The organism is Nocardia sp. NPDC006630 (assembly GCF_040611495.1).
Classification (GTDB): Bacteria; Actinomycetota; Actinomycetes; order Mycobacteriales; family Mycobacteriaceae; genus Nocardia.
Map to the genome: position 1 here is coordinate 1 of NZ_JBEXOK010000004.1, position 114,602 is coordinate 114,602.

Here is a 114,602-nt window from a genome sequence, read left to right on the forward strand (position 1 = left end):
GCCGCGAGCAGCGCGCGGTGCTGCGCGACCGCGACATCATCACCGTCGGCATTGTCGACTTCGAGGTTCAGCAGGGCACTCTCGTGCGCCGGCGCAGGCGCCCGCGCCGGCCCCGCAGCAGCAGGCGCCGCAGGCTCCCGTCGCGCCGCCGGTCCAGATCGCCCCCGAGCCCGATCCGCCCGCGCCTGCCGCGCCGCCCCCACCGCCGCCCCCGCCGATCATTCCGGACATTCTGGCGCCGATCCTGCCCTTCCTGCTGCCACCGCCCCCGCCACCCCCGCCGCCGGCCCCGTAGCGGAGGCCACGGCCGGAATCCGAAGGAGGACAGCCATGCTCGGTAGCGCATACGAACCACAGGAGGCGCACGAAGGCGATATCAACCCGCGCGCACTCGCGGTGGTCGCGGTCGTATCGGGACTCATGACACTGGCCATCGGGGCCGGCATGCTGCTCACCGGCTCCGGCGACAGCACGACGGCGGAGGTGCAGCCGGTGCATCGCGCGCCCGTGCAGCACCATCCCCCCAAACCCCACCTGCCCACCGCACCGGCCGCGGCCGCGCCACCTGCCGCCGCGATCCCGCCCGCCGCCGCAGCGCCGCCCGCCGCCCCCGCAGAGGCCGTGCTCCCACCGGGAGCCCCGCATCCGGTCCAAGCCCCCGTCCTCGTGGCCCCAGAACTGTTCTCGCCGTACATGACTCGCGTCCCACCCCCACCCCCACCCGCACCACCCGTGGCAGCCGCCACCCCCGCAGCGGTCCCGCCACCCGCACCGGCCCCTCCGCCCCCGCCCGCACCCTGAGCGCCCCCTGCACCTGACCGCCACCTGTGCGCAGACCGCCACCTGCGCGTAGTTCGGAGTCCGCGCCCCGACCGGAGCTCGCGCCCCGACCGGAGCCTGCGCCGTGACCGGAGCCTGCGCCGTGCCCGGAGTCCGCTCTCCGACGGGAGCCTGTGCCCCGACCGGAGCCCGCGTCGTGATTGGAGCCTGCGCCCCGACCGGAGCCCGCGTCGTGATTGGAGCCTGCGCCCCGACCGGAGCCTGCGTCGTGATTGGAGCCTGCGCCCCGACCGGAGCCCGCGTCGTGACTGGAGCCCGCGCCTTGACCGGAGCCCGCGCCGTGACCGTGCGGGCTACAGCCCCGAAACGCCTGCGATCTGGCCGATTCCATACGTGACGGCCATGGCCAGCGCGCCACCGATCACCACTCGCAGCACAGCGCGCGCTGCATTGCCGCCGCCGAGTCGCGCGCTCACCGAGCCGGTGAGGGCCAGCGCGACCAGCACGGCGGCGAAGGTGACCGGGATGCGCCAGGAGGTCGGCGGTAGCAGAATCGCGAGCAGGGGCAGTAGCGCACCGACCGTGAAGGACACGGCGGAGGACAGCGCCGCATGCCAGGGGTTGGTGAGTTCGCCCGGGTCCAAACCCAATTCGACCTCGGCGTGCGCCTGGAACGCATCATGCGCGGTGAGCTCCTCCGCCACCTTGCGCGCGGTTTCCGCGGACAGGCCCTTGCCCTCATAGATCTGGGTGAGTTCGGCGAGCTCGTACTCCGGCTCCTCGGCCAGCTCCCGCCGCTCCTTGGCCAGTAGCGCCCTCTCGGAATCGCGCTGCGTACTCACCGACACGTATTCACCGACGGCCATGGAGATCGCCCCCGCGGTCAGCCCGGCAATACCGGCCGTGAGAATCGCGGACGATTCGGTCGTCGCCGCCGCGACACCCACCACCAGTCCGGCAGTCGACACGATCCCGTCATTGGCCCCCAGCACCCCGGCCCGCAACCAGTTCAGCCGCGACGCGAGCCCCTCGGCGTGCGGTTCGTGCGGATGCGGTTGCCCGTTCTCGGGGGCGGCGACGCTCGTATCGTCCACGGAAACCAGCCTAGGCCACGCTTTTCTGCCATAGGCCCGCCTCGCCCGGCGAGGTATGGCTCTCGTTTTGCGGCGTATGCGAACAATTTGCTGCAACGATGAGGGCCATGGTCCGTCTTGTCGCTCGCTACTGGTCTGTCGTCATACCGCTCGTCGCTGCCCTGGTGCTGGCTGTTTCCTGGGGTCGCGATCTGGGTCCGATAGTGGTGACGCTGGTATCGGTGGCGCTGGTCGGAGCGGTGCTGTCGGCGGTGCAGCATGCGGAGGTGGTGGCGCATCGGGTCGGCGAGCCTTTCGGATCGCTCATCCTCGCGGTCGCGGTGACCATTATCGAGGTCGGCCTGATCGTCACGCTCATGATCTCGAGCGGTGACAAGGCGGCCTCGCTCGCGCGGGACACCGTCTTCGCGGCGGTCATGATCACCTGCAATGGCATTCTCGGTCTTTCGCTGCTGGTAGCCGCGGCGCGCCGGCGGCTCGCGGTCTTCAATGCCGAGGGCACCGGCGGCGCGCTGGCCACGGTCGCGACGCTGGCCACGCTGAGTCTGGTGCTGCCGACCTTCACCACCAGTGAACCGGGCCCGGTCTTCTCGGGCGCGCAATTGATCTTCGCGGCGACCGCCTCGCTGGTGCTCTACGGCGTCTTCGTCATGGTGCAGACGGTCCGGCACCCGGGTGACTTCCTCCCCGTGGAGGGCGGCGGCGAATCGGCCGAGGACGAGCACGATGAGCTGCCCACCAAACGTCAGGCCCTGATCAGCCTCGGTCTGCTACTGGTGGCGCTCATCGGTGTGGTCGGCCTGGCCAAGCTGGTCTCGCCGTCCATCGAATCCGGTATCGCCGCAGCCGGATTGCCCGCCTCGGCGGTGGGTGTGGTGATCGCCCTGCTGGTGCTGCTGCCGGAAACCATTGCGGCCGTGCGGGCGGCGCGGCGTGAGCGGGTGCAGATCAGCCTGAATCTGGCGCTCGGTTCGGCCATGGCGAGCATCGGCCTGACGATTCCGGCGATCGCACTGGCTTCGATCTGGATCGAGGGCCCGCTCATGCTCGGGCTCGGGGCGACGCAGATGGTGCTGCTGGCGCTGACGGTGGTGGTCGGCGCGCTCACGGTGGTGCCCGGGCGCGCGACTCTGCTCCAGGGCTGTGTGCACCTGGTGTTGTTCTCGGCCTTCGTCTTTCTGGCGGTCAGTCCCTAGCTGGTCACGCGGTCCAGCGGTAGATCTGCCCGTCGCGGAGTTCGTAGCTGCCGGCGGGTTTGACGCCGTTGTGCCCGGAGAGCAGGGCCATGACCCGGGTGCGTCCACGCGTGGTGACGCCGTCCTCGGTCCAATGCACGTAGGGATGTACCAGTTTGGCAAACGCAGTCCAGTCGTCGGCCTCGACGGCGCGCAGGACTGCCGACACTGTGTTGTCCACGGGCACAGTGAACACTCCAGCCGACCGCAACACATCAGTACGGCGTAAAACCGCGCATCCCGGACCTTCAAAAACCGGACATTTCGTGTAGCTGCTAGTTCACTCGATTCGCGTTTCGGTATGGCCGGACCTCGCGCAGGCCGTGCGCCAGGGGTCCACCCGTGGCGTGTCGCACATCATATTGATAGCCGATCCGCTCTGATAACACGTTCTAGAACCGCAGGTCACATGCTAAATCATCCCGCTGAGCAGGTTGGGAACCGCATGTACCGATGGGTAACTTAGCGGCCTGGATCACACCTCGAACCGATTTGGTGTTACCCGGGGTAACCATTAGCTTTGAGGGCAGGCAGTGTTGCCGATCACGGAGAAGAAGATTTGAACCTCGTCACCCGGCGTCGGCTTCGGCGTCTCGTAGAAGTTGTCCCGCAATGACCCGGACCATCCCGCGTACCTCTGCTGTCCGCACCAATGTCCGCATCGTTCGCGACAATTTCTCCGGCACCGCGGTGGCCTCGCTGCGCACCTTCGGCCGCGCGGCCGGCATCGCCCAGGAATCGGTGGCCGGCATCTTCACCGGCATCGCCCGCGGCACCTTCCAGTGGAAGGAAGCCATCCTGCAGGCGTGGCGGCTGATCACGGTCACCGCGATTCCCGCGATCCTGATGGCCATCCCGTTCGGTGTCATCGTCTCGGTGCAGGTCGGCAATCTCATTCACACGCTCGGCGCGGATTCGCTGCTCGGCGCGACCGGTGGACTCGGCGTGATCAAACAGGGTGCGCCCCTGGCCACCGGCTTCCTGCTGGGCGGCGCGGGCGCGGCGGCGCTGGCCGCCGATCTCGGCGCACGCACCATCCGCGAGGAGATCGACGCGCTGAACACCATGGGCATCAGCCCGATTCACCGCCTGGTGATCCCGCGCATGGTGGCCATGCTGGTGGTGGCCCCGCTGCTGAATGTGCTCATCATCTTCGTGGGCGTGCTCGCGGGCTATATGGTCGCCATCGGCGGTCAGGGCGTCACGCCGGGCAGTTACTGGGCCACCTTCGGTTCCTTCACCACTACCGCCGATGTGTGGGTCTCGCTGCTCAAGGCCGTGATCTTCGGTTTCATCGTGGTGGTCATCGCCTGCCAGCGCGGTCTGGAGGCCAAGGGCGGTCCGCGCGGTGTGGCCGATGCCGTGAATGCCGCGGTGGTGCTGTCGGTGGTCTCGATCGTGATCGTGAACCTGATCGCCACCCAGATCACCGCCATGTTCCTGCCGACGAGGCTCGCCTGATGTCCGCGACGTACGTCCCGAAGGGGCTGGGCTGGGCCGCGCGCTTCTATCACCGCCGCGGCCTGCTGCTGCGCCGCGTCGAGGGCCTGGGTTTCGTGCTCGCCTTCGTCTGGCAGGTGCTCTCGTCGATTCCCTTGACGCTCAAGCGCTATCGCGACGAGACCATGCGCGCCATCACCGATATGACCTGGGGTCGCGGCTCCATCATCGTGGGCGGCGGGACCGTGCCGATGATGATCGTGCTCGGTCTGGTCATGGGCGCGTCCGTGGCCGTGGAGTCCTTCGAGACCCTGGACATGCTGGGCATGGGCCCGGTCACCGGTCTGGTCTCGGCGTACGCCACCACCCGTGAACTCGCGCCGATCGCCGCGGCCATCGGTTTCGCGGCGCAGGCGGGCTGCCGCATGACCGCCGAAATCGGTTCCATGCGCATCTCCGAGGAGATCGACGCGATCGAATCCCTCGGCCTGCGTTCGGTTCCCTTCGTGGTGACCACCCGTGTGCTGGCCGGCGTGGTCGCGATCGTGCCGACCTTCCTGATCGCGCTGATCATGTCGTACATGTCCTGCCGCGGACTGATCACGCTGGTGCACGGTTCGTCAGCGGGCGTGTACGACCACTACTTCTTCCAATTCGTCTCCGGTTTCGATGTGATCGCGGCGGTGATCAAGGTGGCCATCTTCGCGGTGGTCGTCATCCTGATCCACTGCTACTACGGCTTTTTCGCGACCGGCGGTCCCGAGGGTGTGGGTATCGCCTCGGGCAAGGCCGTGCGGGCCAGTTCGGTGGCGATCATCGCCCTGGACATGGTGCTGTCGCTCGGGCTGTGGGGCTTCAATTCGGCGATTACGTTCACGGGGTAGGGGATGCCGAACTACGGAATGCCGGGTGTCGCCGTGGACCGGAAGCGGTCCATGGCGGTGGGTGCGATCGCGCTGGCGCTGATCATTGCGGTGGCGGTCGGCTGGACGCTGTACTCGTCCGCGAAAACCGAAGACGGACTGCCGATTTCGCTGCGCACCGAGCAGATCGGCGACGGTGTGCTGGTCGGCACCGATGTGCGGGTGAACGGTGTTGTGGTCGGCAAGGTCACCGACATCACGCCCGATCAGCACGGTACGCAGCGCATCGGCCTGCGGCTGGATGATTCCCGGCTGTTCGGGATCGACGACAGCGTGCTGGTGGATTACGCGCCCGCGAACCTGTTCGGTATCAGCGAGATCGACCTGCGGCGCGGGCCCGGCGGTACGCCACTGCGCGCGGGCGCGGTCATCGATCTGACCGGACCCAAGGCCTCGGCGGTCTACGACGCCACCATGGGCTCGATTCTGCGCAGTGCCTCGCAGGTCGGCGGTTCGGTGCTGACACCGCAGATGGCCTCGGTCATCGCGCAGGCCGCGGCCGACACCGAGGCGTTCACACCGCTGGCGCAGGCGCTCATCACGGCCACGCGCACGGTCGCGGACAACCAGAAGATGCCGCTCTCGGAGCTGATGGGTCAGCTCGGCCCGGCCTTCGACGGCGGCGGTAAGTTCGCCGGCGCGACGGTGCAGGTCATCGACATGATCCGCAGTATTCAACGGCTGCAAGGAAATCGGGCCGACTACGACTCGAATCTGGCCTTGATCACCGGGAAACTGCTTCCGCAACTGGCGAATACGCTGGGCACGGCCGGAACTCAGCTCTCCGGCCTCACCGACATGCTGGCTCCACTGCTGAAGATGCTGGCGCAGATGGTGCCGCAGCCGCAGCAGTCCGCGGCCGAATTGCGCACGCTCATCGAGCGTTTGCGCAGTGCCATGCCGGATAACGGGCAGGGCCCGGTCCTCAATGCCGAGATCGATCTGCGCGGTGTGCCCGCCATTGCGGTGCCGCTGCTGGGAGGTGCGCGATGACCGTCAAGGGCGCAGCCTGGCGGCTGGCACTGTTCACCTCGGTGATCGCGGTGGTGCTGGTGCTGGTGATCTCCGCGATCGAGCGGCCGGTCTCCGGCAGTACCGAAACCCACGACGCCATGTTCACCGATGCCAACGGCCTCAAGGTCGGTGACGATCTGCGCATGTACGGCGTGCAGGTCGGCAAGATCAAGAAGATCTCCCTGGACGGCGCGCAGGCGCGAGTTCAGTTGTCGGTCAAGACCGATGCGCCGATCTACGACAACAGCAAGCTGGCTATTCGCTACCAGAATCTCACGGGGCAGCGGTATATCGATCTGCAGCAGCAGCCGCAGCCTGGTCAGCGGATCGCCTCGGGTGCGCGCATCGGCACCGATCACACGGTGCCCTCGTTCGATGTGACCAGCCTGTTCAATGGCCTGAAGCCGGTGCTGGCCACCGTTTCTCCGGAGGCCATCAATCAATTCAGCGCCAGCATGGTCGCTTTGATCGAGGGGGACGGCAGCGGTGTCGGCCCGGCCATGGACGCGATCGGGAAACTCGCGTCCTATGTGGACAATCGGCAGCAGGTGATCGGCACGCTCATCCGCAATATGTCGGATCTGGATGATCGGCTGAGCGGCCGGGTGCACTATCTGGTGCCGCTGCTGGCCCGGCTCAGCGATATTTTCGAGGCGCTGCAGTCGAATATCGGTGGCCTGGCGCAATTCGCCATGACCGCGCCGTCGGTGCTCGGGCCCATCGACAGCCTGATGCGCACGCTGGGCATCAATAGCGGCAGCGATGTGGATGCGCTGATCCGCAAGATCTTCCCGGATGCCAAGGAGGCGGTGGACGTCTTCGGCCGCCTGCCCGCCGTCCTTGCCGCCGCCGATGCCGCGCTGCCCGCCGATGCGAGTGGCTGGAAGCCGGTGTGCAGCAAGGGCACTGCGGATGTCCCGCCCGTGGTGCAGATGCTGATCTCGGGACAGCAGGTGTCGATATGCAAGGGATGAAGCTGCCCCGCTTCTTGAATAGACTCCGTTTGGTTCGCGACGATCGGGTCGTCGACGACGGCACGCGGAAGAAGCGCGAACTGCGCCTCGGCCTCATCGGCGCACTGCTGGTCGCCCTGGGCCTGCTGGCCGCCGGCGTGCTGTTCGTGGTGCCGTTCGGCAAGCACACGTACACCGCGGAACTGTCCGAGGCGCAATCGGTGAAAACCGGTGACGACGTGCGCATTGCGGGCATCTCCGTGGGCGAGGTGAAATCCCTGGAACTGAAGCCGGACCGCGTGGTCATGCGCTTCACGGTGAATTCCGATGTGTTCCTGGGTGATCAGACCTCCCTCGACATTCGCATGCTGACCATTGTCGGCGGCCACTATGTCGCGGTATTCCCGGCGGGCGATAAAGCGCTGGGCGACAAGGCGATTCCGGCCGATCGAGTGCGCCTGCCCTACAGCCTGGTCGAGACGTTCCAGGATGCGGCCGCGCCGCTGTCGAAGATCGACGGCAGCACGCTGAACCGCAATCTGGCCGCACTGGGCAATTCCCTCGACGGCGCACCGGACAGCCTGCGCACCACCCTGCAGACGGTGAACACCTATGTGGACGCCCTGGACCGGCAGCGCACCCAGGTCTCCAATGCCGTTGCGGTGGCGGACGAGTACGTGACCATGTACGACGGCGCGAAGACCGATCTGGGCCGGCTGATGGACAATGCCAATTTGCTGGTCACGGTGCTCGAGGACAAGCACACCGAAATGGCGCAGGCCATTCGGCTGCTCAGCGATGTGGTCGGACGGCTGGGCGGTGCGCAGCCGCAGTGGGATGCCTCGCTCGAGCCCAAGCTGCTCGACGCCATCACCCAGTTGGAGCAGCTCGGAACGAAATTCACGCCGACCCTGGACGCCGCGCACGGTCTGCAGCAGAAGCTGTCGTCCCTGGTGATACCGGACGGCGGCGTGAGCATCGACCAGTCCCAGCAGACGGTGCCGGTCTGCGTGCCGCTGCCCGGAAAGGACTGCTGATGTTCAGGCGCATGCTCGGCTCGCAGGCGTTCATGTCGGTCGCCGGCGCGGTGGTGGTCGTGGCGCTGGCGGTGGTCGGCTACTTCCTCTACTTCGATCCGATGAAGAAGACCGAATCCTATTGCGCGGTCATGCCGGATTCGGTCGGCCTGTACGTCGGCAACAAGGTGACCATGCGGGGTATCCCGGTGGGCACGGTGACCTCCGTCGATTCCGACGGCGCCAAGGTGAAGGTCGGCTTCTCCGTCGATGCGAAGTATCCGGTGTACGCCGATGCCGCCGCCACCACGGTCGCCGATTCGATTGTGGCGGACCGGAATCTGGCGGTGCTGTCGGACGGTAAGCATCCGGCGCACTGGGATTCGTCGCAATGCATCACCAAAACCCTGACGCCCAAGAGCATTACCGAGACCCTGACCGCGCTCGCGGACCTGTCCTCGCAGCTGCAGCAGGCGCAGGCTCCGGATGCCCTGGCGCACGGTCTGTCCGCGCTGGATTCCGCGACCACCGGTGCGGGCCCGCAGATCAATGAGATCGTGAAGAAGCTCGGCACGGCGCTGGCCGCGCCCGATGCCGATATCGGCCATCTCGCGGGCATTTTCGATGCCTTCGCCTCGGTGGGCGAGAAGGTGGAACAGCATTGGGGCGATCTGCGCTCCATGCTGCTGCGCCTGGGTCCCGCCCTGGAGAACGGCAGCAATGAATTGCTGGGCCCCGGTGCGGAATTGATCGATCGCCTCGGCCAGGCGCTGCCCATGCTCAATGATCTGGTCACCATTGCCGGCGATCCGATCATGAAGGCCCTGGACGACACCCTGCCGCTGGTGCGCCTGCTGCGCGCGAATGTCGGCTCGCTGTCGGAGATCATGCTCAAGCTCCCGGTCCTGACCAATGCCGCCCAATCCGTCCTGGGCTCCGGCATCACCTACGGCTCCCCGCGCGCCGCGGTTCCCATGCCCCAGGCCGATCAGGTGTGTGCCGCGCTGAATGCCACCGCACCGGGCAAATGCACCACCTCCGCCGACGGCATGATCAACGTCCCCCTCGTTCCCCTGGTGCTCGGAATGGCAGGTGCGCGATGAGAATCGGACACTGGGAAATCACGCTGGACACGGCCGGTCGCCGCGCCGCGCCGCGCACCGTAACGGTTTGCCGTCAGGTAGCGACACACCTCCCGCAAGCAGGGGATGCGCTCGCCGTAGACGCTGCCGGGCATGCGGAGCCTGCGATGAGGGCAGGTTCCGCACGGCGGGCGGCAACCCCCGGGCGTGCAGGTTCCGTGCCGCGGGCAGGCGGCCGGAGCCGCACCACCGCCTCGGCCGCCCGCCATTCGGACACGAGCACCCTCCGTAGTCCCGCCGCAGGCACTCCCCGTCCCGGCGCGAACACTCTTCCCCGTCCCGGCGTGAACACTCTTCGTCGTCCCGGCGTGTTTGTGGCCGGGATCTCCACCAGCCGAGTCGATTCCGGCCACAAGCGCGCCGGAATGACGGGCCGAGGCTTCCGGCAGGCGCTCGGCTCCGTGTTGCTCGCCGCGGGTCTCGTGGCCGGGGTCGGCGGCTGTGCGATCGATCCGTCCTCCGTGCCGATTCCCGGCACCACGGTGTCCGGCGCGACCTATCGCATTCACATCGAATTCGGCAATGTGCTGAACCTGCCCGCGCGCGCCAAGGTCATTGCCAATGGTGCGCAGGTGGGCTCGGTCGCCGGTGTGCGCGTGGTGGATTCGCTGCATGCCCCCGCCGGTCACGGCGGCTACGTGGTGGTCGACGCCGATATCTCGACCAAGGTGCAGCTGCCCGCCACCACCATTGCCGAACTGCGCCAGAACACCGTGCTCGGCGATATCCACCTGGCGCTGACCACTCCGACGGACGGCTTCGGGACGCTGCTGCGCGACGGCGGCACCATTCCGCAGGAGCGCACGCATCCGCCGGTGCAGCTGGAGGACACCATGGCCGCGCTGGCCGCCTTCACCCAGGGTGGGGCGGTGAATCAGTTGCAGGACATCATCAATCGCTTCAATGCGGTGCTGCCTGCCGATCCGAACGAGACCAAGCGGATCGCGCGGAATGCCGAGGGCAATGCCGTCGATCTGGCCGCCAATCTGGACCAGGTGGATTCGCTGCTCAACGGTCTGGGCACCAATGCGCAGGTGCTGCACGATCGCGCGGATTTCCTGGATCACCAGCTGAGTCAGGAGTCGGTGGATGCCATGACCGGGATTACCAACTCCATTCGCGGTGTGACCCAGATCTTCGCGGCGCTCGGCCAGCTGGGCCCGTCGCTCACCTGGCTGACCCCGGTGGTCACCTCGGCCGATGCGGCGGCGAAAGCCTTTGTCCCGCTGGCCCTCTCGAGCGCACCGCTGGATCTGTCGGTGCCCTCGAACCTGTCGATGCTGGTCGATCTGCTGCGGGACAAGCTGATTCCGTTCGTGGAGCACGGTCCGAAGGTGAATATCACCGGCGTCACGACGGATTCGGTCTCCCGTGACGATCAGGTGAGCGGGATTCTGTCGACCCTGCGCATGATCGGAGCGGTGCGATGAAGACCGGATCGCTGGTCTCGCTCGGCGGTATCGCCGCCGTCACGCTGGTGAGCGCGAGCTATCTGACCTTCGGTGTGGTGCGGGCGGATCCGTTCGCCGAGTACACCCACGCCTCCATGGTGCTGGCCAATTCCGGTGGGCTGAGCGTCGGTTCGCCGATCCTGCTGACCGGTATGAAGATCGGCAAGATCACCTCGGTGGACAGCACCGTCGGCGGTGTCGAGGTGGGCTTCCGCATCGACGCCGACCGCAAGGTCTCCACCGACAGTGTGATCAGCATCGAGCAGCTCTCGGCGCTCGGCGAACCGTATGTGGAGATCCGGCCCAAGACCGGCGCCGCCCCCTACCTGAAGGAGGGGCAGCGGCTCGATACGTCCACGGTCAAATCGCCGCTTTCCATTCCGGCGGTGTCGCGCCTGGTCAATCAGGTCATGAACCAGCTCGATCCGACTGTCGCGGCCTCGCTGGCGAGCACCCTGGGAACCGCGTTCCACGACACCGACTCGGCCATGCCGTCGTTGACCCGTGCCGGTGATCTGCTGGCGGCGGCAATCTCCAGCCGCGAGCCCAAGATTGCCCAGCTACTGAACAGTTTCCAAGCCGCGGCCTCGAATATGGACGGCATCGGTGCGGCCACCGCCGCTGCTGCCCCGGCGTTCTTGCAGTTCGAGCAGTCGCTGAGCGACCTGGTCGAGGCGGTCGGTAGACTCGTCGACAGAGCCCCCGGACCGCAGGCATATGTCAGCGGCAATGGTCTGGCACCCTTCCTGGCGAAGCTGACCGACTGGTTACAGCAGGCCGGACCCGAACTGAAAACCCTCGCGCCCCAGCTGCAGCCGCTCGCGGATGCCGCACGCACCACCGGGCCCCAAATAGATATCAGCAGCCTGATCTCGCAGGCCCTCGCCAGCACCGGCGACGGCGCCGTGCGCGTGCAGGTCAACGTCAAGTAATACGAAGAAGGAGAAGCGGATGTCCGAGGACACCCAGCCGAAGCGGGCAGTCGACGCGGAGGACTCCGCCGTCTCCGCGCCCGAGACGACCACCGCACCTGCCGTCGCGGCCACCGAAGCCGCGGCTACCGGGACGACGACCCCCGAGGCCGAGCCCACCGGAACGTCCCCCACCGGGACCGCAGTTCCCGTGGCAGCGACTCCCGCGGCCGAGACCACGAAGGCCGCCGCCCCCGCCGCCCCGGCGAAGACGGTGTCGCTCAAGCTCTCCACCCTCGGCCTGGCCGCAGCGGCCGTCGTACTCATCGGCGCACTCATCACGGTGAGCACCCTGTGGCTCTCGGCCCGCGGCGATCTGAGCGACCGCGATGCCAAGGCCGCCGCCGAGCAGCACGCCGAGCAGGTCGCCACCGACTACTCCGTCGGCGCCTCCAATATCAACTTCAGCGACCTGAATTCCTGGACCGGCCGCCTCAAGGCCAATACCACTCCGGCCCTGGGCAATAAGTTCGACGCCACCGCCCCGAAGCTGCAGGAGATCCTGGTCCCCCTGAAGTGGACCTCGAGCGCGACCCCGGTCGCCGCGAAGGTCGTCGGCCGCGACAACGGCCTCTACCAGGTGGACGTCTTCCTGAACGTCACCTCCACCAACGCCCAGAACCCCGACGGCGCCCAGACCACGGTCACCTACAACGTGACGGTCGACCCCAACAACGGCTGGAAGGTCTCCGACGTCGGCGGCACCGCCCTCGCCCTCCCCAAGCAGTAGCGCCCCGTAGCGCCACCACCCGGCCCAAAGCCGCAGCACCCTGTCCTCGGCGGCAGCCCTGCCCTCGGGTGGTGGCATCGGAGCCCTGTCCTCGGTGGCAGCCCCTGGCCTCGGGTGGTGGCATCGGAGCCCTGTCCTCGGTGGCAGCCCCTGGCCTCGCGTGGTGGCATCGGAACCCTGTCCTCGGCGGTAGCTCCTGGCCTCGGGTGGTGGCATCGGAGCCCTGTCGTCGGTGGCAGCTCCTGGCCTCGGGTGGTGGCATCGGAACCCTGTCCTCGGCGGCAGTACCCTGGTCATCCCGGCGTGCTTTTGGCCGGGATCTCGCACAGCGCAGTGGATTCCGGCCAAAAGCGCGCCGGAATGACGGGGGGTGTCTCCCCGCATGGGCGCTCAGCGGCGGAGCAGGTCTGCGAGGCGCACGGCCAGCGCCACGATCGTCAGTGTCGGGTTGGCGTGACCGTTGGTGGGGAAGACCGAGCTGCCCGCGATGTAGAGGTTGCCGATCCCGTGTACGCGGCAGTCGGCATCTACCACGCCGGTGCGGGGATCGGCGGACATGCGTGTGGCTCCGCTCGGATGCGCCCAGTCGGTGAGTTGTGCTGGGAGACAGCTGTTCTCCCGGGCCCACTCGTCGAGGATCGGTGGTGCGAAGCCGAGGCGGGTGAACTCCGCGGCGACCAGTGCGGCCGCCCGGCGGACGGTGCTGTCCTCCTGGTCGTGCACCTTCCAGTCGATTCGCGGCAGCGGCGTTCCGAGCCGATCCACCTTGTCGCCGAGCGTGATTCGGCTGTCGGGGTGTGGCGCCTGCTCCACCATGCAGCGCAGCTCCACGTGTTCGAGCTTGTGCGGTAGTCCGGTATGGTCGATGAGGCGGCGTTTCGCGCCGGCGAGCATGAGCCCGGGATTGCTCGCGACCGTGCGGGCATCGTGCAGATTCACCTGCCCGCGCAGCAGTTTCTTCACCGATTCCCAGGGATCGTCCTCGGCGGGCACCTCCTGAATCCACAGGCCGCAGTTGAGAAGTCCCTCCGCGGACTGGATATCGGGGGACAGTGCCATGCCGTGCAGGAAGGTGTGTTTCCCGGTCCGCGTTCGGACGACGTATTTGCCGAAGCGGTCGCGCGCCGCCGCGGAGGTATGCGGATCGAGCGCGCCGATCACGCCGCAGCGGTGATCGAGCAGATACCGGCCGACCACATCGTGCCGATTGCCGAGGCCGCCCGGCACTGTTCGATCGGAGGCGAGCAGTAGTCGTGCATTCTCGATTCCACCGGTCGCCAGCACAATTCGTGCGGCGCGCAGGGTGCGCATTTTCCCGTCCGCGTCGGCGAGCCGTAAAGCCAGCACCTGGGTGCCGCCGGGATCGGTATCGATATGGGCGACGGTCGCGCGCAACACGATTCGCACATTCTCGGCCGCGATATTCGGCAGCTGCGCGCCGAATCGCATGCTGTCGAAGGGATCTCCCGGGTCCCGGCTGATCTGCCAGAAGTAGGGCCGCAGTCGCCTGCGGTCCAGATCCTGTGGCGGGGGAGTGCGATCGGCGAGTTGTTCCCAGAATCGATCGCCGGTGAAACCGGTCCCGTATCCGAGCCCGAGGTGCGCGGCCGCGCGGTCGAGATATGGTGCCAGTTCGGTGAATTCGAACGGCCAGCCGGAGTGCGCCACCCACGGCCGCGCCGCGAAATCCAGTGCGTCCAGCGGCGCGCACCGTCCGCTCCAGGTGTGCGAACTGCCGCCGAGAACTCGGTTGCGCGCGTTGCGATATGGCTCGGCCCGGACCGCACCGATATTCTCCAGATCATTGAGTTCATCGGTTTCCGGCGCGGTTTCCGGTCCGCCGCTCTCCACCAGCAGCACCCGTAGCGCGCTGCCCGCCAGCTCGGCCGCTATTGTCGCCCCCGCCGGCCCCGATCCGATGACGGCGATATCCGCCGCGAGATCGGTGTCCCGCACGGCCCGTGGATCGTCGATACGCACCGGAATTCCTCCCGCACCCGCATCCACCCCCGGCGACAGACGCGTTCTCCCAAGCCGCGCTCATCGTAACCGTTCAATTGTCGGTACGCGGAGCAACTTTCACTCAGCAACCGCGCTGCAGAAATGCCCGCACATATCCTGCGGACTGCCGCACATACATCCACGCCCAGAAGGTCACGCCCGAATCGCTGGGGCTCGCCACCATGGTTATCTCCCCGGAAAAGCAGCGCTCCACGATGTACCGCGCCCGCGATACATGCGGCGTGTAGGTCACCACAATGATGTGCTTCCAGCCTTGCGCCTGCGCCCGCCGCCGAATCTCTCTGGCCTCACCCTGCGTGGTCCAGGGATCGGGCACAAAACACGACACCGTGAAGGTGTAATGACCATTGCAGTAGCGATCCATCTGGCGGTCGTTCACCCCGGTTGACCGCGATATCAGCAATTCCGGCGCGAGTCCCTGTTTCGCCAATGCCACGCCCATATCGAAGCGGGCATAGGCCGTACCGCCCAGCACCACGATCGCGTCGGCTGGGCGCAATGGATCTACCTGCGGATGTATGTAGACCGGCACTCCGGCGAACCCGATTCCGACCAGCAGTGCCAGCGCCGTGAGCACTGCGGCGGCGAGTCGTCGGTAGCTGGGCACGCATTCGACGATACGCGTTGCGCCAGAGTGTATTTCGAGGTCGCGTGTCCAGCTCGCCGGGGTGTCGAACGACATAACGCCGGGTGGATTGCGATCCAGGTCACTTTCGTGCGATAGTTCACGAATCTTGTGAGACGAAGCGGTCTCACATTGACCGGAGGGCAGTCGTGTGAACCAGGGGAAGACGGCGCGGCGCATTGTCGTGGCAAAGGCGGGAATTGCGGTGGCAAAGGCGGGAATTGCCGTGGCACTGGCGGGAATTCTCACCTCGGCGATGGTGGTGGCGACCGGCTCGGCCGGCGCGGATCCGGTGGCGGTATCACCCGCCGCGCCGATTCCGCTTCCGCCCGAACTGGATCCGGGCTTCTACCATCCGGCCCCGGACCTGGTGGCGGGCAAGGCCCCGGGCGAGATCATCGCGGCCCGGCAGATCAATGCCTCGAATTTCGGTGTGATTCCCCTCAATGTGGACGCCTGGCAGCTCTCCTACCGCTCGAACGACAGCCGCGACCAGCCCATCGCGGCGGTCGCGACCGTGCTGAAGCCGCGCGGCGCGGCCCCGGACAAACTGGTGTCGATGCAGATCGCCGAGGATTCGCTCGCCGGATACTGCGCACCGTCCTACTCCCTGCAGCAGTGGTCGCTCGGCGCGGTCGGCGGTCAGATCGTGGTGCCCGCCGAATTCGTCATCTCACAGGGCGCGCTGCAGCAGGGCTGGGGTGTGGTGATCCCGGATCACCAGGGCCCCGACGAGGCCTACGCGGCCGGACCGCTGGCCGGTCGTATCACCCTGGACGGCATTCGCGCGGCCCGCGATTTCGAGCCCATGCAGCTGGCCCCGGATGTCCGCGTCGGTATGTACGGCTACTCGGGCGGCGCCATCGCGACCGGTCACGCGGCCGAGTTGAAGCGGACCTACGCCCCCGAACTGAATATCGTCGGCGCGGCCGAGGGCGGTGTGCCCGCCGATCTGGGCATGACGCTGAATGTGGCCAACGGCCAGGCCACCTCGGGCCTGATCTTCGCCGCCGTCCTCGGATTGACCCGCGAGTACCCCGATTTCGCCGATTTCGTGAACGGCCATCTCGATCCGCTGGGCCAGACCCTGTCCGCGGTGAAGAACAACCTCTGCGTGCAGTACACCTCGGCGCTGCTGCCGTTCCTGAATCTGAAGGGCATGCTGCACACCGCCGGTGACCCCATGCGGGAACCCGCGGTGGCCGATGTGCTGGACAAGACCCGCATGGGCAAGTCGGTGCCCGCCATGCCCATGTACATCTGGCAGGCCAATCCGGACGAGATCATTCCGGTCGCTCAGGTCAATACTCTGGTGGACACCTACTGCCAGGATCCGTCGGCCTCGGTGAAGTACACCCGCGAGCATTTCGGCGAGCATGTCGCGACCGAGATCTCCGGCGGCGGTCTGGCCATGCTGTGGCTGAAGGACCGGCTGGACGGCATCGCGGCGCCCGCGGGTTGCTCCATCTCCGACGCCGGCTGGCTGGCACTGGACCCGGACGGCCGGGCCATGCTGGCCTCCACCTTCGGCGAGACCTTCGCATCATTCTTCGGAAAACCGGTGGGCGCCAAGTAGTTCGGTTGGCCCCTTCACCGGGGCCGATCCGGCAGAATACAGCCATGGAACTCGGCCTGCACTACTGGAACTTCACCACGCCCGCCGCGCCGGAGCTGATCGCGCCGACGCTCACGCGGACCGCGCAGCTCGCCGAACAGGCGGGCTTCGCGGAGTTCACGGTCATGGATCACTACTTCCAGATGGAGGCCCGCGCCGGCGCGGACGAGCCGATGCTCGAGGGCTATACGGCGCTGGGCTATCTGGCTGCGGTGACCGAGCGAATGCGCCTGGGGCTCTTGGTCACCGGTGTCATGTACCGGCATCCGGGACTGCTGGCCAAGATCGTCACCACCCTGGATGCGCTCTCCGGTGGCCGGGCCCAGCTGGGCATCGGCGCCTCCTGGTACGAGCGTGAGCAGCGGGGCCTGGGCGTTCCGGTGGTGCCGGTGGCCGAGCGCTTCGAACGGCTCGAGGAGACCCTGCAGATCTGCCTGCAGATGTGGGGTCCGGATAACGGCCCCTACAAGGGTGAGCACTACCAGCTGGCCGAAACGCTGTGTGTGCCCGCACCGTTGAGCAGGCCCCGGCCGCCGATCCTCATCGGTGGCGGCGGCGAGCGCAAGACGCTGCTGCTGGTGGCCCGCTATGCCGACGCCTGCAATCTGTTCGCCGTGAGTGTCGAGGATGTGGCCCGCAAGCTCGATATTCTGCGCGCACACTGTGAGGCCGAAGGCCGTGACTACGACGCCATCCGGAAGACCGCCTGCTATGTCGCCCCCGTAGTGGAGGCGCCGGATCAGTTCGTCCGCGATCTCGAGCAGTATGCAGCGCTGGGCATCACGCTGATCAATCTCATGCCCAACGGCGACCCGGTCGCCTACACCGAAAAGGTCGCCGAACAGCTGGTCTCCCGGGTGCGGGACCTGTAGTCGGATCCGTTCCCGAGACGGCAAACCGGGGCGGCCGGTATCATCGCGCGCGCTGCTCATCATTTGGAGGACACGTGCCCGCAACTCCCACTGCCGCCGAACTACTGGCGACCGTCGAAGCCTCTCCGCAGGCGGTAGGGGCGCACGATCGCGCTGCCTGGGTCGGCCTGTTCGCCGATGACGGCAGTGTGGAGGATCCGGTCGGATCGCGGCCGCATATCGGCAAGGCCGCGATCGAACGGTTCTACGACACCTTCATCGGCCCCAACGGCATTGCCTTCGATATCGCCAATGACGTGGTGTGCGGTATGACGGTCTTCCGGGATCTGACCATTGCCACCACCATGTCGACGGGCGTCACCCTGCACGTGCCCATGCATCTGCGCTACGACCTGGCCGATATCGACGGCGTGCTGAAAATCCGTGCGCTGCGGGCGCATTGGGAACTGCCCGGCATGATCGGCCAGCTCCTGGGTTCGGGCGTGCAGGGTCTGCTGGCCGGCGCGAAGCTGGGGCCGCAGTTGATCGCCAATCAGGGCATCGGCGGTGCGCTCGCCTTCATGAAGGGCATGCGCAGTGTCGGCGCGCCGGGTAAGCAGGCGGCGGGTCTGCTGCTCGATGCGGTGGGCCGCGGTGAGACCGCCGGCGCCCAGCGGGTGCTGGCCCCGGTGCCCCGCCTGGCCTGGGCGGGCGATGATCGAATGTCGCTGGCGGACTTCACGGTTCGCGCGAAGGGGTTGCGCTGGAGCAAGGCCATCGCGGCGGGGCGCACGGTGACCGTCTCGGTGGAGACCCGCGACGGCCGCGGCATCGCAGAACTCGATTTCACCGATCGCGGCGCACGCATCGAAGCCGTGCGGGTCTGCGTGCCCGCACGCTGAATCGCACTGAACCACACTGCGGCAGCGCGTGATTCGGCTGGCACGGCGCCACGTTCGGCCGGCGCCGTGCCGAATCAGGTTGCCGCGGTGCTAGTCCAGCAGTCCGGCGATCTCGGCCACCGGGCTGTTGCGGCTGAAATTACTGCCACCGGCGGCGCCGACGACTTTGCCGTGCACAGCGATCATCCACTGTCCGCACACGCATCGTAGGTACTGCACCGACCGGTGGGAGGACACGGGGGCGGGGGAGGGCCAAGCGCAGGAAGGGCATTCGGCTATCACCACCTCATCCTGCGCGGATGTGCTGCGGCGTGCTCGGACCGACACGCGTAAACCCGCAAACTAATTGCGACAATTGCCTGGTTCACTTTGCGTGATTCGCCAATGGATACAGGCGAACTCGCCTCGGCCGGTGCCGGGAGATCGCTTCAGTTCGGCGTGGACCGCGCGCGGCGGACGGCCGTCGGCGTTGTGCCCCACCAGCGCTGACAGCATCGCGTGAAAGTGGACTGTTCGGACAATCCGACCAGTGACGCCACCTGGCTCATCGGCATATCCGTGGTGGTGAGATAGCGCCTCGCCTCACCTCGCCTCACCTCGTCCAGCAGCGTCGCGAATGTGGTCCCCTCGGCCGTCAGCCGCCGCTGCAGGGTGCGCGGATGAACGGTGAGCAGCCGTGCGACAGCGCCGATTTCGGGCGCCGCGGTGCCCAGAAGTTTCTGCAGCGTGATGCGCACCTGCGGGGTGATCGCCATGGACGCGTCCCCGGACTGCTGTGCGAGGAAGGCCATGGCGAGCCGATGCAGGTTCTCGTCACCCCCGGAGAGCGGGCGGCCCGCCAGGCTGCTCGGCACCCGCAGCAGTGCGGCCGGTCGCTCGATTCGCACTGGGGCGCCGAAGAATTCCTCGTAGACGTGAATGGGCGCCGCCGGCCGATAGGGCAGCTCCACCGACCGCAATCCGTACCGGTCCTCGACCAGTCGCTGAATAGTGCGGTGTACGAACGCCAATCCCACATCGGTGCCCTGCACCGGCGTCGGCAGTCCGGCCATGGTCACGCCGTACCGCAGTGCGATGACGCTGCGATCCCCGTACGGGTCCGGCTCCATGGTCAGGCTCAGCGATCGCGCGTGCACGAACAGGTACCGCGAGGTGCACTCCAGGACATCGGCGAGCGTGGGCGAGTTCCGGATGGCCAGGGTGAGCGGTCCGAGCATGTCCAGGTCCTGTCGCCGCGACATGCGCAGTCCGAGATCGGGGCAGTTCAGCTGCTGCGCCGCGAGCTCCATGGCCGCGGCCACCGCATGGTCCGGAATGAGCAGATCGTCGGTGTCCAGCGCCTCGACGGGCAGTCCGCAGGCGGTGGCGAACTCCTCGGCATTGCCGCCGAGCTCACCCACCGTCAGGCGGAATCCGCGCAGTCCCGCGGATCTGATGACCGACATGTCGTACAGAATCAAATACTTGTCGCGCAAAGTCAAGAAAGGGCCGCCCCGCGCACACAGACTGGAGATCATGAGCGACGCGACTTCCGTCACAGCCGAGCACCTCGACGTAGTCATCGTCGGCGCCGGACTCTCCGGCATCGGCGCGGCCTACCGATTGCAGGCCGAACATCCCGGCCGCAGCTACGCCATTCTCGAATCGCGCGCGGCGCTCGGCGGTACCTGGGACCTGTTCCGCTATCCGGGCGTGCGCTCGGATTCGGACATGTTCACCCTCGGCTACCCGTTCAAGCCGTGGCGGGACGCCAAGTCCATTGCCGACGGGCCGTCCATCCTGCGCTATATCGAGGACACGGCGAAAGAGAACGGTATCGACCGCCACATTCGCTTCGACACCAAAGTCACTGCGGCACAATGGGACAGCGCCGCCTCGCACTGGACCCTGACGCTGGCGGTCCGCACCGCCGACGGGCTCGAGGAGCGCACGCTCACCTGTGGATTCCTGTACTCGTGTGCCGGTTACTACAACTACGAGCACGGCCACGAACCCGTCTTCCCCGGTATCGAGGACTTCGCCGGACAGGTCGTGCATCCCCAATTCTGGCCGGAGAACCTGGATTACGCCGGGAAGAAGGTGGTGGTCATCGGCAGCGGCGCGACCGCCGTCACGCTGGTGCCCGCCATGGCCGGGGAGGCCGCGCAGGTGACCATGCTGCAGCGCAGCCCCACCTGGATCTCCGCCGTGCCCGGCCGGGACAAGATCGCGGACCGGCTGCGCGAACTGCTGCCGCCGGAGCTGGCGCACCGCGTCATCCGCACCAAGAACATTCTGTTCAATCTCGGCTTCTACCAGTACTGCCGGCGCCGCCCCGAATCCGCGCGCAAGATGCTGACCGGGCTCACCACGCGAATCCTGAAGGACGAGAGCCTGGTTGCCGAGCACTTCACGCCGACCTACAACCCGTGGGATCAGCGGCTGTGCGCGGTGCCGGACGCCGACTTCTTCAAGGCCATGCGCAAGGGCAAGGCCGAGGTGGTCACCGATCATATCGATACCTTTGTGCCGGAAGGTATTCGGCTGAAGTCGGGCCGGGTGCTGGAGGCCGATATCGTCATCACGGCCACCGGACTGCAGCTGCTGGCCTTCGGTGGCATCGGCCTCAGCGTGGACGGCGCGCCCGTCGATCTGTCCGAGCAGTTCGTCTGGCAGGGCACCATGATGACCGGCGTCCCCAACTTCGCGGTGTGCATCGGTTACACCAATGCCTCCTGGACGCTGCGCGCCGACCTCACCTCGCGGCTGGTCTGCAAAGTTCTGGCATACATGGATCGCGAAGGCTATTCGGCCGTGGTGCCGCAGCCCGAGCGCGTACTCGGCGAGCGCCCGCTGCTGGATCTGGCGTCCGGATACGTGCAGCGCTCGATCGCCGAATTCCCCCGTCAGGGCGACCGGCATCCGTGGCAGGTGCGGCAGAACTACCTGCTGGACTCGGCCACCACCATGCGCACCGATCTGCGCAAGACCCTGCGACCCGTGGTCGCGGACAAGACTCCCGCGCGGGTGTGAGCCGCGACCGAGGGCGGCAAATCCCTCGGCCCGGCGCGCGGGTGGGGTGAGGTCCGGGCGCCGGTGCGCGGGGTGGATAGCATCGGAGCCATGAGCTCCAAGCGTGCGGTGGCGGCAGCAGCGGCGGTGGCGGTACTCGGACCGGTGGCCTGGCTGGTCCCGGTGACCGCGTCCGCGGCGCCGCCCGCCGCGGTCGATCTCTGGACGGTCCCGACCGCGCCCGCCGACACCGCGACGCTGATCGTCGCCTACAGCTTCGGCAATCGCCTTCCGGCGGGCGCGGATTCGACACGCACCATCGGTGAACCCGGACCGGTCAACGAGGCGCTGGCCGCCGCCGTGGTGGCCGCGCGCGGCGATCGCGGCATTCCGGTCTACGCGCAGACCGAGATCGCCGAAGTCCTGAAGTCTCGCTACGGCATGACCGATGTGGTCGCCATCGATCCGGACCGGGCCGCCGACGGAACGCTCGTGTACCTCTCCACCGACGGGGTGGCCGCCAAGGTCGCGCAGCTGCGCGGTACGGCCGTAGCGACCGATATGGCGGCCGTGGTGGCCTTCCAGGATCATCTGTGGCGCGCCACCCGCACTACGGCCGAGCGGGGTTTCGACGCCTTCGCGCCGGCCGGGGTCGCCATGCCGGATCAGTACGATCCGCAGTCCGGTCAGCTCTGGACCACCAGCCCGATCCTGTATCTGCCCACCGATTTCGCGGGCCGGCTGGCGCTGCTGAAATAGCCGCGGACGCCCGACACTCCGGGACCGGGTGCGCGAGCTTCGATTTCGGGTTCACCGCAGCTCACACCCCTGCCAGGCTGGTACTGCTGCCGATCGGCAGCGTGCCGCGGCGAGGGGAGCGCAGATGGTTTTCGAGGGTGGATTCGTGCGGCCCGCACCGCAGTTGGAGCCGTCCCCGCTGCGCCCACCGCCGGGGCCGTCTCCGCTGCGCCAACAGCCCTGTCGCAATCGCGCCTTCCGGAATGCGACGTCGCGGCGGTCCGGAACCGTTGCCCTACAACGGGTATTGCGAGCTTCGCACGCTGCGAAATCCGACGTCTGTGACGAATCCGACGTGGTAGCCCGGCAATTCGCGGCTGCGGCGCTGCGGGTGGCGCTGGAGGTGCTCGACGGCCGTCGTTCTCCGCTTCAACTGCGCCCGCTCGCCGAGTCCGGAGTTATCGCCGCATTGCGCACGGTGGCCGATCGTGGTCAGGTTCCGGGGCGCGGTCTCGGGGCCGCGACCCTCACCAGGGTCGATGTGATCATGGCCGGGTCGCGGGCGGCGGAAGTCTGTGCGGGATACGACCGTGGAACTCGGCATTTCGCGCTCGCCGCCCGCATTGTCCGCGGTCGTTCCGGGTGGCGCTTGACCGCATTCCGGGTGTTCTGAACACCTTCCGGTCACCGCGGTAATAGCAGAATAGTCTGAGCTCACGGAATTCGATTCGCGCCTGGTTTGAAACCTCCCTCCCGCGGCATTAGCATTTCGGCGAATAGCGGCACCTCTACGTGGAAGGGCAGTCCATGGCGAAGAAAGTCACCGTAACTCTGGTTGACGACTACGACGGCGAATCGAAGGCCGACGAGACAGTCTTTTTCTCGATCGACGGTTCGGATTACGAGATCGATCTGTCGATCAAGAACGCCGGCAAGCTGCGGGAGTCTCTCGAGCCGTGGGCCGAGAAGGCCCGCAAGGTGGGTCGGTCCAAGCAGCGCAAGGTGGGGGCTGTCACCGGCCGCACCCGCCCCGCGGTGGATCGTGAAGAGAGCACCGCGATCCGGGAATGGGCACGGGCCCAAGGGCACCAGGTCTCCTCGCGCGGCCGTATCCCGGCCGAGATCGTCGAGGCGTACCAGCGGGCGAAGTAAATACGGGCGATGAGTCCCGCCCGTAGGGAAATTCGGGAGGAGCCGGTGACCATGGTCACCGGCTCCTCCCTTTTTGTCCGTTCTTATGCCACTCGAAGTAGCGAATCTCCAGTTACTGGCAGTTCGGTGCGGATTCGTTCCAGCAGTAACCGCGCGAGTTCGCGATGTCCGGCCGCCGTATCCGTCTCGCCGAGAGCCTCGGCCAGCTCGGCCAGCACGGCATCCATCGGCCCGAAAGCGGTCGTGCCCGATTCCATGCCGATGATCGTGCCGGTGTGCGGCGACAGATATTCATACAGTGCGCGAACGTCCGCGGTCTCGCCGAGCGCTATGGCGCTGCGCGCCCGCTGCGCCGACATGAGCACCGGATACATCTCCTCCCGCACCCGGTCCGTCGCCTCGTAGACGGTACGGGCGATCGCCGGTTTCCCGGCGTGCACGAGCGCGAGCGCGTATGCCTGCCCGAACAGGCTCGGCAGCTCCGTGTATGCCTCCGCGAGACGATCGGCCAGTCCCGACAGATCACCGCGGGCCCAGCCGATCGCCATGGCGCAGAACAGTTCCACCTCGGCCACGTTCGTCGTCCCGGACCGCGCTATCCGCCGCCCGAATTCCGCGTACAGCAGCTCCGACCGATCGATGTCGCCGCGTAGCAGCTCCATGGTCGCCGCGAAGCAGCTCACCATGTCCAGCAGCGGCTGCAACTGGCCTTCGTCCGCGTACTCGACCGCGCTCGCCGCCTGCCAGGCCGCTTCGCGCAGCTCCGCATGTGCCACCGCCGCGCGATATCGCAGATGGTGTGCGAGCGCCTGGTATTCCGCGAGCCCCGCTTCCGTGGCCACCAGCTCCAGCTCGGCGGCCAGCTCGTTGAACCGGGGACCGTAGTCGAACTCCAGATGGGTCGTCGCATTGATTGCCGCACAAAGCAATTCGGGATCGCCCAGGGTCCGCGCCAGCCGCACCGCCTGGCCTGCCAGCCGTTGCCCGCCCTGGTACTCGTCCAGCCCCGCCTCGAAAGTCGCCGCGATCAGGAGCCGGATCAGAGCCTGCGGCGAGCGCTGTTCGCCCGGCCGGTCGATCGCGGGCGCGGTGGTGTCCGAAAGCTCCAGTGGCCCTGCTGATTCCGCTGCCACCCCCGAGCGGTCGATGATCCCGTAGGTATGGCTGGGCGGCCAGGACGCCTCGCCGATGGTCAGGGTGTGCCGTTCCGGGGTTTCCGGCAGCGCGATGGACGTGCGCGCCCGGGCGCCGTCGGCCCCGCTGCCGAGCGCCGTGCCGGGGGCGGGCTCGGTGGCGACGCGGAGGCGATACGGCGCCAGCGCGCGGGAAAGCGCCTGGCGAATACGGTGATCGGGGGTACCCAGTTCCCGTACCGCCCAGATCGCCGGTGCGCGCCAGCAGGTGAGGGCACGCACGCGCAGGTGATCGCCGCCCAGTTCCTCGGCCAGAGTCAGAGCCCGGCCCCGCTCGGTGCGCGCCGCGCGGTGCTGATTGTCGTAGGCGAGCGCGGTGACCAGGGCGCACCGCGTATCCAGCAGGGCGGTCCGATTCACGCGGTCCGCGTGATCGGCGGCATCACCGGCCAGTTCGTGCAATTCGACGGCGGCGCGCAGCAGGCGGACGGTTTCGCTGCGCATGCGGCGGGCCATCCGGCGCTGGGCGGCCGCGTGCACCAGTGCGATTGCGGTCCTGGCGGTTTCGGCGCTCGCACCCAGAATGGCGTGCCGGGCCAGCACCTCTGGATCACGGGCCAGGGCCGGGTACGCGGCGGCGTGTGCCTCCAGCAGTTCCAGTGCGGCCCAGTGCATTCGACCGCGCCGCAGCGCCGGAATGCCTAGGTACACCGCATCCCGGATGAGCGCGTGTTCGAAGGTGATACTGCCGGTGCGCCCGGTGCCGACCAGTCCGGCCGCCTCGGCGGCGGCGATCAGGTCGATGAGCCGGTCCTCGGGCAACCCCGCCGCCAGGCTCAGAATGCCGAGCTCGCTGCCCGTGCCCCAGATCGAAATATGCTGCAGCACTTCGGTGACACCGGCGGGCAGCTGTGCGACGCGATTGTCGATCAGGTCCCGGATGGACTCCGGCACCTGCTCCAGGCTGCCGTGTGCGGCCAGCAGTTTGGCCAGTTCCCGGACGAAGAGCGGATTTCCGCCGGTGCGGGCGTGCAGTTGGGAGAGCAGGTCGTCACTGAGCGGGGCGAGTCCGGCGGCCTGCGCCGTCCGGCGTGTCCCGGCCAGATCCAGGCCGTTCAATTCCAAGGCCGCGGCGGTGTACTGGGCGAGCGCGGCCGCCGTATTGTGCACCACCGCACCGGCTTCCGACCGTCGCATGGTGACCAGCACCAGGACGGGTTCCTCGCGTAACCAGTTCACCACCTGCCGCAGCACCTGCAGCGTGGCGGTATCGGCGCGGTGCACATCCTCCAGCAGCAGCGCCACCGGTCCGGAAGTGGCCGCGTTCCTACACGATTGGGCGAGTTTGCGGGAGAGCGTGAAGGCGTCGTCGGCGCCGGTATCGGGCCCCGGCGCGGCCGCGAGCGGCGCCGCGGTGGCGGCCTCGAGTCCGCTGTGGATCTCCGACCATGCCCAGGCCGGGGGCGCGCCGTCGATCTCCGGGCAGCTGCCGGTCGCTACCGTCCAGCCGGTGTTCGTCAGTGCGGCGAGCGCGGTTTCGGCCAGCGTGGTCTTGCCGATGCCTGCCTCACCGGACACCCAGGCGAGCCGCAGGCCACCGCCGCGCGCCGCCGCCGCCAGGGTGAGCAGTTCCGAGAGTTCGGCGGCGTAGCCGGTGGCGGCCGGGGTTTCGGCCGCGGTGGTGCTGCCGCCACTGTGCCGCAGCACCGGCCGATCATCGGCTTCGGCAGCCTGGACCAGCGGCGCCAGATCCGCGGCGTGGGTGAGGATCGCGGTCTCGAGGTGGCGCAGGGCCGGTCCCGGATCGACGCCGAATTCCTCGCCCAGGAATTCGCGTGAGCGCCGAATCGTATTGAGCGCCTCCAATTGCTGGCCGAGCTGATATTGCGCGATGGCGAGCAGCCGGACGAGCTCCTCCCGTCCGGGGTGCGCGCCGAACAGTCCGCGCAGCCCGATCACGACCTCACCCCAGCGGCCCAGTTCGAGCTTGGTCTGGGCATCGAGTTCGATGGCGGTCAGGTGGAGATCGCTGAGTCGCCGCGCTTCCGGTGCGGCCCATTCGATGTCGGCGAACGCCTCCAGCGCCGGCCCGCGCCATTGTGCGAGCGCCGACTCCAGCATGGTGTTGCGCTGGATGGCAGTCGGCCGGGTTTCGGGATTGCTGATCAGTTCCTGGTAGCTGCGCAGTTGTTCTTCGAAGTGCCATGCATCGACGGCATTTTCGGCGATTCGCAGCGCATAACCGGACGATTCGGACACGATATGCCGGGCGGGCGCGCGCCGCGGCCGATCCGGTTCGAACAACCGCCGCAGATTGTGGATATGCACCTGTAGCACCGAGGCGGCTTTGGCGGGTGGTTGTCCGGCCCACAGGTCTTCGATCAGGCGTTCCGTGCTCACGGCCTGGCCGTGCGCGACGATCAGGCGGCCCAGGACCGCGCGCTGCATAGGAGTTCCCAGTGCGACTTCCCGGCCGTCGACGGACAGGAACAGGGGGCCGAGCACTCTGATCTCCGGCCCTGCCATCCCGACCCCTTCTCGTCGCAAAGCAAACTGGACGTTTGCCATGAGAAGAGCACTATCCCGCAAAAAGTCGAAGATGCCAAAAGTTTGCACGATAGTTGTCGAATGGTTACGGATGTGGTGGTAAGTCAGCCTGTTCGCGTGCTAAGGCCAATTGTTCGAATTGCTAACAATATCCCGGTGTGACCCAGCCCGTCGGAAGTGAATCGGAAGAGCTCTGGCGGATGCTTTCGGGTGGAAACAAGCATGAGGAAGGGTGGTTTACATGCTGCACCGATGCGATGTCCCGAATGGGTTAGGCAACAGCGGAATCGAACCCGAGAACGCTGGACTGTATATCGATCGCGATGGCGATATCTGGGAGAAGCAGGACAACGGCTGGCGACTGCTGCTGCAGCGCGGCGTGGCGGTCGATCCCATGTCCCTCTGGGATTGGACCGAAGGGCACGTCCGCGACTACGCGCCGTTCGCGCCCGTTGCCGGAGTGAACTGACCCCGGAGGTCCCGAGTGAACTGACCCTAAAGGTAGAGCTGCGCAACCAATCCGGCCAGCGCGCCGCCGACCAGTGGTCCCAGCACCGGAACCCAGGCGTAGGCCCAGTCGGCGTTCTTGTGCTGCTTTGATCCGTGGCGTGCGGGCAGCTGCTCGGGGATGCGCTCCGCCGATCCGCCACCGAGATCGACCGGAATGCGTTCGGGCAGCACGTTCGCGGCCCGGCCGGTGGGCAGCAGCGCATAGGCGATGCGGGGTCCCAGGTCGCGTGCCGGGTTGATGGCGTACCCGGTCGGCCCGCCCAGTGAGGCGCCGATGCCGACGACCAGCAGCGCCGCGGCCAGCGGTCCCAATCCGCTCGGGGTGTGCCCGAAGGCCAGAATCACGAAGACCAGCGCGAAGGTGGCGATCACCTCGGTGAGGAAATTCCACCGGTAGGAGCGGATCGCGGGCCCGGTGGCGAAGACCGCCAGCTTCTTGGCCTCATCGGTCTCCTCGTCGAAGTGCCGCTTGTAGGCCGCGAAGGCGGCGCACGCACCGAGGAAGGCGCCGAGCAGCTGTCCGGTGAGATAGGCGACGGTATTGGTGAAGTTCACCGGCACCCCGGGCGCGTACTCGTCGGCGCCGGAGAACAGATTGCCGATGGTGACAGCCGGATTGAGATGCCCGCCGGTCTTGTAGGCGACATAGACGCCGGCGAAAACGCCGAGCCCCCAGCCGAAGCTGATGAGCAGCCAGCCGCCGTCGAACCCCTTCGACTTTGCCAGCAATACATTGGCAACGACACCGGCGCCGAGCAGGATGAGCACACCCGTGCCCAGTGCCTCGCTGATGAAAATCGTGCTGAAGCCCATTGATGCGCCTCCCGATCGGCGTCGCGACAGTGCGGACGAAGGTGGGTCGAAGCTGAAACGGACCTTACGGTCTTTCGTTCAGCAAATCTTTAGACACACGCTACGACGACCGGGATGCCCCGCACAAGCCGCTCATTCGCGGCCGAATCCGGCGGCGGGCACGCGGCAGCGCCACGCCGGAAATGCTTCCGGCGCGGCGCTATTCGGGACTGGAATCGGGTCCGGGACGAGTCAGCTGACCGCGAGCAGGCGGGCCGCATTGGCCGCCTCGTCGTCATCGGCCGCATTGGCCGCCAGTTCGGCGTGCACGCGGTCGAAGTACTGGTTGATCTCGGCATTGGTCCGCTCGGCATCCCAGCTCAGATGCGGGGCGATGAGCCGCGCGATCTCGGGAGCCGCCCGCAAGCCGCGGTCCGGCACCTCGATGGAGATGCGGGTGCGGCGGGTGAGGACGTCGTCGAGGTGCAGCGCGCCCTCGTGGGTGACGGCGTACACGGCCTCGGCGGCAATGTAGTCCTCGGCGCCCGAAATCGGCTGGCGCAGTGCGGGAACCGCGGCAATCAGATCGAAAAGGCTCTCGGTGAGCGAACCGTACCGGCCGAGCAGGTGCTCGACGGTTTCGATCGGCAGCTCGGCGCGCAGTGCGACCCCTCGCACATCGTCGAGCATGTCCTGGTAGCCGACCGCGCCCAGCAGCGGCAGGCTCTCGGTCACCGACGGCGGTGCGTCACTGCCCAGTCGCGCGGCGGCGGCATCGACCACATCGGCGGCCATCACCCGGTAGGTGGTGTACTTGCCGCCCGCGATGACGAACAAGCCGGGCGCAGGCTCGGCGACCGCGTGCTCGCGCGAGAGCTTCGAGGTCTCCTTCGAGGCGCCGGTCATGAGCGGCCGCAGTCCGGCATAGGTGCCGACGATATCGGCGCGCGTAATCGGTTCGCGCAGCAGCGAATTGATGTGGTCGAGAATGTACTGCACATCCGCGGCGCTCGCGGTCGGGTGGTTCTTGTCCAGCGACCACTCGGTATCGGTGGTGCCGATGATCCAGTGCTCGGCCCACGGAATCACGAACAGCACGGACTTCTCGGTGCGCATGATCAGTCCGGTGTTCATATTGAGCCGCTCGCGCGGCACCATGATGTGCACGCCCTTGGACATGCGCACGTGGAACGGGAATTCCACACCGGTCATCTTGATCATGTCATCGGTCCACACGCCGGTGGCGCTGATCACGGTGCGGGCCCGAATGGTGTGCTCCAGACCGGTTTCCAGGTCCAGAACCCGCGCGCCGGCCACCTGCTCGCCGTCGCGCAGCAGCCCGGTCACCTTGGTCCGGGTGAGCACCGTCGCGCCGTGCTGGGCGGCGGTGCGGGCCAGCATCATGGTGTGGCGGGCGTCGTCGACCTGTGCGTCGTAGTAGCGGATGGCGCCGGTCATGGCGTCTTCCCTCAGCGCCGGAGCCAATTCCAGTGCGCTGGTGCGGGTCAGGTGCCGGTGCATGGGCACCGCGCGGGCGCCGCCGAGCGTGTCGTAGAGCGCCACGCCCGCGCCGATGTACGCGCGCTCCCAGACGCGATGCTGCAGCGGGAACAGGAAGGACACCGGATGCACCAGGTGCGGGGCGATCTTGTTCAGCAGCAGCCCGCGTTCCTTCAAAGCCTCACGGACCAGGGCGAAGTCGAGCTGCTCCAGGTAGCGCAGGCCACCGTGGATGAGTTTGGAGGAACGGCTGGAGGTACCGGCCGCGAAGTCGCGGGCCTCGACCAGGGTGACGGACAGGCCGCGCGCGGCAGCGTCCAGGGCGGCGCCGGCGCCGGTCACGCCGCCGCCGATGACCAGGACGTCGATCTCGGTGTCGCCGAGTGCATCGATCGCCCGGGTGCGGTAGGCAGGATCCAATTGTGCGGACACGAAATGCTCCTTGTTATCGGTGCTCACTTCAAATGGCTCTGTTGAGTCATGCGGCGCGTCAGTCCTCGTCGTCATCGTCGATATCGACCCAGTCGAGGGTGCGCGAGACAGCCTTCAGCCAGCGGGCGTAGCCGCGTTGCCGCTGCTTCTCGCTCCAGGTGGGCTGCCAGTTCTTGTCCTCGTGCCAGTTGGCGACGAGTTCGTCTGTGTTGTTCCAGAATCCGGTGGCCAGACCGGCGGCATAGGCCGCGCCGAGTGCGGTGGTCTCCGGGACCATCGGCCGTGACACCGGGACGCCGAGGAAATCGGCCTGGATCTGCATGGCCAGTTCATTGGCGGTGACGCCGCCGTCCACCCGCAGGGTCTCCAGCTTCACCCCGGAGTCCTGCTGCATGGCCTCGACCACATCGCGGGTCTGGTAGCAGATGGATTCCAGTGTGGCCCTGGCCAAGTGGGCATTATTGCTGTAGCGGGACAGGCCGAGCACGGCGCCGCGCGCATCGGGTCGCCAGTACGGCGCGAAGAGTCCCGAGAAGGCGGGCACGAAGTACACGCCCCCGGTATCGCTGACCTGACTGGCCAGCCGCTCGATTTGCGAAGCGCCGGAAATGATTCCGAGCTGATCGCGCAGCCACTGCACGGCCGATCCGGTGACGGCGATCGAACCCTCGAGCGCGTACACCGGCTTCTCGTCGCCGAACTGGTAGGCGACGGTGGTCAAGAGCCCGTGCTTGGAGTGCACAATCTCTGTACCGGTATTGAGCATCAGGAAATTCCCTGTGCCATAGGTGTTTTTGGCCTCACCCGGCCGGAAGCACACCTGCCCGACGGTGGCGGCCTGCTGATCGCCGAGCACGCCGGTGATGCGCACGGAGCCCTTGAACGGGCCGTCCGGATTGGTGGTGCCGAACCCGTCCGGATTGGACGACGGCGCGATGGCGGGCAGCATGGCCCGCGGAATTCCGAAGACCGACAGCAATTCCTCGTCCCAGTCCAGGGTTTCGAGGTCCATGAGCATGGTCCGCGAGGCATTGGTCGGATCGGTGATGTGCACGCCGTCGCGCGCGCCGCCGGTGAGATTCCAGATCAACCAGGAGTCCGGGGTGCCGAAGAGCGCATCGCCGTTCTCGGCGTCTTCCCTTACGCCGGGGACGTTTTCGAGAATCCACTGCAGCTTGCCGCCGGAGAAGTACGGTGCGGGCGGCAGTCCGGCCCTGTGCCGGATCAGCTCGCCGTGCCCGGCCTTGTTCAGGTCCGAGATGATGCGATCGGTACGGGTGTCCTGCCAGACGATGGCGTTGTAATAGGGGCGTCCGGTGCGCCGGTTCCACACGATGGTGGTCTCGCGCTGATTGGTGACGCCGACGGCGGTGAGATCACTCGCCGTGAGTTTGGCGCCCGCCAGCGCGCTCTTGATCACGGTCCGGGTGCGTTCCCAGATCTCGTCCGGATTGTGTTCCACCCAGCCGGCCTGCGGCATGATCTGCTCATGTTCGAGCTGATGGCGGGCAACCACATTGCCGTCGTGATCGAACACCATGAATCGCGTGGAGGTCGTGCCTTGGTCGATGGCTCCGACGTACTGCGTCATCGCGGTCCTTTCCGGATACTCGTCTTTGAGTCCGTTTGCGCTGGTGAGCACGGTCGCCGCCGGGCCCGACGTCAACGCTACGAACTGCAGGCGTTCCTTGACAGGTCAGCCGTTCGACAATGCCGAACGGTTTGCTGATAGGTTACGGACATGCCGGGTCCGATTCAGTCGATCGAGCGTGCGGCGGCCATGTTGCGCCTGCTCGCGCGCGGCTCCGGGCGGATGGGCGTGGGGGAGATCGCGGCGGCGCTGGGCCTGGCCAAACCGACCGCGCACGGCATTCTCAAGACCCTGCAGGGCGTGGGCTTCATCGATCAGGACCCGATCACCGGCAAGTACCAGTTGGGTTCGGCGCTGGGGTCATTGGGCGCGGGTTATATCGACACCAATGAGCTGCGCTCCCGGGCCATCAACCGGGCCGACGCCCTCGCCGCGCGCAGCGGGGAATCGGTGCGCATCGCCGCACCGGTGCACGGCGCGGTGACGGTGATCCATCACGTCTTCCGGCCGGACAACACCGCACAGGCGCTGGACGTGGGAGAAGTACTGCCGCCGTACGCGACCGCGCTCGGCAAGGTGCTGCTCGCCTACGACGCCGAACTCGCGGCGACCGTCAAAGATGGCGACCTGCCCGCCCTCACGCACCGCACCATTGTCGACAAGCCTGCGCTCGGCCGGGCGCTGACCGAGGTCCGCCGCACCGGCTGGGCCGGTGAGACAGGGGAGTACCGCTCGGGCGAGGCCGGTATCGCCGCACCGATTCGGGCCCGGGGCGGCCTGGTGGTGGGCGCGCTCGGCATTACCGGTCCGATCGAGCACCTCTGTGACGGCCAACTCCGCATGCGCCCGGCGCTGGTCGGCCAGGTGCGCGATGCTGCACAGGCAGTGTCACGGGATCTCGGTGTGGCGCAATGACATCTCGGTGCTGCGCAACGACTCAGGACGGGAGCGGACGCGGATGACGCAACGGTATGTGCTGGCGATCGATCAGGGCACCACCTCCACCCGCTGCATCCTGTTCGATCAGCGCGCCCGTCTGGTCGGCGTCGCGCAGCGCGAACACCGTCAGCACTATCCGCACCCCGGCTGGGTGGAGCAGGACGCGCTGGAGATCTGGCGCACCGTGGAGAAGATCGTCCCTGCGGCACTGCGTGATTCGGCCATCACCGTCGATCAGGTGGCGGCGGTCGGCATTGCCAATCAGCGCGAGACCACCGTGGTGTGGGACAGCCGCACCGGCACCCCCATCGGCCGCGCCATCGTCTGGCAGGACGTGCGCACCGAGGAACTGGTCGAGCGGATGCGGGAATCCCCGGGGGCGCAACGCATTCGGGAACTCTGCGGGCTCCCGCTGGCCACCTACTTCGCCGCGCCCCGGCTGCGCTGGCTGCTCGATTCCGTCCCCGGCCTGCGCGAGCGCGCCGAACGCGGCGACGTCCTGTTCGGCACCATGGAGACCTGGCTCATCTGGAATCTCACCGGCGGTGCGGATCACGGTGAGCACGTCACCGATGTGACCAATGCCGGTCGCACGCTGCTGATGAACCTCACCACCCTGGCCTGGGACGATGAACTGCTGCGCTTCTTCGGTATTCCGAAGGCCATGCTCCCGCGCATCGAACCCTCGACCGGTGAATTCGGCGTCGCCCGCCGGGTGGTCCCCGGCGTGCGCATTGCCGCCGCCCTCGGCGACCAGCACGCCGCATTGTTCGGCCAGACCTGCTTCGCGCCCGGTGAGACCGAATGTACCTATGGCACAGGCGGTTTCCTGCTGATGAACACCGGCCGGGAATTGGTCCGCTCCCAGCACGGCCTGCTGACCACCATCGGCTACCAGGTCGGCCCCGATCCGGTCTACGCCCTCGAGGGGCCGATTGCCGTGACCGGCTCACTGGTGCAGTGGCTGCGCGACAATATCGGCCTGATCGCCAGTGCTCCGGAGATCGAAACCCTCGCGGGCACAGTCGAAGACAATGGCGGCTGCTACCTCGTCCCTGCCTTCTCCGGCCTGTACGCGCCACACTGGCGCAGTGATGCCCGGGGCCTGCTCATCGGCCTCACGTCATATATCACCAAGGGCCACATAGCCCGAGCCGTGCTGGAGGCCACCGCCTGGCAGACCCGCGATGTGCTCGAGGCCATGAACGCCGATGCCGGACTGCGCGCGGCCGCCCTGCGCGTCGCCGGCGGTATGACCTCCGACAATCTGCTCATGCAGATCGTCGCCGATGTGCTCGATATTCCGGTCATGCGGCCGATCGTCGCCGAAACCGTCTCGCTCGGCGCGGCCTACGCCGCGGGCCTGGCGGTCGGTTATTGGCCGGATCTCGAAGGCCTGCGCCACAACTGGCGGGTGGCGGCCCAGTGGGTGCCGCGCATGGATCCCACTCTGCGGGACGAGGAGTACGACAACTGGAAGCGTGCGGTGGAGCTTACCTTCGGTTGGCTGCGGCCAAAGAAGCCCTTGACCTAACGTGTGAGATATGCGGTTGTACGTGGGATGCGCAATGTGGACTCACCCGGAGTGGCAGGAGCGCCCATTGCCCCCGGCAAAACGCCTGCGCACATACTCCTCGTGGTGCAATGCGGTGGAGGGCAATACGACGTTCTACGCCACACCGCAGCGCCGCACCGTGGAATCCTGGGCCCGCCAAACCGATCCGGACTTCCGCTTCGTAATGAAGTTGCCCCGCACCGTCACTCACGAGCGCCGGCTTGCCGGTATCGACAATGAGATGAACGCCTTCCTCGATGCCGTCGAACCGCTCGGCCGCCGCCTGCACGCCCTGTGGATCCAGCTCCCCGGCTCTTTCACCGACCTCACCGCACTCGCGAATCTTCTGGAGGCACTGCCGCCGCACTATCGGGCGGCAGTGGAGGTGCGGCACCCGGCATTCTTCGAAAATCCCCGAGCCATAGCCCAATTGGAGGCCGTCCTGGAGAACGCGGGCGCCGAATGGATCCCCTTCGACACCACCGTCCTGTTCTCCGCTCCGGCCGCCAGCGCCGCCGAACACGAAGCCCGATCCAAGAAGCCTCGCCTCCCGCGTCGTCTCCGCGCCCTCACCGAATACCCGATCGTCCGCTACCACGGCCCCGACGACGCCGGCCGCACCGTCGCGGGCTGGGCGCCCTGGGTGGAGCAGACCGTCGAATGGCTCCGAGAAGGCCGCTCTCCCACCGTCTTCATCCACACCCCCGACAATGCGGCAGCCCGCACCCTGGCTCGCCGCTTCCACGCCGAAGTCCGCACCCGGCTGCCCGAACTGGAGCCCCTCCCGGACCCCGTCCCCACCGACCCGATGACTTTGTTCTGACGAGTCGGCTGCGTCAGAGCGCGATCTGAACCAGAGTCGTGATCTCGGCCGCGCTCCGAAGGTCCTCGGCCTTCGGCCGCCCCTCGGCGTCCCGGCCCACGCCGTAGTACTTGGAGTCCGAGGGAGTCGCTTCCAGGAACGAGGTCAGGCTCGCCGTCACGATCGCGAGATCCTTTACCACCGTGGCTGTTCCGGACAATGTCTTACCGCCGATCAGCAGCTCCACCGGGGCCCCGCCCCGGAGATTGATCCACCACTTGCTGTCGGTGTAGCAGCTGACGAGATCTCCCTCGCGGACGTATCTGACCACCGCGGTGTACCGCTTGCCGGTCTTGCGCCCGGTGAAGTTCAGCAGCATGGTGTTACGGCTCATCACCCGATGCAGAGGCGATCGCAATATGCGCTCGACCACCCAGTTCACGTAGCCGGGAACGGTAGGCGGTGTCGATGTCGTGGTCATTGGATCCCCCTGGATCGTGTGGTGGCACAGCCTTCGCGGCTACTGCACGATTCGAAGCTACCGAAATACGGGCGCGGGCGAATCCGGGAGAACCCTGAGACAGGAGCGCACCGCACCGGATCCAATTCCGGTGCGGTGCAGTCCTTCATACGCTTCAGCCGATCAGGGCACCGGCGCGCTCGGCGCGTACCGCATCGCGGGCGAGCGATCGGTCGCGCTGTTCCTCGAACTTGCGCACGTCCTCGTGCAACGTGTCGAGAAATACTCCGAGCTCATTGCGCAGCTGATCGCCGCGCGGGCCGAAGTCATTGCGTTCGAAGATATTCCACTTCTTGAGCACGGGCAGCACCACTTCCTCCAAATGCTGCCGGAGATCGTAGATGCCGTGTTTGGCCATGAGCACGCCATTGCGCCGGAAGTTGGGCATCCCCGCCCCGGGCATCTGGAATTCCCGGATGATGTGCGTGATGGCTTCCATCGCCTGGTCCGGGGACAGGTCCAGCGCCGCCGCGCACATATTGCGATAGAAGATCATGTGCAGGTTCTCGTCCGCGGCGATGCGCTGCAACATCCTGTCCGCTATGGGGTCATTGCACACTTTGCCGGTATTGCGATGCGAAACGCGCGTCGCTAATTCCTGAAATGTGACGTATGCGACAGAGAACATAAATCCGGCAGCCGAGGGGATCGCATTGGTGCCGATGCGCTTACGCGCGAGTTGAGTCGCGTTGTAGCCATTGGTCATATGGATCATGCGGGCCTGTTCCAAAGCCTCCGGATCGACGCCGCGGGTCACCACGAGGTAGTCCCGCAGCACGATGCCGTGCCGGTTCTCCTCGGCCGTCCAGCGACCCACCCAGGTGCCCCACGGACCGTCCTGGGAGAAGTTGTCGGAGATCTCCCGATGGTAGCTGGGGAGATTGTCCTCGGTCAGCAAATTGGTGATCATTGCGGCCTTGGCGACCTCGCTGAGCTGGGACTGAGCGGGATCCCAGTCCGCACCGCCCATTGCTGCGAAGTTGCGACCCGCATCCCACGGCACGTAGTCGTGCGGATGCCAGGTTTTGGCCATGGATAGATGCCTATCAACATTCGCTTCGGCAATCGGCTCCAGCTCGATGAGCAACTCGAGCTGCGTCAGATTCCTGGCCACGATCGTGTGCCTCCCTCAAAATGGCTCGGCGCTGCGGAATGATGCAGTGGAAAGCGCTTGAGATCCGGCGATAGCCGCCGCGGGGAAGGAGCCGCCGGGAAGAGATCCGGGGCTGCCCGCGTGTCGCGCAACGAGACTGGTCGGCTTCGCCTCGGCTAATCTAGCCCAGTTCGCCGGATATTGGCTTCATCCCCGCCGAAGTGTTCGCCAGCGGGGTGCGTTCTCTAGTTGCATACCAGTCCTTGACAGCCCATGCGGATCGAATCTGGTTCGCCGGAGCATTGCTACGGAGAGTGAACGATCATGCAGACGAGCCACGCCTCCCCGGCCCAGCGCCGGAAGTTCCCGAATGTCGTTGTCACCGCACTGGCGGCGACCACCTCCATCGCAGGTGATGTCGATTCGACCTGGAAGGGACTACTCAACGGCGAGAGCGGAATCGACGTCCTAGAGGACAGTTTCCTCGACGATTTCGGTCTGCCGGTGCGTATCGGCGGGCATCTGAAGGTCTGCCCCACTTCCGTTCTCGAGCGTGAAGAGATTCGGCGGACATCGTACGTCGAGCAGATGGCGCTGGTGCTCGGGCGCGAGGTGTGGCGCAATGCCGGCAGTCCGGAGGTGGACGGCGATCGCCTCGGCGTCGCCATCGGCACCGGTCTGGGCGGCGCGGAAATGCTGATCATCGCGCGCGACAAACTCTCCAGTGGCGGCTACCGCAAGGTGTCTCCGCTGACCGTGCAGACCATCATGCCGAACGGGCCGGCGGCGGTCGTCGGAGTGGAGATGGGCGCGAGGGCCGGTGTGACAACGCCTGTTTCGGCTTGTTCGTCCGGTTCCGAGGCGATTGCCAATGCGTGGCAGCGGATCGTCATGGGCGATGCCGACATGATGATCACCGGCGGCGTGGAGGGTTCCATTCAGGCCCTGCCCATTGCCGGTTTCTCCATGATGCGCGCCATGAGCACGCGCAATCACGATCCCAAGGCGGCCTCCCGTCCGTTCGACAAGGACCGGGACGGTTTCGTTTTCGGTGAGGCGGGCGCGCTCATGGTCATCGAGACCGAGGAGCACGCGCGGGCGCGCGGCGCCACCATCCACGCCCGAATCATGGGCGCGGGCATCACATCCGACGGCTTCCACCTCGTCGCCCCCGATCCGGAGGGCACCGGCGCCGCCCGCGCGATGACGCGCGCGATGGAACATGCCGGAATCTCGAAATCCGATGTCTCCCATATCAATGCGCATGCCACCGCCACGCCGATCGGTGATGCGGCGGAGGCGAACGCGATCTATCAGGCCGTCGGAAACCATGCGGCGGTCTACGCTCCCAAGTCCGCACTGGGGCATTCCATCGGTGCGGTCGGCGCGCTCGAATCGGTACTCACCGTGATGAGCGTGCGTGACGGAATCATCCCGCCCACTCTGAATTTGGACAATCTGGACCCTACGATCGACCTCGATGTGGTGTGCGGGCAGGCGCGTAGCGGTAGCTACGAGTACGCGCTGAACAACTCGTTCGGGTTCGGTGGGCACAACGTTGCCTTGGCCTTTGGCCGGTACTGAGTGACGAGGATCATGTCACCTGCTAGTCTTCCCCAGCCCCAGCTACTTCTCGGGCTTCGGAGTCGATTCTTGTTCGGTGTCACTGCACAGTCATGGCTGTGAGTTGAAAAAGGATAGGGAATGATCGGCGAGACCTTTGATGACTATCTGGACGAGCACGGCAATATCAAGATCCCCAGCAACCAGACCATGATCGACCTGGTCGACAAACACTCTGCGGCGCAAGGGGATGAGCTCGCCTACCGTTATGTCGACTATTCGCGGGAACGCGATGGTGAGTACTTCGAGCTGACCTGGAACGAGTTCGGGGTCCGGCTGCGTGCGGTGGCCGCGAGGCTGCAGCAGGTCACGCAGCCTGGCGATCGCGTGGCTATCCTTGCGCCGCAAGGGCTCGACTACATCGTCGCCATGTACGCGGCGGTCTACGCAGGCGCCATCGCGGTCCCGCTCTTCGATCCGGACGAGCAGGGTCACTCCGACCGATTGCACGCGGTGCTCGACGATTGCAAACCCGCAGCCATCCTCACGGTCGGCCCGTCCGCGCCCGGAGTGCGGGAGATCTTCCGGGGTCTGCCCGCGCCGAAGCGGCCGCGAATCATTGCGGTGGAAGCGATTCCGGACTCCGTGGGCGACACCTGGGTGCGCCCGGACATCAATATCGACAGCGTGGCCTACCTGCAGTACACCTCGGGTTCGACGCGTACGCCCGCGGGCGTGGAGATCACCCACCGGGCGGTCGGCACCAACCTGCTGCAGGTGATCAATACGATCGGTATCACCGAAAAAGCGCGTGGCGTCACCTGGCTACCGCTGTTCCACGATATGGGTCTGCTGACGGTCATCCTGCCGACCATCGGCGGCAAGTTCATCACCATCATGTCGCCCAGCGCCTTCGTGCGCCGGCCCTACCGCTGGATCAAGGAGCTGGCCGCACAGGCGGACGGCGCCGAGATCTTCGCTGCCGCACCGAATTTCGCCTTCGAGCATGCGGCGGCTCGCGGCCTCCCCAAGCCGGGGGAGGAGCTCGACCTGTCCAATGTGATCGGCCTGATCAACGGCAGTGAGCCGGTATCGGTGACGTCGATGAAGAAGTTCAACGACGCCTTCGAGCCCTACGGTCTGCCGAAGACCGCGATCAAGCCCTGCTACGGCATGGCGGAGGCGACGCTGTTCGTCTCGGCCACCCGGCGCGAGGACGCGGCCCGTGTGGTCTATGTCGACCGCAACGAACTCAATGCCGGTCGCATGACCGAGGTGAACCCGGACGCGGATAATGCTGTGTCCCAGGTGTCCTGCGGTTATGTGGCGCTCTCGCAGTGGGCGGTGATCGTCGATCCGGAGACCAATGCCGAGAAGCCCGAAGGGCAGGTCGGCGAGATCTGGCTGCACGGCAAGAATATGGGCATCGGTTACTGGGGCCGCCCCGAGGAATCCGAGGCGACCTTCCGCAATCGGCTCGTCACCCGGCAGTCGCCGCGCAGCCATGCCGAGGGCGCGGCGGACGACGCGGATTGGATGCGCACCGGAGACTTCGGCGCGTACCTGGACGGCGAGCTCTACATCACCGGCCGCGTCAAGGATTTGGTGATCGTGGACGGGCGCAATCACTATCCGCAGGATCTGGAGTTCTCCGCACAGGAGTCCAGCACCGCGCTGCGCCCGGGTTTTGTTGCGGCCTTCTCGGTTTCGGCGAATCAGCTGCCCGTCGATGTGATCGGCCAGAACGGTTCGGCGCTAGCGCCGGATCCCGGCAATACCGCGGAGCAATTGGTGATAGTGGCCGAACGCGGCACGGGCGCAGCGAAACTCGATCCGGTGCCGATCGCCGAATCGGTGCGCGTCGCCATTGCCAAGCGGCACGGCGTGACGGTTCGCGATCTGCTGCTGGTTCCCGCGGGTTCGATTCCGCGGACCTCCAGCGGGAAGATCGCCCGCCGCGCCTGTAAGACGGCATATGTGGAGGGCACGCTGCGCGGTGGTTACCGGCAGCAGGCGTTCCCGGATGTAGCTGAATAAAGTACTGCTGATCTACGGCCCGCGTGCGTGCACGCGGGCCGATTTCTTTTCCGATTCCTCTACGAGTTCCTTTGCGAGGTGCATCAAGGGGGCCTGACAGCCGGGCGCGTAATCGGTGGAGAGTCAGACCGGTCCGTACACTTTCTCGCCGTGTGGACTTCTGCCCGATTCGGGTTATTTCTTGTGACAACCACGGCCGTGCTGACTCTGTCCGGAACGCCGGTATCCGGGGCGGCGGACGTGCCCTCGGCCTTCTGCGGAACCGACCTGTCCGCCGATGAGCTGGCGACCATCGCCGAGCTCTCCGATACCTCCGATCTGACCGGTGATGCCCTGCAGCGGTTGGATACCGCGGTGGCTCGCAATCACCGGATCACCGAAATCCTGGTGGCGCACCGGGATCGCCGGGCGCTGTTCGGCATCGGGCTGGACGGGGTCGAGCAGGCGGCGGTCATGCCGCTGCAGCACGATCCGTCAGCCTTCCAGAACACCGATTACGCCCATGCCATCAGCCTCGAGCTACTGAGCCGCTATCTGAACAATCTGCATGCCGAATTCACCGGCGGCACAGTCGAACCGCACTGGGCGCGGTACTTCGCCCAGGCGGCGCAGTGCGAGCTGTCGGGCGCGCGGGTGGCCATGACGGGCTACGACGCGCACCTCGTGGTCGATCTCGCGTATTCGATCGCCGCGGTCGGCACGAAGCCGGAGAACGCTGCCGACTACTTCAAGATCGTGGCGTCCATCGCGGGCGCCGGTGATGTCATCATCGACCGCACCAAGCAGGTGTACAACGCCGATCTCGGCCCGCTGTGGCGGTTCTACTTCTTCGGTGAGGGCCTGGACCTGCTCGTCGGCAAGGGTGTGGCGACCAAGCCGCTGCTGGTGGCCGTCGACCTCGGGGCGAATGTGGTCATCTTCGGAAACGGCCTGGCACTGGAGGATCCGGCGCTGCACGATGCGACGGCAGTGGAGGTCCGCGCGCTGTCGGATGCCGCCGACGAGGCCTTCCAGGTGCTCGCCGACGTGCACGCCCTCTGAACCGACCCCCGTCATCGCGGCATGCTTTTGGCCGGGATCCCTCGTCCGCAGTGGATCCCGGCCAAACGCGCGCCGGGATGACGGGAGCTAGCCGGCGGCCGTATCGGTCCGCCGCCGGCGCCCCGAGGCTTTCGCCCAGTACATGGAATAGTCCGCCGCCTGCAGCAGGTCGTCGGCGGTGGTGTGCGCCGCGTACTCCTCGGCAATGCCCACGCTGGCGGTCACCGTCAGCCGATGCCCCTGCACCTCGAAGGGCAGCGCGAAGGCGTGCCGCACACAGCGCGCCACCTCGTCCACCTCGGCGGTGGAATTCGGTACCAGAATGACGAATTCGTCGCCGCCCATGCGGGCCACCAGCTGCCCGAAGCCGGAGGCGCAGTCGTCGAGCCGGGCGGCCGCCTGCACCAGCAGCTCATCGCCGACCGCATGGCCGAAGGTGTCGTTCACGGCCTTGAAATGGTCGAGATCGACGTAGCAGAGCCCCACCCGGCTGTCCGGATCGGTGAAGGCGGCGGTGAGCGCGTCGAAGAAGCGGGAGCGATTGGCCAGCCCGGTCAGCTGATCGTGATGGGCCCGATAGTGCAGGCGCTCGCGCAGGGCGCGCCGCTCGGAGATGTCCTCCACCAGAATGAGCGTGTACCGGGGCACGCCGCGCTCGTCCCGAATGAGCGAGACATTGATATTCGTCCACACCGTGCGCCCGTCCCGATGCGGATAGGCCTTCTCCATCTGCGCATTGTCGACATCGCCGCGCAGCACCGAGGCGTACAGCGGCCACATGCCCGGATCATCCTCGGGATGGCCGAGTTCGGTCACCTCGAGGGCGCTCATCTCCTCCGGCGTATAGCCGAGCATGGTGGCGAAGGCATTGTTGACCTCGATGATCCGCCCGGTCATATCGGAGAGTCCGGTGCCGATCCCGGCCTGCGCGAAGACCGCCCGGAAGCGCGCCTCGCTGGCGCGCAACTGCTCCTGCACCCGAATCCGGGCGGTGATCTCCGCGACGCGCACACTCTCCTGTTCGGTGAGCAGCCAGCTCCGGAAGGCGCGCACATAGCCGGTGGTGAAGGCCCCCAGCAACTCTGCGGCACGCGCGCCGGAAATGTCCTGCTCCCGAGTGAAGTACGCGTTGAGTACCGAGACGCTGCGGCCGAGCACCTCATCGCCGACGAAGTGCGCCCGCGCCAGTTGCGCCCCGAGTTCGGCAACCTGTTCGGCGGATTCTCCGGAGCGGGCGGCGGCCTGCAGCCGCGCGGCCAGCCCGGCGATCAGATCGAAGGCCTCGTCCCGGCTCATGGGCACGACGTGATCGCGGGCTCCGCTGTCGAGCGCGGCTACCCACTGGTCGACCAAGTCGGCGTGCGGGCCACCCTGCTCCGGCCCACCCCCGGAATCCGACGCCATGAGGGTCGATGGTAGACCCGCCGGTCGGTGCCCGCGAACCCCGCCCCAGCTGGCCATAGTGGGATACCATTGCGGCGCTTGAGGATTGGCAGTGTGGGTTCGAGAGGGGTAGTGGGATCGAATGACCAGACCGAGTTGGGCTCCCGAGGGTATCGATCTGGATCGCCCGAGCGCCTCCCGCGTGTACGACTATTTCGTCGGCGGCATGCACAATTTCGAGATCGATCGTGAACTCGCGCAGATGATCGAGAAGTTCACCCCTAACGTCGCGGAGACCATGCGCGCGAACCGGGATCTGCTGCGCCGCGCGGTGCGCTTCCTGACCGATGCGGGCATCGACCAGTTCCTCGATCTGGGCTCGGGCATCCCCACCGTCGGCAACGTGCACGAGGTCGCGCAGGCCCGAAACCCCGAAGCGCGAGTCGTTTACGTCGATATCGACCCGGTGGCGGTGGCGCACAGCCAGGCGATCCTGGAGGGCAATCCGCTCGCGGCCGTCATCCACGGTGATGTGGCACAGCCGGATTCGATCCTGGCCGCGCCGGAAGTGACCAAGCTGCTGGACTTCGATCGTCCGATCGCCGTATTGCTGCTCGGCGTCCTGCATTTCGTCTCCGACGAGAGCGAGCCCGCCGCGGCCGTCGCGCGCCTGCTCGAGGTCTGCGCGCCCGGCAGCTATGTCGCCATCACGCATGCCACCTCCGACGGTCAGCCGGCGGAAGTGCTGGAGGCGCAGAAGCTTTCGGGCCGCACCTCCACCGAGATCGTGCTGCGCGGTAGGGACGAGATCGCGACCTACTTCTACGACTGGACGCTGCTGGAACCGGGCCTGGTGCACCTGCCGCTGTGGCGCCCGGAGGATCCCGCCGATGTGGGCGAGCATCCGGAGAGCTCCGGCGCCTACGGCGGGCTCGCCCGCAAGGACTGAACTCGTGGTTCCGAGGCGGCAACGGCGGCCACCCTGTCCTCGCAGGACACGGCAGAGGGGATCGCGGCATTCCTCGAACGCCGCGAACCCCGTCGGACGGTAGGTGATTCGGCCGCGAAACTACGCCCGGCTCGAATTCTTCTCGCGCGCGTGTGCCGCCAGCGCGGGGAGTACCGCGCCGAGGCGCTCGCGTACTTCCGCATCCTGGACCAGCCCGTCCGCCCCGATTTGCTCGCGCAGCACGGTGATTCGGCCGCTGGCGGATTCGACGATATCGGCGCTCACATATCCGAGGACTGTGCGGAGGGTTTCGACGGCGGCGTCGCCGCGGCCGGTGAAGGCGACATTGAGCCACGCGACCGGTTTGTCCACCAGATCGCCGGTGCCGACTGTCCATTCGAGCAGGTTCTTGAGGCTGCCCGGGATCATGCCCGCGTATTCGGGGGCGCTGATGAGGACGGCATCGGCCGCGCCGATTCGCTTGCGCAGTGCTTCGACGGCGGCGGGTGCCGCCTCGTCTCCCGGAATGAACGCGGGCAGGCCGACCAGTCCGTCGTACAGCGTCGCTTCGATATCGGCCGGGGCGAGCGCTGCCACGGTGCGGAGTGCGGCGGTATTGGTGGAACTGTCCCGGGTGCTGCCCGAGATCAGCAGAATGCGCAGCGGAGTGGTCACGTAGCGGCCAACAGGCGCGGGCGGCTCGGTATTTCGCACACCGTTATTCAGCTCACCGTTCGGTCTCGGCCGCAGTGAGCTGTCCCACCGAGTGGGAGCGGTTGCATCACGGCCTGTCACTTTCTCTCATTTTCGGTATCGTGGCGGGAATGGCGCGCTGTCCGGGACAGTTGTTAACAAGTGGATTCGATTGCGCGACAACTGCATAGAGAGTGTTTGGCGCGAGAAGGGCAGACAAAGATGACTGCATTCACCAACCGCTTCGACGAGGCGGCGGTCGGTAGCGGCAGGTCCACGGCGACAATAGCCGGACCTGTCCCGGGTCGGCTGCTGTCGGCGGAGCCCATGACCGCGCATCTGCTGCCCGGCCTGCGACTTCCCGCCCGCGCGTGGCGCATCAGCTATACCTCCACCGATGCTTCCGGTGCGCCGATACAGGTCACCGGCACCGTGCTGGTGCCGCGCGAGCCGTGGCGCGGCGAAGGTTCGCGGCCGCTGATCGGTTACGCCGTGGGTACCCAGGGGCTGGCCGACAAGGTCGCCGCCGCCTCCTGGCAGCTGCGCGTCGGCCTCGAATACGAATCGGTCTTCATCACCGCCGCCCTGCGCCGCGGCTGGGCTCTCGCCATCACCGACTATCCGGGATTGGGCAATCCCGGCACGCACCCGTACGTCATGGGCCGCGCACTGGGACCGTCGGTCCTCGACAGCATGCGCGCCGCGCGCCGCCTGACCGCCGCGGGACTGGACCCGAATGGCCTGCTCGGCATCTACGGCTACTCCGAAGGCGGTTGCGCCGCAGGCTGGGCACTGCAATTGCAGCCTGGCTACGCACCCGATCTGCCGCTGGCCGGCGGCGTGGTCGGCTCGGCCCCCGCCGATCTGGAAGACATGATCGCCTTCCTCGACGGAAGCCCCTACGCGTTCCTGCTGTTCTACGGCGTGCTCGGCCTGGATGCCGCCTACCCGGAACTCGATGTGCTGCAGTACCTCAAGCCGCAGGGCCGCGCGCTGGCGGCGATCTTCCGCCGGACGCACGCGATTCCCGCCGCGCTGGTCGGCATCGGCCTGGGCGCCTTCGTACCCAAGCGGGTCTCCACCTACTGCCACCGCATGCCGTTCGAGGTGCCGGAGGTCCGAGTGCGCCTGCGCGAGAACAAGCTCGGTTCACTCGCCCCCGCCGCCCCGGTGCTGGTCGCGGGCGGTACCGCCGAACAGATCATTCCGTATCCGCAGGCCGTGCGGCTCGCGCAGGACTGGAAGGCCCTCGGCGTGGACGTCACCATGCTGTCCATGCCGCGCCGCGAACACATCACCGGCGCACTGTCTTTCGCGGGCCCGGCCATGCGCTTTCTGGCCGAGCGTTTCGAGGACGTCCGGTCGATGCAGATGCAGCGCGGAGCCTGATCAGACTCCGACGTTCCAGTGCAGGACGCGAGAGGTGAACAGCACCAAACCCAGCGAGACCACCGCTACTGTCACCAGCCCGATCACGGCGACCACCAGCGGTCGCCAGCCGGTGCGGGCCAGCTCGCGGATATTGGTGTTCAGCCCCACGCCTGCGAAGGTGAGCAGGAACGCCCAGCGTGACAGGTTGCCCAGATTGGTGACCTGGGCCTTGTTCAGCCAGTGCGCGGTCGCGAGCGCCGAGACCGCCAGGAAACCGAGCACGAACTTCGGGAACTTGGCCCAGACGAAGGCGGCCTTGGCGCGCAGGCCCGGAGCAATGGCATCGGCCTCGCCGCGCGCCGCCCAGTAGGCCGCGAAGCCCAGCACCACGAATCCGATGAGCGCATTGCGGGTCGACTTGACCAGTACCGCCGTCTTACCGGCCGTATCGGAGAACAGGTAACCGGTGGCGGTGGTCTCCGCGGTGTTGTCGACCGCCAGACCCGCCCACAGCCCGAACTCGTGATCGGTCAGGCCGATGGCATGCCCGAGCGGCGGTAGCGCGAACAGCGCCACCGCGCCGAGCGCCAGAATCGCCGCAATGGCATAGCCGACATCCGAATTGCGGGCCCGGATAGCGCCTTTGGCCGCGATGATCGCCGAGACGCCACAGATCGCGGTGCCGATCGCCAGCAGCGATCCGAGCTTGCCCGAGAGTCCGAGCAGCCGGGCCACGGTCAGAATGATGGCCCCGGACACCGTCATATCGACCAGGATCTGAATGATGCTGGTACCACCCAGCTTTGCCACATCCCCGAGCACGAAGCGCGAGCCGAGCGCGATGATGCCGACCTTCAGCCAGAATTCGTAGGTGCCCACACCGGGGCGGAAGATACGGTGCAGCCCAACGGTATTGGTAATGAGCAGGCCGATGAGAATGGCCCACAGTACGTACTCGATATCGGGCACGGTCCAGTGCTCGTGCTTGGCGATCTTCAGCCACCAGATCTCGGTGTACTTGCCGAGCACGCCCACCGCCACCAGCAGTGCGATGCCGGGCAGATAGGCGAGCAGGCTCTTGACGGTGAGCGGCCCGCTCGGGGTCTCGTCGAACTCGTCGTCGGTCTTGTTCAGGTCGATCGCGGTATCACTCACGGTGTCACCACGGAATCTTGGGCAGGGCGTCGAATACGGCGAGCACTGTCGCCGTACCCGCCACGATCACGGACCACCAGTCGGCGCCGAGCCGGCCGAGGGCATCGGGCCACGATTTGGTATTTGTCACCACTGCCTCCAAACAGAAAAACACCGCGGTACCGCCTCATCAGTGCCGCAGATCTGCACTATGAGGGCGGTCACAGCGGTGAGCCAGGTTTGAAATCGCTGTGATTCCCGATGCGGGTATTCCGGTGCCGACCGGCTATGGCCGAAACTGTCGATTTGATGGCCGTCGTTCGTTGTCGGAGGTGTTACCGCAGGTCGTAGCGTTTGCCGCATGCGTTTCGACTACGACGTCATTGTCATCGGCTCGGGCTTCGGCGGGAGCGTGAGCGCCCTGCGGCTGACCGAAAAGGGATACCGGGTGGGCGTGCTGGAGGCAGGGCGCCGCTTCGCCGATGACGAGTTCGCCAAGACCTCCTGGCGGGCCCGGCAGTTCCTGTGGGCTCCGGCCCTGGGCTGCTTCGGAATTCAGCGCCTGACGCTGTTGAAGGACACCTTCGTCATGAGCGGCGCCGGGGTGGGCGGCGGATCGCTGGTGTACGCCAACACCCTGTACGAGCCGCCGGAGAAGTTCTACGGCGACCGCCAGTGGGGTCACATCACCGACTGGAAGGCCGAACTCGCTCCGCACTACGACCAGGCCAAACGCATGCTGGGCGTGACGGTCAACCCGGCCACCACACCCACCGACCGCGTACTGCTCGAGGTCGCCGAGGACCTGGGCATTGCCGGCACCTATCAGCGCACGCCCGTCGGCGTCTTCTTCGGTGGACCCGGCCGCCGGCCGGGGGAGGACGTCCCCGATCCGTTCTTCGGCGGCGCCGGGCCCGCCCGTCGCACCTGCACCCACTGCGGTGAATGCATGACCGGCTGCCGCCACAATGCCAAGAACACCTTGGTCAAGAACTATCTGTATCTCGCCGAAAAGGCCGGTGCCGCAGTACATCCGCTGACCACCGTCACCGATGTGCGCCCGCTGTCCGGCGGCGGCTACACCATCGAAACGGTCCGCACCGGCCGCTGGATGCGCAAGCAGCGCCGCGAATTCACCGCCGAGCAGGTGATTTTCGCGGCGGCGTCGCTCGGCACCCAGCGGCTGCTGCACCGCCTCCGCGACGGCGGTTCGCTGCCGAATGTCTCCGAGCGCCTCGGCTACCTCTCCCGCACCAATTCCGAAGAGCTGCTGTCGATTCGCAGTCGCGAGAAGGGCAGCGACTTCACCAGGGGTGTGGCGATCACATCCTCGATCCACCCCGATCCCGATACCCATATCGAGCCGGTCCGCTACGGCAAGGGCAGCAATGTCCTCGCGCTCATGACCACGGCCATGGTCAGCGGCGAACCGCCGCGCGGCCGGGCCTGGTTGCGCGAGCTGGTGCGCAATCGCCGGGATCTGCTGAAGATGCACAATCCGCGGCGCTGGTCCGAGGAGATGATCGGCCTGCTGGTCATGCAATCGGTCGACAACTCGATCACGACCGTCACCAAGAAGGGCCTGTTCGGTCGCCGCATGACCACCAAACAGGGTGAGGGCGAACCGAATCCGACCTGGATTCCGTCCGGCCACGAGGTCGGCCGCCGCGTCGCCGCCAAGATCAACGGCTTCCCCACCGGGTCGGCCAGCAGCAGTATCTTCAACATTCCCATGACCGGCCACTTCCTGGGCGGCTGTGCCATCGGCGATTCACCCGAGACCGGTGTGGTCGATGCCTACCACCGGCTCTACGGGTATCCGGGGCTGCACGTCATCGACGGCTCCACCGTATCCGCGAATCTCGGCGTGAACCCCTCGCTCACCATCACCGCCCAGGCCGAACGCGCAGTCTCGCTCTGGCCGAACAAGGGTGATGCCGATCAGCGCCCGGATCCGAGCGCCGCGTATCGGCGTCTCGCCCCGATCCCGCCCCGAAACCCGGTCGTGCCCGCCAGTGCCCCTGCGGCCCTGCGACTTTCGCTGACCGTTATCGAATCTCAGAAAAACTGTTGACGCGACACCCACCCCTACTGCTACTCTCTCCAAGTCCGTGACACACGCAAGGAGGTGAGACCCATGAACGCAGTAGTGATGGGGTGCTCCCTCTTCCGTTCACGGACGGTCGGCTGACATTGGTGTAGCCGGGAGCGCCAGTAGGCAATCCCGAAAGGCAATACCATGAACCTCAACAGCATTCACTTCACCGCGCAGACGTCCTCCGATGGCGTTCTGGAGCGATCCTTCACACTCGGTGACATCACCGGTGTGCTCTTTTCCCCCGAATCCGGTCCCGCCGAGGGTGCGCCGCTGCTGCTGAGCGGGCACAGCGGCGGCATGCACAAGCGGGCGCCGGGCCTGGTGGCCAGTGCCAAGCACAAGGTGACCAATTCCGGCTATACCGTCGTCGCCATCGACGCACCGGGGCACGGCGACCGTCCGCGAAATGCGCGAGACCAGGAGTGGGTCGATGCGCTCCACGACGCCAGGCGGACCGGTGAGTCGATGGATCAGATCATCACCGACTACAACATCTCCCTCGCCGAGCGGGCGGTGCCGGAGTGGCAGGCGACCATCGACGCCCTGCAGGCCCTGCCCGAAATCGGTCCCGACGTGGCGATCGGTTACGGCGGAACCACATTGGGCGTCGCGATCGGATTGCCGCTGACCCTGGCCGAGCCGCGGATCAAGGCGGCGGCGTTCGGTCCGGTCTTCGCCTATGCGGCGCTGATCGAGGCTGCCCGGCAACTCACCATCCCGGTCGAGTTCACGATCGCGTGGGACGACTCGGAAATCGGCCGGCAGCCCGGCCTGGCACTGTTCGACGCCTGTGCTTCCGAGGAGAAGGCGTTGCACGTCTATCCGGGCAGGCATCAGCGGATGGCCCCGTACATGGCCGCCAACCATGATCGGTTCTTCAGCACCTATCTGGACTGGGCCGGCGTACCGGCGATCTGAGCCCGGAGGTTTCGGCGTCCGGTCTCGAACCGGACGCCGAAATCTCTGAAACCGACTGTCGAGCAGTCGATTCGAATATCAGAGCTGCTGGAGCCGGACCTTGGCGTCGGCGTACTCGGTGACCAGGCGGTCCACCAGCTCGGCGGTCGTGGTCACCGCGGCGGTGGTGGCGATGCCCTGGCCGGAGCCCCAGATGTCGCGCCACGGCTTGGCTTCGGTGGTCTGCGAGTCGTCGGTGCCGAAGTTCATGGCGGACGGGTCGCGGTCGCCGAGGTTGTCCGGGTCGAGGCCGACCGCAGTGATGCTGGGGCGCAGGTAGTTTCCGTGCACGCCGGTGAAGCGGCTGGAGTAGACGATATCGGCGGCGGTGGAGTCCACGATCATCTGCTTGTAATCCGTTGCGGCATTGGCCTCTTCGGTGGCGATGAAGGCCGAGCCGATATAGGCCAGGTCCGCGCCGGCGGCCTGGGCGGCGAGCACCGACCGGCCGTGGCCGATGGCGCCCGAGAGCAGCAGCGGACCGTCGAACCAGGCGCGGATCTCCTGAATCAGGGCGAAGGGGGATTGGGCTCCGGCATGGCCGCCCGCCCCGGCGGCCACCGCGATGAGCCCGTCCGCGCCGCGCTCGACGGCCTTGTGCGCGAACACATTATTGATGACATCGTGCAGCACGATGCCGCCGTAGGAGTGCACCGCCTCATTGACATCGGCGCGTGCGCCGAGCGAGGTGATGACGATCGGCACCTGGAATTCGACGATCGTGGCCAGATCCTCCTCGAGCCGGTCATTGCTCTTGTGCACGATCAGGTTCACCGCATACGGCGCCGAGGGCTGCTCCGGATTCTCGGCATCGTGCTTGGCGAGCTCCTCGTTGATGCGCACCAGCCATTCGCGGAACTGCGACTGCGGCCGCGCGTTCAGCGAGGGGAACGAGCCGACGACTCCGGCCCGCGACTGCGCGATGACCAGCTCCGGGCCGGAGACGAGAAACATCGGTGAGGCGACCGCCGGCAGGCGTAGTCGTTCGGACAGAATGGGCGGCAGGCTCATGGTGCGCGGTTCCTTCGGTGAGTCGTGAACGTAGCGAAGCTTATGCCGCGCGGGGATTCGCAGAGTCAGGCCGCATGGCCGATGTAGTTCACGGAACCGCCGATCGCCCCATCATCTTCGGGTCCGATCAGGGTCGCTATGAAGGCATGCTGGGCGCGAAGACCCGCACGAGCCTGCCGGTCGCGCCAGCCCGGGACGAGGATGCCCGCGCCGGAACGGACCACATTGACCGGGAACTTGGCCACCGGATACCAGGGCGGCATATAGCTGGGCAGTCCGAGTTGGCGCATCCGGCCGCGGCCCAGGAAGGCCGTGCTGATCGAGAGGTGCTGGGCCCAGGCGATCCGGCGGCGCAGCGCTGTGAGATTCGAGTAATGCCAGGTCAAGGGGTCTTCAGCCATGGGCCGTGCCAGCTGCATACTGGTCTCGTCGGGAGCGGTGAGGACGGTCAGATAGTGGAAGAGCTGCTTGGTGGCGTCCACGAATCCTGTTGGCAGGTAGCGTTCCTCGATGCCCATGACCCAGCCGACATAGCGGGTGAGGTGCACGATGGCGTCCAGTTCCCTCGGGGTGAAGACATTGCCCATCATCATGCCGGTGAGCGCGGGCGCGTAGAGCGCACCCAGCATGGTGACCGCCATATCCGTCTGATTGACCGGCACTCCCCAGGCCTCGGCGCTCCACTCCGGCAGGTTCGCGACATGCCGGCGCACGAAGGTATGGATCAGCCGCACATGCAGGGTGGAGCGGAAACCCTTGCCGCCGGGCCGCATTCCGCCGTCCGAGATGACGTCGAGCGCCCACTTCATGGTTTCGGCGAAGCGCCGGCCGCCGCCCGTCGCGCCGCTCTTACCGGTATTGGTCAGCAGCAGGGTGCGATTGATGCCGGAGGCCACGAACCCGCCGAGGAACGGAACGTCGCGCGCCATGTAGATGCCATCGATCCCGGAGGCCTGAAAGATGCGTTCCCCGAGCTCGATTCGCTTCCAGTCCACCCACGCGGGCGGCTTCTCCACCGTGGTGAAGAAGGCCCGCAAGGGTTCCGGCGCATCCGGAACGCTGTCGATGCCGTGTTCCAGCGCCTGATCGAACAGTGGCCGCACCTTTCCCATCCCCGCGGCATACATCCACTCCACCAGTTCGTCCATGGGCCGATCCCCGATGGTCAGGGCCTCCCCGATGGCCGCCCATTCCGCATCGTTCGGCGGCTTCATTCGCATCACTCTGGCTATCGGTCCGAGCACCGGTACCTCGGCCGGGGCGTCAGGATGCCGAGTCGGAATGGTCGACGGTCGAGTGCGCGTCATCGGGCAGCTCCTTCGTGGTTCTGGTGAACGTCCTCACCAGATATCTGGCAACAGTCTTCACCAGATTTTTGCTTGTGACAAGATTTAGGAGAAAATCTCTCATGCACTCACTCCGTGCCGGCTGCGTATGGATGCCCGGTGGCAAACGCACTGGTGAAGGTCGTCGGCAGAAATGTGGTGATAGTCTTCACCAAAATGGGCCGGCAATGACGAGGTAGCGACGTGGAGACATCCCGAGGCCGGTACGCCGGACTCAGCGCCGAGGAGCGGCAGCGGCAGCGCCGTCGCAAGCTGGTCGAGGCCGCCGCGGAGGTCATCGGCGAGCAGGGTCTGGCCGGGCTCAAGGTGCGCGCGCTGAGCGCCCGCGCGGGGCTGAACGATCGCTACTTCTACGAGAGCTATGCCGATACCGACCAACTGCTCTTCGACATCCTCGACGAACAACTCGCGCAGGTGATGGCCGAACTCGTGGCGCTGCTGGCGACCACGCCGTCCGATACCCGGGTACGGCTGCGCGCGGTGGTCGAGGCCGGAGTCGCCTCGGTCGCCGACAATCCGCTGCGCCGCCGGCTGTTCATCGAGCTCCAGTCGCTCGACGAATTACGCCGCCGCAGAGGCGAATTCGTCAGTCTGGTCGCCGGCATCATGCTCGATCAGGCGCGCGAACTGCTCGGCGAATCGGCCGCCGAGGGCATTCACGCCGAACTCGCCGCCCGCACTGTCTCACACGGTGGCGTGGAACTGCTCACCGAATGGCTGCGCGGCGACCTCGATATCGAGCGCGGTGTGCTCATCGACTTCCTGGTCGCCATGATCCTGACCTCCTCCGAGATCACCACCACCGTGCGCCGCGAGATGGCCGGTTCCGGTGACGGCTCCCTGAACTGACCCTGGACGAATCGGGCCCGGCGTCTCAGGATGAGACCGGAGTGTCGCCGAGTCCGAGGAGTTGATGTGGCCGACCGGCAGGTGGATTGGCTGGCGGGCGGGGTGCGCCGGTCGATCGCGAGCGAGCGGATCGTGGGTACCGCGGCGGAGTTGTTCCTGGCGCGCGGGTTCGACCAGGTCGGGATGGATGATGTGGCGGCGGCGGCCGGTTGTTCGCGGGCCACGCTCTACCGGCATTTCCGGGGTAAGCCCGCGCTCATCGATGCCGTCCTGGCGCGCTCCGCGGTCGCCGTCGCGCAGCGGGTCACGGCGACCGTATCGCGCTACGACGGCTCGCGGAGGATTGTGGAGGCCACGCTCGCCTCGGTCACCGCCGTGCGATCGGACCCCGCCCTCGCGCGCTGGTTCGCCGACCGGTCCGGCGGCAGCAATGAAGTCTTCGCCTCCTCGGCGGAATTGGGCCGGATCGCGACCATGCTGACCGGCATCACGCCCGATGATGAAGCGGCGCAATGGATTGTGCGGGTGGTGCTGTCACTGCTGTGCTGGCCGCTGGCCGATGCCGCGAGCGAGCGGCGCATGGTGGAGCGGTTCGTGAGCTAGCCGTGCGGTTGATCCGACAGCTCCGCGAGTCCGGGCAGCGCGGTCAGCGGTTCGTCGGGATCGAGGACCAGCCCGCGTGATTCGGCGGTGGAAGACAGTGCGCCCCAGGCGAACGCGGTCAATTGTTCGGCCAGTTCCTTACCGCTGATCACCGGTTCGTTGAGCCAGCGCAGGACGCCGAGTCCGATCGCGCCCAGCAGCGCGTCCACCGCGAACTGGGTGTGCTCGCCGTCCGCGCCGCGCAGCCGCAGGATGCCGGAGAAGAAGTCGGCGACCGAATCCGACAGCGGGCGGCCGTCCTCGAGCAGCTGGGTCGCACCGTAGGCGGCGACCACGTGGGAGCTGACGATGAAGCGAAAGAGGTTGGGGCGCTCGGAAACCAGGTCGATATAGGCGGCCAGCGCGGTGCCGATGGCCTCACGCGCCGAGGCGGCCGGATCGAAGAGCGGCGTCACGCGTTCGACGATGAGCTGCTGCACGCGGCCGCTGACCGCGGCCAGCAGTTCGACCTTGTCGCCGAAGAAGCGGTACAGCTTGGGGCGCGGTATCCCCGCGGTTTTCACGACGTCGTCGATGGACAGATCGGGCCCGTGCGCATCGATGGCGCGAATGGTGGCCTCGATGAGCTCGGCGCGCACCAGAGCGCGATGCGAATGCCAGCGGTCGTGCCTGGCATCACCCTTCAGGTTCGCGGGCGGGTGGGAGGCCATGTCGCAGATTGTAATTCGATCCGTTACGGCGCACCCCTTGCGTAGCTGTCTGGGACAATTCTACACTGGCCTGACATCGAACACGTAGTACTAGGTACTCAGTGTTGCACCAAGGACGGTCAAAGATGACAAGTGCGCCTCCCGCAACCACCTACCCGAAGGCTCGGCGGATCAGTTTCCGTTTCGAGCAACACAATTCGAACGATAAGTACTTCGTCGACGGCGATATGGTCTTCAGCCATTTCGTCGCCGGACTCTCCGGCGGATTCCCGCCGGGCGAGGAATCCTTCATCCGCTCGGTCCGCCGCGTGGCCGAACTCGTCACCGATCCGGTATTGAAGAAGCGTGTCGCCGGCTTCATCGGCCAGGAGGCCATGCACGGCCAGGAGCATCGCGAACTCAACGGCAAGCTCGTGGATATGGGTTATCCCATCGAGTGGATCGACACCGATCAGGCCAAGGAGCGCATGCTCCGGCTCGAGGAGCGATTCGCGCCCCTGGTTCATCTGGCCGCGACCGCCGCCGCGGAGCACTACACCGCCGTACTCGCGCAGCGGGTGCTTTCCAGTGACGAGATCCAGAACATTCCGGCCTCACCCGAGTTCTGGCATCTGCTGAATTGGCATGCGCTGGAAGAACTCGAGCACAAGTCGGTGGCCTTCGACGTCTTCCGGGCGGTCGGCGGCTCCGAGCGCACCCGCATCGGCGTCATGGCCGGGCTGTTCGCCTTCACCATGCCTTTCACCTTCGGTTCCCTGGCGATTTCGCTGGCCCGGGATCCCGTGGCGCGGCGGCAGCCCGTGCGCGTCGCGCAGGAGGCGTACGCCCTGTTCCGCGGACCCATCTTCCGCGGGCTCATGGCGGAGCTGGCCCAGTATCTGCGCCCCGGTTTCCATCCCGACGACATCGACACCCGCGCACTGCTCGAGCAGTGGCAGCAAAGGCTTTTCGGCGAAGACGGCGTGTTGGTCGATCACCTGAAGTAATCACAACTCCATCGAGAAAGGACCGACCAATGACGATCGGTCAGGACACCAAGTCCCTCACCCCCTATCCCAAGGTCCGGCGCATGCGATTCCGGTTCGGCCAGCCCGAACCGATGACGCACCAGTTCGTCCGGGACGACATTCCGCTGACCCACCTCATCGCCGTGCTCTCGGGCGCGTTCCCGCCGGGCGAGGAATCCTTCATCCGCTCGGTGCGCAAGTTCTCCGGTGAGATCACCGATCCCGTGCTCAAGAAGCGGGTGGCCGGCTTCATCGGGCAGGAGGCGGTGCACGGTCAGCAGCATCGCGTATTGAACGATCAGCTGATCGAGATGGGTTTCCCCATCGTGCGGATCTTCACCTTCGAACCCGGCGCGCTGCGGGAGCGGGCGCTGGTCAGGATCGAGAATCTGGTGCCGCGCCAGGCGCACCTGGCCTTCACCGCGCTGGCCGAGCACTACACCGCGACGCTCGCGGCGCGGGTGCTCGGCGAGGAGGCCATCCAGACCATTCCGGGCGATCCCGAGGTCTGGAACCTGTTGAACTGGCACGCATTCGAGGAACTCGAGCACAAATCCGTGGCCTTCGACGTGTATCGCGCCACCGGTGGTTCGGAGGCCCTGCGCATCGGACTGATGGCGGGCAGTTACGCACTCACCATTCCGGTGGTCGGGCTGGGCGTCGCCGTATCGATCCTCAGTGATCCACGCAGCTGGCGGCCGATCAAGGTGGCACGGCAATCGGTTCGGCTGGTCCGGGGACCGATCGTCAAGGGGCTCTTGAAGGAAATGCGCCCGTACATGCGGCCGGGCTTCCACCCCGACGATATCGACACCACGGAACTGCTGGAGCGCTGGCGAGCCGAACTGTTCGGCGCCCAGGGCGAACTTGTCGATCGCATCGGCTGAGCCGGGCAGACGGACGCGAGGAAAAAGTATGAGCGGCATCGACTTCGGCACGGGTGCGCCGGACGCTGCTCGTCCCGACTACGAGGTCATCGTGGTCGGGGCGGGGTTCGGCGGCATCGGCACCGGTATCGCCCTGCAGCGCAAGGGCATTCACGATTTCATCATTGTGGACAAGTGGGACCGGGTGGGCGGCACCTGGCATGCCAATACCTATCCCGGTGTGGCGGTGGACATCCCCTCGTTCATCTACAGCTTCTCCTATGAGCAGCGCGGTGACTGGTCGCGGATATTCGCACCCGGCACCGAACTTCGCGACTATGCCGAGGACATGGTCGACAAGTACGGTCTGCGCGGCAAACTGCGGTTGAACACCACCATCGTGGCGGCCGATTTCGACGATGACAGCAGCCTGTGGCGCTTGACCACCGACGGCGGGCAGCAGCTCACCGCCCGGTACGCGGTACTCGCCATCGGCGGACTGGAACGGCCGAAGATGCCGGATATCGAGGGGGTCGACGATTTCGGCGGCACCCTCGTGCACACCGCCATGTGGGACCACGATGTGGACCTGCGCGGTAAGCGGGTCGCCGTGATCGGCACCGGGGCAACGGCATTGCAGTTGATCCCGGCGATCGTGGAGGAGACCGCACATCTCACCGTATTCCAGCGCACGCCTATCTGGGTGTTCCCGAAGAACGATTCGGAGGTCGGACTGCTCGGCCGGCGAATACTGGGGCGCAGGCGAATTCGCTCGGCATTGCGGGCCGTCGGCAATGTGGGCACCGAACTGGCCATGAGCGGCATGGTGGCCGGTCCGGCCTGGCTCACCGACACCAGCCGCCGGCTGGCGGAAGTGCCCGTCCGCCAGTGGATGCGGCGGCAGGTCGATGATCCGGTGCTCCGGGAGAAGCTCATGCCGAAGTACGGGCTCGGCTGCAAGCGGCCCTCCATGTCCAATGACTATCTGAAGACGTTCAATCGCACGGACGTCAGCCTGGTCACCGATTCCATCGCGCGCATCACCGAAAACGGTGTGGTCACCGTGGACGGGACCGAGCACGAGATCGATGTGCTCATCTGCGCGACCGGATTCAAACTCTGGGAAAAGGGTTCGGTACCACCGTTTCCCATGCGCGGGCGGCGGGGCATCGACCTGGAGACCTTCTGGGACGAGCACCGCTACCAGTCCTATCAGGGCGTATCGGTGCCGGGATTCCCCAATGCCTTCACCATTACCGGTCCGTACGGATTTGTGCTCGGCTCCTACATCTGGATGATCGAGGCCACCGCCGCACATCTGAGCCGGGCCATCGCCGAGTCGAAACGGCGCGGCGCCACCGAGATCGAGATCCGGCAGGAGGTGCACGACGAGTACTTCGCGAAATGCCTGCGCCGGCAGGAGAAGAACTTCCTGTTCACGCCGACCTGTGCGGGTTCCAACACCTACTACATCGATGATCACGGCGATTCCCCGTTCCGCCCGTCCACACATGGCGAGATGTACTGGCAGAACCGGCATTTCGATCTCGATGTCTATCGCTACACCGTGGGCGCACCCGTCCGTCAGGCGAGTGCCGTGCTGTCCGAGGAGGCGCTGTGAAGATCAACAATATCGAGCCCCGGCTGGTGGTGGTCACCGGTGCGGGCAGCGGCATCGGCCGCGCGGTCGCCCAGCGGTTCGCACGTGGGGGAGCGCAGGTCGTCGTCTCCGATATCGACAAGGATGCGGCGCTGGCCACGGTCGCGCTCATCCAGGCGCGCGGGCAGCGGGCCGTGGCCATGCAGCTGGATGTCACCGATCCGGCGGCATGGGCGGCTTTCGCCCGGGACGTGCACGCCGACCACGGTGTGCCGGACGTGCTGGTCAATAATGCCGGAATCCTGGTCAGCGGAGCGTTTTTGGATCTGGAGCCGAAGGATTGGGACAAGCAGCTCGGCGTCAATCTGCTGGGTGTCGTCTACGGCTGCCGGGCTTTCGGGCGGCTGATGATCGACGAGGGCAAGCGCGGGCACATCGTCAATATCGCGTCGGCGGCCGCCTTCACACCGACGCCGGTCATGTCGGCCTATTCGGTGTCCAAGGCCGGGGTGAAGATGCTCACCGAATGCCTGCGGCTCGAACTCGCACCGAAAGGCGTTGGGGTGAGCGCCATCTGCCCCGGCGTGATCAATACCAATATCGGCGACCACGCCACCACCGTCGGCGTCGATCCGGCGCTGGTCGAACGCGGTAAGGAAATCGCCCGCCAGGTGCAGGACATCGCGGCCCGGCTGCCGTTCTCACCGCTGAGCCCGGATCTGGTGGCCCGGGCCGTGGTGCGCGCGGTGAACTACGACCTGGCCGTGGTGCCGGTACGGGCCGAAGCGTGGCTCGGCTACTTCATGCTTCGCATCGCACCGGGTGTGAATCGCCGTATCACCCAGCCGATGTCGATGGAGCGCATCGAATCGGCCGGGGCCTGGCTGCTGCAACAGTTCGGCATCGACGCTCCCCGGGAGGTTGCCGCCGCCAGCAGAAAGGGCGCGACGGTATGAACGCACGCGCACACCAGATCAAGGTGCGCGAAGTCATCAGCGAGACCGCCGACGCGGTCTCGCTGGTCTTCGATATCCCCGAAGATCTCGGCCGCCGATTCGCCTACTCGCCAGGACAATTCCTGACGCTGCAGGTGCCGAGCGAGCACACCGGGTCGGTGGCCCGCTGCTATTCGCTCTCCAGCAGTCCGCACTGCGACGACCGCCCGGCCGTGACCGTCAAACGCACGGCCGGGGGATACGCCTCGAACTGGCTGTGCGACAACATCGCCGCCGGATCCGTACTCACCGTGCTGGAACCGGCGGGGAATTTCGTGCCGCGCGGCTGGAATCGGGATCTGCTGCTGTGTGCGGCGGGCAGCGGAATCACCCCGATCATGTCGATTCTCAAATCGGCGCTCACTCTCGGCCGGTCGAAAGTCGTGGTGCTGTACGCGAATCGTGATCGGCAGTCGGTCATCTTCGCGCGGCAGCTGCAACAGCTCGTGCAGCGGTATCCGCGACGGCTCATCGTGCAGCACTGGCTGGAATCGGAGCGCGGGCTGCCCGAGGCCCGCGCTATCGCCGGGTGGGCGCGGCCCTATCGCAATTACGAGGTGTACCTGTGCGGCCCAGCCGGATTCGCCCTGGCGATCAAGCAGGGCCTGGCACAATTGAGGATCCCCGAGCGCGCGATCCGCCAGGAGGAGTACCGCTCGCTGACGGAGAACCCGTTCGAGCAGCCGATACCCATGGTCGCGGCCGCGCCCGCGGCGACCGCCGTATCCGCCCGCCTGCCGGGCGATACCCCGACAGTTCAGGTCGATATCGATGGCGATACCCATACGCTGCCCTGGCCGCGCGGGAAGAAGCTGCTCGATGTGCTTCTCGACCACGGCATCGACGCGCCCTACGTCTGCCGCGAATCCGCCTGCGGCACCTGCGTATGCCGCGTGGCGCGGGGCCGCACGCGCATGCTGATGAACGAGGCCCTCATCGACGAGGAACTCGCCATGGGCCTGACGCTGGCCTGCCAGACCCTGCCCGAATCCGACGATCTGCACATCACCTTCGATCAGTGACCACCGCTCCGGCTCGACAATGAGGTTGCCCGCATGCTTACTCTGCCCGAAGGGATTCGCGGCTCCGCCGACTCCCGCTTCGCCGCCCCCGTGCGCACGTTCTCCCGTCTGTTCGCCCGTTATCTGCGCACCGGCGGGGCACTCGCGGTCTATCTGCACGGTGAACCCGTGGTCAATATCTGGACCGGGACCGCCGATGCGGCCGGCGAAATCCCCTGGGACGCAGACACCGCCGCCCTGAGCTTCTCCACCACCAAGGGCATCACCTCGATGGTGGTGCACCGGCTGGCCGACCGCGGGCTGCTCGACTACGACACCCCCGTCGCCGAGTACTGGCCCGAATTCGCCGACGGTGGGAAGAACTCCATCACCGTGCGCGACCTGCTCGCACACCGCGCCGGGCTCTCGGACCTGCGCCGGGTGCTGGACCAGCCCGGCGATGTGCTGGACCACGTGCTCATGGAGCACCGCATGGCCGCCGCGACTCCCGACTGGACGCGCGGATTACCCGTCTATCACGCAGTCACTTTCGGCTGGCTGCTCGGCGGACTGTGCCGCGCGGTCACCGGCCAGGGTATGGCTGACCTGTTCCGCACCGAACTGGCTGATCCGCTGGGCCTGACCGGTCTGCACCTCGGCCATCCCGCCGACGGCACCACGGTCGCCGAGCTGGTCGGCCCGAGCCTCGCGGCCACCGGCACCCGGCTGGGCAAGCCGCTCACCGCGGCCGCCGCTCGCATTCCCGTCCTCGGCAAAGCCATCAGCTCCATGCACTTCCCCGGTGGCGAAGAAGCCCTCCGCGGCCCGGTCCCACCGCTGCTGAGCACCGAAAACGGTGCAGCCACAGGCGTCTTCACCGCCGACGCGATAGCCCGCGTCTACGCGGTCATCGCAGGTGACGGCGCCTTCGAGGGCGTCCGACTCCTCACCCCCGAAACCGCCCGCGCCCTCGACCGCTCCACCCGCACCAGCCCCGATCCCCGCCGCGCCTTCTGGCACCTCGGCTACCACCCCCTGCCGACTCTCGGCGCCCCACGCGGTTTCGGCCACCTCGGCCTCGGCGGCTCCGGTGGCTGGGCCGACCCCGCCTCCGGCCTCGCCGTCGGCTTCACGCACAACCGCCTGGACCTGTCCCTGCTTCCCCTGGACATGTCCCTCCTGTCAGTCCTGCTCCCCACCATCACCCGCTCCGCCGCAACCCCCGCCCGCCCCGTCCGCACAGCCCGAGCCGCCTGACCCCTCCGCATCGTCCCCCCGTCATCCCGCGTCATCCCGGCATGCTTTTGGCCGGGATCCACCGAGATTGGCTGAGTACCAACAGGTGTGGATCCCGGCCAAAAGCGCGCCGGGATGACGGGTGCATGTTCCGCGCCGGGATGACGGGTGCATGTTCCGCATTAGTCGGGTGCACGTTCCGCGTCAGTCGGACTGAATGCTCACTCGGACCGGGAGAGCTCCGCGCGGGCCGCGGTCACCATGGCGGTGATGGCCGCCGGCAGTGTCTGTTCCGGGTCCGGGGCGAACCGGGGGGAGTGGTTGGAGGGGAAGCGGGGCGGGATGGTGTGCTCGGTGAGCATGATGTGCTGGTCCTCTTCGGTGAAGCGGACCCAGTCGATGCCGCCGATGTGCCAGAAGACCGAGGGGACCCCGGCGGCGGTGCCGAAGACGCCGAAATCCTCACTGCCGGTGAGGGGATTGTCGAGCGGCATATAGGGGACGCCCGCGGCGGCGAGGGTGGCCATCACCCGCTCGGTATCGCCGGGGGTGTTGACGGTCACCGGGAAGTGGTCGTAGGGCACGAACTCCGGCGGCTGCGGCGCGCCCGCCCCGGTCGCCTCGGACTCGGCCAGGCGCTGCAGATCGTCGAGTATGCGCTGCCGTGCCGTATCGCTGAAAGTGCGCAGCGTCAAAAGCAATTCGGCGGTTTCGGAGATGATGTTCGGCCGGGTGCCCGCGTGCAGCGCGCCCGCGGTGAGCACCGCGGAGGCGGGCACGGCGGACTGCCGGGCGGTCAGCGTCTGCATGCGCACCACCAGTGAGGCCGCCATGAGCAGCGGGTCCACCGCCAGATGCGGCTGTGAGCCGTGGCCGCCGCGACCGGTGAAGGTCACCCGAATCGAATCGGAGGCCGCCATCAGCGGTCCGCTGCGGCTGATGACCAGTCCGGCGGGCAGCGGCGCGACATGCTGGCCCAGCACGATGGCCGGCTTCGGAAAACGCTGCACCACACCGTCGTCGACCATGCGCTGGGCGCCGGCGCCGGTCTCCTCGGCGGGCTGGAAGATCGCGACCACCGTCCCGGTCGGCCGCGGCCCCGTCGCAAGCTCCGCACACGCGCCGAGCAGTGCGGCGACGTGCACATCGTGCCCGCAGGCATGCATGACACCGGACACGGTGGACGCGTACGCCAGCCCGGTGTCCTCCTGCACGGGCAGCGCGTCCATATCGGCGCGCAACCAGACCACCGGTCCGGGACCGCCCTGCAGCACGCCGACCACCCCGGTGCCGCCGACCCCCTCGGTCACTTCCCAGCCGGGCAGCGCGCGCAATTCCTCGGCCACCAGCCGGGCGGTGCCGTGCTCCTCGCCGGAAAGTTCCGGGTGCGCGTGCAACTGGCGATATACCTGCAGCCAGTGCTCGCCGGTCGCGGGCTCGTGCAGTTCAGGAGTGGTCGTCACGAGTGAATCTCCTTCGGGGGGATGGTCACCGGCGTGCGGGCCGCGATCTTGGCCCAGAACGCGTCGGCGGTTTGCGGGACCAGGGCCGCGGCAATGATCGCCAGCAGCGGCCCGATGGCCATGGTTTCGAAAGCTGTTGTGTAGGAGTAGCGATCGGTCATGAAGCCGAACAGCGAGGGGCTGATGATGCCCGCGACCTGACCGCCGAAGATGATCACCCCGGACGCCACGCCCATATACGCGCTGGGCAGCGCCCGCAGCGGCACCGAGAAGGCGGGCATATAGGCCAGCCCGGCCACCAGGCTCATCACCGTCGCCACCATCACGAACAGCGGGAACGACTCCAGCCGGGGCAGCACGAAAAGCATGATGGCGGTGGCCGCCATGGAGGGGATGACAATCCGCCGCGGGCGGCCGCCCATCCGATCCGACAGTCGCGCCCCGAGCACCACTCCGGCCGCCGCGGCCAGTGTCGACGGCACCGCCGCCACCGCGACCATCGTGATCGACAGCCCGCGCTCCTCCTGCAGGAAGGTCGGCGTCCAGGCGGTGACGCCCCACACCAGCACGTCGTAGCCGAAGAAGATGGCGGCGAAGCCCAGCAGCGCCGGCGAGAACAGCACCGCCCGCCGGCCCGCGGCGGCGCTCGCCTTGTCCGCGGGAATATCGTCCTGCGGCAAGGGCTGTGGCATCCAGCGCCGCCAGGCCAGGATGACCAGGACGCCGAGCACCGAGATCAGCCCGAACATCACCCGCCAGCCGACGGTCGGCAGCATGATGCCCGCGAGCACCGACGCCAGCAGAATGCCGACCGCATTGGAGGCATTGGTCCACCCGGTCGCGGTGGTGCGCTGCTCCGGTGTGGTGCGTTCGGCCAGCGCCTTGAGCGCGGCGGCCGGGAACACGCCCTGCACCAGCCCGAACAGGAATCGCATGCACAGCAGTGCCGCGAAAGACCATGCGATGGCGGTCAACCCGGTGAAGACGGACCACGCGACAAGTCCGATGGTGCCGACCTTCAGCGCACCGTAGCGGTCCGCGAGCAGTCCGCCCGGCACCTGCACCGCCGCGTACGCGACGAAGAACACCGATACCAGCAGACCCAGCCGAGTGTGATCGAGATCGAGGTCGCGGCCGATCGACGGCAACGCGAAATTGATCACGGTCCGGTCGATGTAGTCGACGACCCATGCCGCGAACAGCAGCATGACGGTCAGCCGGGTGGTACGTGGCATCGTTGCCCCTTCATGAGACGGAGCCCTGACGCGGCCTCTATGCGCGAATGCCACAATGACCTCCATGGCCGAGGATATGGCTGAAACGCCGGATATCGCCATGCGAGATGGGCTCACGCCGGAATCCGGCGCTGATGTGAGCTTCGGTGAGACCGATCTGGATCTGGTGAACGCGCTGCAGATCAATCCGCGCGCGTCCTGGACCCGTATCGGCGCCTCGCTCGAACTGGATGCCACCACCGTCGCCCGGCGCTGGCAGCGGCTCGCCGACGCCGGGCTGGCCTGGTTGACCGCGTACGGCATGGAGTTCGCCCTCGTCGGATATATCCGGCTGCGCTGCCGGCCCGAGGCGCTGGCCGCGCTTTCCGAGCAGGTGTGCGCCTGTCCATACATCTTCTCGGTGGAGCGCACCAGTGGCCGCTATCAGCTGCAGATCTCGGTGGCCGCCGAAGACCTTGCCGCCCTGGACGATTTCGCGGTCCGCTGGCTGGGTGAGCTGCGCGGCGTGGCCGAGGTGTGCACCTCGGTGGGCCTGCACATCTATGTGGAGGGCGGGCAGTGGCGGCCGCAGGCGCTCGATCCGGTGCAGCGCACCCTGCTCACCGACGGACCACAGCCGCGGCGCGGTTCGCCGTTCCTGCCCCCGCGCACTCGCGCGGGGGACCGGGATCTGGTGCTGGCACTGTCGGCCGACGGTCGCCGCAGCGCCGCCGATCTCGCACAGGACACCGGTCTCAGTGAGACGACGGTGCGCCGCCGCCTCGTGGAGATGACCAGGGCGGGCCGCCTGCTGATTCGCTGCGACTTCGCCCAGCAGTTCGCCGGATGGTCGGTGAACACCAATCTTTGGGCCCGGTTGCCCGCCGGCGAACTGCCTACGCTCGGCGCCGAGCTCGCCCAATGGCCCGAGATCCGGCTGTGTGCGGCCACCACCGATGCCAGCAATGTGCACATCATCGCCTGGCTGCGCACGCAGCACGAATGCATCCTCCTGGAAAACCGTCTGGCGCAAAGCTTTCCGAATCTGCACATTACCGAGCGGCAGATCACGCTGCGCGCCCTCAAACGTATGGGCAGGCTGCTGAGCCCGGCGGGCCGCGCCGTCGGACATGTGCCCTTCGCAGTCTGGCCGTCTCCGGTGGCGGGCCGGGCAACATAGGGGCACACGCGAACGAACTTCTGTGGGTCGCTCGCCGATGTGCAAGTGCCCAGCCGCCGCGCGGGCCTGCTGGATTTCTGCACACAGATTCGCCGTGCCGCGCGCTCTAGGCTTCTTCCGTCGGATAAATCGATCCGCGGATTGAACCCGGCCGCCGCCCACATCGTTGAACCTCATGAGTGATCGCGAACCGGTTGCGGCAGCGAGGCCGATTCGGGTGGGCAGCACCTCCGAATCAGGGCCCTGCCGGGCTTCGCTCAATGGGGCTTTCGCGCGCCTGAAGTGGTTGTGTACCAGCGCTTTTCAGGCAATCTGTGACCTGCAACACATTGCGAGGTATGACTGATCGTGGATACATTGTGGACGATGTATCGGGGGCAATGTAATTCGAAACGGGGAATTGTGTCCGAACGTGGAGCAGTCGAGACCGTTGCCGACGTCATCGTGGCGAGGCTGGGCGAATACACCGAGCACCTCTTCGGAGTGGGCGGAGCCAATATCGAGGACATCTACGATGCGGTGCAGCGCCGCCCGGAGCTCATGACGGGGATCGTCGCCAAACATGAGTTCGGGGCCGCCACCATGGCCGACGGTTATGCCCGCGCCACCAACCGGCTCGGCGTCGTGGCCGCCACCTCCGGCGGGGGCGCCATGAATTTGCTTGCGGCACTGGCCGAATCCTACGACTCGCGGGTGCCGGTGCTGGCCCTGGTCGGCCAGGCGCCGACCGGACTGGAGGGCAGGGGCGCCTTCCAGGACACCAGCGGCGGCGCCGGGCGGCTCGATGCCGAGCGGATCTTCGGCGCGGTCAGTCGCAGTTGCGTGAAAGTGACTCGGCCGCAGGATATTCACGCCGAGCTGGATCGGGCGATCGAGGCGGCATTCGCCGGTGGACCGGCGGTTCTGCTGCTACCCAAGGATATTCAGGCAGCGCCGGTACCGAGCCGGATGCACCGGGCGGGGGTATCGGAGCCCGCGCCGGTGGACGCACCGCTCGACGCCGACGCGGTGCTGCCGGCGGCCGGGCGGGGGCCCGCGGTCATCATCGCCGGGCCGGAGATCGCCCGCGCGAATGCCCGGGCCGAGCTCGTCGCGCTGGCGGAGGCCCTGGATGCCTCGGTGCTGGTCACTCCGGATGCCAAGGACGCCTTCCCGAATCGGCATCCGCGCTTCGCCGGTGTCACCGGCGTCATGGGGCATCCGCATGCGCCGGCGCTGGTCGCGGGTGCGGGACTGTGCGTGCTGGCCGGTGCGGCGCTGCCGATCACCGCGCGCGCCGGCTTGGATGCGGCGCTGGCCGCCTGCCCGCGGGTACTGCATCTGGGTGCCGACGAACCCTTTGTGCCCGCCCATGTCCGGGTCCGGGGATCGCTGCGGCATCGCCTGCTGGAGCTCGCGGTGCACACCTCACACCGGGGATCCGCTGCGGCGCAAGTGAATACGGGTGAGCTCCCGGAGTTGAAACCGCCACCGGCGACCGGGCCGGGCGTGCGCTACCGCGAGGCGGTGACCGCGCTCGCCGCGCACCTGGATTCCGGCACCGATGTGGTTGCCGACGCGGGCAATACCGGTGCGGCGGTGGTACACCATCTGCCCGTGCCCGAGGGCGGCCGATTCCTCATCGCGCTCGGCATGGGCGGTATGGGCTACGCCTTCGGCGCGGGTATCGGCAGCGCTCTCGGCCGTGGCCGCCGGACCTTCGTCATCGCCGGTGACGGTGCGTATTTCATGCACGGCAACGAGGTGCACACCGCCGTCGAATACCAGGCCCCGGTCACCTTCGTCATCTTCAACAACAATGCGCACGCCATGTGCGTCACGCGCGAACAGGTCTACTACTCGGGCGATTACAGCTTCAATCGCTTCCGGCCCGCGGATATCGGCGCGGGTGTGGCCGCCATGTACCCCCAGCTGCCCGCCTGGACCGCCACCACGCTCGCCGAATTCGAGACCGCCCTGGACAAGGCCCACGACGAAGTGGGACCCGTATTCATCGAAATCCTCTGCGACCCAGACGAACTACCACCGTTCGCCCCCTTCCTGAAGGAGCCCTCCGCATGACCGACACCGTCAAGGCCGAACCCGTCGAAGTGCCGCACCTCGAGATCCCGGGCGTCTACCGCATCGAGACCATGACCCTCAAGGAGGGCATGCCGATGGTGCTGGATATGACCCGCGCGGTGTATCCGCACGATGAGATCTTCGGCGACTACTGCACGGTCAACGAGTACATCGACGCCCCGCCGGACGAGGTCTTCGACTACCTCTCCGATACCCGCAGTCTGTGCGAATGGACCTACAGCATGCGGGGTTTCGAGCGCACCGAGCAGCCGGATCTGTGGGTTTCCGATGACCGCATCGGCTCGAACACCCGCATCTACACCCGCACCGAATCCAGCCGTGAGACCCGCACCGTCGACTACCACTGTGCCTGGGACCAGGGCGAACACCTGTGGATGATCTACCTGATGCGAGTGGTGGACGCGCAGAAGTTGTTCAACAAGCCGGGTTCGGTGGTGCTGTGGACGAATTGCCACCACCCCTTCTACGACGAGAACGCGTATCCGGAGACCGCGCCGGCCGATCGCCCGGTGTGGGTCGGCGATTTCTGGCACCTCTTCGCCGCCGGTCACCTGCTGGAACTGCGCAACCTCAAGGCCATCTGCGAGCACCGCCATGCCAACGGCCAGCCGATCAAGCCCGAATGGATGAACTGAGTATGAGCACCGAAACCGTCAGCCTCATCGATGTAGCCGGGTATCTACCCGAAACTGTCGTTCCCGCAGACTATTTCGCGCAGTACGCGGATGCGGAGGATGTCACCGCGAACATCATGTTCAAGGCGCCGAAGTTCCGGCACCATGTCGCGCCGGGTGAGTCGCCCGCCGATATGGCCGAGCGCGCGGTGGCGCCGCTGCTGGCCCGTCAGGGGCGAGACATCTTGCGCGACATCGACATTCTGATCGTGCACACCCAGCTGCCGGAGACGGCCATTGTCGGCAACGGCGGTGAGGTGGCCGCGCGCCTTGGCATCAATCCCGAATGGCTGATCGATCTGCACAATGGCGGCTGTGCGGCCTTCGTGCACGCCATGAAGCTGGCCCGGCAGATCATGGTGAGCACCGATGCCAAGGCGGCGCTCATCGTCAATGTGCAGAATGCGGCCGGTCAGATCTTCACCCAGGAGCAGGTACGCGGTAAGCCGCAGGCTGCCATTCCCGGTGACGGGGCGGGCGCGGGACTGCTGGTGAAGAACGGTGATTCGCCGATTCTCGATATCGAGACCCGGCATCTGCCGCAGTTCGCGGGGCAGATGACCGTGCTCGCCGATCCGCCCCGCAAGTACTGGGAGGCCGGGCCGGGGCAGATGCATGTGGGATTCACCGAATCCAAGATCGCGAAGGTGCTGGGCCGGGGTAACAAGATCGTGCCCGAGGTGGCGCAGGCCGTGTGCAAGCGAATCGGTGTCCCCTCCAGCGAGCTGGATCTGCTGATCACCAATCAGCCCAACCGCGCCTTCCTGCGCAACTGGCGTGATGCGCTGCAGCTGCCGCAGGAACGGCATCCCGATACCTTCGACGAGTGCGGAAACCTGTTCGGCGCGGGCATTCCCGTCACCTTCGACCGTGCGGTCGATGAGGGGCGCGTCGCCGCCGGATCGCTGGTGATGCTGGCCGGATTCGCGCATGCGGGCGATTTCGCGGCGGCTGCCGCGGTGCGCTGGGGCGGACGCTGAGAGACGACGATGGCTCCCCTCGCCTGGATCGGGCATCAGTTACAGCTCAATGAAAACCCCTATGGCCCACCACCTTCCGTCCGCGAGGCCCTATCGGCCGCACTCTCCTCCGCGAACCGGTATCCGGAATTCCTGCCGCAGCGCCTGCCCCGGCTCATTGCCGAACGGCTCGGCGTCGCACCCGACCGCATAGTGGTGGGCGCGGGGGCGACCGGCGTGATCATGCATATCGTGCAGGAGTTCGGTTCCGGCGGTTCGAGTGTTGTCATGGCCGTGCCGACCTTCGACGGATATCCGATCCTGACGTCCATGGCCGGTGGCCGGCCGGTGACGGTACCGCTCATGCTGGACGGGCGGCAGGATCTGGACGCCATTGCCGAGGCGGTGGACGAGCAGACCCGGCTGGTGGTGCTGTGCAGTCCGCACAATCCGACCGGAACACTCATCACGCCACCGGAATTCGAGAAGTTCCTGCTTCGAATTCCGGCCGCGGTCACCGTCGTGCTGGACGAGGCGTATGTGGATTTTGTCGCACCGGGTGAGCGCATCGACGTGCTGACACTGCTCGACGAGCATCCGAATCTGCTTGTCCTGCGCACCTTTTCGAAGGCGTACGGGCTCGCGGCACTGCGGGTCGGCTACGCCGTCGGCGCTCCGGCGCTGATCGAGCGGGTGGCCCGCTGGCAGCTGCCCTTCGGCATGAACGCACTCGCCGAAGTGGCGGTGCGGGCCTGCTATGCGGCGGAACCGGAGATCGCGGAACGGGTGACGGTCATCGGCGAGCACCGGCGCCGGCTCACCGCCGGGCTGCGTGATCTCGGCCTGTGCGTACCCGACAGCTATGCCAACTTCTCCTATCTGACCCTGCCCGGCCCGGATATCGATCGGGTCGGAACCGCCTTGGCGGGGGCGAACATCCACGTCAAGCACTATCCGACCGGTTTGCGCATTACCGTGGGCGACCGGGTGGCCACCGACGCGGTTCTCCATACCGTGCGCAGTACAGTGCAGTAATGTCAGAAAATCCGTCTTCTGAACCCGCAGGGCATCGGGTCGGAGCGGACGAGGAGATCGACTACGCACTGTTGTCGCTGAGTGCGCAGCTGTGCTTTGCGCTGTACTCCACGTCGCGGTCCATGACCGCTGCCTACCGTCCCTTCCTGGACGATATGAAACTCACCTATCCGCAGTACCTGGTGCTGCTGACGCTGTGGGAACGTCCGGGCATCACCATGAAGGAGCTGGGCGAGCAGATCCACCTCGACTACGGCACCCTCTCGCCGCTGGTACAGCGGTTGCAGGCCGGTGGACTGGTCGAGAGTGTGCGCAGTGTCGCGGACGGGCGGGCGGTGGTGCTGCACGCCACCCCCGCCAGTCAGCAATTGCAGGGTCCCGCACAGCGCATGATTCACGCGGTGCTGGACTCCGTCGGCATCCCCCTCGAAGATATCGAGGCGCTCCGGGACCAGGTCAACGCCCTGGGCTTGCGGCTCGACGCCATGGTCACCGCGGCCCGCGCCCGCTGAGCCTGCCCGGCCGGTCCTTTGGTCTGGGGCACACTCTGGTGAGGTCCGCGGTGTTCGCGCGCACATTGTGATCCACGGCGCACCGCACCAGCATTGTGAATTGGTCCTGGTTCGGGGGCCGTGCGAGAGTGTGCCCGCGTGCCGGACGATGCGGTCCGGGCAGGTCGGAGGAGAGAGGTCGTGGGACAGATGGGATCAACCTCGGTTGCACAGCGTGAATTCGAGGCGCCGGCGTCGTACGCCATCGCCGAGGGTGCGGCGCTGACCGATGTCGTCGACGGCCTCGCCGCGCATTCGCCGGATTTCGTGGCCTTCCAGCGGCCCGCCGCCGACGGGTGGAGCAAGGTGACGGCCGCGCAGTTCGCCGCCGAGGTGCGTGCGGTGGCCAAGGGGCTCATCGCCTCCGGCGTGCAGGCCGGGGATCGGGTCGCCATCATGGCCTCGACCCGGTACGAGTGGACGCTCATCGACTACGCCATCTGGACCGCCGGGGCGTGCACGGTCGCCATCTACGACTCCTCCTCGACCGATCAGGCGCGCTGGATCGTCGAGGACTCGGGTACGAAGCTGCTGATCGTGGAGAACGAGCGGCATGCGGTCACCGTCGCCGATATCGCGACGCCCGAGCTGCTCGAAACGCTGCGCATCGATGCGGGTGCGGTGGACGAGCTCGTCGAACGTGGTGCCGCCGTTGACGACAGCGTGCTCGCCGAGCGCCGGGCGCAGGTGGGTTCCGCCTCCGCGGCGACGCTCATCTACACCTCGGGCACCACCGGACGGCCCAAGGGCGTGGTGCTCACGCACGCGAACCTGCTGGCCGAGTCGATCTCCGGCAAGATCGCGCTGCAGCACCTGCTCGCCGAGGGCAAGACGACGCTCATGTTCCTGCCGCTCGCGCACGTCTTCGCGCGGGCCATCGCGGTGGGCTCCCTCGCTGCCAAGGTGACCGTCGCGCACACGTCCGACTGGTCCACCCTGACGACCCAATTCGCTTCGTACAAGCCGGATTTCATCCTGGCCGTGCCCCGCGTCTTCGAGAAGGTCTACAACGGCGCCAAGCAGCAGGCGCACGACGGCGGTAAGGGGCGCATCTTCGACCTGGCCGCGGATACCGCCATCGCCTGGAGCGAGGCGCAGGAGTCCGGCGGCGCGAGCCCGGTGCTGCGCCTGAAGCACGCCCTCTTCGACAAGCTCGTCTACTCGAAACTTCGTGCCGCCCTTGGTGGTCGCTGCACCGGCGCGGTCTCCGGCGGCGGTCCGCTCGGCGCGCGCCTCGGCCACTTCTTCCGTGGCATCGGCGTGCCCGTGTACGAGGGCTACGGCCTCACCGAGACCAGCGCGGCCATTACCGTGAACACGGTGTCGCACATGCGAGTCGGCAGCGTCGGCCGCCCGATCGAAGGCAATGCGGTGAGCATTGCCGAGGACGGCGAAGTGCTGCTGAAGGGTTCCGTGGTCTTCGACGGCTACTGGCACAATGACGCCGCCAGCGCCGAGGCCATTACCGAAGGCTGGTTCCACACCGGCGATCTCGGCGCCCTGGACGACGACGGCTACCTCTCCATCACCGGCCGCAAGAAGGAAATCATCGTCACCGCGGCAGGCAAGAACGTCTCGCCCGCCCCGATGGAAGACACCCTCCGCGCCCACCCCCTCATCGGCCAGTGCATGATCGTCGGCGATAACAAGCCCTTCATCGGCGTCCTGATCACCCTCGACCGTGACGCCCTCCCCGGCTGGCGCGACCGCAACAGTATTCCCGCCGACGTCACCATCGAGGCCCTCACCACCAACCCCGCCCTGGTAGCGGAAGTCGAAGCCGCAGTGGCTGATTCCAACACCAAGGTCTCGAAAGCCGAGTCCATCAAAAAGATCCGCATCCTCGCCGCCGACTGGACCCAGGAAACCGGCGAACTGACCCCCAAGCTCTCCCTCAAACGCGCTGTCGTCCTGGAGAAGTACGCCTCCGAGGTAGCGGCCATCTACTCCTGACCCGGCCCCGCACCGAACAGCCCGCCGAGCGGCTTACGGCGGGGGGTCACCCTGCGGTAGGTGATGCGCCAGCCTTCGGGCCGGCGGGTGACGGTGTCGTGGTAGACGACGCTGCCCGCGGTGCCGTCGGCCTGGATTCCGATTCCCTTGGACTGCACCAGGATTCGGTTGCCGGATTCGGTGATGATGATGTTGGTGACGTGGTGGGCTACCGGGTTGGCGTCGCCGGCGGTGAGGGCTGCGGTGCGGATGGCTTCGATGCCGTGCAGGGAGCCGTAGCCGAAATCGGAGACGTCGTAGGTGATGTCGGGGGTGAAGAGTTCGGTCATACGGTCCAGTTCGCCGGCGTCCATGAGGTGGCCGTGCAGCGAGATGAGGTCGGTGATTTCGCGGCGGTCTTGTTCTGAGAGGGGCATGGGGCCGGATAATAGGGGTGGCGGCTCGGGAATGCTCGCGAATAAAACAGTGGACGGTGGGATTGGCGGGCTAGCGCTGGCCGTGGTTCAGGGCCAGGAGGGCGGCGGCCAGCTGGGCGCCGGTGTCCAGGGTGGCGACGAAGATGTCCTGGGGGACGAGTTTGCCGTTGCACCAGAGGATATTGCAGTTGCCCGAGGCGTAGGGGCCTGTGCCCAACAGGATTTGGGCCACCTGGGCGGGGTCGGTCCAGAAGGCGAGATCGTCGAGACTGCCGATCACCGGGCCGAAATTGTCGTTGTAGTGGTACGGCTCGTCATAGGGCTCGGCGGGGACGTCGGAGACGGATGCGGTGACGCGGCGGAGGAATTCCTTGTTGTCGGGATTGGATTCGGCGGCGAGGGAGGTCTGCACATTGTTCGGGTCGATGCCCGCGGGGACGCCCAGGCGGACGATGACCATGTCGCGGCTGGGGATGATGGCGACGAACTGGCCCAGTGCGCCCACGAAGGAGTACAGGTCGCGCGGGGCGCCGGGGAACATGGCGTGATCGAAGACCTTGGCGGTGGGCACGGTGGCGGTCTTGTAGGAGTCACCGGCATTGAGCCAGAACAGGAATCCGTAGCCGCCATTGGCCGCGGTCGGTTGCTGCGCCTGGCGAATGTAGTCGGGGTCGATCAGTTGCCGGTCACCCCAGCGGCCGTTGTCGAGCATGAGCTGGCCGAGCCGCGCGATATCGTCCGCGCGCATGGCCATTCCGCCATTGACCGCCGTATTGCCGCTGCGATCGCGGAGCCAGATCCAATTGGCCCGATCGATGCCCAAGGGGGACATCAGTTCTCGTTGCACGAAGTCCTGGAAGTCCATGCCGGTGGTGATTTCCACGATCTTGGGCAGCAGCACCAGCACCGCCTGGCTGTACTGAAAGGTGGTGCCGGGTGCGAAAGCGAAAGGCGCTTCCAGGTTTTGGAGCACCTCATCGGTGGCGATGCCGGCGATATCGGCAGCCCAGCTGAAGCGCAATCCCGTTGTCTGATTGAGGACCTGGCGCACAGTCAGCGCCGCATGCGCGGGATCGGCCTGCGGAAAGAACTTTCCGAGCGGATCGTCGAGACTGAAATAGCCCATGGTGATGGCGCGGCCGACGGCCACCGAGGCGACCCCCTTGGACGCGCTCGCCAGCGGCAGCGGCAGATTGCCGGTGCCGGTGCGATCGCCCACCAGACAGCCGTGCCGATACACCTGAATGGCGTAGGCGCCCTTGCTGGAACCGAAGTCGATGGCATCGGACAGCGCGGCGGGATCGATGCCCGCCGCCGCGGGATCACTGCGCCCGAAGGCATCCGCACCCGCGGGATCGGCGCAGCCGTTCACGGCCGGATCGGCCGCGGCCATGGGGGAGACGAGCGTGCATGCGGCAATGGTGAGGGCTGCGCCGACACCGCCCATCCAGCGTCGGCGATTGCTCATGATGGTTCCTTGTCTCAGGGGAGCGCATTCGCGAGCGCATTGCGCTCGACACTGAAATACGTTGTGTCGCTGGGCAGTGACCAATCCGGGCCGACGAAGAAGTGCTTCGCGGTCTCGTCGCCGAAGGCGATATACCGTAGCCAGGCCACCGCGGTTCCGGCGGATCGATAGTTCTCGATCCCGTCGACCGGCGAGAAATGGCTGACGCCACGGGCATTGGCAATCCACGCCGGCGCATTGAATGTCACGTTGTACTGCCACCACCGCACCCAAGCGAAGTCCGGCACCACGAAATCGTTGTATCCGGTGAGGTACAGCGTCGGCGCATTGAACAGCGCACCGACCGCCACCGGCCCGGGCTCGATGGCCAGCACGCCCGCCACCCGCAGCGTGGGATCGATGGCCGAGGCCACCGGCGGCAGCAGCGTGGCAATCTGCTGCGCCGCTCCTCCTCCCGCGGAGTGACCGGCAAAGATAGTGCGCGACAAGTCGATTCGATGGAACAGCGGAGAATTCGGATCACGGTCGGCCCCGATGGCCACGGCCAATCCGGCGGCGGGCACATAGGCCAGCGAGTTGAACCACTCGTAGGGCACCGTCACCACGAAGCCGTTGCTCACCCACTGCCGCACCAGCCGGTCGTACATCCCCGGATTGGCGTCGATCCCGCCCGTGAACACGATGAGCGGCGCACTGCCCAGATCGGCGATATCGGCCGGATAGTAGGTGTTCACGCCGGCGGGCGATTCGAGTCCGTTCGGAAACGCCTGCGTACAGGTCATATCGTCGGCATTGCCGAACAGGTGCACGGCAATGTGCTGAAACATGCCGACCAGGGAGTCCTGGCACGGATTCGTCCGCACCGTTGTCGCCACCGGATGCGTCCCCATACCGCCGTACAGGCTCTGCGCTGTTGCCGCGGGCGGAGGCGCGGCGTCATCGGCCGCTGCCGTCGCTCCCCATGAGCCGGCGCATACGGTCGCCGCGGCCAGCACTGTCGCCACGGCGCGCCGCGGTGCCAAAACCCTCATCGTCGAGGTCCTTCCGTCCCTGCTCCAGCCGACTGTTGTGAAACCAGCTGGTCTCAGAGGAGATTAACGGAGAGTGGCGTCCGACACAATGACCACCGGCTGCGAACCGGCACACCGCTCGGAAAATGGCGGCGGTGGTCAATCGTGGGACGGCATGAGCCGGGCCGCGGCCGGCTTTGCGGGGTCGCGGCGGGATTGTGCTTCCGTTCATCGAATTCCGCACGCTGGAAACGGCCGAAGTGAATGACGGACCAATTTCGCGGTTCAGTGGCGTGGAGCACAGTGAAAGGCTCGAGAACAATTCGTTAACCAACTGTTAGCGCGTCTGTGTGTTGCGGTGATCGAATTTCGGTGATGTTCTTGGTTCGCGCCCGTTTCAGAGGCGCCATTCTCGGCAGTGTCGCCGCCGCACTTTCCACTCTGTTTGCCAGCCAAGTCGCCATTCTTCGGCGCACAGCTCCAACTGGTGAAGGTTCGAAAGGATTTCAGGCCAAATGAAAGCACCCTTCGTCATTCGTGCTGCTGCCGTATTCACCGGCGCCGCACTGACATTCATCGCGCCTGCCCTGGCTACCGCCGCGCCGGCGGGAGGCGATGTCTCGCCTCCCGCCGACGCGGGCAGCTCGAGCGCCGCACAATCGGTCCTGCCGCAGCTCGGCACGGGCAGTGCCGCCGCAGGTACCGGCAGTTCCACCGCATCCGGCGTGCTCGGAGCCCTGGGCACCGGCAGCGGTGCGGCCGGATCATTCGCGGGACTCTTTCCCGGGCCCGGTTCGGTCCTCGGTCTGCTCGGTACCGGCAGTGGCGCCGCGAGCGGATCCGCACAGGCGGGCGGAACGCTCGCGCAGGCACTCGGCTCCGGAAGTGCCGCGGCCGGCGCGGGCTCCTCCGGTCACTAATTGCTTCCCATTCGCCGCAGCGTGATTTAAAGGGCGATGTTTTACGAAATCTCTACGCCCCGACCGCTTGGCATGAAATTCGATGAGGGACGTCGATATGGAATACACACACCTGTCCGAATTTGCTTTGCGCCCCGGCGCATTGACCCTCTGGCACCCCGAGCTCGCCCCCGGCCATACCTGGACGCCGGATGAAAGGCCGCTCACCAGCGTGCATGTCCGGCACTGCCAGGAGACCGATGTCGGCGACACCCGGCCCGGCCGTGGCCGCTGGATCGGCACCATCTTCGAAATGGACGCACCATTCCACGCCGAACAGTGGCGGGAGACCGTGCGACTGTGGCACGCCCGCCACGAGGGCTTGCGCACCACGCTCGAGACCCGCGCCGATCCCGAACCGCAGCGGCTGGTCTGCGCCGCGGCGGCCGTCACCATCGCCGATCTGCCGGTGCCCGGCATCACCGCTCCCGAGGTGATCAGCGAATACCTCTGCGATGCACTGGAATCGCGACTCTCCCCGCTGGTGTGGCCGCACTGCCTGCTCGCCACCGTCGAGCACGCCGAAACCGCCGACTTCACCGTGCTGGTCGCCGCCGACCATTCGGTCATGGACGCGTATTCGCAGGCCATCGTCATTCTGGAGCTGCGCACGCTCTATCGGTCGGTGACGCGCGGCGAACCGGCGCGGGAATCGGTCACCTTCGGCAGTGCCGCGGATTTCGCGGCTCTGGAACGCACTACCGCCGCCGCGCTCACCACCCAGTGCGAGTCCGTCCGGCTGTGGCAGCGATTCCTGGACGGGTCGGGCGGCATGCTGCCCCGGTTCGAACCCGCCATCGCACCCGGATGCACCACGGACTCTGCGCTGCCGCAGACCAGCATCTCGCGAAAACTGCTGTCGCTCGATGAACTCGAACACATCGAGATGGCCGTCGCGGCGCGCGGACACCGGCTGTCGGTCGCCGTCTTCACCGCACTGGCCATCGCCTACCGCCGCACCTTCGGCTACATCTCCATGCGGGCGATCATGCCGATCGCCACCCGGCCGGATCTGCAATGGCTCGAATCCATGGGCTGGTTCGTGAATGTCGTCCCTCTCGACCTCACGCTCGCACCGGATCTGGATCTCGACAGTGCCCTGGAAACGACCCGCACCGAACTGCGCCGGACCAAGGTCGCCAACGACGCCACCTGGACTCGCGCTCTGGAACTGCTGAACTGCACCGATCATCCGCGGTTCGGCATCTCGTTCCTGGATATCCGCGTCCTGCCCGATTACGAACTCGTCGAATCCCTGCGCGGCCACACCCTACGGGCCGAGTCCTACTCAGGTGACGAGGTCTTCTTCTGGGTGGTTCGCGCCGCCGACGGACTGCGCCTGTCCACCCGCTTCCCCGCGGCCTTCCCCACCGCGGAGATGGATCGTTTCCTCGGTGAATTCACCCGCGCCATCAGAGAGTTTGCGATCCCTGCTGTACCGGATGTCAGCAGGGCGCCCTCCTCTCATGTCGTGAACGGCCGTACGCCGGTGGTGGGCAATGCTCCGGTGCCGCAACTCGTTTCGGCTCCGGCGCAGGGCTGAACCATGAGGGTGCTACTCGCATTCGCCGGCAGCCGGGGTGACGCACAACCGGGCGTACTGCTCGGCCGGGAGTTGGCGAACCGAGGGCACCGGGTGACGGTGGCGGTATCGCCGAATCTGGTCGAGTTCGCAGCGGCGCACGGGGTTTCGGCCGTGCCGTTCGGTCTCGACAGCGCGGAGCTGCTGCGCGCGCAGCACACGGATCACCGTTTCACCGCGTGGAACCCGCTCGAGCGGGTACGTGCCCTACTGGATCTGCAACGGCGCGGATTCGCCGAGGCCGCACGGGATCTGCTGGAAATCTCCGGTGAGACAGACCTGCTCGTCACCGGCATGGCCTGTGAGGAAGTCGCCGCCGAGGTCGCGAGGCAACGGAGCCTGCCCTCGGCGGCGATGCACTTCTTCCCGATCCTGCCCAATCGTGCCGTCCCGGTGGTGCCTGCCGCATGGGGCCGCCGGGTCCCCGGCGCGCTCAACCTCCTGGGCTGGCAGGCGCTGACCAGAACCCGCGCCTGGGCTCTCGCCCCGGAGATCGCAGCCCTGCGCCGAGCCACTGAGCTCGTGGCCGGCCAGAGCGCCGCTGCCGGTCTGAAACCATTGGTGAGCACCGCTATTCAGGCGTACGACATCGAGCTCTTTCCCGGACTCGCCCCTGCGCTCGGCGACGCCCCGGTCACCGGTTTCCCCGTGGTTCCGGGCATCGGCGGCGAGGAGTCCGATCCCAGCTTCGCTCCGGCCGGTGGATCGAGCGGAGCGGATGGTGCGGGCCGCGCAAGAGTGGGCCGCGACCTGGCGGAGTGGCTGCTGACGGGCGAACCGCCGGTGTACGCCGGATTCGGCTCGATGCCCATGACCGATCCGCTCGAGGTGGAGCGGATGGTACGGGAGGTATGCCGCCGCCAGGGCAGGCGACTGCTGCTGGCGGGCAGCATGTTCCGCGCGGACATCAGCCCCGAGGTGGCGGTCGTCGCCCAGCTCGACCACCGGGCGGTGCTGCCGCTGTGCGCGGTGGCGATTCATCACGGCGGCGCCGGAACCACGGCGGCGGCACTGCGCGCCGGTGTGCCCTCGGTGATCTGCTCGGTCCAGGCCGATCAGCCGTTCTGGGGCCGGCAACTCGAGTCGCTCGGCCTCGGCGCCACCCTGCCCTTCGCGCACTTGACCGCGGATCGGCTGGAGCAGCTGCTGATTCGAGCCACCGACCCGACCGTCGTGCTGCGGGCTTCGGCCTACGGCATGCGGTTTCGTGACGACGGCGTGGCCCGGGCCGCGACCGTTGTCGAATCCCTTGCGCCACCGGATCGTCCGGCACCGCTGCCGTCGATTCCGGTGACCACTCTCGAAATCGGAGGTGATCGATGAGCGTCGAGAATGCCATCGAAACCCAGGCGCTGGGCAAGACTTTCGGCTCGCTCACCGCCGTGGACGCGGTGGACCTGCGGGTCGCCGCCGGCTCGGTATTCGCACTGCTCGGCCCCAATGGCGCGGGCAAGACGACCGTGGTGCGCATGCTGGCCACGCTGCTGCGGCCGGACGGCGGCAGTGCGCAGGTGTTCGGGCACGATGTGGTGCGGCAGGCGACGGCCGTGCGCTCCATGATCGGGCTCACCGGCCAGTACGCCGCGGTGGACGAGAACCTCACGGCGCTGGAAAACCTGCGGCTGTTCGGGCAATTGCTCGGATTGACCCGCCGGGCCGCCGCCCGCCGCGCGGACGAACTGCTCGAGGAATTCGAACTGACCGCTGCCGCCCGGCGGCGCGTGGCCACCTTCTCCGGCGGTATGCGCCGCCGGCTGGATCTGGCCGCCACGCTGATCACGCTGCCGCCCCTGATCTTCCTGGACGAGCCGACCACCGGACTCGATCCGCACACCCGCGAACGCATGTGGACGGTGGTGCGCGGACTGGTGGATCGCGGCGCGACCATCCTGCTGACCACCCAGTACCTGGAGGAGGCCGACGCGCTCGCCGACCGCATCGCCGTCATCGATCACGGCACCGTGGTCGCGGAAGGCACTGCGAGCGAACTCAAGTCGTCGCTCGGGGAGGAGATGCTGCGCATCGACCTCGTCGAGGCGGCGCAGCGCCCGCTGGCCGATGCGGCCGTCGAACGCATTACCGGAGTCACTCCGCTGCACGGGGATACACCCGCCACGCTCACGGTTCCGCTGCGCGATATCGACAGTGCCGCCGATGTGCTCACCGCCTGCCGCACCAGCGGTATCCGCCTGCGCGGCTTCGCCGTGGACCGCCCGGATCTGAATTCGGTCTTCCTCGCCCTCACCCAGCATTCGACAGACAGGAGGGCACTCTCATGACCGTCCTCACCGAGGCTCCGGCGCCCGCCGTTCCCGCGCCGCGCATCGAGCGGGTCCCCACCGTGGTGCACATCGGAATCGGTGCGGCCCTGCGGCAATCGCTGACCATGGCCAAGCGCGGCATGCTGACCTTCCGGCACAGCCCGCAATTGCTCTATGACGCAGTGCTGTTGCCGATCATCGGCCCGCTGCTGTTCGGCAGTGTCTTCGGCACCGCCATCGCCGGCAGTATGCACGCGTACCTGCCCACGCTGATTCCGGGCGTGCTGGTGCAGATCGTATTGACGTCCTCGGTGGCCACCGGCGTGCAGCTGTCGGAGGACATTCGCTCCGGCGTCTTCGACCGCTTCGTCTCCATGCCGATCGCGCGATCAGCCCCGGTCACCGGCGCTCTGGTCGCGGGCGCGACAAGATACGTGATCGCCGCGCTCATGGTGCTGATCGTCGGATTCGGCATGGGCTACCGGCCGGACCACCCCGGCGGCCTGATCGCGGGCGCGCTGCTGGTGGTGCTCGCGACCACTGCCATGAGCTGGATTTTCGCCTTCATCGGCGTGACCGTGGCCCGCCCGGCCGCGGTCCAGGGCATGTCCATGCTGGTGCTGACCTTCCTCAGCTTCGCCTCCAATGCCCTGGTGCCGGTGCAGGCCATGCCCGCCTGGCTGCGGCACGTCTCCGATTACAACCCCGTCTCGCATCTGGTGGCGGCCGTGCGCACTCTCGCCGATACCGGCCATGCCGGATCCGACCTCGTCTGGTCGGCGCTGGCCGCACTGCTCGTCGCGATCGTCTTCGCCCCCTTGACCGTTCGTACCCTGCGTAATCGCTGAAACGGAGGAACCATCATGGTCGCTCCCACCGCCCCCGCCCGCCCGCGCACCGCCGCGCCCGATGCGGCCGCTCCGGTTCGCATGAACCGCCTCACCGCCGACGACGACCTGTTCCTGAAACTGCACGACCTGTATGGGAACGCACTGGTCAACCAGCTGGCCTGGCGATTCGACCAACCCGTGCATCCCGCTGTGCTGCAACGGTTCCACGCGCATCTGGCACACGGCTTCCTGGCCCGCCGGGTCCGGACGACGGCGGTGCCGTTCGCCCGCCCCTGGTGGGTGCCCGCCGCCGAATCCATCCCTCTGGCGCGACAGACCGAGCCGGTCGCCGAAAACGGTGTGCTGGATTGGTTTTTCGCGCAGAGCCAGGTGGATTTCGATCCGCGCACCGGCCGGGTCTGGCGGCTCTCGGCCGCGCCGACCAGTACCGGCGGCATGCTGCTGTCCCTGGTCACCTCCCATGTCGGCGCGGACGGCGGTGCGGTGCTGTACGCGGTCGGCGATGCCATGCACCGCCTCGATATCGGCGCTCCGCTCGATACCGAGACGAGCTCGGGCGGGCTGGTGGGCGGTACGCCTCCGGGCGTGTACCGCAGGCATTTCGGCGACGCGCTCGGCCAATTGCGGGCTGCGGCACAGGGAGTGCGCGCGGCGGTGGCCACCCGCGCGGTAAAGGAACCCGCGCGCAATACGCGCCCCTCCGAGCCGGCGCTCCCGCTGCCGGATCGGCACTCCGCCGCCGATCTGGTTGTCGAAGTCGGCCTGCCCGAATGGCATTCGGTCGCGGTCATGCACGACGGCACCGCGAACGGCCTGATGATCGGCGTCGCCGTCGGCATGCTCGGCCGCTGCGGCCGCATTACCGACGGCTCGACCATCCGCGTCGACATCCCGCACTCCATGCGCGTGCCCGGCGACCCCCGCGGTAATGCCACCACCGGTCTGCCCATCGCCGTGCTCTACCGCGCCGGTGAGCTCACCGATCTCGCGGAGGTGCGTGTGGCCGTGAAACGGGCCGCCCGCGCCTACGCCGATCCGGCCACCACGCCCGCGCTGCAACACCTGCAGCCGGTGCAGATGATGCTGCCGCGTTTTGTACTCGACCGTTTCTCCCGCACCGCCAAGGCCCCCGAATGCCTGTGCACCAACCTCGGCGAAACCGGTCGCGCGGTGGCCACCCTCGGTGATGTGCGCGCCCGCTCGGTGCTCATGCGACCGGTGGTCTGCACCAATGACACCGAGCTGTTCCGCCGCGTGGAGGTCGGTCTCAACCTGTCCTGGTCCAGCGACGGCGACACCGTCACGCTGGCCATCACCGGTGCGGACCCGGACCGCTTCCCGACCAGGGAGTCCCTGCGTGAGTGCGTGGCGGCGGAATTCAGGGCTTGGGGGCTGCACCCGACGTTCTGGTCGTAGCGGCAAATCCTCGGTATATGTGTGTAGGTACATATCGATTGTTAAGTTTCTTCGGGTAGCATCGCCGGGAACCTCAGTCGAATATGTGCCTACACACATCCCTGCCCAGGAGGAACATCTCGTGCGCACCATCGCGGGCATCACCGCCGTACTGGCGATCGCCGGCTTCACCCAGGCGGGTACGGCCGCCGCGGCGCCGCAGGCCGCCACACCGCTGGACACTCTCACCGCCTGCGCGGCCCACGCTGATGCGCCGGTGCTGCTGATCCACGGCACCAATGCCTCGGTGGAGAAGAGTCTCGGCCCCGTGCGGCAGGCGCTGCTCGATGACGGCCGCTGCGTCTACGGCCTCGAATACGACTCCCAGCAACCGATTTCGGTGTCGGCCGACTACTTCGCCGCGGCGGTGGATCGCATCACCGAGCTGAACGGCGCGAGTTCCGTCGATGTCGTCGGTAAATCGCAGGGCGCCTTGATCGCCCGGGCGACCAGCCTGGAATTCGCTGCCCGCCCGGTGAATCCGGTGCGCGCGGTGGTCGCCGTCAGCGGCCCGCAATACGGTGTCGGCAAGACCGTGGCCGGGGTCGATATCGCGCCGCTGGTCGCCCCCGTCATACCGCCGAACACCTCGGCGCTGACCGATATGCTCGCCGGTTCCGCGTATCTGACCAGGCTCAACAGCGGTCCGATGGTTGCGCCCGGCGTGCGCTACACCATGATCGCCAGCCGGGACGACGAGCTGGTGACGCCCTACACCTCGGCCTTCATCGATGCGCCCGGTGTCACCAATATCGTGCTTCAGGACGGCTGCCCTGATGATCACGCGGGACATATCGCCGAGTCCACCGACCCCCGATCCGTCGATCTGGTGCTCAATGCCCTCGATCCGGTGCGGCATCCCGCTCTGCGCTGCACCCCGAACGAGGATCGGAAATAGCCCATGCGCGAGAACATCAGCCGTCGGGCCTTCACCCTGGGCGCGCTGGGCGGGGCCGCGCTGTACACCGTGGCTCGTACCGCGCCCGCCGGATCGGCAGCGACGCCGTATCGGTTGACCTCCGATACCGCTGCGCGCACGGTCGATCGAGACTTCTTCGGCGTCAACGGCGCTCGCATCATTTCAGCCGAGAATGCCCGGCAGTGGCACGATCCCGCCTTCCTGGACGCGCTCGCCGCGGTCGGGCCGGGCCTGGTGCGTGTGCAGGGTGGCACCACCTCGCAGTGGATCGACTGGCGCACCGGACTTTTCCAGCCGCAGGCGGGCCACGATTTCGCGAGCAATGACGGCCGCCCGCCGCTGCTGCTCACCGATTGGGCGGAGATCCTCCGGCGCACCGGCGCCACACCGATTTTCGACCTGAACGTGCTGAACTCCACCATCGACGATCAGCTCGCCATGCTGCGGGAGGCGCGGCGCCTCGGCCTGCCGGTGCGCTATGTCGAACTCGGCAATGAGCTCTGGGTTCCGCTGCCGGAGTATGTCGCGGCCTTCCCGACCGGTGCGGACTACGCCCGGATCATGAACGACTGGATCGTGGCCGTTCGCGGGGAGTTCCCGCAGGCGCGGATCGCGGTGGCGGCCGTCGACGACTCCTCGCCGATCGCTCTTGCCAGTACGCGGTTGAAGTCGTGGAATCAGCTGCTGTATAAGACGATTCAAGGCGCGGACGCCGTGGTGTTCCACCCGTACTGGATCGTCGATCCGGTCGCGGCCGATATCGGCTCCACCGCCGCCGGTGGCGTGGTGGCGTGGACGCAACTCACGCAGCGGGCACTGTCGCAGGTGCCGCCCGGAATGGAGATCTGGTACACCGAGTACAACCAGATGGGCCGCGAAGCCGCACCGCCGCTCGACCGCCTGCCGAAGGTGCAGCAGACCTGGGCGGTGGGTCTGAGCGTGGCCTCGTTCACGCTGCGTGCGCTCGCGGATCCCCGAACCCGCATGGCCGTCCTGCACTGCGCGCTCAATGGCGCACCGGCCGCTGACACCGGCGGCGGCGGAACCACCAATCAGGCTCTGCACGCGCTGATTTCGGATGGCTCGAACGGCTCCGAGCGGTACGGCCGCACCGCGCTGAACTTCGCGCTGACGCCGATCTACCACTGCATGGCGGACGGCACCCAGGTCCGCGCACTGCATCTCGATCCCGGCATCGAGGCGCCGGCCGCCCTGCTCATGCCGGTGTACGCCGGTGCGGCGGAGGCATTCACGGGTGTCGAACTGTCCACGGCCGGACGAACCACCGGCATTCTGATCAATGCCTCGGATCGGTCGCTGCGAATCACGCTGCCGCCCAGCTTGATCGGTGCGCAGGACGTCTCCGTCTATTCGGCGGCCCCGACCGCGGCCCCCGCCTTCGTCCCGGGCGACACCGTATCCGAGTCCCGGGCAACGGCTTCCGCCGATATCGAGCTGCCCCCGTACTCGCTGGCGGTGCTCCGTACGACGTGAATCGGCCTTCGGGCGTGCGTCAGTCCTCGGCTTTCAGTCCTCGGGGCGATTCTCGAAATCGGCGAGGGTGACCTGGAGCCAGCCGATATAGGAGGCGGTGGAGGCGCGCCCCTGCTCGTGCGCCGCCCGCAGGACCTCGGCGGCCCAGCCCCCGTCGATCTCGCTGATGGGTGCGAGCGCACCCTTCAGCTCATCGACGCGGGTCGGGGTGCGCACCTGGGCCAGCCGATAGTCGAGCTCGGTGCGCAGCACCTCGATCGCGGTGCCGCGCCCGAGCATTCCGGCGAACATGAACCGCAGCATGAAGTCGGGGTCCATCGGCCGCGGCGCCGGTTCGTACGGGCTCTGCGCCCAGTCGAGGTAGGTCTGCCGACCGGCGCCGGTCAGCCGATACACCTTGGCATCGGGCTTACCCGCCCGCGCGTCCACCTCGAATTCGACCAGTCCGCGATCGACGAGTTTGCCCAGCGTGCGATACACCTGCGGCAGCGAGACCCGATAGCCGATGAAGCGCCCCGGCCCGTCCATCCACTTGCCCAGGTCGTAGCCCGAGAGCGGGCGCAGGCTCAGCATGCCCAGGATGAGGATGTCCAGCATGAACTCAGACTATGTGCTCGCGCAGCTATCGCCGTGATGCCCGCTGCGTTGCAGGGGATTACCGAAGCGGCTCCCGCTGTTGACGGCCTGCCAATTTAGATGTAACCATGGGGAACAGTTAGTTGAGTCACTCCTGAGAGGCCCTGACAATGGCGTCAGCACCCGTAAAAGCCGACCCCACGGTCGAACTCGCACAGCAGTATGCCGAGAAGGTGCTGCTGCTGTCGCAGGGCTCGGTCGACAAGCACTTCGATCCTTTCACCGATATCGATTGGGACAGCCCGGATTTCGCGGTGAACCCGCGTGACCGCCGCTGGATTCTGCCCGAAGCCGGGGATATGTTCGCCCGGCATCCCTGGTATCAGGCCCTCTCCGATGCTCGCAAGATCGAGATCGGGCTGTGGCGTCAGGCCAATATCGCCAAGGTGGGCCTGCAGTTCGAGACGCTGCTCATCGGCGGCATGGTGCAGCACACCTTCAAGCTGGCCAACGGTGATCCCGAATTCCGCTACTGCACCCACGAGGTCATCGAGGAGTGCAACCACACCCTGATGTTCCAGGAGATGGTGAACCGCATCGGGATCGACGTGCCCGGCATGGGGCCGATCCTCAAGCGGCTCACCTACGTGGTGCCGCCGCTGGCGTCGATCTTCCCGAATTTGTTCTTCATGGCCGTGCTGTCGGGTGAGGAGCCGATCGACCACATCCAGAAGTCCATCCTGCGCGCGGGCGAGCAGGTGCACCCGATCATGCGCGGTGTCATGGCGATTCATATCGCCGAGGAGGCGCGGCATATCTCCTTCGCGCACGAATTCCTCGAACACCATGTGCCGCAGACGAATCCGCTGGAGAAGCTGGTGCTCTCGCTGGCCTTCCCGATCGTCATGTGGATCGGCGGCCGGGCGATCATCATTCCGCCGCGCGCGTTCTTCCGGGAGTTCGGCATTCCGGCGCAGGTGCGCAAGGAGGTGTTCTTCGGATCGCCCGACTCCAAGGAGACCTTCGTGGGCTACTTCGGGGATGTGCGGGCGCTGGCCAAGCGCATCGGCCTGATGAATCCGGTGTCCAAGACGGTCTGGAAGGTGCTCGGCATCGGCGGCTCGACTACGCGTTATCGCTCCGAGCCCGCTCGGGCCGGGCATACGCGCGCGGCCTGAGTGCCCGGAAAACGGCCGCCGGCCCCGCTGCGGCCGGCGGCCGTTCGAGCAGAGTAGACGTAACTCGCGATAACACGTAAACTCGTGGCACCCGGACGACGGAGCCCGGGGCGAGAACAGACGAAACGGGTACCTCAATGACGCGGCATGTCGACGTACTGATCATCGGCGCTGGCCTGTCCGGAATCGGCATGGCCTGCCATCTGACCAGGGAGAACACGGGTCGCAGCTACCTGATTCTCGAGCGCCGCACCGCGATCGGCGGTACCTGGGATCTGTTCAAGTACCCGGGCATTCGCTCCGACTCCGATATGTACACCTTCGGCTACGGCTTCCGGCCCTGGATCGGCACCAAGGTGCTCGCCGACGGTCCGCACATCCGCCAGTACGTCGAGGACACCGCCGCCGAATACGGCGTCACCGACCACATTCGCTTCGGCCGCAAGATGACCACCGCGAGCTGGAACAGCGAAGCCGGCGTCTGGACCGTCGAGGCGCTCGACGAGGGCACCGGCCAGACCGAGACCTACACCGCCAATTTCCTGGTCGGCTGTACCGGTTACTACGACTACGACAAGGGCTACCGGCCCGAGTTCCCCGGCGAGGAGAAGTTCGCCGGGCAGATCGTGCATCCGCAGCACTGGCCCGAGGATCTCGACTACACCGGCAAGCGTGTGGTGGTTATCGGCAGCGGCGCGACCGCCATCACGCTGATTCCCGCCATGAGCGATAAGGCCGCGCATGTCACCATGCTGCAGCGCTCGCCCACCTACATTGCCGCGCTGCCCGCCAACGACCCGGTCGCCGTGGGCCTGAAGTTCGCGAAAGTGCCTGCCGCCATTGCCTACAAGGCCGGCCGGGCGCGCAATATCGCGCTGCAGCGGGCCAGCTACCAGCTCTCGCGCACCAATCCGGCGGCCTCGCGCAAGCTGATGCTCGCCATGGTGCGCGCGCAGATCGGTTCCGGAATCGATATGCGGCACTTCACCCCGTCCTACAACCCGTGGGATCAGCGGCTGTGCGTGGTGCCCAACGGCGATCTGTTCAAGGTGCTGCGCAGCGGCAAGGCCTCCATTGCCACCGATCACATCGACACCTTCACCGAGACCGGCATTCGCCTGAAGTCCGGTGAGGAGCTGCCCGCCGACATCATCGTGAGCGCGACCGGCCTCCAGGTGCAGATGCTGGGCGGCGCCACCCTCGAGGTGGACGGCGAGAGCCTGCAGACGCGAGATCTGGTGGCGTACAAGGGCGCACTGCTCAGCAATGTCCCCAACCTCATGGTCATCCTCGGCTACACCAATGCCTCCTGGACCCTGAAGGCCGACCTGGCCGCCGAGTACTTCTGCCGCCTGCTCAACCATATGAAGGCCCAGGGCTACACCGAGGTGGTGGCGATCCCCGAGGAGGGCGACCGCTCCGAGGCCTCGCTCATGGGCGGCGCGCTGACCTCGGGCTACATCCAGCGCGGCGACGGTGTCATGCCCCGCCAGGGCACCCGCGGGCCGTGGCTGGTCATCAACAATTACTTCCGCGATCGCACCATGCTGCGCAAGGGCGCCATCGAGGACGGCATCCTGCGCTTCCGCCGCGGCGCCCGCAAGGCCGCAGGCGTACCGGCCGAATCCCGTTCCGCCTGAGCGGACTTCGAATACCGCACCAGCCGCCGGTAGGGCCGATCACGCCCTACCGGCGGCTGTCTGTGGTCGGCAGTGGCACTGGCGCGAGTGGCAGTGACCGGGTCCGGCCGCGGGCGTCTCCGTGGTGACACCGTGGTGCGGCGCCGGAATGCAGACGTTCTGCTGACTGTGCAGCAGGTCGCGCTGTGCCATCCGAATTGCCAGCTGCAGCACGACTTCCCGGAGCGTGACGCCCAGTTCGGCCGCCCGGAAGGCGGCCAGTTCGAATGCCAGCCCCCCGTCGTCGAGTTCCGGATCGCTCAGGATCTCGTCGAGCACCATGCCGCTGACGGCCTGCTCCAGGGTGAGGCTGCGGTCCGGCAGCCAGCTCAGGACCCACTCGTCTGCGGAAGCTGTTGACCGGAGCGCGATTTCGGGAGTCACATCACTGGTGATCAACCATGTGGTGAATGCGAGGGCCATGGGTGCGAACACCTCCTCGAGGGGGAGCTGCAGTCACTCGGTTGCGACTGCCGGCGGTGCGGTCGGAGCTCTGTTCGAAAGTGACTGTGCCCCAATGCTAGGCGATGACACGTTTGAGTAGAAGCGAGTTTTCGTGCTGGACAGAGATATTTCAAATCGTAATTTGCTTCGAAAGTGTCATAGATATCTGTCAATATCGAGAATGTGCTCACAAATACGCGTGATCGCCTGGATTAGGCGTGGTTCTGTGCGGCATCACGGCACAGATGACTGTCGTTCAGCGTTGAAGTAGGCGCTGCCGGAGTCGCTTTCGATCTTTGCAAGACTGCAAATCGAAAACTCTCGCGACTTGCGTGGCACACATGACACATCGTGCTTAGGATGGGTGCCGCATGGCACGTGTGGGCTCAGCAGCACGGCAACACGATGGGAGACACCGCATGTCTCGCTCCGCCGCGGACGGCGAGCAGATCGGCAAGCAGGTCCGGCGACTCCGCAAGGAACGCGATCTCACGCAATTGCAGCTCGCCGAACAGGTGGGCTGCTCGCGCAGCCTGATACAGCAGATCGAAAACGGCACTCGCATACCGCCTCTCGCGCTACGCGAGCGGTTGAGCTCGGTGCTGGGCGAGCGGCTGCCCACCACCGGCAACGAGACCGAGGCCGACGTCGCCAACAGCGATCTCCGGATGCGGTTCAATATTCTGCTCGGCAAGGACCCCGCGGCGGTCGAGCGGGTGCTGGCGATCGCGCAGAGCCTCGTCGACGCCTCCGGCGCGCGGGACGAGGTCGCACCGCTGCGCGATATCGCCGAACGGCAACTCGAACGCGCCGAAGAGGTTTTGACCCAGATACCTTCGGGCAGTGCCACGGTGTGGGAGTGGAACACCATCAATGACTGGCTCACCGTGCTGGGCCGCGCGTCCCGGGCGATCTGTGCCATTCACACCGCGGACCTGGGCACCATCGGCGGCGATCTGGGCGACGAGTACCACAGCGCCATCCTGCGATTGGCCGCCGGCGGAATCGTGGTGCGCCGGCTCTACGTCCTCGACGAGATCGCCGATGTGGTGGCCTACGAGGACAAGATCTGGCAGCAGGTCAAGGCCGGGGTGGAGACCGTCCTGGTCAACCGGCTGCACGCCAGTAATGCGCAGAGCATGCTCATCGTGGACGAGAGCTATGTGACCACAGGCGAATACGACTACGCCCGGCGCGAACGCGTCGCGACCCGCTTCTCCGCGCTCAAGCATGATGTGCGGTTCGCGCAGAGCCGGTTCGACAAGCTCTACGCCCTCACCGGCGGCGGTATGGCCCTCGTGGTGAACGAGGTCATGGCGCAGCCGGCGCTGGCGCGGTTCCAGCGACTCGGGGAAGAGGACTGTCGCAACCTGTTCCGCGCGGCGCTGGCGCAGGCGTGGAACGACGGCATGGTCGATTCGGCCGAAAGCGCGCCCCGGTGACCGACACCGCAGCCGTACTGTGCCCGGATCCGGTGCACATGACGAACCGCTCGGATGAGCGCAAGAAGTTCGCACGGGCCTATCTCGGTGCGGAGCCCTGGTTTCCGGGCACCGGCGGCCGGACCTATCGCGGTGTCATCGACGCCTATCACGGTGAGACCGGATTGCAGATGGACGAGGATACGGTCGCGGCCTTGAACACCGCCTGGCTCGAGGTCATGACCCGCACTCAGCCGGACGAGTATCGGGACGGGGTGCTCTACGACAAGCGACAGCCGCTGATTCTCCGGAAACTGGCGGCGGAACAGCTTTTTCAGCGCCTGTCCGTATCGGCTCCGGGCGTGCGCGGTGTTCAGGTCGATCCGGGCGAGGTCATCGTGTGCCCGTACTCCAGCACCGTCCTGCTGGAGGAGGCGATCGCGACCATCGCGCGCCCCGGTGGTGTGCTGGTCTGCCCGGAGGGCTACTACAAGAGCGCCAGCGTGCACGTCGCCAAGTACGGCCTGCGCATGGTGTCGAGCCCGGCGACCGCGGATGATTCCTTCAAGGTGGACCCGGCCGCACTCGAACGCTGCTTGGAAGAGCATGCGCGCCAGGGGAATCTGTGCGGCGTCATGCTCACGCTGCCCGGCAATCCGGTGGTCGCGGAGTACACCGTCGCGGAACTGACCGAGATCGGCCGGGTCCTGGTCGCCGCCGAGGTGCCGATCATCTGCGATATGTCCTTCGATCTGCTGGTGGACGATCATCTGCCGATCGCCGCCCTCTCCGTGCCCACTCCGGACGGCCCGGTCCGACTCTACGATCGGGTGCTCAGCATTACCGGTAACTCCAAGGCCTACAACGCCTTCGGACCGTGCAAGCTCGGCGCGGCCTGCACCGGGAACACCGGGTGGCTGGACGAGATCCGGGACCGGTTGCGGGTGTCGTTCCAGCGGGAGACCACCCATCTGGCCCGGGCCACCATCGAGCACACCACCGGCGAGCTGCTGGCGCACAACCGCACCCTGCTGCGTGGTCGGGTCGATGCGGCCTGTGCGCTACTGAGCGCGGTCAATGCCCGGTTCGGCGCCGAACTGCTACGGCCGCTGGGCAGTCGGCAGGGCATGTTCCTCACCGTCGAATTCGAGCCGGGCCTGATGGCTGCCGCGGGGGTGCACACCAGTTCGGAGCTGGAGGACCTGCTGCTCACCGTGGCCGGAATCGACTGCGTCGCTTTGGATCGCACCGGCTCCCGGCGGCTGGGAGTGCGGCTCAATGTGGCGGCGCCGCGCTACGGGGCCGGTCAAGAGGAGGACGCTCCCCAGCTGCTGGCCGAGCTCTTCGACCGGATGGAATACCTGCTCGGACGGCTGCGCGCCGGCATGTCCTACGGAGATGCGCTGCTGGAGCGTCGAATTCCCGCCATCCCCGTCGCATCATGATCGTCGGAGTGCCACGGGAGACGGCCGCGCGCGAACGGCGCGTCGCACTCACACCCGACGATGTGGCGGAATTGTCGCGCCGGGAAGTGCACGTACTGGTGGAACAGGGCGCGGGCTGGGCGGCCGACTTCACCGATGCGGCCTATCGTGATGCCGGAGCCTCGATTGTGCCGGGGCCGGAACAGGTTTTCGCGGCCGACGTCATTGCGTGGGTGAAACCCCCTGCGTACAACCTGGATTCGATGCCCCTGCGCCGGGGTCAGTCGCTGATGGGTTTCCAGGATCCGATTCATCGGCAGGCGCGGATCGCCGCGCTGGATGATCGCGGCGTGAGATCGATTGCGTTCGAGCGTATTCCGTCCGGTTCTGGGTCGGCGCAGCTCGATCCACTGTCGGCCATGAGCCGAATCGCCGGTGACGTCGCCTATCGCACGGGCCGAGCGCTCTTACCCGAGCGGGTGCGGCAGCGCCGAGTCAGGGCCTTGATCGTCGGTTGCGGCCGAGCCGGGCTCGCGGCGATCGCCGCGGCGGTAGCCCAGGGTGACCTGCCGCCGACCGCGATCGGCAGCCGGGCCGACCAGGAGAACACGGTGCTCGAATCCGGTGCGGGCACCTTCCTGCTGCGGCCCGATCCGGCCGCGATTGCCGCCTATATCTCCGACGCCGACCCGGAGCTGATCATCTGTGCCGCTGGACATCGCGGCAATTCCGCGCCCCTCCTGATCGATCAGGTCGCCCTCGATGCGCTGACCGCGGGTGCGGTCGTTGTCGACCTCACCGCCAAGGCCGGTGGCAATTGCATTGCGACCGAGGCGAATACCACGGTGCGGCTGGACAGAAACGTGCAGGTCCTGCACCGTTCCAACTTCCCGGCCGAACGCCCGCACACCGCCAGTCGCGCCTACGGCGCTGCCACCGCGGCCGCCATCCTGGGTTTGACGGCCCACTCCGGATAGGCCGATTGCGCCACCGGCGGTCTCACGCCGGTTGGAAGCCCGCTCCCACACCGTTGTTCGCGTCGACGGCGGCGCGGATGGCATCCCACGACACCGCGATAACGGGGGAGTGCACGGGATTCGCCGACGAGGTACAGCTCAGGCGGAGCGCTCGGGTATCGCTGATGAGGACGCTGGAGACCAGGCCCACCAGGCGATCGTCCACGGTCAGCGGACCGCCGGAGTCACCGTAGCTGGAGCAGGCCTGATCGATGAATCCTCCTGGGCCGGAGGACCATACGACTCCGCACGCCCGGCCGCTGGTGCGGCCGTTCTGGCACACCACATCCCAGGCGGAAGGAACACCGCCCACGCCCGCGATGGTGGTGCCACCGACGGAGCTCATCGGTACGACAGCATTGGGGTCGAATTCGATTACGGCGTAATCGAGTTGCGGATCGGAGCTGGCGACCCGGCCGACCACGCCCGCATCGGGGAACTGTTCCCCCGACACCGCGGTACCGGCATCACCGCAGTGTCCGGCGGTGAACCCGACCAGCCGCCCGGCACCGTCGTACCCGATCGTCGTCAAACTGCACTTGGTGGACCGGCCCAGCACGATCCCGGAGCCGCCGCCCAGTGCTGCCTGCGTATCGCCGGGATCGGCCTGCGCCTCGGCCGCCGGGACTGCGGACAGCCCCACGGTGGCGACCACTGCGGCAGGTACTACCCACCTGCGAAACTCGAGCATCTGGAACCATCCGTCCGTCTCGACATACTCTGCATTCGGGGTATTAGCCCCCAGTTTGCCATTTCAAACGGCGAACGGTGTATTCCGCCCGTCACGCTGCGGTCAGCGCAGCCAGAGCGCGCGCTGCGCCGCGAACGGGTCGGTCTGCACGCGGGGTGAATCGGACCAGATCATGGTTTCGCGCTTTTCGAGGGTGTAGCGCGGCCAGCCGGCGCCGGGATCGGAGGTCGTGACGAAGGAAACCCAGCTCTTGTGGACGGCGTCGGCAAGGGCCTGGGGCGGATTGTCGCCGGCCACGGCCGTAACGCCTTGGGCGCGCAGGCAATCGAAGGCGAACGGCACATCCAGGCAGTGGAACGACATGCCCTTGTACTCGGGAGCCGTTGATTCCCAGGTGAATTCGTAGAGCCAGGTGGGCTGGTTGCGGGTGGCGCGGTCTTCGGCGACCCGGTAGGCGGGTGCACGCAGCAGCAGATCGCTCTGCGCCTGGCCGAGGAGCTGGGGTGCGGCGTCACCGGGGTAGGCGGTGCGGAAACCGTCGATATCGGTGGCGGGCAGGCCCATGGCGGCGAAGGCGGCGGGCAGAGCGGCATCGGTGATCGGCTGATCGCGGGTCATACCGTTGAACTCGTCGCGGGTGAAGCCGAGCAGCAGCGGAACATTGGTTGCGCCACCGGATTTCAGCAGCTCCGTCGAGGACAGCGGAATGAGGGCGCCGTCCACGAAAGGGGCCAGACCGAGGGCGGGCACGGTCTCACTGCCGGGGCCGACAGCGCGCAGTTTGTCCTCGAGATCCTGGATCTGACTGCCGGTGAGATCGTGCAGCGCGGCGGCGGTCGCCGGGAGGCCGGTCCGCTTGGTGAACAGGTCCGCCACGGCCGATCCGTCCGCCCGGGCATTGGGCTGCGAGAGTGCGCCCGACTCCGAAATGCCCGCGTGGAAAAGGCCTTTCGCGGAGGGTGCGGCCATGAGCGCCCACACCGCGCCGCCGCCGGCGGACTGACCCGCGACGGTCACCCGGCCCGGATCGCCGCCGAAGGCCGCGATATTGTCCCGAACCCAGGTCAGCGCCGCGATCCAGTCGAGGACCGCGCGATTATCGGGTGCGCCCTCCAGATGCAGGAAGCCCTCGATGCCGAGCCGGTATCCGACGGACACCACGACCACACCGTCGCGATTGAAGGCCGCGCCGTCGTACCACGGGCTGGCCGCACTGCCGGCGACGAAGCCACCGCCGTGAATCCACACCAGCACAGGCAGTTTGGCGTCCTTGCCGGGGCTGGGGGTGAAGACATTGAGGTTCAGGACGCCGTCACCCGGAATGGACGGCTCGGGGATCGCGGTCACCTCGGTGAGGGATTTGCGCTGCGCGGTGGGTCCGTATGCGGTGCAATCGCGGACCTCGTGCCACGGGGTGGGCGGTACCGGTGCGGCGAATCGCAGATCACCCGCGGGCGGCTGGGCGTACGGGATGCCCAGGTAGGCGGTGCCGGTATCGCGGCGTACGCCATTGACCGGGCCGTAGGTGGTGGTGACGGTGCCGGAGTCGCCCTTGCTGTCGGATTTTGTGGTCGAACACGCGGTGGCCAGGGCCAGGACGCCCGCCCCCAGCAGTAGTGAGCGACGTCCGAGCTGCGGTGTGAGCATGGCTAACCTCTGGTCCCGAATATAAGTCAACGGTTGAAATAAATCATGGCCAGCATAATGTCGACTCGTGGACCACGCACACACGGGCGGCCCGAACGATTCCGCCGCCGTCTCACCGAGCGACTCCGCCGCAGTTCGCCGCCGCAATCTGGGGCTGGTGCTGCGGCATATCGCCGCGCACGGTCCCTGCGCGCGCACCGAGGTCGCGACGGCCACCGGACTCGCGCACGGCTCGGTCACGACACTGGTCGGTGATCTGGTGGAGCGCGGCCTGGTAGGTGAGGACACCGCCCTCCGCAGCGGCGGCCGCGGCCGGCCCGGACGCCCGCTGCGACTCGCGCCCCGCCGCGCGCTGTCGGTGGCGGTGCAGATCAGCTCGGAGCAACTGCGCGTGGTGGTCGCGGACCTCGCGGGCGCGGTCATCTGGCGTGCGGCTGCGCCGCACAACTGCGCACCGGGCACGCCCGAGGCGATGGCGGACGTGGTGGCTGCGGCGGTACGTCGTGCCGAACTGGCGACCGTCACATCGAATGCCGCAGTGGCAGCTGCGAAGCGCGGAGGGGAGCACGAGGCCATCGCTGCGGCGGCCGGCTCTGTGCTTGTGCGTGTGGTGATCGCCATGGCCGGGCCGGTGCGGGACGATGAAGCGCAGACCGTGGTCATGGCTCCGGATTTCGGCTGGCTGCAACCGGTTCGGCTGGGGGAGCTGGTGGCCGCGCGGCTGCCGGGTATGGACTGTCCGGTGGAGGTGATCAATGACGGCAATGCGGCGGCCTTCGCGGAGTTTCACGCCCGGCCGCGGCAGCGCGGGCTGGTGCTCATCGAGGCGGGTACGGGGATCGGCGGCGGTGTGGTGCTGGACGGCCGCATTCAGATCGGCAGCCACGGCATCGCCGGCGAACCCGGGCATATGCCGGTCGCGCTGGACGGTCCGCAGTGCGTCTGCGGTGCGCACGGCTGCCTGGTGCTCTATGCCGGGCCGGAGGCGGTCCTCACCGCCGCGGGCCTGGGTGACCTGCTGATTCGAGAGGGCTTGCACGCCACCTCGACTCGATTGGTCGAGGCGCTGGGCGCCGCCGACGCACCGGCCGTAGCGGCCGTCCGCACCGCCGGGCAGGCGCTGGGCGCGGTGATTCTGTCGATCACCGCCCTGCTCGATGTCGACGAGATCGTGCTGGGCGGCCTGCTCGCGCACTGGTTTCCCTGGCTGGCCCCGACCATCGAGCAGCAGCTCGCCGGTCGCCGCGCCCTCGCTCCGGCTCTGCGGTTGACCATCGCCCCGGCAGTGCTGGGGGATGACGCCATGCTGCTCGGCGCGATCGAATTCGCCAGGCGCACTGTGCTTTCCGATCCCGCGTCGGTGCCGCTGCTCCCACTGCCCACTCGGGCCTGACGTCCCGTCCGGTAACCCCGAATTTCCGTCGCGGGAAACTCGCCGCAGATTCGCTGAAACGACTGGCCGGGATGGTTTTATAGCGGCATGGACTTGCGCCAGGACCTGCGAAGCACTGTCGGCGATCTGCTGCCTGAGCTGAAGGACCTGCTGAAACAGCTGGTCGCCATTCCTTCCATCGCCTTCCCGGACTATCCCAAGGAGAACGTGCAGCGCGCGCACGATCTCATTGCCGATGAATTGCGGAAGTCCGGTGTCGGCGATATTCAGGTGCTGAATCTGCCGGATACCTCCCCGGTCATCTACGCCCGCATTCCACCTCCGCCGGGTGCGCCGACCGTCCTGCTCTACGGGCACTACGACGTGCAGCCCTCCGGCGACGAAAGTCTCTGGAACACACCGCCGTTCACTCCGACCGAGCAGGACGGCGCCATCTACGGCCGCGGCGCGGCCGACTGCAAATCCAATGTTGTCGCGCATATCGGCGCGCTGCGGGCCTACGGCGGTAAACCGCCGGTCGGCGTCACCCTCGTCATCGAGGGCCAGGAGGAGTTCGGGTCGGGTTTCGACGATTACCCGGCCGAGAAGCCGGAGCTGTTCCAGGCCGATGCCCTGCTCATCTGCGATGCCGGCAATATTCGCGCGGGCGCCCCCACCCTGGTGACCGCACTGCGCGGGGTCGCCGATGTCTTCGTCGAGGTCCGCACGCTGGCGGCCCCGGTGCACTCCGGCCAATTCGGCGGTGCCGCACCGGATGCGCTGCTCGCCCTCATGGCCGGACTGGCCACGCTGCATGATGCCGAGGGCAATGTCGCGGTCGAGGGTCTGCGCCGGGACAGGTGGACCGGAGCGAACTACACGGATGAGGAATTCGCCGAAATCACCGGTATGGCACCGGGAATGCCGCTGCTCGGCACCGGTCCGATCGGTGAGCGCATCTGGTACGGGCCCGCCATCACGGTCATCGGGCTCGACGCTCCGCCGGTGAAAACCGCTGCGTCCGCGGTGATTCCGTACGCGAAGGCCTATCTGAATGTGCGCGTGCATCCTGAACAGGATCCGGCCGAGGGGCAGCGCGCCGTCATCGAACATCTGAAGAAGGTCAAGCCCTACGGTATCGAGCTCACGGTCACCGGCGGTGATGTCGGCTCCGGATTCGCCGCGGGCACAACCGGTCCCGCGTATGCCGCCATGCGTGAGGCCATGGGCAAGGCGTGGAATACCGAGGTGGTCGATTCGGCCATGGGCGGCTCCATCCCGCTCACCAATTCGATGGCCGCGGCCAATCCGGCCGCCGAGGTGATCATGATCGGCGCCGAGGATTCCAACTGCAATATGCACGGCTTCAATGAGCGCGTACTGCTGAGCGAACTGGCCAATGTGGCGCTCGCGGAGGCGGAATTCTTCCAACTGTTCGCGAACAGGATGCGCAAATGAGCGAAACCACCGCGACCGCCGATCCGGAGTCCGAGCCGAAACCCGCTCAGCACCGCAAGAAGCGGGGCTTCCCCTCCACCTATACGATCCTCGCCGGCGTCACCGTCGCGGTGTGGCTGGCGGCCTTCGTGATCCCGCCCGGCGCGTACCGGGTGGATGACAAGGGGCACACCATTGCCGGGTCGTATCACCGGATCGAGGGCGCGAAGGGTTTCACGGCGCGGCTGCGGGATCTGTTCCTCGCGCCGATCAACGGCCTCTACGGCATTCAGGACCCCAAGACCGGCCAGGTCGCGCCCGATATGTCCGGCTCGCTGTACGGTGCGGCCGCGGTGTTCCTGTTCGTGCTGGCCGTGGGCGCCTTCATCACCGTCGCCTTCGCGACCGGCGCGCTGGACAGCGGTATCGGGCGGCTGGCCTACAAGCTGCGCAGCCGGTCCTTCCTGCTCATCGTCGGCATCATGGTGGTCTTCGCCGTCGCGGGCACGGTGGAGGGCTTCGCCGAGGAGACCCTGGGTTTCTACGCGCTGCTGGTGCCGCTGATGCTGGCGCTGGGCTACGACCGTATGACCGCGGTCGGCGCCATCATCTGCGGTGCGGGCGTCGGCGTCATGTGCTCGACCGTCAATCCTTTCGCGACCGGCACCGCCTCCTCGGCCGCCGGGGTGCCGATCGGCGACGGCATTGTGCTGCGCCTGGCCATGCTGGTGGTGCTCACCCTCGTCACGGTCGCGTATGTGCTCTGGTACGCGCGCCGGGTGAAGTCGGATCCGGACAAGTCCTGGTCGGGCTGGCTGCCGGGCGACCGCGAGGTGAAAGCCGAAGAGCACGAACCGGATCCGATGACCCGCCGCCAGGTCGCGGTGCTGTGGATGGTCGGCCTCACCTTCGCGTTCATGATCTTCGCCATCATTCCGTGGGCGACCGTGATCAAGGGACCGGACGCGAAATCCTTTCCGTGGGAATTGGATTGGTACTTCCCGGAGCTCACCGCGCTGTTCCTGGTCGGTGCCGTGGTGGTGGGCCTGATCGGCGGCCTGGGCGAGGGCAGGATGTCCGAGGCGATCGGCAAGGGCTTCGGCGATTTCGTGGGCGCGGGCATCGTGATCGTGCTCGCCCGCGGCGTCACCGTGATCATGAACAACACCCAGATCACCAGCACTGTGCTGCATGCCCTGGAGGGTGTGGTGACCGGTACCTCCTCGGCGGTGTTCGCGGTCGCGGTATTCCTGGTGAACATCCCGCTGGCCTTCCTGATCCCCTCCACCTCCGGCCATGCCACGCTGGCCATGCCGATCATGGCTCCGCTCGCCGATTTCGCGAATGTGCCGCGCTCCCTGGTGGTTACGGCCTGGCAGTCGGCGTCGGGCTGGGCGAATCTGGTCACGCCCACCACGGCCGTGGTCACCGGTGGCATCGCCCTGGCGAAGGTGCGCTACGACCGCTACGTGAAGTTCGTGGTGCCGCTCATGGTCATTCTCTTCGTGCTGACCTGTGCGTTCCTCGCGGTGGCGGCCTGGATCGGCTGAATGTCCGGTCCGGCATCAGGCGCCGATGAGGTTGCGCCACACCAATTCCAGATGGGCGGCCATATCGAGGCTCGGGTCGATCAGCCACCGCGATTGCAATCCGTCGGAGAGGGCGAAGAAGGTGGTGGCGGCGGCATCGGCATCGACGTGTGCGGGCAGCGTGCCGGCCTCCTGCATACCGCGCAGGGCCTGCGAAAACGCCTCGGTGCCTTGGCGATACCGCTCCTTCATGTAGGCGTGGGCCGGATGACGCGGATCGGCCGCGGCCGCCTGCATATGGGTGAAGAGTTCGATCAGGCCGGGCACCTGGGCATTTCGTCGAATCACCGCAATGTAGGCCGCGGGATCGGGAGCGCGCAGCGCGACCATATCGGCCTCGTCGCGCTTGCGCAGGACGGCGACGAAGAGCTCTTCCTTCGATCCGAAGTAGTGCAGCAGCCCGCCCTGGCTCAGTCCGACCGCCTCGGCCAGCTCGGCGACGGAGGTGGCCAGGAACCCGCGCTCCGCAATGGTGCGCAGCGCTGCCTCGAGAATCTGCTCCCGCCGTTCGATGCCCTTGCCGTAGGGCCCCCGTTTCGCCACGGACCGAGTCTAGAGCTCACCCGTGGGTTTCTTGCACCCCAAAACCGAGCGATGTACGGTTTTAAAAGCGGCCCTCGCCGCGAACAGCGAAGGAGAAACCGGTCCCGATGCGATTCCGTCCCCGAGCTCTTGTTCCCACAGCTCTCGTCGCCGCCACCCTGGTCCTGGGCGCCACTCCGGCCTATGCCCGCCCCGAGGCGCCCACGCAGGTCGCGCCGCTCGGGCCCGACTTCCTCTGGGGCGTGGCGGCCTCCGGCTTCCAGTCCGAGGGCCACGCGCCCGACAGCAACTGGTCGCGGTACGTGGCGCAGGGCAAGACCGACGACCCGTACAACGACTCGGTGGACTTCTTCGATCGCTACGCCTCCGATATCGATCTGGCTGCCGGGCTCGGCGTGAAGGTGTACCGGATCAGCATCGAGTGGGCGCGCGTGCAGCCGCAGCCCGGTGTGTGGTCGGAGGATGGACTGCGCTTCTACGACAGTGTGATCGGGAAGATCACCGCCGCCGGTATGCGGCCCATGATCACCCTGGACCACTGGGTGTTCCCGGGCTGGGAGGTCGATCGCGGCGGCTGGCACAACCCCGGCATGGTCGATGACTGGCTGGCCAATGCCCGCACCGTCGTGGATCGCTATGCGCACGACAATCCGCTGTGGGTGACCTTCAACGAGCCCACCTTCTACGGGCTCAACGAGCTGCGGCACGGCGGGCTTCCGGCCGCCGACGTTCCGGGTATGCAGGACCGAATCGCGCAGGCGCACAATGCTATTTACGACCACATCCACCAGGTGCAGCCCGGCGCCATGGTGACCAGCAATGTCGCGTACTTCCCCGGCGCCGATGATGCGGTCAACGGGCCGTTCATCGCCAAGATCGCCGCGAAGATCGATTACGTCGGCATCGACTACTACTACGGCATGTCGCCGGACACCGTCACCTCGATGGTGCAGAACTTCAGCCAGCTGTGGAACAATCCGTTGCAGCCGGAGGGTATTTACTATGCCCTGCAGCACTATTCACGCCAGTTCCCCGGTAAGCCGCTGTACATCGTGGAGAACGGTATGCCCACCGAGAACGGCAAGCCCCGTGCCGACGGTTACGCTCGCGCCGACGACCTGCGCGACACCATCTACTGGATCCAGCGCGCCAAGGCCGACGGCATGAACGTCATGGGCTACAACTACTGGAGCCTCACCGACAATTACGAATGGGGCTCCTACACACCGCGATTCGGCCTCTACACCGTCGATGTGCTGACCGATCCCACCCTCACCCGCCGGCCCACCGACGCGGTCCCGGCCTACACCGCCATCACCCACAACGGCGGTGTCCCGGCCGACTACCGTCCGACCCACAACCCGCAGCCCTGCTCGCTGGTCGACGCCGTGGCCAGCTGCACCGATCCGGTGACCGTGCCGCGCTGATCAATGCCCGGTCAGCGCAGCGCCGGAATGACCTCTCGCTCGAACAGTTCGATGCCCGAGGTGTCGTAGGCCAGTTCGGGGAAGTAGTGGATGGCGTAGGAGAGGCCGAGGGCCTTGGTGCGGCTGAGCTTTTCGACGACCTGCTCCGGCGTTCCGACGGCGGGGCTGGTGCGGAAGAGGTTGTCCACGTGGCCCTTTGCCGCCTCGGCGCCGAGGCTCGGGGTGAAGCGATCCTGGAGGGCGGCGAGGCGGTCCTGGACCTCGGCCTCGGTGGCGCCGACGATCGTATTGAAGTTCGAGCTGCGGGTGATGGCATCGAAATCGGTGCCGACGGCGGCACAGTGGCCGCGCAGTAGTTCGGACTTGTGCGCGAATTCGGCCGGATCTCCGGAGAAGTTGGTGTACTGCGCGTACTTCGCCGCGATGCGCAGCGTCACCTTCTCGCCGCCGCCCGCGATCCAGATCGGAATGCCGCCCTCCTGCAACGGAAGTGGGCGGACGATGGCGCCGTCGACCTGGTAGTGCTTACCGTCGAGCGTCGCGGAACCCTTGGTCCAGGCCTGCTTGAAGATCTGCACCCCCTCATCCAATCGGCCCAGACGCTCACCGGGGGAGGGGAATCCGTAGCCGTAGGCGCGCCATTCGTGCTCGTACCAGCCGCCGCCGATGCCCATTTCGAGACGCCCGCCAGAAATCAGATCGACCGTCGCCGCGACCTTGGCCAGATAGGCCGGATTGCGGTAGCTGATCGCGGTGCACATCTGCCCCAGCCGAATTCGCGAGGTGCCGGCGGCGAAGGCCGACATCAGCGTCCACGCCTCGTGGGTGGCCTCCTCGGTGGGCTCGGGCACGGTGTGGAAGTGGTCGTACACCCAGACCGACTCCCAGGCCTCCGTCGCATCGGCACGCTGGGCGAGGTCGCGCATCACGCCCCACTGCTGCGCCGGGTCGATGCCGACCAGGTCGAGCCGCCAGCCCTGGGGAATGAAATGGCCGAAGCGCACGAGTGACTCCTCCGTTGTGATCTCGGTCTGCGAATACCGCAGACCACTGTTCCGGGTACCCGCCGGTTGGGCAACCATTCGACGCCGCGCGCGTCTAATCCCCGCGTGTGACCGGGGCGGGCAGGTCGCCGGGGCCCAAAACCTTGCGCAATGCCGCCGCGACGGTCTCCAATTCGCCGGTATCGAGCCTGCCGCCGAATCGCCGCTCGATGCCCGCGAGATAGTGCGGCGCCGCCTCGCGGAAGCGCATGCGCCCGTCCTCGGTAATGCTCACGAAGGCCGAGCGCCCGTCATCGGGATTGGATTCGCGCCGCACCAGGCCGTGCGACTCCAATTCGGTGATCAGCCTGCTCACCCGAGTGCGGCTGAGCACCACGCGTTCTCCGATATCGCTCATCCGCAGCCGTTGCGGCCCATCGAGTTCCAGGAGGACGTCGTACCAGCTCAGTGGAAGTCCGGTGGCGCGGCGCAGCTCCGCGTCGAGTTCGGGCACCAGTTTGGCGTGCACCTGCAGCAGTGCGGCCCAGGCGGAGACGGCCGGATGGGTTCGGTTCGGAGGATGCGGCACGGCGCCCAGCATAATTGGTTGCGTGCACCCGCACATAAGTAGTAGCGTGCACACGCACATACTTTGGTGTTCGGAAAGGAAAACCCATGACAACGTTGATCACTCGGGACGAGCTGGCCAAGGAGATCGAGGCCGGATCGGTGATCGTCCTGGATGCGCTCGGCGGCGAGTACTACGCCAAGGCGCATCTGCCCGGCGCGCTCGCGCTGGTCGAAGCCGAGGTGGAAAGCAAGGCGCCGCAGCTGCTTCCGGACCGGACGGCGGCGATCGTCACGTACTGCTCGAATCCCGCATGCGCCAACAGTCAGAACGTCGCCACGAAGCTGGAGCGGCTGGGCTACACCAATGTCCGCAAATACCGTGAGGGCATTCAGGATTGGACGGAGGCGGGGCTGCCTGTCGAAAGCTGAGCGAAAGTGTCTCAGACTGGCTAAAATTCTGCGGCAGCGATCATCCCGTGTTCGCACGTCTAGGGGAGGGAGCTCGACGGTGAGCTCAATACAGTTGAACGCGCCGGACGGACCCGTCGAGGCCAACCTGGAGACGCCGGCGGGGGAGGGGCCGTGGCCGGGGGTGGTGGTCCTGCACGACATGGTCGGCGTCCACACGGCGATGCGCGAGACCACCCGGATGCTGGCCGGCAACGGCTATCTCGCGCTCGCCCCCAATCTGTTCTCGCGCGGTGCGGTCCGGTGCGTGCCGAGCATGATCCGGGACCTGATGTTCAGCGGTAAGGGCGGTGCGGTTCGCGATATTCTCGCCGCCCGCGACCACCTCGCCGCGGATCCGAACTGCACGGGCAAGATCGCCGTCGTGGGGTTCTGCCTGGGCGGCGGGTTCGCCTTGCTGGTGGCGCCCGAGGGCTTCGACGCCGCAGCCCCGTTCTACCCGGCGGGTCGTGCCAAGTACGACGAAGTACTGCGCGGCTCGTGCCCGGTCGTCGCCAGTTACGGTTCGCGGGATCCGCAGAATATCGGCAGCGGCGCCAAGCTCGAACGTGCACTCACCGAGCTCGGCATCGATCACGATGTGAAGACCTATCCGGGTGTCGGACACTCCTTCGCCGACCATCATCCGGCCCAGCCTCTGGTCCGCGTGCTGGGCCTCGGCTACGACGAGGACGCCACCCGCGACGCCTGGTCGCGCATCTTCGCCTTCTTCGACACCCATCTGTCGCCCGGCGCCCAGCCCGGCGGACCGAACGCATAACCGGCCCAGTCTCGAATCCTCCTGCTGGAGCGCAGGTCTCGCCAGAGTGCGCCGAATTCGTAGTACTGCAGCGTGAATACGCTTGTGCTCTCGATATTCTTGGTCAAACCGTAGGTGGGCCGGAAGGTTTCGGCGCGGAAGGTGCCGAACAGCCGGTCCCACAGAATGAATATGCCGCCGTAATTGCGGTCCAGATACTCCGCATCGCTGGCATGATGCACCCGGTGGTGCGAGGGCGTATTGAAGACGAACTCGAACCAGCGCGGCAGCTTGCCGATGGTCTCGGTATGCACCCAGAACTGGTAGATCAAATTGCCTGACCAGGCCGTGAACACCATCCACGGCGGTACGCCCAGCAGCGGCAGCGGAATCCACGCCAGCAGCTCGAACCACGGATTCCACTTCTGCCGCAGGGCCGTCGCGTAATTGAAGTACCGGCTGTTGTGGTGCACCTGGTGCGCCGCCCACACCACCCGCACCCGGTGTGAGGTGCGGTGATACCCGTACCACAGCAGATCCACCGCCAGCATCACGCCGATCCAGCTGAGCGGATTACGCGGATCGATATGCCAGGGCGCGTGCACGTAGAGCACCGCGTAACCGATCAGCGCGACGAACTTGGCCGCCCCACTGACGAACACCGATACCGCGCCCATGACCAGGCTGTTGCGCGCATCGCCCTGCTCGTACCCCGCCCGCTCCTCGCCGTGCGCGCGCAGCGAGAGGATCTCGACGACCAGGGCGAGCACGAAGAACGGGATCGCATACGTCACGGGTTGATTGATCTGGTCCCACAGGTCCACGGCGACCGCTCCACTCCCGCGCCGATGCCCGCGCACTCACTACATCTGCACCGACTGTAAGGCTCGCGGCGCAATCTCCGGAAGGGGCTCAGCCGCGGCGGCAGCGGGTGATGAGGGTGAGGCAGGCCGCGGCGGCGAGGGTGAGGGCGGTGAACATGGCGGGATAGCTGACGCCGGTGCCGTCGTGCAGCATGGCCATGACCGCCGGGAAACCGAAGCCGAGGTAGCTGACGGCGTAGAAGACGGCGGTCAGTCCGGCGAGGTCGTCGGGGCGGGCCATGCGCTCGATCTCCAGCAGTCCGGCGACCAGGCCGATGCCGAAGCCCAGACCGAGGACGATCGCGGTGGCGACGGTCAGCCACAGTGTCAGTGCGCCCGAGGCCGCCGCGGCCAGCGCCAATCCGGCGATGATCAGGGTCAGCGCCAGTACCGGCAGCCGGATGGTGCCCGGCCGGTCCAGCTTGCGCGCCACCGATTGGATGCCGAAACCGCAGCCGAGGGTGATCACGGTGATCAGGGCCGAGAACGCGATGGGTGCGCCGTGCACCTTGGGCATCATGAGGGTCGGCATGATGGCGTACGCCGTTGCGGAACAGGCGAACAGCCACACCGCGATCGGCAGCGCCACCAGGCGGAAGCGCCGGTGCGCGCCGACCGGGACCTTCAGATCATCCAGCAGTCGGCTCGTGGTCCGCTGCGGCACAGTCGTTTCCGGCGCGCGAGCCAGCCACACCGCCGCGGCCAGGCAGAGCCCGGCATTGATCAGATAGGGCAGGGTGTCCGGCCAGGGACCCCACTGCGCGAGCACACCGGCCACACCCGCGCCGACGCCGAATCCACCGGTGAGACTCATGGCCGAGCGTCGCGCCCCGGTGCCGGAGGCGGTTTCGGGCGCGAACGGCGGTTGCGACAGCTCCTTGAGCCAGCTGCTGCCGACCGCCATGGCCAGTCCGAGCGCGATGCCGCACAGCACACGACCGGCGGAAAGCATTGGTACGGAGGACGATCCGAATGCCAGCAGCAGCGACCCCGCCGCGGCGATCAGCGGCGCCGGCCGCATGAGAAGCCGCCGCCCATAGCGATCCGACAGCGGCCCGCCGATCAGCAGCGCGGGCACGATGCCCAGCACATACTCGAACAGCAGCAGGTCAACCGTGGTGACCGGCAACCCGTCCCGCTTGTACATGACCAGCAGCGGCGTGAATTCGTTTCCACCCCAGGCAATCGCGAAGATCGCCCCCGCTACGCTCATCCACGCGCGACTCGACGACGGCGGTCCAGCGCAGAACCGCCCGGAAGCAGCGCTGGAAGATATTGCGCCGGTGTCGGTCAGGCCGCCGGTGGAGGTCGATGTTGTCATCACAGTCCTCTCGACCTCATGCTGTGCGCATCCATCGGGTGGTCGGCATCGGCGGGGGTGAAAGCGGCGCTGGGATTGGTGGCAGTCGCTCGAGCCGAGAGAGCGGCGGTCGTGCAGTGCGCCGAAGCGGTTGTGGCCGAGGCGGTCAGAGCGTCGGCGGAGGTCGATGTCGGCATCACAGGCCTCTCAGGCGCACGCCGTGCACGGCCATCAGGTGGTCGGCGAGGGCGGTGGCGAATCCGGTGGTGTCGCCGGACTCGATGAGGTCGGCCAGGCCCGCGTGCTGGGCGATGATGCGTGCGGTCTCGATGGGGCCGTGGCGCAGGGCGACGCTGTTCATGCGGCGCTGGCGTTCGCGCAGGGAGTCGTAGAAGCCGGCCAGCAGGGGATTGCCCGCGGCCACCACGTATTCGCGATGGAAGTCGGCGTCGATGACTGCGAACCGGTCGAGGTCTCCGGCGGCGGCGAGTTCCCGCTGGTGTTCGAGCGAAGCCCGCAGCTTCGTCATGAGGGCTGCCCGGTCGATTTCGGCCAGTATGCGCACCGCGCCCGTCTCCACGACGTAGCGGGCCTGCGTGACGTCCTCGGCCTCGTGCGAGGGCACAGGCACGATGAGCGCGCCGCGCTTGGGATACAGCTTCATCCAGCCTTCGGTCTCCAGCCGGAGGAAGGCCTCCCGTACCGGCGTCCGCGAGGTGCCGAGCGTGGTCGCGATCTCGCCCTCGCTGATCAACTCGCCCCCGGGGAGTTCCCCGCTCAGGATGCGTTCCTTGACCTCGCGGTAGGCGCGCTCGGCGGATGAATACGTCATAGACACAAGAGGCATCCTAGAAGTCCGACCGGTCGGATTTTCTGGGTTGTGGCCGGACTCACGGTCCTGAACAGGTGGCAGGTGCCCGCAGACTTGCGCGACCTACACCTTTGGAACAATGATCTGGCGTGTTGGCATAGCGCCAGTAAGTGAGACAGGGAGGTCCGCATGGCGAACGACGCCACCCCGCCGCTGCATGAAATCGTGAACAGCGCGCTCGAGTTCACGGTTCCGATCGCGCACAAGATGGGTGTCCAGGCGACCGAGGTGCGGCCCGGCTACGCCTCCACCAAGGTCCCGGTCGAGGGCAATGGCAATCACTTCGGCGTCATGTACGCCGGCGTGCTCTTCACCGTCGCCGAGGTGCTCGGCGGGGCGCTCGCGCTCGCCAGCTTCGATACCTCGAAGTACTACCCGCTGGTCAAGGACCTGCACATCTTCTTCCGCAGGCCCGCCGCCACCGACGTGACGGCCGTGGCCACCATGTCGGAGGAGGAGATCGCCCGCGTCGCCGAGGAGGCGGACCTCGAGGGCAAGTCCGACTTCAGCCTGAAGGCCGTCGTCACCGATGCCAATGGTGTGGTCGTCGCGGAAACCGAAGGGCTGTACCAGCTCCGCGCGCACAACAAGTAGCGCGCGGGCTGTCGTGGTGCGGGCGGTTCACCCCTGCGTGAGCTGCCCGAACTGCGCCATATCGAAGTAGTCGCGCCAGGCGGCGATCTTGCCGTCGGCGATTTCGAACACGCCCATGACGGGCAGTTCGATCTGCTTGTCGCCGAGGGTGAAACGGTCGGTGCGCTCATTGAGCACCACATTCCCGTGCGCGGACTGGTGGTGAATGCCGAAGTCGATACCGCCGAACGCGCCGATGAAGCCGCGCAGGAAATCGAGAATGGCCGCCTTCCCGAGCAGTGGCTGCATGGGGATGTTGTGGTAGACGGCATCCTCGGCGAAATACTCGGCAATGGATTCCGGTGTGCCGCTGAGCCATTCGGCGCAGAACGCGGTGACCAGGGCTTCGGGGGACGGAGTCGTCATGTGGCGGGAGCCTTTCGATTCAGGAGATGTGCAGGGGAAGGGTCTGGTGCCGGCGCACGAAGATGCTCGGAAACCATTGCGGCGGTGCGTCATCGACGAGGGTGAACCGCGAGCTGCGCTCCAACAGCGCGGTGAGGGCGGCGGTGGCCTCCAGCTTGGCCAGCGCCGAACCGACGCAGAAGTGCACACCGCGGCCGAAGGCCAGATTGTTCGCACCGCTGCGGCGGTCCAGGTCGAGTGTGTCCGGCTGCTCGAACCGGGCCGGATCGCGATTGGCGGCACCCCACATCAGCAGCAGATGACTGCCCGCGGGGAGAGTGACGCCGCCGAGCACGGTGTCCTCGGTGACATGCCGATGATGGCCGCGGAACGGCGATTCCAGGCGCAGCGCCTCGTCGATGAAGGCCGGGATGAGGGCGGGCTCGCGGCGCAGTTCGTCCTGGAGTTCGGGATCGGCGGCGAGTATGCGCGCCGAATTGGCGACCAGCCCGGCGGTGGATTCGCCTCCCGCGCCGACCAATTGGACCAGTACCAGCACCGCCACGGTATCGCTGAGTTCGCCTGCCGCGCAGGCCCGGGCGAGTACACCGAGCAGGTCGTCGCGCGGATTCGCTTCAGCGGCTTTGAATGTGGTGTACAGATAACCGGTCAGCTCGGCGGCGGCCGTCACCGAATGGCCGAAGCGGTCGGCATCCACCACCCCGCCCAGCATTTCGGTGCTGTCGTAAGCCCAGGAAAGCAGTTGCGGCACATCCGATTCCGGGAGGCCGATAATATCGGCGACGAGTGCGAGCGGCAGCTGATCGGCCATGCCGGTGGCCCAGTCGATGCGCCCGTGCCGCAGATTCCGCGACCACAGCTCGTCCACCAGTTCGCGCACGGTCGGGCCGAGACCGCGAATTCGCTTGGCCAGCAGCGGCTGTACCAGTTTGCGGTGGGTGAGATGGGCCGGATCGTCGGCGGTGGCCAGCACGTGTACGGCCTGCCCGCCGCCATCCATATCGAAGGTCACGTGCGGCCCATCCGGCTGACGTAGCAGCACACCGGTGAGGTTCGAGGAGAACGCCTCGGGCTGATTCACCGCTTCGGCCACCAGATCCCACGAGGTCACCAGGTAGAAGTCGGTGCCGGGAATGCGGTACACCGGCGACTGCTCACGCAGTTGCCGGTAGAGCGGATTCGGATCGTCGAGGTGGACGGGATCGAAGATGTCGATCGCATCCGGTGCGGTCAGCGTCATTGCCACTCCGAAGTCGGGAACCTGTGCCGAGCACACGGTTTCCGGTGGCGAATCGACTATCAAGAAGTGTCTCGGTGCGAGAATTGTGCACAGGTGGATGCTGCGGAAACGTTCACGCCGATCCGTCATATCTGCTGATCAGGCCATATATCAATGGCGAGACAATCAGAAGTGATTGTCTCGCCATGAGATACGGTGACCCGCGTCGGCGGCAAGTGCTGTCGCGCTCGCGGGCCGCTCCTATTCGCTGTGGGACAGCCGCACCAGCATCTTGCCGGTATTGGCGCCGTTCATCAGCGCGGTGAAGGCCTCGAGGGTCTGATCGATGCCATCCACCACCGTCTCCTCGGTGCGCAGCGAACCGTCGGCCAGCCAGCCGGCCGCCTTGCCGATCCACTCCGGCGCCTGGTGCAGATGATCGGTGACATTCATGCCGAGCAGGTTGATCCGCTTGCCGATGGCGAGCACCAGATGGCGCGGTCCGGGCGGCAGCTCGGTGTCGTTGTACACGGAGATGGCCCCGCACAGTGCGATTCGGCCGCGCAGGTTCATGGTGGCCAGGGCGGCGTCGAGGTGATCGCCACCGACATTGTCGAAGTAGACGTCGATGCCCTCGGGCGCGGCGGCGGCCAGCTGCCCGGCGAGATCGCCCTTGCGGTAATCGATGGCGACGTCATAGCCGAATTCCTCGAGGAGCCGGGCGGTCTTCTCCGGCCCACCGGCCGAGCCGATGACCTTGGACGCGCCCAGTCGCTTGGCGATCTGGCCGGCGACGGAACCCACCGCACCCGCCGCGCCCGAAATGAACACGACATCACCCTCGCGCACCGGTGCGACCTCGGTGAGCCCGGCGTACGCCGTCAGGCCGGTGGTGCCGAGAACGCCGAGATATGACTGCGGGGACGCGATTTCGGTATTCAGCACCTGCGCACCGGCGGCATCCACAAGTGCGTACTCGCGCCAGCCGTAGAAATGGCTGACCACCGTGCCGACCGGGATCGTCGCTGCGGCGGAGGCCACCACGGTGCCGACCGCTCCACCGGTCATGGCCTCACCCAAACCGAAAGGCGGAATATAGGATTCGACATCGTTCATGCGGCCGCGCATATACGGATCCACCGACAGCCAGTCATTGCGGACCAGCACCTGCCCCGGAGCGGGTTCGGGCAGCGTCACGGTGGTGAACTCGAAATCGGCCGGCTTCGGCTCGCCGATCGGACGGGCGATCAAACGCCATTCGCGGCTGGATACGGTCATTGCTGTTCTCCTTCGGAAGTTTTCAGTGAATTCGCGGCGAGGCCGCTCAGAATGGTGTCGGTCGCACCGCGCAGCAGGTCCGGCCGGTCGGCCGCGAGCAGGCCGATGGCCGCGGCCAGCACGATCTGCGCGGCATCGGCGGGCCGTGCGAGGCCCGCCTCGGTGAGCACTCCGGTGAGCAGTTCGCGCAGATCGTCGGTGAAGCTGCGGCAGATATCGCCGCACAGCCGCGCCTGCTCACCGAGAAGTTCTGCGGCATGCGGAGATTCGGCGAACGCGCCGGAGGCGAGGGTGGCCTTGGCGGTGACAATGCCGAATACCTTGTCCGCGAGTGGAATCGGTGCGGCGGCGGCCGCGTGCGCATCCGTCAGCGCACGCTCGTGCAGTCGCTCGGCCAGCCGCCGCACCGCATCGTCTTTATTGCGCACGTACTGATAGACCGCCGACCGGGAAACGCCTGTCTCCGCGGCGATATCGTCCATGGTCGTGCGCCGCGCCCCGTAGCGCAGCAGGCAGCGCAGGGTGGCGTCGAGTACGTCGGCGGTCCGGTCGGGCACGGTGTCAGAGCGCCTTCAGCAACTCCGCCGCCAGCGGCGCCGACGAAGCCGGATTCTGGCCGGTGTACAGATTGCGGTCCACCACCACGTGCGGGGCCCACGGCTCGCCCTCGCTGTAGTCGACACCGAGCGCGATGAGCCGGTCCTGCAGCAGCCACTTGGCCTTGTCCGCGAGTCCGGCCTGGGTCTCCTCGGCATTGCTGAAGGCCGCCACCCGGTATCCCGCGAACGGGGACTTGCCGTCGGCGCCCACCGTCGCCAGCAGGGCGGCCGGGGCATGACAGACCACGCCGAGCGGCTTGCCCGAGGCCAGTGCGGCATTGAGCAGCTGCCCGGAGGTGGTGTTGACGGCCAGATCCTCCATCGGGCCGTGGCCGCCCGGGTAGTAGACCGCGTCGTAATCGGCCAGGTCGACCGCGGCGAGATCGATGGGATGCGTCAATTCTGTTGCCTTGCGGAGGGTTTCGGCGATCTTCTCGGCTCCCTCGGGGCCGCCGTTGGCTCCGGGTGCGAGGCTGCCGCCGTCGACGGTCGGCACCACCGCGCCGGGGGTGGCCACCACGATCTCGTGCCCGGCGGCCTTGATGGCCTCGTAGGGTGCGGCGAACTCTTCCGCCCAGTACCCGGTGGGGTGCTTAGTGCCGTCTGCCAGCGTCCAGTAGTCGACGCCGGTCATGACGAACAGGACCTTGGCCATGATGCTCCTCGAGTCTGTGGATGAACTGACACTGTGTATGCAGAATGTCAGGTTGTCGCAGTCCCTACAGTAGGTGCCGAAATATCGGCTGACCAATAGACTCGCCTATATGAGACATAGGCAGGCCGATGGTTCCGTGGACTTGACGCAGCTCCGCACGTTTCTGGCGGTCTACCGGGCCGGATCGATCACCGCGGGTGCCGGTCAGGTCGGCCTGTCCCAGCCCACCGTGACAACGCAGCTGCAGGCGCTCGAACGCCGGCTGGGCCGGCCGCTGTTCGAACGCCTGCCGCGCGGCGTCACCCCGACCGCCGCCGCCCACGACCTCGCGGCCCGGGTCGCCGGGCCGTTCGACGCGCTCGAAATCGTGGTCGGCGATGCCCCGGCCGAGCACACCCAGGAGCCGCCGGTTCTGCTCGGTGGTCCCGCCGAAATGCTGGCGGCGCTGACACTGCCCTCCCTGGCTCCGCTCGTCGCGCAGGGCATCCGCTTCACCATCACCACGGGGCTGGCCGATGAGCTGCTGGCGGATCTGCGCCTCGGCAAGCTCGATCTGGTGCTGTCCACCATTCGCCCGCGCGGGCGGACCGTCCTTGCGGAACCGCTCGCCGATGAGGAGTTCGTGCTCGTCGCCGCGCCGCAGGTGGCGGCCGCGGTGGACGTGGCGCGCTTGCGGGTCAACGACCTCGCCGGCATTCCGCTGATCAGCTATGCGCCGGATCTGCCTATCGTGCGCCGGTATTGGCGGCACGTCTTCGACATCAGGCTGGAAGCCGAAGCCGCCCTTGTCATTCCGGATCTGCGCGCGGTACTCGCCGCGGTTGTCGCGGGCGCCGGAGTGAGTGTGCTCCCGCGCTATCTGTGCGCCCGTGAACTCGAGGCGGGCGGGATCGTCACACTGCTGGATCCCGAAGACTCCCCGATCAATACGGTGTATCTCGCGCGCCGGGTGGGCGGCCAGTCCCGCCCGCACGTCGAACTGGTCCGCACCCGGCTGCTCGAGGCCGCCGAGGTGTGGCGTACGTGCGTGCACTGACCGCCCCCGGGGCTACTTGCCGATCAACCCGAATTCCATGAGCAGTTCACCGATTTCATTGCCCTCCAGGCGCTTCATCAGGCGCTTGCGCAGAATCTGCGGTCCCGGGAGGTCGATGGCCTCGCCGTCGCGTAGTCGGCTGGTGGCCGCCAGCAGCGAACGCACGTCGTAGGTGGAGGCGAAGACCTCCGGCACCCCGCGCTCGATATCGAGCAGCTGATACGCGGCTTCCATGCCCGTGCGCACCGAGTACTCGGTGGTGAAGATGCAGTCGCGGCCGGTCTCGGAGAACTGGCCGATGAAGGCGAAGTTCACCGACCCCTCCGGCACCACCTGCGGGCGGTCACCGGCCTTGCGCGGCATGAAGAACGACGTCACGTACGGCATCATGCAGGGGACGCAGGTGCTGGCATTCGCGGCGAGTTCGGCGATATCGTCGACCGGAACACCCATGTGGTACAGCCACTCCTGGGTGATCTCCTCACCCGTGCACTCCTGCATGGTCTTCTTCACGTAGTCGCCGGGGACGTCCACGAACAGTGAGTAGACCCAGACGACGATCTGATCCTTGGGCTGCTGCTTGAAGTGCGGCTGCCGGTTGACCGTCCAGCTCAGCAGCCAGCTGGAGTCCTTCGCGGTGACGATGCCGCCGGTGACGACCTTGCCGCTGAACGGATCTCGCTTACAGATCTTCTGAATGTATTCGGGGATACGCTGATCCAGCGTGGTGACGGTGGCCGATTCCCATTTGGTCTTCTCGATATCGCCGGCGAACACCTCCGGATGCCCGAAGGCCGGATCCTTGGCCGCCAGCGTCCGCCACAGATCCCAGGCGGGTGCGGGGCCGGTGTTCAGCTTCGCGGGAGTGTGCTGATCGCCCTCGTCGGAATTCTCCGTCAGCGAGCCGATGGTCATGAGCAGCAGATCGTTCTCGCCCAGATCCACGCCGCCCTCGCCGCCCTCGGACACCCAGTGGATTCGCTTGGCCTGCTTGCGTTTCGCGCTCAGTTCGAAATCGACATCGGTGACCGTGGTATCGAATTTGAAGGTCACACCCTGCTCGAGCAGCCACTGGTAGAGCGGCAGCACCAGCGATTCGTACTGGTTGAATTTGGTGAACTTCAGCGCCGAGAAGTCCGGCAGACCGCCGATGTGATGAATGAAGCGGTGCAGGTACAGCTTCATCTCCAGGGCGCTGTGCCACTCCTCGAAGGCGAACATGGTGCGCCAGTACATCCAGAAGTTGCTTTCGAAGAAGTCCTTGGAGAAGACCTCGTCGATGCGCTTGTCCTCCATCTCCTCCCGGGCCGCCAGGAAGATTTTGATGATGTCCTTCTGCGCCTTCTCGTTCAGCGTGAAGAGGCCGTCGGTGTGCGCGTCCTGACCGCGATCGACGGTGGCGCGCTGCAGCGAGGAGTTCGGGTCATCCTTGTTGAGCCAATAGAATTCGTCCAGCACGCTGCCGTCCACCTCCATGGAGGGGATGGTCCGATACAGATCCCACAGGCATTCGAAGTGGTTCTCCATTTCGCGGCCGCCGCGA

At 66.8% G+C, this 114,602-nt stretch carries 103 protein-coding genes and 2 pseudogenes (1 of these 105 running past the window's edge); 65 read left to right on the forward strand and 40 right to left on the reverse strand.

Features of this window, described 5'->3' with window-relative positions; genetic code table 11:
* Positions 1-203 (reverse strand): annotated as a pseudogene (locus ABZX86_RS11775) (hypothetical protein); the annotation flags it as partial.
* Positions 204-330: 127 nt separating this feature from the next.
* On the opposite strand from ABZX86_RS11775, the gene ABZX86_RS11780 reads away from it, so the two are divergent.
* Positions 331-801 (forward strand): hypothetical protein, encoded by a 471-nt coding sequence (locus tag ABZX86_RS11780; RefSeq protein WP_355122643.1) that lies wholly within the window; start codon positions 331-333, stop codon positions 799-801.
* A 332-nt stretch (positions 802-1,133) separates the two neighbouring features.
* Here ABZX86_RS11780 and ABZX86_RS11785 read toward each other — a convergent pair whose 3' ends face one another.
* Positions 1,134-1,874, reverse strand: a complete 741-nt coding sequence (locus tag ABZX86_RS11785; protein ID WP_355122645.1) for a VIT family protein — start codon at positions 1,872-1,874, stop codon at positions 1,134-1,136.
* Positions 1,875-1,981: 107 nt separating this feature from the next.
* Between ABZX86_RS11785 and ABZX86_RS11790 the strand changes: the two genes are divergently transcribed.
* A complete protein-coding gene (locus tag ABZX86_RS11790) occupies positions 1,982-3,070 on the forward strand; it encodes an ionic transporter y4hA (protein WP_355122647.1) in 1,089 nt (362 codons plus the stop codon).
* A gap of 4 nt (positions 3,071-3,074) precedes the next feature.
* Here the strand turns inward: ABZX86_RS11790 and ABZX86_RS11795 are convergent, their stop codons facing one another.
* The gene (locus ABZX86_RS11795; protein WP_355122649.1) at positions 3,075-3,290 is read right to left on the reverse strand and encodes a nuclear transport factor 2 family protein; all 216 of its coding nucleotides are present in this window, start codon (positions 3,288-3,290) and stop codon (positions 3,075-3,077) included.
* A 431-nt stretch (positions 3,291-3,721) separates the two neighbouring features.
* Here ABZX86_RS11795 and ABZX86_RS11800 point away from each other — a divergent pair, with 431 nt between their 5' ends.
* From ABZX86_RS11800 to ABZX86_RS11840, 9 genes are all read left to right on the forward strand, one after another.
* Positions 3,722-4,570 (forward strand): ABC transporter permease, encoded by an 849-nt coding sequence (locus tag ABZX86_RS11800; RefSeq protein ID WP_355122651.1) that lies wholly within the window; start codon positions 3,722-3,724, stop codon positions 4,568-4,570.
* Positions 4,567-5,433, forward strand: coding sequence for an ABC transporter permease (locus tag ABZX86_RS11805; protein WP_327146420.1), 867 nt, complete (start codon positions 4,567-4,569; stop codon positions 5,431-5,433). Before ABZX86_RS11800 ends, ABZX86_RS11805 begins: the two co-directional genes overlap by 4 nt.
* A gap of 3 nt (positions 5,434-5,436) precedes the next feature.
* Positions 5,437-6,465, forward strand: coding sequence for an MlaD family protein (locus ABZX86_RS11810; protein ID WP_355122653.1), 1,029 nt, complete (start codon positions 5,437-5,439; stop codon positions 6,463-6,465).
* The gene (locus ABZX86_RS11815; RefSeq protein ID WP_355122655.1) at positions 6,462-7,460 is read left to right on the forward strand and encodes an MlaD family protein; all 999 of its coding nucleotides are present in this window, start codon (positions 6,462-6,464) and stop codon (positions 7,458-7,460) included. Before ABZX86_RS11810 ends, ABZX86_RS11815 begins: the two co-directional genes overlap by 4 nt.
* 29 nt (positions 7,461-7,489) lie before the next feature.
* A complete protein-coding gene (locus tag ABZX86_RS11820) occupies positions 7,490-8,476 on the forward strand; it encodes an MlaD family protein (protein ID WP_355122657.1) in 987 nt (328 codons plus the stop codon).
* On the forward strand, positions 8,476-9,558 hold the full coding sequence (locus ABZX86_RS11825) for an MlaD family protein (protein ID WP_355122659.1): 1,083 nt from the start codon (positions 8,476-8,478) through the stop codon (positions 9,556-9,558). Before ABZX86_RS11820 ends, ABZX86_RS11825 begins: the two co-directional genes overlap by 1 nt.
* A gap of 323 nt (positions 9,559-9,881) precedes the next feature.
* Complete coding sequence (locus ABZX86_RS11830) at positions 9,882-11,027, forward strand: MlaD family protein (RefSeq protein WP_355122661.1); 1,146 nt, start codon at positions 9,882-9,884, stop codon at positions 11,025-11,027.
* Positions 11,024-11,980 (forward strand): MlaD family protein, encoded by a 957-nt coding sequence (locus ABZX86_RS11835; protein WP_355122663.1) that lies wholly within the window; start codon positions 11,024-11,026, stop codon positions 11,978-11,980. The genes ABZX86_RS11830 and ABZX86_RS11835 overlap by 4 nt, the downstream gene beginning before the upstream one ends.
* Positions 11,981-11,999: 19 nt before the next feature.
* Positions 12,000-12,749: a hypothetical protein gene (locus ABZX86_RS11840; RefSeq protein WP_355122665.1), complete on the forward strand. Its 750-nt coding sequence runs from the start codon at positions 12,000-12,002 to the stop codon at positions 12,747-12,749.
* 390 nt (positions 12,750-13,139) lie between these two features.
* Here ABZX86_RS11840 and ABZX86_RS11845 read toward each other — a convergent pair whose 3' ends face one another.
* Positions 13,140-14,729, reverse strand: coding sequence for a GMC family oxidoreductase (locus ABZX86_RS11845; protein WP_355122667.1), 1,590 nt, complete (start codon positions 14,727-14,729; stop codon positions 13,140-13,142).
* Between the two features lie 103 nt (positions 14,730-14,832).
* A complete protein-coding gene (locus tag ABZX86_RS11850) occupies positions 14,833-15,348 on the reverse strand; it encodes a YdcF family protein (protein WP_355123797.1) in 516 nt (171 codons plus the stop codon).
* A gap of 199 nt (positions 15,349-15,547) precedes the next feature.
* On the opposite strand from ABZX86_RS11850, the gene ABZX86_RS11855 reads away from it, so the two are divergent.
* The 3 genes from ABZX86_RS11855 to ABZX86_RS11865 all read left to right on the forward strand — a co-directional run bounded on the left by ABZX86_RS11855 (position 15,548) and on the right by ABZX86_RS11865 (position 18,764).
* Positions 15,548-16,972: a lipase family protein gene (locus ABZX86_RS11855; RefSeq protein WP_355122669.1), complete on the forward strand. Its 1,425-nt coding sequence runs from the start codon at positions 15,548-15,550 to the stop codon at positions 16,970-16,972.
* Between the two features lie 44 nt (positions 16,973-17,016).
* The gene (locus tag ABZX86_RS11860) at positions 17,017-17,883 is read left to right on the forward strand and encodes an LLM class F420-dependent oxidoreductase (protein WP_355122671.1); all 867 of its coding nucleotides are present in this window, start codon (positions 17,017-17,019) and stop codon (positions 17,881-17,883) included.
* A gap of 74 nt (positions 17,884-17,957) precedes the next feature.
* Entirely contained in the window at positions 17,958-18,764 is an 807-nt protein-coding gene (locus ABZX86_RS11865) for a ketosteroid isomerase family protein (RefSeq protein WP_355122673.1), read from the forward strand.
* Between the two features lie 428 nt (positions 18,765-19,192).
* On the opposite strand, the gene ABZX86_RS11870 is transcribed toward ABZX86_RS11865, so the two are convergent.
* A complete protein-coding gene (locus tag ABZX86_RS11870) occupies positions 19,193-20,209 on the reverse strand; it encodes an AraC family transcriptional regulator (RefSeq protein WP_355122675.1) in 1,017 nt (338 codons plus the stop codon).
* Between the two features lie 70 nt (positions 20,210-20,279).
* Here ABZX86_RS11870 and ABZX86_RS11875 point away from each other — a divergent pair, with 70 nt between their 5' ends.
* The 4 genes from ABZX86_RS11875 (at position 20,280) to ABZX86_RS11890 (ending at position 23,645) form a co-directional block, all read left to right on the forward strand.
* Positions 20,280-21,776 (forward strand): NAD(P)/FAD-dependent oxidoreductase, encoded by a 1,497-nt coding sequence (locus ABZX86_RS11875; protein WP_355122677.1) that lies wholly within the window; start codon positions 20,280-20,282, stop codon positions 21,774-21,776.
* A 90-nt stretch (positions 21,777-21,866) separates the two neighbouring features.
* Entirely contained in the window at positions 21,867-22,514 is a 648-nt protein-coding gene (locus tag ABZX86_RS11880) for a hypothetical protein (protein WP_355122679.1), read from the forward strand.
* A 124-nt stretch (positions 22,515-22,638) separates the two neighbouring features.
* Positions 22,639-23,166 carry an Rv3235 family protein gene (locus ABZX86_RS11885; protein ID WP_355122681.1) on the forward strand — a complete coding sequence of 176 codons (528 nt, stop codon included), beginning with the start codon at positions 22,639-22,641 and terminating at the stop codon, positions 23,164-23,166.
* A gap of 134 nt (positions 23,167-23,300) precedes the next feature.
* Complete coding sequence (locus tag ABZX86_RS11890; protein WP_297614709.1) at positions 23,301-23,645, forward strand: Lsr2 family protein; 345 nt, start codon at positions 23,301-23,303, stop codon at positions 23,643-23,645.
* Positions 23,646-23,728: 83 nt separating this feature from the next.
* On the opposite strand, the gene ABZX86_RS11895 is transcribed toward ABZX86_RS11890, so the two are convergent.
* Positions 23,729-27,304 (reverse strand): BTAD domain-containing putative transcriptional regulator, encoded by a 3,576-nt coding sequence (locus tag ABZX86_RS11895; RefSeq protein ID WP_355122683.1) that lies wholly within the window; start codon positions 27,302-27,304, stop codon positions 23,729-23,731.
* A gap of 262 nt (positions 27,305-27,566) precedes the next feature.
* Between ABZX86_RS11895 and ABZX86_RS11900 the strand changes: the two genes are divergently transcribed.
* Positions 27,567-27,794 (forward strand): hypothetical protein, encoded by a 228-nt coding sequence (locus tag ABZX86_RS11900; protein WP_355122685.1) that lies wholly within the window; start codon positions 27,567-27,569, stop codon positions 27,792-27,794.
* Positions 27,795-27,820: 26 nt separating this feature from the next.
* Here the strand turns inward: ABZX86_RS11900 and ABZX86_RS11905 are convergent, their stop codons facing one another.
* From ABZX86_RS11905 to glpK (ABZX86_RS11915), 3 genes are all read right to left on the reverse strand, one after another.
* Positions 27,821-28,648 carry an MIP/aquaporin family protein gene (locus ABZX86_RS11905; RefSeq protein WP_355122687.1) on the reverse strand — a complete coding sequence of 276 codons (828 nt, stop codon included), beginning with the start codon at positions 28,646-28,648 and terminating at the stop codon, positions 27,821-27,823.
* Between the two features lie 231 nt (positions 28,649-28,879).
* The gene (glpD, locus tag ABZX86_RS11910; protein ID WP_355122689.1) at positions 28,880-30,559 is read right to left on the reverse strand and encodes a glycerol-3-phosphate dehydrogenase; all 1,680 of its coding nucleotides are present in this window, start codon (positions 30,557-30,559) and stop codon (positions 28,880-28,882) included.
* A 58-nt stretch (positions 30,560-30,617) separates the two neighbouring features.
* Complete coding sequence (gene glpK, locus ABZX86_RS11915) at positions 30,618-32,150, reverse strand: glycerol kinase GlpK (RefSeq protein ID WP_355122691.1); 1,533 nt, start codon at positions 32,148-32,150, stop codon at positions 30,618-30,620.
* Between the two features lie 150 nt (positions 32,151-32,300).
* On the opposite strand from glpK (ABZX86_RS11915), the gene ABZX86_RS11920 reads away from it, so the two are divergent.
* The 3 genes from ABZX86_RS11920 to ABZX86_RS11930 are packed head-to-tail and all read left to right on the forward strand — an operon-like array spanning position 32,301 to position 35,467.
* Positions 32,301-33,065 (forward strand): IclR family transcriptional regulator, encoded by a 765-nt coding sequence (locus tag ABZX86_RS11920; RefSeq protein WP_355122693.1) that lies wholly within the window; start codon positions 32,301-32,303, stop codon positions 33,063-33,065.
* A 43-nt stretch (positions 33,066-33,108) separates the two neighbouring features.
* A complete protein-coding gene (glpK, locus tag ABZX86_RS11925; protein WP_355123799.1) occupies positions 33,109-34,623 on the forward strand; it encodes a glycerol kinase GlpK in 1,515 nt (504 codons plus the stop codon).
* A 10-nt stretch (positions 34,624-34,633) separates the two neighbouring features.
* On the forward strand, positions 34,634-35,467 hold the full coding sequence (locus ABZX86_RS11930) for a DUF72 domain-containing protein (RefSeq protein ID WP_355122695.1): 834 nt from the start codon (positions 34,634-34,636) through the stop codon (positions 35,465-35,467).
* Positions 35,468-35,480: 13 nt separating this feature from the next.
* Here the strand turns inward: ABZX86_RS11930 and ABZX86_RS11935 are convergent, their stop codons facing one another.
* On the reverse strand, positions 35,481-35,927 hold the full coding sequence (locus tag ABZX86_RS11935; protein WP_355122697.1) for a nitroreductase/quinone reductase family protein: 447 nt from the start codon (positions 35,925-35,927) through the stop codon (positions 35,481-35,483).
* Positions 35,928-36,081: 154 nt separating this feature from the next.
* Entirely contained in the window at positions 36,082-37,080 is a 999-nt protein-coding gene (locus ABZX86_RS11940) for an acyl-ACP desaturase (protein WP_355122699.1), read from the reverse strand.
* 303 nt (positions 37,081-37,383) lie between these two features.
* Between ABZX86_RS11940 and ABZX86_RS11945 the strand changes: the two genes are divergently transcribed.
* The 3 genes from ABZX86_RS11945 (at position 37,384) to ABZX86_RS11955 (ending at position 41,700) form a co-directional block, all read left to right on the forward strand.
* The gene (locus tag ABZX86_RS11945) at positions 37,384-38,643 is read left to right on the forward strand and encodes a KasA/KasB family beta-ketoacyl-ACP synthase (protein WP_355122701.1); all 1,260 of its coding nucleotides are present in this window, start codon (positions 37,384-37,386) and stop codon (positions 38,641-38,643) included.
* 123 nt (positions 38,644-38,766) lie between these two features.
* Positions 38,767-40,659: a long-chain-fatty-acid--AMP ligase FadD32 gene (gene fadD32 / locus ABZX86_RS11950; RefSeq protein WP_355123801.1), complete on the forward strand. Its 1,893-nt coding sequence runs from the start codon at positions 38,767-38,769 to the stop codon at positions 40,657-40,659.
* A gap of 183 nt (positions 40,660-40,842) precedes the next feature.
* Positions 40,843-41,700 (forward strand): DUF5995 family protein, encoded by an 858-nt coding sequence (locus ABZX86_RS11955; RefSeq protein WP_355122703.1) that lies wholly within the window; start codon positions 40,843-40,845, stop codon positions 41,698-41,700.
* Between the two features lie 87 nt (positions 41,701-41,787).
* Here the strand turns inward: ABZX86_RS11955 and ABZX86_RS11960 are convergent, their stop codons facing one another.
* On the reverse strand, positions 41,788-43,104 hold the full coding sequence (locus ABZX86_RS11960; RefSeq protein ID WP_355122705.1) for a diguanylate cyclase: 1,317 nt from the start codon (positions 43,102-43,104) through the stop codon (positions 41,788-41,790).
* 121 nt (positions 43,105-43,225) lie between these two features.
* On the opposite strand from ABZX86_RS11960, the gene ABZX86_RS11965 reads away from it, so the two are divergent.
* Positions 43,226-44,032, forward strand: a complete 807-nt coding sequence (locus ABZX86_RS11965; RefSeq protein WP_355122707.1) for an SAM-dependent methyltransferase — start codon at positions 43,226-43,228, stop codon at positions 44,030-44,032.
* A gap of 120 nt (positions 44,033-44,152) precedes the next feature.
* On the opposite strand, the gene ABZX86_RS11970 is transcribed toward ABZX86_RS11965, so the two are convergent.
* Positions 44,153-44,746 (reverse strand): NADPH-dependent FMN reductase, encoded by a 594-nt coding sequence (locus ABZX86_RS11970; RefSeq protein WP_355122708.1) that lies wholly within the window; start codon positions 44,744-44,746, stop codon positions 44,153-44,155.
* 201 nt (positions 44,747-44,947) lie between these two features.
* On the opposite strand from ABZX86_RS11970, the gene ABZX86_RS11975 reads away from it, so the two are divergent.
* Complete coding sequence (locus ABZX86_RS11975; protein WP_355122710.1) at positions 44,948-46,114, forward strand: lipase family protein; 1,167 nt, start codon at positions 44,948-44,950, stop codon at positions 46,112-46,114.
* Here the strand turns inward: ABZX86_RS11975 and ABZX86_RS11980 are convergent.
* Both ABZX86_RS11980 and ABZX86_RS11985 read right to left on the reverse strand, forming a co-directional pair.
* Positions 46,115-47,167 (reverse strand): annotated as a pseudogene (locus ABZX86_RS11980) (YeiH family protein); the annotation flags it as partial.
* Positions 47,168-47,255: 88 nt separating this feature from the next.
* Positions 47,256-47,381 carry a hypothetical protein gene (locus tag ABZX86_RS11985; protein WP_327144097.1) on the reverse strand — a complete coding sequence of 42 codons (126 nt, stop codon included), beginning with the start codon at positions 47,379-47,381 and terminating at the stop codon, positions 47,256-47,258.
* Positions 47,382-47,591: 210 nt separating this feature from the next.
* Here ABZX86_RS11985 and ABZX86_RS11990 point away from each other — a divergent pair, with 210 nt between their 5' ends.
* A complete protein-coding gene (locus ABZX86_RS11990) occupies positions 47,592-49,304 on the forward strand; it encodes a GMC family oxidoreductase (protein ID WP_355122712.1) in 1,713 nt (570 codons plus the stop codon).
* A gap of 180 nt (positions 49,305-49,484) precedes the next feature.
* The gene (locus ABZX86_RS11995; protein WP_355123803.1) at positions 49,485-50,246 is read left to right on the forward strand and encodes an alpha/beta hydrolase; all 762 of its coding nucleotides are present in this window, start codon (positions 49,485-49,487) and stop codon (positions 50,244-50,246) included.
* Positions 50,247-50,324: 78 nt separating this feature from the next.
* On the opposite strand, the gene ABZX86_RS12000 is transcribed toward ABZX86_RS11995, so the two are convergent.
* Both ABZX86_RS12000 and ABZX86_RS12005 read right to left on the reverse strand, forming a co-directional pair.
* Positions 50,325-51,296: a nitronate monooxygenase family protein gene (locus tag ABZX86_RS12000; protein ID WP_355122714.1), complete on the reverse strand. Its 972-nt coding sequence runs from the start codon at positions 51,294-51,296 to the stop codon at positions 50,325-50,327.
* Positions 51,297-51,361: 65 nt separating this feature from the next.
* Complete coding sequence (locus ABZX86_RS12005; RefSeq protein WP_355122716.1) at positions 51,362-52,510, reverse strand: oxygenase MpaB family protein; 1,149 nt, start codon at positions 52,508-52,510, stop codon at positions 51,362-51,364.
* Positions 52,511-52,825: 315 nt separating this feature from the next.
* Between ABZX86_RS12005 and ABZX86_RS12010 the strand changes: the two genes are divergently transcribed.
* Together ABZX86_RS12010 and ABZX86_RS12015 are read left to right on the forward strand one after the other, a co-directional pair.
* Positions 52,826-53,491 (forward strand): TetR/AcrR family transcriptional regulator, encoded by a 666-nt coding sequence (locus ABZX86_RS12010; protein ID WP_355122718.1) that lies wholly within the window; start codon positions 52,826-52,828, stop codon positions 53,489-53,491.
* Between the two features lie 66 nt (positions 53,492-53,557).
* A complete protein-coding gene (locus ABZX86_RS12015; protein WP_355122720.1) occupies positions 53,558-54,094 on the forward strand; it encodes a helix-turn-helix domain-containing protein in 537 nt (178 codons plus the stop codon).
* On the opposite strand, the gene ABZX86_RS12020 is transcribed toward ABZX86_RS12015, so the two are convergent.
* Complete coding sequence (locus ABZX86_RS12020; protein WP_355122722.1) at positions 54,091-54,804, reverse strand: TetR/AcrR family transcriptional regulator; 714 nt, start codon at positions 54,802-54,804, stop codon at positions 54,091-54,093. The two genes, ABZX86_RS12015 and ABZX86_RS12020, sit on opposite strands and share 4 nt — an antisense overlap.
* Positions 54,805-54,929: 125 nt before the next feature.
* Between ABZX86_RS12020 and ABZX86_RS12025 the strand changes: the two genes are divergently transcribed.
* Genes ABZX86_RS12025 through ABZX86_RS12050 form a run of 6 tightly spaced genes read left to right on the forward strand, consistent with a single transcriptional unit; the run spans position 54,930 to position 61,530 of the window.
* Positions 54,930-55,790, forward strand: coding sequence for a metal-dependent hydrolase (locus tag ABZX86_RS12025; RefSeq protein ID WP_355122723.1), 861 nt, complete (start codon positions 54,930-54,932; stop codon positions 55,788-55,790).
* A 29-nt stretch (positions 55,791-55,819) separates the two neighbouring features.
* Complete coding sequence (locus ABZX86_RS12030; protein WP_355122725.1) at positions 55,820-56,698, forward strand: metal-dependent hydrolase; 879 nt, start codon at positions 55,820-55,822, stop codon at positions 56,696-56,698.
* Positions 56,699-56,726: 28 nt separating this feature from the next.
* Positions 56,727-58,298 (forward strand): NAD(P)/FAD-dependent oxidoreductase, encoded by a 1,572-nt coding sequence (locus ABZX86_RS12035; RefSeq protein ID WP_355122727.1) that lies wholly within the window; start codon positions 56,727-56,729, stop codon positions 58,296-58,298.
* Positions 58,295-59,233 (forward strand): SDR family NAD(P)-dependent oxidoreductase, encoded by a 939-nt coding sequence (locus ABZX86_RS12040; RefSeq protein ID WP_355122729.1) that lies wholly within the window; start codon positions 58,295-58,297, stop codon positions 59,231-59,233. Before ABZX86_RS12035 ends, ABZX86_RS12040 begins: the two co-directional genes overlap by 4 nt.
* A complete protein-coding gene (locus tag ABZX86_RS12045) occupies positions 59,230-60,294 on the forward strand; it encodes a ferredoxin--NADP reductase (protein WP_355122731.1) in 1,065 nt (354 codons plus the stop codon). Before ABZX86_RS12040 ends, ABZX86_RS12045 begins: the two co-directional genes overlap by 4 nt.
* Before the next feature lie 33 nt (positions 60,295-60,327).
* Positions 60,328-61,530, forward strand: a complete 1,203-nt coding sequence (locus ABZX86_RS12050; protein WP_355122733.1) for a serine hydrolase domain-containing protein — start codon at positions 60,328-60,330, stop codon at positions 61,528-61,530.
* A gap of 200 nt (positions 61,531-61,730) precedes the next feature.
* Here ABZX86_RS12050 and ABZX86_RS12055 read toward each other — a convergent pair whose 3' ends face one another.
* Both ABZX86_RS12055 and ABZX86_RS12060 read right to left on the reverse strand, forming a co-directional pair.
* Positions 61,731-62,972 carry an amidohydrolase gene (locus ABZX86_RS12055; protein WP_355122735.1) on the reverse strand — a complete coding sequence of 414 codons (1,242 nt, stop codon included), beginning with the start codon at positions 62,970-62,972 and terminating at the stop codon, positions 61,731-61,733.
* Positions 62,969-64,207 (reverse strand): MFS transporter, encoded by a 1,239-nt coding sequence (locus ABZX86_RS12060; protein ID WP_355122737.1) that lies wholly within the window; start codon positions 64,205-64,207, stop codon positions 62,969-62,971. Before ABZX86_RS12060 ends, ABZX86_RS12055 begins: the two co-directional genes overlap by 4 nt.
* A 64-nt stretch (positions 64,208-64,271) precedes the next feature.
* On the opposite strand from ABZX86_RS12060, the gene ABZX86_RS12065 reads away from it, so the two are divergent.
* The 7 genes from ABZX86_RS12065 to ABZX86_RS12095 all read left to right on the forward strand — a co-directional run bounded on the left by ABZX86_RS12065 (position 64,272) and on the right by ABZX86_RS12095 (position 72,620).
* On the forward strand, positions 64,272-65,366 hold the full coding sequence (locus ABZX86_RS12065) for an Lrp/AsnC family transcriptional regulator (protein ID WP_355122739.1): 1,095 nt from the start codon (positions 64,272-64,274) through the stop codon (positions 65,364-65,366).
* A 402-nt stretch (positions 65,367-65,768) separates the two neighbouring features.
* Positions 65,769-67,427, forward strand: coding sequence for a thiamine pyrophosphate-binding protein (locus tag ABZX86_RS12070; protein ID WP_355122741.1), 1,659 nt, complete (start codon positions 65,769-65,771; stop codon positions 67,425-67,427).
* Positions 67,424-68,083, forward strand: coding sequence for an SRPBCC family protein (locus ABZX86_RS12075; RefSeq protein ID WP_355122743.1), 660 nt, complete (start codon positions 67,424-67,426; stop codon positions 68,081-68,083). Before ABZX86_RS12070 ends, ABZX86_RS12075 begins: the two co-directional genes overlap by 4 nt.
* Positions 68,084-68,085: 2 nt before the next feature.
* The gene (locus ABZX86_RS12080; RefSeq protein WP_355122745.1) at positions 68,086-69,102 is read left to right on the forward strand and encodes a 3-oxoacyl-[acyl-carrier-protein] synthase III C-terminal domain-containing protein; all 1,017 of its coding nucleotides are present in this window, start codon (positions 68,086-68,088) and stop codon (positions 69,100-69,102) included.
* A gap of 9 nt (positions 69,103-69,111) precedes the next feature.
* Positions 69,112-70,116, forward strand: coding sequence for an aminotransferase class I/II-fold pyridoxal phosphate-dependent enzyme (locus ABZX86_RS12085; protein WP_355122747.1), 1,005 nt, complete (start codon positions 69,112-69,114; stop codon positions 70,114-70,116).
* Complete coding sequence (locus ABZX86_RS12090; RefSeq protein WP_327144118.1) at positions 70,116-70,628, forward strand: MarR family transcriptional regulator; 513 nt, start codon at positions 70,116-70,118, stop codon at positions 70,626-70,628. Before ABZX86_RS12085 ends, ABZX86_RS12090 begins: the two co-directional genes overlap by 1 nt.
* A gap of 189 nt (positions 70,629-70,817) precedes the next feature.
* Positions 70,818-72,620: a long-chain fatty acid--CoA ligase gene (locus tag ABZX86_RS12095; RefSeq protein WP_355123805.1), complete on the forward strand. Its 1,803-nt coding sequence runs from the start codon at positions 70,818-70,820 to the stop codon at positions 72,618-72,620.
* Here the strand turns inward: ABZX86_RS12095 and ABZX86_RS12100 are convergent.
* From ABZX86_RS12100 to ABZX86_RS12110, 3 genes are all read right to left on the reverse strand, one after another.
* Positions 72,611-73,036 (reverse strand): nuclear transport factor 2 family protein, encoded by a 426-nt coding sequence (locus ABZX86_RS12100; protein ID WP_355122749.1) that lies wholly within the window; start codon positions 73,034-73,036, stop codon positions 72,611-72,613. The two genes, ABZX86_RS12095 and ABZX86_RS12100, sit on opposite strands and share 10 nt — an antisense overlap.
* Before the next feature lie 70 nt (positions 73,037-73,106).
* The gene (locus tag ABZX86_RS12105; RefSeq protein WP_355122751.1) at positions 73,107-74,504 is read right to left on the reverse strand and encodes a serine hydrolase; all 1,398 of its coding nucleotides are present in this window, start codon (positions 74,502-74,504) and stop codon (positions 73,107-73,109) included.
* Positions 74,505-74,518: 14 nt separating this feature from the next.
* Entirely contained in the window at positions 74,519-75,535 is a 1,017-nt protein-coding gene (locus ABZX86_RS12110) for an alpha/beta hydrolase (protein WP_355122753.1), read from the reverse strand.
* 494 nt (positions 75,536-76,029) lie between these two features.
* Here ABZX86_RS12110 and ABZX86_RS12115 point away from each other — a divergent pair, with 494 nt between their 5' ends.
* From ABZX86_RS12115 to ABZX86_RS12150, 8 genes are all read left to right on the forward strand, one after another.
* The gene (locus tag ABZX86_RS12115; protein ID WP_355122755.1) at positions 76,030-76,434 is read left to right on the forward strand and encodes a hypothetical protein; all 405 of its coding nucleotides are present in this window, start codon (positions 76,030-76,032) and stop codon (positions 76,432-76,434) included.
* Between the two features lie 97 nt (positions 76,435-76,531).
* Complete coding sequence (locus ABZX86_RS12120; protein ID WP_355122757.1) at positions 76,532-78,016, forward strand: condensation domain-containing protein; 1,485 nt, start codon at positions 76,532-76,534, stop codon at positions 78,014-78,016.
* Between the two features lie 3 nt (positions 78,017-78,019).
* Positions 78,020-79,378 carry a nucleotide disphospho-sugar-binding domain-containing protein gene (locus ABZX86_RS12125; protein ID WP_355122759.1) on the forward strand — a complete coding sequence of 453 codons (1,359 nt, stop codon included), beginning with the start codon at positions 78,020-78,022 and terminating at the stop codon, positions 79,376-79,378.
* Complete coding sequence (locus ABZX86_RS12130) at positions 79,375-80,334, forward strand: ATP-binding cassette domain-containing protein (RefSeq protein ID WP_327144124.1); 960 nt, start codon at positions 79,375-79,377, stop codon at positions 80,332-80,334. Before ABZX86_RS12125 ends, ABZX86_RS12130 begins: the two co-directional genes overlap by 4 nt.
* Positions 80,331-81,164, forward strand: coding sequence for an ABC transporter permease (locus ABZX86_RS12135; protein WP_327144125.1), 834 nt, complete (start codon positions 80,331-80,333; stop codon positions 81,162-81,164). The genes ABZX86_RS12130 and ABZX86_RS12135 overlap by 4 nt, the downstream gene beginning before the upstream one ends.
* A 15-nt stretch (positions 81,165-81,179) precedes the next feature.
* On the forward strand, positions 81,180-82,583 hold the full coding sequence (locus ABZX86_RS12140; RefSeq protein ID WP_355122762.1) for a hypothetical protein: 1,404 nt from the start codon (positions 81,180-81,182) through the stop codon (positions 82,581-82,583).
* 121 nt (positions 82,584-82,704) lie between these two features.
* Positions 82,705-83,520 carry an alpha/beta fold hydrolase gene (locus ABZX86_RS12145; RefSeq protein WP_355122764.1) on the forward strand — a complete coding sequence of 272 codons (816 nt, stop codon included), beginning with the start codon at positions 82,705-82,707 and terminating at the stop codon, positions 83,518-83,520.
* A gap of 3 nt (positions 83,521-83,523) precedes the next feature.
* Complete coding sequence (locus tag ABZX86_RS12150; protein ID WP_355122766.1) at positions 83,524-85,035, forward strand: hypothetical protein; 1,512 nt, start codon at positions 83,524-83,526, stop codon at positions 85,033-85,035.
* Positions 85,036-85,068: 33 nt separating this feature from the next.
* Here the strand turns inward: ABZX86_RS12150 and ABZX86_RS12155 are convergent, their stop codons facing one another.
* Positions 85,069-85,632 carry a PadR family transcriptional regulator gene (locus ABZX86_RS12155; protein WP_355122768.1) on the reverse strand — a complete coding sequence of 188 codons (564 nt, stop codon included), beginning with the start codon at positions 85,630-85,632 and terminating at the stop codon, positions 85,069-85,071.
* A gap of 149 nt (positions 85,633-85,781) precedes the next feature.
* On the opposite strand from ABZX86_RS12155, the gene ABZX86_RS12160 reads away from it, so the two are divergent.
* Positions 85,782-86,789, forward strand: coding sequence for a diiron oxygenase (locus tag ABZX86_RS12160; RefSeq protein ID WP_355122770.1), 1,008 nt, complete (start codon positions 85,782-85,784; stop codon positions 86,787-86,789).
* Positions 86,790-86,926: 137 nt separating this feature from the next.
* The gene (locus tag ABZX86_RS12165) at positions 86,927-88,429 is read left to right on the forward strand and encodes an NAD(P)/FAD-dependent oxidoreductase (protein ID WP_355122771.1); all 1,503 of its coding nucleotides are present in this window, start codon (positions 86,927-86,929) and stop codon (positions 88,427-88,429) included.
* Between the two features lie 39 nt (positions 88,430-88,468).
* Here ABZX86_RS12165 and ABZX86_RS12170 read toward each other — a convergent pair whose 3' ends face one another.
* Complete coding sequence (locus ABZX86_RS12170) at positions 88,469-88,891, reverse strand: hypothetical protein (protein ID WP_355122773.1); 423 nt, start codon at positions 88,889-88,891, stop codon at positions 88,469-88,471.
* Positions 88,892-89,331: 440 nt separating this feature from the next.
* Between ABZX86_RS12170 and ABZX86_RS12175 the strand changes: the two genes are divergently transcribed.
* The 3 genes from ABZX86_RS12175 to ABZX86_RS12185 are packed head-to-tail and all read left to right on the forward strand — an operon-like array spanning position 89,332 to position 92,734.
* Positions 89,332-90,354 carry a helix-turn-helix transcriptional regulator gene (locus ABZX86_RS12175; RefSeq protein ID WP_355122775.1) on the forward strand — a complete coding sequence of 341 codons (1,023 nt, stop codon included), beginning with the start codon at positions 89,332-89,334 and terminating at the stop codon, positions 90,352-90,354.
* Entirely contained in the window at positions 90,351-91,778 is a 1,428-nt protein-coding gene (locus ABZX86_RS12180) for a pyridoxal phosphate-dependent aminotransferase (protein ID WP_355122777.1), read from the forward strand. The genes ABZX86_RS12175 and ABZX86_RS12180 overlap by 4 nt, the downstream gene beginning before the upstream one ends.
* 8 nt (positions 91,779-91,786) lie before the next feature.
* A complete protein-coding gene (locus ABZX86_RS12185) occupies positions 91,787-92,734 on the forward strand; it encodes a hypothetical protein (RefSeq protein ID WP_355122779.1) in 948 nt (315 codons plus the stop codon).
* 22 nt (positions 92,735-92,756) lie between these two features.
* On the opposite strand, the gene ABZX86_RS12190 is transcribed toward ABZX86_RS12185, so the two are convergent.
* Together ABZX86_RS12190 and ABZX86_RS12195 are read right to left on the reverse strand one after the other, a co-directional pair.
* Complete coding sequence (locus ABZX86_RS12190) at positions 92,757-93,428, reverse strand: hypothetical protein (protein ID WP_355122781.1); 672 nt, start codon at positions 93,426-93,428, stop codon at positions 92,757-92,759.
* Positions 93,429-93,566: 138 nt separating this feature from the next.
* The gene (locus ABZX86_RS12195; protein WP_355122783.1) at positions 93,567-95,111 is read right to left on the reverse strand and encodes a carboxylesterase family protein; all 1,545 of its coding nucleotides are present in this window, start codon (positions 95,109-95,111) and stop codon (positions 93,567-93,569) included.
* A gap of 67 nt (positions 95,112-95,178) precedes the next feature.
* Here ABZX86_RS12195 and ABZX86_RS12200 point away from each other — a divergent pair, with 67 nt between their 5' ends.
* The 3 genes from ABZX86_RS12200 to ABZX86_RS12210 all read left to right on the forward strand — a co-directional run bounded on the left by ABZX86_RS12200 (position 95,179) and on the right by ABZX86_RS12210 (position 99,470).
* Positions 95,179-96,504, forward strand: coding sequence for an ROK family transcriptional regulator (locus ABZX86_RS12200; protein WP_355122785.1), 1,326 nt, complete (start codon positions 95,179-95,181; stop codon positions 96,502-96,504).
* A gap of 87 nt (positions 96,505-96,591) precedes the next feature.
* Complete coding sequence (locus tag ABZX86_RS12205; protein ID WP_355122787.1) at positions 96,592-97,941, forward strand: M20/M25/M40 family metallo-hydrolase; 1,350 nt, start codon at positions 96,592-96,594, stop codon at positions 97,939-97,941.
* Positions 97,938-99,470 (forward strand): YfcC family protein, encoded by a 1,533-nt coding sequence (locus ABZX86_RS12210; protein WP_355122789.1) that lies wholly within the window; start codon positions 97,938-97,940, stop codon positions 99,468-99,470. Before ABZX86_RS12205 ends, ABZX86_RS12210 begins: the two co-directional genes overlap by 4 nt.
* A 15-nt stretch (positions 99,471-99,485) precedes the next feature.
* Here the strand turns inward: ABZX86_RS12210 and ABZX86_RS12215 are convergent, their stop codons facing one another.
* Entirely contained in the window at positions 99,486-100,052 is a 567-nt protein-coding gene (locus tag ABZX86_RS12215; RefSeq protein ID WP_355122791.1) for a helix-turn-helix domain-containing protein, read from the reverse strand.
* 107 nt (positions 100,053-100,159) lie between these two features.
* On the opposite strand from ABZX86_RS12215, the gene ABZX86_RS12220 reads away from it, so the two are divergent.
* Complete coding sequence (locus tag ABZX86_RS12220) at positions 100,160-101,479, forward strand: family 1 glycosylhydrolase (protein ID WP_355122793.1); 1,320 nt, start codon at positions 100,160-100,162, stop codon at positions 101,477-101,479.
* An 11-nt stretch (positions 101,480-101,490) separates the two neighbouring features.
* Here ABZX86_RS12220 and ABZX86_RS12225 read toward each other — a convergent pair whose 3' ends face one another.
* Positions 101,491-102,483 (reverse strand): LLM class F420-dependent oxidoreductase, encoded by a 993-nt coding sequence (locus ABZX86_RS12225; RefSeq protein WP_355122795.1) that lies wholly within the window; start codon positions 102,481-102,483, stop codon positions 101,491-101,493.
* A gap of 94 nt (positions 102,484-102,577) precedes the next feature.
* Positions 102,578-103,051, reverse strand: a complete 474-nt coding sequence (locus ABZX86_RS12230; RefSeq protein WP_355122797.1) for a MarR family transcriptional regulator — start codon at positions 103,049-103,051, stop codon at positions 102,578-102,580.
* 86 nt (positions 103,052-103,137) lie between these two features.
* On the opposite strand from ABZX86_RS12230, the gene ABZX86_RS12235 reads away from it, so the two are divergent.
* Entirely contained in the window at positions 103,138-103,461 is a 324-nt protein-coding gene (locus ABZX86_RS12235) for a rhodanese-like domain-containing protein (protein WP_355122799.1), read from the forward strand.
* Between the two features lie 79 nt (positions 103,462-103,540).
* Positions 103,541-104,260 carry a dienelactone hydrolase family protein gene (locus ABZX86_RS12240; protein WP_355122801.1) on the forward strand — a complete coding sequence of 240 codons (720 nt, stop codon included), beginning with the start codon at positions 103,541-103,543 and terminating at the stop codon, positions 104,258-104,260.
* Here the strand turns inward: ABZX86_RS12240 and ABZX86_RS12245 are convergent.
* The 3 genes from ABZX86_RS12245 to ABZX86_RS12255 form a co-directional block, all read right to left on the reverse strand.
* Entirely contained in the window at positions 104,161-105,063 is a 903-nt protein-coding gene (locus ABZX86_RS12245; RefSeq protein ID WP_355122803.1) for a sterol desaturase family protein, read from the reverse strand. The genes ABZX86_RS12240 and ABZX86_RS12245 overlap by 100 nt on opposite strands.
* An 88-nt stretch (positions 105,064-105,151) precedes the next feature.
* Positions 105,152-106,423 (reverse strand): MFS transporter, encoded by a 1,272-nt coding sequence (locus ABZX86_RS12250; protein WP_355122805.1) that lies wholly within the window; start codon positions 106,421-106,423, stop codon positions 105,152-105,154.
* Positions 106,424-106,598: 175 nt separating this feature from the next.
* Positions 106,599-107,234: a GntR family transcriptional regulator gene (locus tag ABZX86_RS12255; RefSeq protein ID WP_355122807.1), complete on the reverse strand. Its 636-nt coding sequence runs from the start codon at positions 107,232-107,234 to the stop codon at positions 106,599-106,601.
* A 168-nt stretch (positions 107,235-107,402) separates the two neighbouring features.
* On the opposite strand from ABZX86_RS12255, the gene ABZX86_RS12260 reads away from it, so the two are divergent.
* The gene (locus ABZX86_RS12260; RefSeq protein WP_355122809.1) at positions 107,403-107,867 is read left to right on the forward strand and encodes a YiiD C-terminal domain-containing protein; all 465 of its coding nucleotides are present in this window, start codon (positions 107,403-107,405) and stop codon (positions 107,865-107,867) included.
* Between the two features lie 27 nt (positions 107,868-107,894).
* On the opposite strand, the gene ABZX86_RS12265 is transcribed toward ABZX86_RS12260, so the two are convergent.
* From ABZX86_RS12265 to ABZX86_RS12285, 5 genes are all read right to left on the reverse strand, one after another.
* Positions 107,895-108,272, reverse strand: coding sequence for a limonene-1,2-epoxide hydrolase family protein (locus tag ABZX86_RS12265; RefSeq protein ID WP_355122811.1), 378 nt, complete (start codon positions 108,270-108,272; stop codon positions 107,895-107,897).
* 19 nt (positions 108,273-108,291) lie between these two features.
* Complete coding sequence (locus tag ABZX86_RS12270) at positions 108,292-109,512, reverse strand: cytochrome P450 (RefSeq protein WP_355122813.1); 1,221 nt, start codon at positions 109,510-109,512, stop codon at positions 108,292-108,294.
* 240 nt (positions 109,513-109,752) lie between these two features.
* Positions 109,753-110,769, reverse strand: a complete 1,017-nt coding sequence (locus tag ABZX86_RS12275) for an NADP-dependent oxidoreductase (protein ID WP_355122815.1) — start codon at positions 110,767-110,769, stop codon at positions 109,753-109,755.
* Positions 110,766-111,326, reverse strand: coding sequence for a helix-turn-helix domain-containing protein (locus tag ABZX86_RS12280; protein WP_355122817.1), 561 nt, complete (start codon positions 111,324-111,326; stop codon positions 110,766-110,768). The genes ABZX86_RS12275 and ABZX86_RS12280 overlap by 4 nt, the downstream gene beginning before the upstream one ends.
* Positions 111,327-111,330: 4 nt before the next feature.
* Positions 111,331-112,023 (reverse strand): type 1 glutamine amidotransferase domain-containing protein, encoded by a 693-nt coding sequence (locus tag ABZX86_RS12285; protein WP_355122819.1) that lies wholly within the window; start codon positions 112,021-112,023, stop codon positions 111,331-111,333.
* 109 nt (positions 112,024-112,132) lie between these two features.
* On the opposite strand from ABZX86_RS12285, the gene ABZX86_RS12290 reads away from it, so the two are divergent.
* Complete coding sequence (locus ABZX86_RS12290) at positions 112,133-113,059, forward strand: LysR family transcriptional regulator (RefSeq protein ID WP_355122821.1); 927 nt, start codon at positions 112,133-112,135, stop codon at positions 113,057-113,059.
* Positions 113,060-113,071: 12 nt separating this feature from the next.
* Here the strand turns inward: ABZX86_RS12290 and ABZX86_RS12295 are convergent, their stop codons facing one another.
* A protein-coding gene (locus ABZX86_RS12295; RefSeq protein ID WP_355122822.1) for an oleate hydratase crosses the window boundary here: on the reverse strand, positions 113,072-114,602 show its 3' portion. 230 nt of this gene lie beyond the right edge of the window; 1,531 of the gene's 1,761 nt are visible here — the last part of the coding sequence; the start codon falls outside the window, past its right edge — the gene reads right to left on this strand; it ends in the stop codon at positions 113,072-113,074.

Excerpts from the sequence above, each read along its gene's own strand:
- ABZX86_RS12100 (WP_355122749.1), bottom strand. The coding sequence starts at position 73,036 with ATGCCCCTCTCAGAACAAGACCGCCGCGAAATCACCGACCTCATCTCG.
- ABZX86_RS12080 (WP_355122745.1), top strand. The coding sequence starts at position 68,086 with ATGAGCACCGAAACCGTCAGCCTCATCGATGTAGCCGGGTATCTACCC.
- ABZX86_RS11935 (WP_355122697.1), bottom strand. The coding sequence starts at position 35,927 with ATGACCACGACATCGACACCGCCTACCGTTCCCGGCTACGTGAACTGG.
- ABZX86_RS11800 (WP_355122651.1), top strand. The coding sequence starts at position 3,722 with ATGACCCGGACCATCCCGCGTACCTCTGCTGTCCGCACCAATGTCCGC.
- ABZX86_RS11960 (WP_355122705.1), bottom strand. The coding sequence starts at position 43,104 with ATGGCGTCGGATTCCGGGGGTGGGCCGGAGCAGGGTGGCCCGCACGCC.
- ABZX86_RS12020 (WP_355122722.1), bottom strand. The coding sequence starts at position 54,804 with ATGGCCTCCCACCCGCCCGCGAACCTGAAGGGTGATGCCAGGCACGAC.
- ABZX86_RS12000 (WP_355122714.1), bottom strand. The coding sequence starts at position 51,296 with ATGAGCCTGCCGCCCATTCTGTCCGAACGACTACGCCTGCCGGCGGTC.
- ABZX86_RS11895 (WP_355122683.1), bottom strand. The coding sequence starts at position 27,304 with ATGGCAGGGCCGGAGATCAGAGTGCTCGGCCCCCTGTTCCTGTCCGTC.
- ABZX86_RS12290 (WP_355122821.1), top strand. The coding sequence starts at position 112,133 with ATGAGACATAGGCAGGCCGATGGTTCCGTGGACTTGACGCAGCTCCGC.
- ABZX86_RS12150 (WP_355122766.1), top strand. The coding sequence starts at position 83,524 with ATGCGCGAGAACATCAGCCGTCGGGCCTTCACCCTGGGCGCGCTGGGC.
- ABZX86_RS12125 (WP_355122759.1), top strand. The coding sequence starts at position 78,020 with ATGAGGGTGCTACTCGCATTCGCCGGCAGCCGGGGTGACGCACAACCG.
- ABZX86_RS11780 (WP_355122643.1), top strand. The coding sequence starts at position 331 with ATGCTCGGTAGCGCATACGAACCACAGGAGGCGCACGAAGGCGATATC.
- ABZX86_RS11890 (WP_297614709.1), top strand. The coding sequence starts at position 23,301 with ATGGCGAAGAAAGTCACCGTAACTCTGGTTGACGACTACGACGGCGAA.
- ABZX86_RS12195 (WP_355122783.1), bottom strand. The coding sequence starts at position 95,111 with ATGCTCACACCGCAGCTCGGACGTCGCTCACTACTGCTGGGGGCGGGC.
- ABZX86_RS12115 (WP_355122755.1), top strand. The coding sequence starts at position 76,030 with ATGAAAGCACCCTTCGTCATTCGTGCTGCTGCCGTATTCACCGGCGCC.
- ABZX86_RS11920 (WP_355122693.1), top strand. The coding sequence starts at position 32,301 with ATGCCGGGTCCGATTCAGTCGATCGAGCGTGCGGCGGCCATGTTGCGC.
- glpK (WP_355123799.1), top strand. The coding sequence starts at position 33,109 with ATGACGCAACGGTATGTGCTGGCGATCGATCAGGGCACCACCTCCACC.
- glpK (WP_355122691.1), bottom strand. The coding sequence starts at position 32,150 with ATGACGCAGTACGTCGGAGCCATCGACCAAGGCACGACCTCCACGCGA.
- ABZX86_RS12060 (WP_355122737.1), bottom strand. The coding sequence starts at position 64,207 with ATGCCACGTACCACCCGGCTGACCGTCATGCTGCTGTTCGCGGCATGG.
- ABZX86_RS11900 (WP_355122685.1), top strand. The coding sequence starts at position 27,567 with ATGCTGCACCGATGCGATGTCCCGAATGGGTTAGGCAACAGCGGAATC.
- ABZX86_RS12025 (WP_355122723.1), top strand. The coding sequence starts at position 54,930 with ATGACAAGTGCGCCTCCCGCAACCACCTACCCGAAGGCTCGGCGGATC.
- ABZX86_RS11930 (WP_355122695.1), top strand. The coding sequence starts at position 34,634 with ATGCGGTTGTACGTGGGATGCGCAATGTGGACTCACCCGGAGTGGCAG.
- ABZX86_RS12275 (WP_355122815.1), bottom strand. The coding sequence starts at position 110,769 with ATGACCGTATCCAGCCGCGAATGGCGTTTGATCGCCCGTCCGATCGGC.
- ABZX86_RS12005 (WP_355122716.1), bottom strand. The coding sequence starts at position 52,510 with ATGAAGCCGCCGAACGATGCGGAATGGGCGGCCATCGGGGAGGCCCTG.
- ABZX86_RS12140 (WP_355122762.1), top strand. The coding sequence starts at position 81,180 with ATGGTCGCTCCCACCGCCCCCGCCCGCCCGCGCACCGCCGCGCCCGAT.
- ABZX86_RS12160 (WP_355122770.1), top strand. The coding sequence starts at position 85,782 with ATGGCGTCAGCACCCGTAAAAGCCGACCCCACGGTCGAACTCGCACAG.
- ABZX86_RS12170 (WP_355122773.1), bottom strand. The coding sequence starts at position 88,891 with ATGGCCCTCGCATTCACCACATGGTTGATCACCAGTGATGTGACTCCC.
- ABZX86_RS12175 (WP_355122775.1), top strand. The coding sequence starts at position 89,332 with ATGTCTCGCTCCGCCGCGGACGGCGAGCAGATCGGCAAGCAGGTCCGG.
- ABZX86_RS11840 (WP_355122665.1), top strand. The coding sequence starts at position 12,000 with ATGTCCGAGGACACCCAGCCGAAGCGGGCAGTCGACGCGGAGGACTCC.
- ABZX86_RS11975 (WP_355122710.1), top strand. The coding sequence starts at position 44,948 with ATGACTGCATTCACCAACCGCTTCGACGAGGCGGCGGTCGGTAGCGGC.
- ABZX86_RS12090 (WP_327144118.1), top strand. The coding sequence starts at position 70,116 with ATGTCAGAAAATCCGTCTTCTGAACCCGCAGGGCATCGGGTCGGAGCG.
- ABZX86_RS12135 (WP_327144125.1), top strand. The coding sequence starts at position 80,331 with ATGACCGTCCTCACCGAGGCTCCGGCGCCCGCCGTTCCCGCGCCGCGC.
- ABZX86_RS12285 (WP_355122819.1), bottom strand. The coding sequence starts at position 112,023 with ATGGCCAAGGTCCTGTTCGTCATGACCGGCGTCGACTACTGGACGCTG.
- ABZX86_RS12210 (WP_355122789.1), top strand. The coding sequence starts at position 97,938 with ATGAGCGAAACCACCGCGACCGCCGATCCGGAGTCCGAGCCGAAACCC.
- ABZX86_RS11825 (WP_355122659.1), top strand. The coding sequence starts at position 8,476 with ATGTTCAGGCGCATGCTCGGCTCGCAGGCGTTCATGTCGGTCGCCGGC.
- ABZX86_RS11945 (WP_355122701.1), top strand. The coding sequence starts at position 37,384 with ATGCAGACGAGCCACGCCTCCCCGGCCCAGCGCCGGAAGTTCCCGAAT.
- ABZX86_RS12155 (WP_355122768.1), bottom strand. The coding sequence starts at position 85,632 with ATGCTGGACATCCTCATCCTGGGCATGCTGAGCCTGCGCCCGCTCTCG.
- ABZX86_RS12165 (WP_355122771.1), top strand. The coding sequence starts at position 86,927 with ATGACGCGGCATGTCGACGTACTGATCATCGGCGCTGGCCTGTCCGGA.
- ABZX86_RS12035 (WP_355122727.1), top strand. The coding sequence starts at position 56,727 with ATGAGCGGCATCGACTTCGGCACGGGTGCGCCGGACGCTGCTCGTCCC.
- ABZX86_RS12075 (WP_355122743.1), top strand. The coding sequence starts at position 67,424 with ATGACCGACACCGTCAAGGCCGAACCCGTCGAAGTGCCGCACCTCGAG.
- ABZX86_RS12250 (WP_355122805.1), bottom strand. The coding sequence starts at position 106,423 with ATGACAACATCGACCTCCACCGGCGGCCTGACCGACACCGGCGCAATA.
- ABZX86_RS11990 (WP_355122712.1), top strand. The coding sequence starts at position 47,592 with ATGCGTTTCGACTACGACGTCATTGTCATCGGCTCGGGCTTCGGCGGG.
- ABZX86_RS11790 (WP_355122647.1), top strand. The coding sequence starts at position 1,982 with ATGGTCCGTCTTGTCGCTCGCTACTGGTCTGTCGTCATACCGCTCGTC.
- ABZX86_RS12130 (WP_327144124.1), top strand. The coding sequence starts at position 79,375 with ATGAGCGTCGAGAATGCCATCGAAACCCAGGCGCTGGGCAAGACTTTC.
- ABZX86_RS12120 (WP_355122757.1), top strand. The coding sequence starts at position 76,532 with ATGGAATACACACACCTGTCCGAATTTGCTTTGCGCCCCGGCGCATTG.
- ABZX86_RS12095 (WP_355123805.1), top strand. The coding sequence starts at position 70,818 with ATGGGATCAACCTCGGTTGCACAGCGTGAATTCGAGGCGCCGGCGTCG.
- ABZX86_RS11885 (WP_355122681.1), top strand. The coding sequence starts at position 22,639 with ATGGTTTTCGAGGGTGGATTCGTGCGGCCCGCACCGCAGTTGGAGCCG.
- ABZX86_RS12260 (WP_355122809.1), top strand. The coding sequence starts at position 107,403 with ATGGCGAACGACGCCACCCCGCCGCTGCATGAAATCGTGAACAGCGCG.
- ABZX86_RS12045 (WP_355122731.1), top strand. The coding sequence starts at position 59,230 with ATGAACGCACGCGCACACCAGATCAAGGTGCGCGAAGTCATCAGCGAG.
- ABZX86_RS11905 (WP_355122687.1), bottom strand. The coding sequence starts at position 28,648 with ATGGGCTTCAGCACGATTTTCATCAGCGAGGCACTGGGCACGGGTGTG.
- ABZX86_RS12255 (WP_355122807.1), bottom strand. The coding sequence starts at position 107,234 with ATGACGTATTCATCCGCCGAGCGCGCCTACCGCGAGGTCAAGGAACGC.
- ABZX86_RS11965 (WP_355122707.1), top strand. The coding sequence starts at position 43,226 with ATGACCAGACCGAGTTGGGCTCCCGAGGGTATCGATCTGGATCGCCCG.
- ABZX86_RS12110 (WP_355122753.1), bottom strand. The coding sequence starts at position 75,535 with ATGAGGGTTTTGGCACCGCGGCGCGCCGTGGCGACAGTGCTGGCCGCG.
- ABZX86_RS12270 (WP_355122813.1), bottom strand. The coding sequence starts at position 109,512 with ATGACGCTGACCGCACCGGATGCGATCGACATCTTCGATCCCGTCCAC.
- ABZX86_RS12265 (WP_355122811.1), bottom strand. The coding sequence starts at position 108,272 with ATGACGACTCCGTCCCCCGAAGCCCTGGTCACCGCGTTCTGCGCCGAA.
- ABZX86_RS12235 (WP_355122799.1), top strand. The coding sequence starts at position 103,138 with ATGACAACGTTGATCACTCGGGACGAGCTGGCCAAGGAGATCGAGGCC.
- ABZX86_RS11835 (WP_355122663.1), top strand. The coding sequence starts at position 11,024 with ATGAAGACCGGATCGCTGGTCTCGCTCGGCGGTATCGCCGCCGTCACG.
- ABZX86_RS12030 (WP_355122725.1), top strand. The coding sequence starts at position 55,820 with ATGACGATCGGTCAGGACACCAAGTCCCTCACCCCCTATCCCAAGGTC.
- ABZX86_RS11815 (WP_355122655.1), top strand. The coding sequence starts at position 6,462 with ATGACCGTCAAGGGCGCAGCCTGGCGGCTGGCACTGTTCACCTCGGTG.
- ABZX86_RS12220 (WP_355122793.1), top strand. The coding sequence starts at position 100,160 with ATGCGATTCCGTCCCCGAGCTCTTGTTCCCACAGCTCTCGTCGCCGCC.
- ABZX86_RS12105 (WP_355122751.1), bottom strand. The coding sequence starts at position 74,504 with ATGAGCAATCGCCGACGCTGGATGGGCGGTGTCGGCGCAGCCCTCACC.
- ABZX86_RS11860 (WP_355122671.1), top strand. The coding sequence starts at position 17,017 with ATGGAACTCGGCCTGCACTACTGGAACTTCACCACGCCCGCCGCGCCG.
- ABZX86_RS12205 (WP_355122787.1), top strand. The coding sequence starts at position 96,592 with ATGGACTTGCGCCAGGACCTGCGAAGCACTGTCGGCGATCTGCTGCCT.
- ABZX86_RS12050 (WP_355122733.1), top strand. The coding sequence starts at position 60,328 with ATGCTTACTCTGCCCGAAGGGATTCGCGGCTCCGCCGACTCCCGCTTC.
- ABZX86_RS11810 (WP_355122653.1), top strand. The coding sequence starts at position 5,437 with ATGCCGAACTACGGAATGCCGGGTGTCGCCGTGGACCGGAAGCGGTCC.
- ABZX86_RS11875 (WP_355122677.1), top strand. The coding sequence starts at position 20,280 with ATGAGCGACGCGACTTCCGTCACAGCCGAGCACCTCGACGTAGTCATC.
- ABZX86_RS12065 (WP_355122739.1), top strand. The coding sequence starts at position 64,272 with ATGGCCGAGGATATGGCTGAAACGCCGGATATCGCCATGCGAGATGGG.
- ABZX86_RS11880 (WP_355122679.1), top strand. The coding sequence starts at position 21,867 with ATGAGCTCCAAGCGTGCGGTGGCGGCAGCAGCGGCGGTGGCGGTACTC.
- ABZX86_RS12085 (WP_355122747.1), top strand. The coding sequence starts at position 69,112 with ATGGCTCCCCTCGCCTGGATCGGGCATCAGTTACAGCTCAATGAAAAC.
- ABZX86_RS11870 (WP_355122675.1), bottom strand. The coding sequence starts at position 20,209 with ATGTCGGTCATCAGATCCGCGGGACTGCGCGGATTCCGCCTGACGGTG.